This is a genomic window from Moraxella sp. CTOTU47618, assembly GCF_032017425.1.
Taxonomy (GTDB): Bacteria; Pseudomonadota; Gammaproteobacteria; order Pseudomonadales; family Moraxellaceae; genus Faucicola; species Faucicola tetraodonis.
In genome coordinates, this window is sequence record NZ_DALZPW010000004.1 from 1 (window position 1) to 115,343 (window position 115,343).

Sequence of the window (115,343 nt, forward strand, 5' to 3'; positions counted from 1 at the left end):
GGCTTAACCGTCTTGTAGAAGGAATCCCCTCACTTTAGGGAGGGGAGGAAGTCAAGCCATAATAAATTTATCATCTTGCTGTATGGTTCACAGGCAAATTGGTTGTTATTTTCTACGCTTTACGCCTGTCAGCACTTTTTTGTATGACCCACTCTCACAGGATGTTTTTATGAAACAATTTTTCGCACCTTGTCTGGTACTTGCCAGTATGTTGGGCACAACACTTGCCCACGCAGCCTCCATGCCAGTGGATACCAATGCCCGCTTTAAACTAGGGTTAAACGCGTCTATCAACCATTATGCGTACGACAAGGACAATGATGTTACGGTCATGCCACAGGCATTTTATGACAACAATCGACTCTACATTGAAGGCAGTGAAGCAGGTTATTATCCCTACAAAGATGCACAAAACGAATGGCGATTGACCGCAAGCTACGATAGCCGTTCATTTGATCCAGATGATGCGAGCACAGCGGCGTTAAAAGGACTCGATGAGCGTAAATGGTCTGCTATGGTGGGCACCAGCTATATGCGCATCACCCCGTATGGTGGCTTTAAAGCGCAAGTGGAAACTGATGCCTTAGGTCGCAGTGATGGTACTAGCGCAAAAGTGGCGCACTTAAGCAGATTTAAGGCAATGGATGATAAAATCACCATTTATCCTGAGTTAGGACTGCAGTGGTACAATGACAAGTACAACAATTACTACTTTGGTGTTTCTGAGCAAGAATCGCTACGCACCGGGATAAAAGCTTATAACGCTGATAGTAGCGTTACCCCCTATGTCAATGTCAGTGCCAGTTATGCAATTTCACCACGCTGGAGTGCGTTTATCAGTCAGCATTTAGAGTATTTGAGCGATGAGCAAAAAGACAGCCCACTGGTTGATAACCGTGTCGATAGCAAAACGAAAATTGGCTTTAACTATCAGTTTTAATGCCTAGTTTACCAATGAATAGTTGACTCATAAAAAGCGCAAATTGTTTGATTTGCGCTTTTTTTATTTATAAGAAAGGATTACTTACTTCGTCCACGTGCGACGCTTGCTGCTGTTGCGTGGCAGATTTTTCCACCGTTTGCGCTTGATGGACTTCTAAATACGCAATGATTTGGTTCAACACATCTTGTAATTGTTTTGCCGTGGCTAAACTTTGTTTATCCAACGTAAACGTCGCACTGCCATAGAGATTGACTTGCTCTCCTTGATTCTCAAGGGTAAATTCGCCCAAGCCAACGCTTTGGCTATCATTTTGAAATGGTTTAAAAGCACTCATCTTTTCCCCCTGTCTAGTTGTTGATTTGCTAGTTACTTACTCTGATTATGGTGAAATAGTGGCTACATCGCTCGGCAAACTGGGAAACGCATTGACCCCGGTGCGTTTTTTAAGTGTGCTTAGGCTAATTTTTTCAACGGTTCCGCTATCATCATTCGGGCTAAAAAACGCTATCGCTTGATGTTGTGATGGCAAATATACCGCTTTAAAAAAATGCGATGGCACCAACACGCGATTTTTTAGCCGTTGGACTTCCGGTGTTAAGAACGCTACCCCTGTCACCACATAAGCTGAGCCGTATTGGTTGGTCAAGTTGCGAGTTTGTGTTTCAATTTTCACCCAAGTTGTACGGTTGTTGTCAGGTGTTTGTGGGGCGATATTGGCTAAACTAAAGCTATCAAATTGTGAGTCCGAGTTTGCCATATCAGCATTGGGCGCTAAATGTCCTCTATCAAATCCGGTACGGGTATAATCGCTCAATAAGCTACGCACCTCGGTTGGCAGGCGAGTTTCTTCATGAAAGTTATCCTCTCTGACCAAAGTTTTGGCAGCCGTTATTCGTTGTCGCGTCAAATGCTCAGCGACCCAAATAGGGGTCTTGGTGACACCCGAATACATCACCGCAAAGCCATTAAAGCACAGGGGGTAAGTTTTTTGCGAAAGCTTAGCGGTCATTGTCGGCTGGGTTTTCTCCAAAAACTCGCTGGCGCATTTTTGTAACGCCTTGTCTAGCGAGCGCGTGGTGAGTGCTTGGGTATCTGGGTTCGCTTGGGTGGCAGGAATAGTAGGGATAGTAATGGTATTGCTATCGGGCTTGGCGGTTGAGGGCGCAACACTACAACCTGTCACATACAGCAAGCCAACGCTTATGGCTGATAAGATGGCATTGTTAGTAACAAAATGGGTTTGAACTATCATAAGTGACCTTAAAAAAAGAAAAAATGAAAAATGGCACAATGACTACAGTGGTAGGGGTTGGGCTAAAGTGTCGGATAACGTAGTTTAAAGCTCAGTTTAAAACTTCTTGGTTATTTTATAAGGTATTTGGGTGGAATACGCAAATATTTACTGGCAGTGATAGCAGTTTTTTGAAATGTTTTTTGGCTAATATTGCGTTGACTACTTTTATCCCAATATTTTCCCATCAACAATTCCTTAAGTTCTGATAAAATACACCTTTTGTCGTTAGTAAATTCTCTATGAGTACATCAACCACACCACAAAACGCCGTCGTCTTACTCTCGGGCGGGCTAGATTCCGTGACTTGCCTTTACTGGGCAAAAGCCAATTATGCCAACGTCACAGCGGTAAGCTTTAACTACGGTCAGCGCCACAATAGCGAACTTAATGCCGCCAAAAAAATCGCCGCGACAGCCCAAGTCAACCACCGTATTATCGATATTGATTTGGCACAGTTAGGTGGCTCGGCGTTGACCGATGCTTCGCTGGTGGTGCCCGATGCCAAACAAACAGATTTTAGCGATAATCAGCATAATGACAGCATTCCAATCACCTATGTACCCGCGCGTAATACCATCTTTTTGTCGTATGCGCTGGCATTGGCAGAGGTGACACAGTCCAATGCCATTGTGATTGGCGTCAATGCAGTCGATTACTCAGGCTATCCTGATTGTCGTCCTGAATATATTGAAGCCTTTGAAAAGATGGCAAATCTCGCTACCAAAGCCGGTGTGATGGGCAATCATCTCCACATTGCAACGCCATTGTTGCATTTAAGTAAAGCAGAAATCATTAAGCTCGGGGTATCGCTGGGGGTGGATTATGCTTTGACCGTGTCATGCTACCGCGCAGATAGCGAAGGGCGCGCCTGCGGGCACTGCGATAGCTGTTATTTACGACAGCAAGGTTTTTTACAAGCTGAAATAGATGACCCGACTATTTATCAGTAATCTATCATCATCAAATCCTGCCAGCTTTATTGCGTCAACGGTAAAGCTAGCCATTGTACGATTGAACACCTGCTGTTCTATACTGCTGTCTCTTATGAGGATAAACTATGAAACATTCAGCCATCGTGACCCTATTTGCTAGCATGGTTTTGCCGTTTGCCGCACATGCCGCAAACCCACAATACGTCAATGCTTGCGCTACCCAAATGACCGAAAAACACATCACTGATGCCGCTTCTGCAAAAAAAGTATGTACTTGTGTGGTAGATGAACAAGCAAAAATCACCCAAGCGCAAAAAAATGAGCTTGATACCTGGGTAAAAAGTGGTAAAGATGTTCGCCAAAACAAAACTTTCCAAACCATTAGTGCGCGTATGAAAGCGTGTGGCAACGGCGTTAAATTTAATAAAGCCCGTCCCTAATCGATTCCATCATTAATGATATAGTCACTTGTGCAATCGTCAATTGCAGAATCGATAGCGCCGCACCACCAGACCAGTTGTTTACTGGTCTTTTTTTATTTTGTCGCATGAAGAAGTTTGTACTCAATCTGGCTTTCTGATATTGTTAGTGCAATTTTTGCTTGGGAAATGTCCATGACTCAACTACCCAATTTTTTAGTCACCACGGTTGAAGCGGATACCAGCCGTCATTCTACAAATCAGCCGCAATTTATCCAGCGTCAAATCAATCTGCTAGCTTATGCCAAACAAGCAGACAAAGGCTTAATTCTGTACTTTTATCCAAAAGACAACACCGCAGGCTGTAGTGTGCAAGCCCAAGATTTTAGCCAGCATTTGACCCAATTGCAGCAGCTTGGCTACCAAGTCATTGGCGTATCAAGAGATAGTGTCAAAAGCCATGAAAAATTTATCGCCAACCAACAGATTAATTTTGCGTTGGTGAGTGATACCGATGAACAACTTTGCCAACATTTTGACATCATTGCCGAAAAAAAACTGTACGGCAAAGTCAGCCTTGGCGTGGTACGTTCAACCTTAATTTTCGACAATGCAGGCAAGCTGGTTTATGAGATGCGCAATGTCCGCGCCAAGGGGCATATGGATAAATTACTTGCGATATTGCCCACTCTTTAATCTAAACGCCTTATATTATTTTGATTTTCTGACTCGAGATCACTCATTGTATGTCCGTGAACCAATTTTTTAAAAATATCTATCACGACTTGTATTATGACGTCTATAAAGCAGTCGGTGGTTCGCTCGAAGACGAAGCGGTTAATTGGCCGCTGTATCTCTCCAAACTTGCCAGTACAGGCATCAAAATCATGGTGCTGTTGGCAATTTTGGGCGTGGTCTATCGGTTAAGTTTATTGCTCATCAATTCTGCCCGTTTTATCGCCAAAGACAGTAAATACAGCCAATCGTTAAGGCTCATCGCACGGTTGATGTGGTTATTTTCAAGTTTGCTTGCGGTGATGAGTCAGCTTAATTTTGAACCTGAAACAGTCAAAGCCACTGCCAAAGCGGGTATTTGGTCAGTGATTTTTTATATGGCGTGGTACAACCTCGGTTATTTGATGCAAAAAATGCTCAAAAATTATGGGCTAAACGCGTCGATTGAACAATTACTGCATAATTTGTTGTCCATGCTCATCATCGTATTGTGGATTGCCTCGGTGATGTCGCAGTTTGGTTTTGACATTGTGTCTGTGGTCGCAGGTCTTGGGATTGCAGGTATCGCAGTGGGTTTTGCCGCGCAAGCCACACTCGCCAACTTTATTGCCGGTATCACCATTTTGATTGAGCAGTCGTTTCAAGTCGGTGATTGGGTCAGCATTAATGAAAAAGAAGGTAAAGTGGTGCAAATCGCCTTGCGCACTACCCAAATTTTGACCCGTGATAATATCACCGTGATTTTCCCCAATTCAACCGTTGCCTCAGCCGAAGTCATTAATTTAACTGCCAAAAATCTGATTCGTTTTGATATTGAAGTGCGTATCGCGTTGGAAGCGGATATCGAAAGCGCTCGCGCTATCATTCTTGATATTTTAGCCAATACCAAAGAGGTATTGGAGCGTCCTGCGCCCACAGCGACGGTGGATAAAATTGGCGATTTTGGGGTGTTTTTTATCGTGCGGTTTTGGGTCAATCCGCCACACGTGTCTCGAATGCCATTTATCAAAGAAAATCTACGCGAACAAATCAAAGTAGCACTAGATGATGCCAGCATTGCTACACCTTATCCTCATATGCAGCTGTTAATGCCAAGCGCAATGCCAAACGAAGTAGCCCCATCGGTAAAAACTTCCCCATAATTTCAGACATTCTATCATTTGTCCTTTGCTAATCATGCTAAAATACGCCATTAATTAACTTTGACTTTTTTTGGCAGTATTTATGACAGACAGCAATACAACGCCCGTTGGGCAAACTTTTCACATTGTAATCACTTGTGCCGATGGGCTAGAGATTCCCTTGCAAACTGAGCTGGCAAGCTTTGGTATAGATACACAAATTGAGCGCACGGGTCGGCTGATGGCGACATTGACGTTAGCGCAGATTTATCAAGTTTGTCTATGGTCTCGTGTGGCATCGCGGGTATTGTTACCACTGGGCAAAAAGAACATCAATCCCGAGTACGATATTGCAGAACAGCTCTATACCTTTGCCAAAACGGTCAAATGGACCCAATTATTTGATTTGGAACAAACCTTTGCGATTCGTTTGACCCTAGATAAGCGCGTACAAGCCAACCAGCAATTCACCATGCTGCGCGTCAAAGATGCGATTGCCGACCAATTTAACGAGCAGTTCGGTCGTCGCCCCAATGTCGATAAAAACCCCGATTTTGGCATTGTCGCTACGGTGGGTGACAAACAAGCTGAATTGTATTTAGACTTATCAGGTACCAGTTTGCACCGCCGTGGTTATCGTGCTGCGATGACTGAAGCGCCACTCAAAGAAAACTTGGCTGCTGCCCTACTCTATAGCGTGAATTTTCACACCACCCAATTTGACAGTATTGTCGACCCGATGTGCGGCTCAGGCACGCTGATTATTGAAGCCTTGCTGATGAGCGCAGATTATGCCGTAGGACTGGATAAAGCCGATAGCCAATTTGGGTTTTATGCATGGCAACATCATGATACTGCCCTTTGGGAGGCTATGGTGCAAGACGCGCAAACCCGTTTTCATCATCGCCTAAATGCCATGGCAAATGGCGAGATGCCCGCGGTATTTGCTTTTGATATGGACTCAGGCGCGGTTCGAGCCACGCATAAAAATTTAATCGCCGCAGGTTTGACGCCTATCATCAACCGTATTACCTTGCAGCAGCGGTCACTGGCGACCCTTAATTTGGCACTAGAAAAACAAGTCAATGGTTGGGTCAATCCCCTGTTTATCACCAACCCACCGTATGGTGAGCGTCTGGGTGAAGAAGAATTGATTAAACCCTTGTATCAAGGTCTGGGTAAAAAATTACAAGCCCTGTTTGCAGATAGCCCTGCCAGAGTGACTTTGGGTGTCCTCGCTGCCAAAGTTGAACAAGCTGACGTACTACCCCTTGCTGAGCCAAAAACCCTACGCTGTCATAATGGCGCTATCACCGTGTATTTTCGTTATGGTGAGCTGTTAAAGAGTAAAGACACACCGCTTATTACGCGTTTTGAAAAGCGTGAAATCACCGTAGAAGAAGGTCAAGATTTTGTCAATCGACTACAAAAAAATCTTGCCAATCTGCGCAAACTCGCTCACAAACAAGGCGTGACCAATCTGCGGGTGTATGATGCCGACTTACCTGATTTTAAAGTAGCGGTGGATGTGTATGGCGAATTTGTGCATGTGCAAGAATATGCCGCCCCCAAATCAATCCCGTTAGAGACCGCCAAAAAACGTTTTAATCTAGCGCTGCATGGCGTGCGTGAAGCCTTGCAAGTGAACCGTGAGCAAGTGTTTATCAAAACCCGCGCCCGCCAATCCGGCAATGAGCAGTATGAGAAAAAAGCCAATTCGGGTAAGTTCCATGTGGTCAGCGAGCCAACCGCCAACAACCAACGGGCGTATTTTTTGGTGAACTTTAGCGATTATTTGGATACAGGGTTATTTCTTGACCATCGCAGCATCCGAAAAATTATTGCAGAGAACGCACGCGGTAAAACGGTGCTTAATCTGTTTGCTTATACTTGTACTGCCAGTGTGCATGCGGCATTGGGCGGGGCAAAAGCGGTGACATCGGTGGATTTATCACAAAACTATTTGGACTGGGGACGCAAAAATTTTGCCCTAAACGGCTTGCCAGATTTGCCAAGCTACCAGTTTATTGCCCAAGATATTTTTGAATGGATTAAAAGCAACACCGAGCAGTACGATGTGATTTTTATCGATCCGCCGACTTTTTCTAATTCCAAGAAATTTCAAGGAACCTTTGATGTGCAGCGCGACCACGTACCACTCATCAACCGTGCCATGAATCGCTTATCCGCTGAAGGCGTGTTGTATTTTTCCAATAACTTTACCAAATTTGTGCTCGATGACGAAATCAACAACCGTTATCACGTTGAAGAAATGACCAACCAAACCATTGGCTTTGATTTTGATAGTAAACGCCCTATTCACCAGTCGTGGGCGATTCGCCACAAATAATTTGCCAATAAAAAAGCGATGCCTCGTGTTAGCCATCACTTTTTTTGATGAGTTCGGTTATTTTGCCAGAGTCTTGGTTTCAATCACGCTATCAAGCTGATAAAGGTTGCCATAGCCTTTGGTATCGGTCGGTGGGGTGCGATAGCGAGTCAAGCGCAAAACCCGCTGTGCGCTTTCGTCATGACGATAATTGATGATAGGCGCATCTAGAAGATACCATTGACCCACCGCTGTTTTTAATCCCTGCGTGTTATAATTGATGTCACGCACTTCTAGGCATTTTCTATCGGTCATGTTGTCGCAATACTGCCACTTGGGTTTGACCTCCAAAAATACGGTTTCCCCTTTGCCGTATTTTACTTCAGGCTTTAATATGCCATCCCAAATTAACGCAGTGCCGTCTGCCAGATCTTGTTGCAACATTGCATGTGTTTGCCAGCTCATTATCATCATTGATAGTTGACTTTGGCTTTGCATTTGCTGGGCCAACCAAGTTTCACTTTGTTGTAGAGAGCCGCAACCCATCAAGGTAGTCACCGCATTGGTGCTTGCCTGTAGCTTGTCCCCTTGTAACCTATAGCCACTCGATAATTGATTACAGCCTACACTGTAACTGATGCGATTTTGGGTGAAATCAAGTGTTACCTTGTGGTTATCAATTTGCGGCTTCAAGTGATCGGATGGCGGTGGATTGGTACTGTTGGGATAAGCATTCACGCCAGATAGTTGCCAATGATAACTTTGCAAATCATCCACAGTGGGTGCTTTACCAATAAATATCGCAGGCTGGGCATCAGGCACTCTTTCACTCGGCGCTGATGGGTTAGTATTCACCGTTTGGCAACCCGTCAGGGCAAGCATGAGCAATGCGCTGGTTTTAAAGCTACCTTTAACTTGATTGTTTATCATTCTTTATATCCATTATTACGCCATTAATTGAAGTTTAGCCAAATATTTATGGTTATTCAGCATCCGTTCTGTAAATTTAGTTGAGTATATTTAATGGAAGAGTTGGCATAAAAAAACCCAGTCAAGCGACTAGGTTTTTGATTTTAAACTTAACATAAACGGTTATTTATTCGGTTGTGGCGTGGTGCGCAGATAAGGCTTAATTTCTTTATGACCTTTTGGGAATTTCGCGGCGATTTCTTCGTTTTTGACGCTCGGCGGGATAATCACATCATCCCCGTCTTGCCACTCAACTGGCGTTGCAATGCCATAATTATCTGACAATTGCAAGGCATCAATCACCCGTAAAATTTCATTGAAGTTACGACCTACAGCGGCTGGGTAAGTGAAAGTTAACCGCAGTTTATGCTGTGGATCGATAATGAATACGCTGCGAACCGTGTGCGTGGTTGACGCATTTGGGTGAATCATGTCGTAAGCTTCCGATACTTTTTTGTCCGCGTCTGCAATGATGGGGAAATTCACCTCGCAACCTTGGGTTTCTGAGATATCGCCCGCCCAAGTTTTATGGTCTTCTACGCTATCGACTGATAAAGCAATGGGTTTGACATGGCGCTTTTTGAATTCATCACCCAATGATGCCGTGCGTCCTAACTCCGTGGTGCAAACTGGGGTAAAGTCTGCCGGATGTGAGAATAAAACCACCCAGTTATCACCTTGCCAATCGTAAAAATTGATATTGCCTTCGGTGGTTTGTGCGTCAAAATTTGGTGCCGTGTCGCCAATTCGTAATTGTGCCATCGCTGACTCCTTATAATTTGATTTGATTAATAATATGTGGTTATTGTTTGATATCGGTCTATCACACAGACTCAGCAAAATTTTAACAGATTCTAAATTCATTAATCATGACTTTTTGCGAATCTTTGTTTCTAAAAAGGCATAAGCACTCTACGATAGGCTGTTTTATAGTAAAGGTTTTAATCAAATTTCGCGGTCTTTAAAAACCGCGCAACCACGTTAAACTGCCCAGTGGTGGTATCTTCTTCATACATGGCTTGGCGAAACGCATTGGAATTGGCAATGCCTGATGTATACCAAGCAATATGTTTACGAGCGATACGACACCCCGAGTATTCGCCATAAAATGCATAAATCTCTTGCAAATGGCTCAATACAATCTCTTTTAACTCATCCATCGTTTGACTGGGCAGGATTTCACCAGTCTTTAGATAATGCGCAATATCACGAAAAATCCAAGGCTGCCCTTGCCCTGCCCGCCCAATCATAATGCCATCAGCGCCTGTTTGCTCATATACTTGTTTGGCTTTTTGCGGGCTGTCGATATCCCCATTGACGATAACAGGAATGGTGAGAAGATTTTTGACCTCTTTAATTAACTCATAGCGAGCGCTGCCCAGATATTTATCTTCTCGGGTGCGTCCATGAATTACAATCATGGCGATACCTGCCTCTTCTGCCATTTTTGCGACACGTAAAATATTTTCTTCGCCATTGGCATAGCCTAGACGGGTTTTTAGCGTGACTGGTACATCCACTGCATTGACCGTGGCATCTAATAGTCGCTTGACCAAATCTTCATCTTTGAGTAGCGCTGAACCAGCAAGCTTTTTGCAAACTTTTTTTGCCGGGCAACCCATATTGATATCGACAATTTGCGCCCCATTGGCAACTTGATAGCGAGCGGCTTCGGCGATTTTTTCTGGGTCTGAACCAGCGATTTGCGCAGAAATAGGCGCGATTTCGCCATCAAAATTGGCACGATACAGCGTTTTGTGATGGGCAAATAACGTGGCATCAGACGTCATCATCTCTGACACGGCATGCCCTGCGCCAAAGGACTTAGCCAGCATGCGAAAAGGCTTATCAGTAACGCCTGCCATCGGCGCAACGATGATGCGGTTGGCGATGGTCTGGTCGCCGATATTGAGGGGAGTGAGCAATGGATGGTTGGACATAAATACAAAAGAATGACGGGCTCAAAAATGGGGGAACATTATAACTTTTATTGTTCGTGCTTTGGCGAGAAATTCGCCCAGTTAGTGAAATTCCCCATTTCGCCTTCTTTTAAACAATCGGGTGAGTTTTTATATCAATTTGTTACGATTTTTTATCTCTTTGTCATATAGACTTAACCCAATAGAAGTTTAATAGTGTCATACTCATCAATTTTTTAGACATAGATTTAGACATAGAAATGGGCATAAACATATGTTAAAACAGCTTAAACTTTGGTATCGAGGCGATAAGCATGTCAATGGCGAAGTGATTTATCAGCTGCCCCATTGGTCTGCAAGGGTGGCTCGCCGTATGGTTGATTTTGTTTCGCTTGAATGGAAGTGGTTATTGGCATTTTTATGCTTAATTATGATAATTCTTATTATCGCTATTTGATTCACCGCTATTTGATTTGTCGATATTTTACCCATTGAGCGATGCCAATTTGGGCAACATATGGGAGGTAAAGATATTGTATATAAAGCCGCTGACAAGTCACTATGTTTTACCATGACAACTCGTTGAGATTTTAGTATACTATCTTGTTTATTTGACACGCTTATACCACCGCTATGACCCAAATTCCTGTCATTCAAAACCCAGAAATGGTTAATCCCCAAGACCTTACCGCAAAAACCAATTTACTTGGCATGAGCAAGGCTGAGCTTGGACAATTTTTTGCCAATCTAGGCGAAAAACCCTTCCGCGCCACCCAAGTCATGAAGTGGATTTATCAGTTTGGCGTGACCGATTTTTATCAAATGACGAACTTGTCAAAAAAACTACAAGAAACATTGGACGAAGTGGCCACTGTCACCCCGCCCACTGTCAAGTTTAAACAATTTAGCGAAGATGGCACCCGTAAATGGGTGTTTGAAGTAGCAGGTGGCTCGCTGGTGGAAACTGTGCTCATCCCAGCTGACGATAACAAACAGTTTGGACGTAAGACCTTGTGTATTTCCTCGCAAGTCGGCTGTGCGCTTGACTGCTCGTTTTGTAGCACCGGCAAACAAGGCTTTGAGCGGGACTTATCGCCTAGCGAAATTATCGGACAGCTGTGGGTTGCCAACCAGTCTTATATGGAAAATGTGCCTGTCACTGAACGTGAAAATCGGGTTACTAATGTGGTGATGATGGGCATGGGTGAACCGCTGTTAAATTATGAGCCTGTGGTAGCCAGTATGTCATTGATGCTCGATGATTTTGGTTTTGGCTTGTCCAAACGCCGCGTTACCCTATCAACATCGGGCATCGTGCCAAAGATGTATGAGCTTGCCAAAGACATTGATGTGGCACTTGCCATCAGCCTACATGCACCCAATGATGAACTGCGTAATGAACTGGTACCCATCAATAAAAAATATCCACTCAAAGAGCTGATAGCCGCCGCCAAATCTTATGTATATGACGAAAACCCCCGTCATAAAAAGCACGTCACCATCGAATATGTGATGTTAAAAGACGTCAATGACACGGATGAACACGCCCGTCAGTTGGTCAATCTGCTCAAAGATTTACCCTGCAAAATTAATTTGATTCCGTTTAACCCGTTCCCGCACGCGCCTTACGGACGCTCTAGCAACAATCGCATCCATGCATTTAGCAATATCTTGAACCAAGCAGGCTTTGTCTGTACCATTCGCCAAACCCGTGGTGATGACATTGATGCGGCATGTGGACAATTGGTTGGACAAGTCACTGATAAAACCCGTCGGGCAAAAAAATGGCAAGAAAAAGTGTCCAAAACGTTACAATCTAAAGCGTCTCATTAAATCTTTTATCATTATAATAGTTTGGTGTGATAAAGGCGCAAGTTAGCCTTATCGGTTGGTGTTATCAAGGTTTTTTTGCTATAGTAATAGCCATTTTTAGTGATAGGCTTGTTTTGCTGTTGGGTTTTATCGACAATTAAAATTGGTTATCTACTGTCAAAATTTTTAACTATTCAATTTAGTTCATTTGATTATGAGTAAGTTTGTTATGCCACCATGTCACTCACGTCAAACTCATCTATACCACAGTCAATCTGCTATTTTGTGTCAATTATACGACCACCATATAGAATACAATGATAAAATGCTGGGCAAATCAAATTTTTTATCGAAGGTTTTTGCGGTAGGTATGATTGGCCTTTCAAGCTTCAGCCTTTGCCTAACCGGTTGTACCACTACCCGACAAGTCACCACGCAGACAGTTACTGCCAGTGACCCCAGTCGTTGGGAAAAAAATCCAGAAGAAATCGCCAGAATTCGCACCGCGATTGCCGCTGAATATATTCGTGGTGGTAAATTAGACGATGCCAAACGACAGTTAGAAAGTGCATTAAAGTCTTATCCAAAGTCAGCAGAAGCCAATGATATGATGGGCGTGTTATTGCAGCAAGAAGGCAGCCCGCGCAATATGCAAAAAGCCGAAGCTTATTTTAAAAATGCTATCGCCCTCAATCCTGACTTTAGTCAAGCAAACAACAATTATGGCGTCTATCTCGCCCAACTCAGTCGTAACCAAGAAGCGATTGCCCAGTTTCAAATTGCCGGTTCTGCGTTAGGGTATGACGGTCGTGCCAGTGCGTTAGAGAATTTAGGGCGTACAGCATTAAAGGTCAAAAACAAACCGCTCGCAGTACAATCATTTATCAAAGCGCTCGATGCCAACCGCCAAAGTATCGTCGCCCGTACAGAGCTTATTGATATTTTATTGGCCGATGGCAAATTTTTGGAGGCGCAGGCGCTGTATAATGATTTGGTTAGAATTATTGGTCAAGCCAACCTTGACCCGCGCACTTTATCGCAAGGGATTAGGCTTGCCAAGCTTGCAAACAATACCATGGAAGTGCAAAAATTAGCGCAGCAGCTTTTGGACCGCTATCCCCTTAGCGATGAAGCAAAGCAGATTCGTTCTGGACTTTTAACCCCAACGTCAACTTGGAAATAAGATGGAAAACAGCAATAACACCGACAATCAACAAAACTCTACCCCTGTTCATGACACAACCCAGCTTTTGGGTCAGCGTTTTAAACAAGCCCGTGAGAAAAAAGGCTTATCGATTGACGATGTGGCTGCCAAAACTTTCATTTTAAAAAGTCATCTTCGAGCGCTTGAAGCCAATGATTTTGACGCCTTGCCACAGCCTACATTTGCGCGCGGTTTTGCCACGACCTATGGGCGTTTTTTGGGTTTGGATAAAAATCTGGTCGCACAAAGTTTTGATGCCCAGTACCCCGCTACCCTCAAACAAAAATATGCCACGGTCATCAATGCCCCGATGCAGCCGATGGGTACGCTTAATCGTGAAGCGCGTCCCAGTGTGCGTATTAACCCTTTTGTCATTGGTGGTATTTTATTGGTATTGGGGCTTGCGATTTTTATTTTTAATAAAGTTAGCAAAGCACATAATGACTCGGTTGAACAAGCCCCCGCTAGCGCTGTTGCCAGTATGCCAACCCAAGACCAAGTCAGCGGTGCGTCGCTTAACAATGCAGGCTCAGCGATTGTGACTAACACGGTGACTGCCAGTGGGTTACCCGCCACGGGCTCTGCGATTACTGGTGTTGCGGTGAGTGCTGATAATGCCAGTGGTACAGCAGCGACAGGACAAGCTGGTGCCAAAGCTTCGCTTGACATTTTTGTGAAAGATACCACCAAAATCACCATTGTCGATGCGACAGGCAATACGATTTTAGATGGCGATCAAGCACGCGGTAGTTACCAATTGACCGGTCAAGCGCCGTTTCAAGTCAATATCGATAAAGCCAGCAATGTGAGCTTGGATTTGAACAAACAACCGATTAAATTAAGCAATTATGCCCAAAACGATAAAGCCAATTTTACTTTAAAACCTTAACGGCTTATAACTTTAAAAATACGCTAAACCATTCGTTATAACAGTTATAATAATAGGAACGCCTATGTCAGCGCATAACCCCATCAAACGTAAACTCACCAAAAAAATCTACGTCGGTAATGTCGCAGTAGGCGGTGACGCCCCCATTAGTGTGCAAAGTATGACCAATACCGATACCTGTGATATCGATGCCACTGTGGCACAGATTCAGCGCTGTGTCGATGCCGGTGCTGATCTGATGCGCGTCTCAACGCCAACGATGGAAAGTGTAAAAGCCTTTGCCGAAATCAAAAGACAAGTTTCTGTGCCCCTAGTGGCAGACGTTCATTTTGATTATAAAATTGCACTGGCGGTGGCTGATGCAGGTGCAGACTGCTTACGTATCAACCCAGGTAATATCGGCAATGAACAAAAAGTGCGTGAAGTGATTGCCGCCGCCAAACATCATGGGATTAGTATGCGTATTGGCGTAAACGCGGGGTCACTAGAAAAAGATATCCAAAAAAAATATGGTGAACCCACGGGTGAAGCCATGCTTGAATCGGCGATGCGCCATATTGATATTTTAGATCGTAATAGCTTTGATCAGTTTAAAATCTCAGTCAAAGCTAGTAATGTGTTTTTGACCATGGATGCGTATCGGCTGATTTCTGCACAAGTTGACAATCCCTTGCATTTAGGTGTGACAGAAGCGGGGGTATACCGTACCGGTACCGTTAAGTCTGCGATTGCCTTAGGCGGATTACTGCTAGAAGGCATTGGTGATACCATGCGTATTTCGCTAGCCGCTGAGCCAGAAGAAGAAATTAAAATCGGTTTTGATATCTTAAAATCACTGGGTATCCGTAGTAATGGGGTGAATTTTATCGCCTGCCCCAGCTGCTCACGCCAAGAGTTTGATGTGATTCGGGTGATGATGGACTTAGAAAAACGTCTAGAGGATATCCGTGAGCCAATGGATGTGTCAGTGATTGGCTGTAAAGTCAATGGTCCAGGGGAAGCCAAAGAATCGGATATCGGCGTGGTGGGTGCTAGTCCAAATAGCCTAGTATATAAAAATGGGGAAAAATCACATTTGATTGATACCACCAAGCTTGCTGATGAGATTGAAGCCATGGTCCGTCAAAAAGTGGCTGAGCGTGAAGCCCAGCGCGCCAATGAAATTTTACGGGTTAAATAATTTTTGTGTTGTTTATTTTTTTAGTTTGCATTATTTGGGAAATTGACCATGTTAAAATCCATTAAAGGGTTTAATGATATCTTACATATTGAGACAGAATCTACGCGCCCATCGAGTGAGTGGCGCCAACTTGAAAGCAGCCTTATCGATGTGCTCAATCAATTTGGCTTTGAGCAAATACGTCTCCCAATCGTTGAAGAAACCCAGCTATTTGCCCGTGCGATTGGCGATGCCACTGACATTGTCGAAAAGGAAATGTATAGCTTTTATGACAAATCCAACCCACCTACCGCATTGACGCTACGCCCTGAAGGCACGGCAGGCGCGGTACGTGCCGTCGTGGAGCATAACTTATTGCGGGGTGATAATCCAAAACTTTGGTATATTGGTCCTATGTTTCGCTATGAACAACCGCAAAAAGGCCGTTATCGTCAGTTTCACCAATTAGGGGTTGAGAGTTTTGGCAGTGAATTGGCGGATGCTGATGCTGAGCTTATTATCATGACCTACCAAATGTGGCAAAAATTGGGCATTTTAGACGTGGTGCAACTTGAGATTAATAGCTTGGGCGAGATAGACGAACGACTGGCGTATCGCCAAGCCTTGGTGGATTTTTTAACCGATAAAAAATCTCAATTGGATGAAGATAGTCAGCGCCGCTTAACCACCAACCCACTACGTATTTTGGATAGTAAAGATAAAAACACCCAACAAATTTTAGAGAACGCCCCAAAGCTTGCTGACTTTTTGGGGGCAGCAAGCCAGCAGCATTTTGAAGCCTTGCAACATTATCTTAAAGCAGTCGGCATCAATTTTGTGATTAATCCAAAACTGGTACGCGGTTTAGATTATTACAATAAAACCGTATTTGAATGGACGACTGACCAGCTAGGTAGCCAAGCCACGGTATGTGCTGGGGGGCGTTATGATGGGCTTATTGGACAAATCAAAGCCATTGGCAGTGATAAACCAGCCGCTTCCGAGCCTGCAGTAGGTTTTGCCATGGGGCTTGAGCGTTTGTTGTTACTCATGCAAAAGGTGCATCCGTTTGAGGCAACACCTGCCTGTGATGTATTTGTGGTCGCCCATCCTGATGTTTACACCGATGCCATCAAATTTGCCCATGAGCTACGTACACGACGCTCAAATCTTCGCGTGAAAATGGCAAGTGCCACGAGTTTAAAAGCGCAAATGAAAAAAGCCGACAAATCAGGTGCGCACTTGTCAGTGATTATCGCGCAAGATGAAGTCGCTAACCAGCAAATTACCATCAAAAAAATGGCAACCGGTGACCAAATTACGGTCGCGAGTGACACACTCTTTAGCGAAAATCCAGATTTTATCTAATCTATCCGATTGAGCCAAATTTGATGGGTAACCTATATCAGTAATTTTTTGAAAGGCTTTATGTAATGGTTAAAGACGTACAACCTAAGCTAGTGAATGATGAACAGCAATCCTTAGGCGCGCTTAAACAATATGGTGGCTATATTTTGTCCGCCATTATGTTGGTATTAGCGGGCTATTTTGGCTGGAGTTACTGGCAAAAGCATGGCGGCAATATAGATACCGCAGCGGCGAACGATTTTGCCAAAATTCAAAGCGACCAAAACAACATTGAGACCCTAACCACCCAAGCTGCCACCGATACCAAAGCACAAGCGCAACTGACTACGGCGCAAACCAATTTGGACAAAGATTTGAGCGAATTTGTGGCTAAACATGATAATTCGGTTTATACATGGCAAGCCTTGATGCTGCAAGCCAAACAGCAAACCGATAAAAATGATCTAAAAGCGGCGGCGGCAACGCTACAAAAAGCATCTCAGTTAACGCTGAAGGATGATGGGTTAAAAGCCATTGCCATTTTGCGCCAAGCACAAGTGCTATTGTCAGACAATCAAGCGGATGCGGCACAAAAACGCTTACAAAGCCCCTTACCTGCTGCCTTTGAAGCCAGTAAACTTGAGATTTTGGGGGACATTGCCAACCAACAAGGTGATAAAAAAGCGGCGGCTACTCATTACCAAAAGGCTTGGCAATTGATTGAACAACGTAATCAAAACAACCCAAACCCCCAAGACCGTGCATTGCTACGTATCAAAATGGAAAGCCTAGGCTTAAGCGTCAAACAACCTGATTTAACTGGGGGCGTACTCGCTAAGCCTACCCAAGCTGAAAAAACTGCCCCTGCTGCAGCAATCGCATCTGCGCCCGCAGTTGCGTCAAGCACAAAATAGGCACACATAGCTAAAAAATAGGCAAAAAATCTTAACCTGACAAAACTCTTAAATGGCAATATTTAAATTTCACCGTACGTTACGAGATAAACAATGACTACCATAACAACAACAAAATCGACACCCTTATCGACAAACTTAATGAAACCTGCCGTATTTGCAACCGCCTTGGTGGTAGCGATGACCCTGACAGGTTGTGACAAGTTTAAAAAATCTGACAATGTCCATAAACCTGCCGCACTTGTAAAACTCGCTAGCAGTCAAAATGTGATTTCCCCACTGTTTAGTCAAGGCAGTAATACAAAAGTTAGCAAACGCTTTGGCAGTTTGCGCAATAAAACCACCATCAGCCAGCAACCTACCGCCTTTCGCGTGGCGTATGACAACAATGGCTATGTGAATGCGTTAGCAGACGGTAGCGTGCAAGCGTTTGATGGGCAAGGCAAAGTGCTTTGGAGTACCAAACTCAAACAAGGCTTAATGTCAGGGGTGGCGCTAGATGAACAATCTCGCGTAGCCGTGGTTAGTGACAGCAAAGGGGTCATCATTGCGTTAGACAGAATGACTGGCAAAGTTATTTGGCAAACGCCTTTAGACACCGTAACCCTATCCCCTGCCCTAATCAGCCAAAACCGTGTCATTACCCTTGGCAATGATGGTAAAATTAGTGCGCTGTCGCTAGAGTCTGGCGCGCCTATTTGGACTTTTAACACCCAAAATCCAAATTTAAGCGTTCGCGGTAGTGCCACGCCGATTTTATTCAATCGCAATACGGTACTGGTGTCGACAGCCGATGGTCGTATCCATGCCTTAAATATCGATAATGGCGTACCTATTTGGTCAAAACGTTTTGGTATTAGCAAAGGCAGTAGTGATATCGAAAAAATTTCTGATGTGGATGCCACCCCCGTACTAGATGGCAATATGCTGTACGTTGTGTCTTATAGCGGTCAGTTAGTCGCTGCCGATATGGCTTCACAGCAGCTAAGTTTTGTCAAAGAGTTGGCGAGCCTAAAATCAGTCGGCACAGATGATAGTCAAGTTTACGCCACTTCGCTTGATGGCGAATTGGTAGCGATGGATAAAATGACAGGCACGGTTAATTGGCAAACCGATAATTTGTCTTATCGTGGTTTGAGTAACGCGGTGAGTATCGGCAACTACGTGGTGGTTGGTGATGCTATGGGTTATTTGCATGTGTATGACCGCACCTCAGGGGCACTGGTTGACAGAAAACAAGCCAAATCCGACGTGGCGGTATTACAGTTTATCAATAACCGTTTGATTGCCCAAAGCGCAAATGGCGCACTTAGTGTTTGGCAAGTAAATCGTTAATTGTTAAACTGTTCACGCATTTGGCAGTTTTGGCGAGTGGATGAGCAGCCCAGACTGATAAAAGTGTGAGTTTAAATGACAACCCAGCATTGCAGCGCGATGTTGGGTTTGTTAAGTTATAGAAATAATGAATTTTTCAAGCGTGTTTAAAATCTTGCTTGTTGAAAATCTTGCTTTTTGAAAATTTTGGAAATTAAATTTATGAAACCAGTTGTTGCCTTGATTGGCCGTCCGAACGTTGGCAAGTCCACCCTATTTAATCAGTTGACCCGCAGTCGTCAAGCCTTGGTTGCTGATTTGGCAGGTCTTACCCGCGACCGTCAATATGGCGACGCAACCTTTGAAGAAAAATCCTTTATCGTCATCGATACCGGTGGTATTGGCGAAGTGGATGAAGGTGACGGCACCATTGATGATTATATGTCGCACCAATCGCATACCGCTATCCATGAAGCAGATATCATTGTGTTTGTGGTTGATAGCCGCGTGGGTATCACGGGCGCTGATGAAGTTATTGCCAAACAACTTCACACCCTGGGCAAGCCCGTGTTTTTAGCCGCCAATAAAATGGATGGCGTCCATGAAGCGGCGATTCATGAATTTTATGCGTTAGGTTTTGGCGAGCCATTTCCCATGGCAGCCAGTCACGGACGTGGGGTCGGCAATTTATTAGAAGCCGTCACTGCCAATATGCCCACCGATGACCAAGAAGAACAAGCACCTGATGGCTTACGTATCGCCATCATTGGCAGACCCAACGTGGGCAAATCGACCCTTGTCAATCGCTTGCTTGGTGAAGAACGCGTGGTGGTTTTTGATATGCCAGGTACCACGCGCGATAGTATCTATATCCCTTACGAGCGTGACAATAGACATTATGTGTTGATTGATACTGCGGGTGTGCGTCGCCGTGGACGTATTGACGAAAAAGTTGAAAAGTTTTCTGTGGTAAAAACCTTGCAAGCCATCAAAGATGCCCACGTGGTCATCGTGGTCATTGACGCGCAAGAAGGCATTACCGATCAGGATTTGAACTTATTAGGCTACGCCTTAGAAGCAGGTCGCGCGATGGTGCTTGCCATCAATAAATGGGACGGGCTTGACCAAGACCAAAAGAACTTTGTCAAAATTGAAATGGATCGACGTTTTAACTTTATCCCTTATGTAAAAGTCCATTTAATCTCGGCGCTTCACGGAACGGGTGTTGGCAATCTTTACCCATCGATTCACCGTGCCTATGATGCGGCAATGTTTGATATTTCCACCAGTCGCTTGACCCAAATTCTACAAGATGCGGTTACTGCACACCAGCCCCCTATGGTAGGCGGGCGACGCATTAAATTGCGCTTTGCGCATTTGGGCGGTCATAATCCACCGATTATTGTGATTCATGGCAATCAGACCAGCCAAGTGCCAAACAGTTATCGTCGCTACCTAGAAAACGAATTTCGCAAGGTATTTAAGCTTGAAGGCACCCCGATTCGGGTTGAATTTAAACAAAACGCCAATCCTTATGCAGGTCGCACCAATACCATGACGGATGCGCAAAAAGAACGTAAACGTCGAGAGGTACAAAAATTCAAAAAACGCGGCAAAAAACGTTAAGGTGATGTTAATTGGCGTTTTAAGGGATGAGTGAATGGTACAGAAGACTTTAGGTTATCAAATTGGGTTAAAGCGTATCGTTGCGATACCCTTTTTATTGGTTTTATTTATTTGCCTTGCGATTTATACCTTAGTCGACTTGACCCAAACGGTACAATATGAAATCAAACAGGCCAGTAAGATTAATTATCTACTTGCCCAGTCTACTGCAAGTAATCCTAACGGTGTGACAACCGCTAGCATTGACACACTATTAAGCGAGATGCCGCAGTACGAAAGCATTGTTTTTTTTCCATTTGATCAGCAGCAGCATCCGACCACCCATCCGATTAAAGTCACAGAGGTTTTTTTTGAGCGCTATTACGGATTGAGTGAACCTGTTAAAATTAATTTATTGACATTCAAGCCCCATCAAGACAACACGAAAGTAGAGCAGCTGATTGGTTATAGCAATATCACCCTTGACCTACAAACCATTCGCCAGCAATGGTTTTGGCAACATTTGCCGTTAGTACTGGTGTTATCATTTATTGCGCTGTTCAATTTGTGGTTTGTGTTGCAAAAGGTGCAAAATTTAACCCATCGCTTACCAAAACTTGAAAATTTAAGCCATCACATTTTGCAAGATGAATTTTTAGCGGCAGAGGCGTATAAGCTGCCAAAAAGTAATGAGGCTTGGGTATTTGAAAAAGCTTTGGTGTATTTGCTCAACAAGCGCAAGGCGCAAATTGCCCAAATCAACACTCTGCGCCAAGAAAAAAATGACCTTGAAGAAACCCAAATTAAGCAGCTTCAGCACAATTCAAAATTTGAAAATATTTTGATTCATGAGTTCAAATCCTCTGTAAGTCGTATCGAATCGGGTCTACAGCTATTACACAATCAATATATCAGCGCTGAGCAAAAAGATGCCGTTGAAATTATTACTTTGGGTAAAGATGATTTAAATGCTAAGCTTGATCAAATCATCCAAATTAACCGTATCGATAAAGGTCAAACAGGCGTCAGTGCCTACCAATTTAGTCCAACGGGGTTAATCACCCAAATTGTCAATGATTATCAGCCTCTGGCTGCCGAGAAAAATATCACGTTAAAGGCAAAGCCCTATCATGCCGACTATGTCCTAGAAGGCGATGTTCAAAAAATCACCCTAATTATCAGTTCATTGCTAGAAAACGCGATTAAATTTACCGATAAAGGCAGCATAACAATCACCTCGCAGTTGCAACATTTACAAACGCAAGTACGATGGACGCTGCAGATTGAAGACACCGGCATAGGCATTGCAAAGGAATATTTAGAGCTAATTTTTGAACCTTTTTTCCAAATTAATCCTGAAGTAAAACATTCCTCATCAACTAATTCTGCAGGATTATTTTTGGTGAAAAAACTGTTAGCACTGATGAAAGGCAGCATCACAGTTACTAGCGAACCTGATGTGGGTAGCAATTTTCAGGTATCGTTATTGCTAAAAGATTGGAAACACAACTATGAACGCAATTTATTGCTAAATAAACATATTGTCGCTTGGTATCACTATGAGGATTTATTCGAAACGGCCAAACGCATGGAAAATGCGGGTGCTAAAGTTGAGACGTTTACCAGTAGCGAACTTCTTGAAGATTATTTGTTATTTCATACGGTCGATGCGTTATTTATCTCCCGAAATATTGATTATCAAGCGATGTTAGACTTCGTCAGCAAATTTCGTGAGCGTGAAAATAAAGCCAGGGTCACCATTATCTGCGTTTATGACACCAAAGCGTTAAATCCGCATACCATTGAATTACTAAAAATAGCTGGGGTGGATTATTTTGTCAAAAAAGAAGTCATAGACGAGCGACTCGATCAATATATCAAAGAGTTGTCCAATATATTGAGTTAAATTTTGAGTTAAAAAAACCCTTCGTTTCATTTGAAGGGTTTTTTTTGTGATTTTTCTTTGTAATTTAGAATAAACCTTTAAAGAATAGTACGATGTGTTGCCACATACGTTTAAAAATTCCAGCTTCTTGAACTTGGGTTTCAGCGACCAGTGGGACAGACGCCACAGGTTTGCCATTGAGCATTGCAACCAGTTTACCCACTTCTTGACCTTGCGCTAACGGCGCTTTAACATCGGCTGGCAAATTGACCACGGTGCTGATTTTTTCTTGATCCAATTTTGGCACTAGTACTTGTAAATTGCCTTTGCTGACGACGTTGACTTTATCGACAGCACCGAAGTTGACTGGCACGCTGCCGTAGCTTTTTTGGGCAGGGGCGGCAATTTTAGTAGCAAAGTTACTAAATCCCCAGTTGAGTAAGTTGCGCGATTGGTCTGCGCGCTCTTGAGCGCTTTTAGTACCCATAATCACTGAAATCAGACGCATATCACCGCGTTTACTCGATGCTACTAGGCAGTAACCTGCTTCGTCGGTATGTCCTGTTTTTAGGCCGTCTACCGTTGGATCAGTGAACAACAGCGCATTGCGGTTGCCCTGGGTGATGCCGTTATAAGTAAATTGTTTTTGGCTATAGATGGGATAATATTTTTTACTGTTCTTGATAATCGCTTGGGCGAGTTTCGCCAAATCTTCGGCAGATGCTTGATGGCCTTCTTGTGGCATACCGGTCGCATTCATAAAATGGGTATGGGTCATGCCAATTTTTTTGGCTTCTTCATTCATCAAATCTGCAAACGTGGTTTCGCTACCGCCAATGTGCTGTGCCATCGCTTTTGATGCATCATTACCCGATTGGATAATGATACCTTTTAACATATCAATCACAGGGGCGGTTGTGTTGACAGGGACATACATACAAGACTCTTCACTTGAGCCTTTACACCAAGCTTCAGGAGTCATAAGGATGGGTTCGTTTTCTTTTAATGCCCCTGATAGCAGCCGCTGCTCAATGATGTAACTGGTCATCATCTTGGTCAATGATGCGGGTGGGAATGGCTGCGCGGCATTTTTTTGAGCCAATACCGTACCCGTATCATAGTCAATTAAGATAAAAGCAGAATTGTCTAGTTCAGGCTGTTGTATGGCGGCATTTGCCTGCACAGTTGTGGCAAAAAAACTGGCGGCGACAAAAGTGCCGACCATCAGACGTTGGGTGTATTGCGGTATTACGATTGCTTTCATCTCACTCACTCTTGGCTCAAATCAAATGCGACCTGTTTGCTTGGACGCTTGGTAAAACAAATTGCCTATATTAGCAAAAAAAATCGTAATTCAACACTGTATTCGGTCTAAAAATCAACGATTTATCACAAATAAAACCCCCTAAATCAGTTAGGGGGTGGATAGCATAGCTTAACTTATAATTATTATTTACTGTTGGCAAGGTCTTTGCACAGTTCAAGATTCTCCGCTTTTGGATAACTGAGTGTCCATTGGCGAGTTTCATTCAAAATTTGCTTGTAATCTTGCTGAGAGGATAAGTACTGCACCGCTAAACGAGGATCGCTGATGGTCGGCATTAATTTTTTCAGCTCGACATTATAAGCGGTGTTAAACCCTGTTTGTTGCGATTTATTCAGCATGGGTGGGCAGATTTCTGACAACACTTGTAAAACCGCCACTTCTTCTTTGGTGGTCGATAATTCTGACATATCGATTGCGATGGTATCGTTATTTTTATCTTCAGCGATACCACTCACGGTGACGCCCATTAACAGCATGCCTATCATAGCTTGACTGATTTTGCCCAGTTTAATCATACGGTGTCCTAACGTTATCTAAGTAAAATACAGCCCATATCATACTAAATAATCAAAAAAAATATAGCGAATAATCACGCTATATAGTCAGTATTTTGTGAACGAGTAAATTTTTTTGAAACAGTTTAGCAATATACGGCTAGGTAAAAACTTTTATACCATCCATCTCACGGCTTAGTTTAATAGTTCAATCGCTTGAATTTGCAAAACACTCTCTGCTATCTGGCTAAAATGAACATCGACATTTTGATAACGCATGACAAATGGGGTATTAAGCGCTTGCTGTCGATACGCAGGTCTAGGGTCTTGCGCAATGAGTTGCTCGATGGTTTGCCAATCTGTTTGATTTAGCTGACTTTTTACTGCAATATTGGATAAATCAGGCAATAAATCTGGATGCCAATGCACCGACTTGATGATGGGTTTTTGGCTGGCATACCCAGCAATCGCATCATCGATACTATCGCTATAAGGCAAATATGGTTTGATATCAATGACTGGTGTGCCATCTACCATATCACCGCCGATGATATGCAGCCTCAAACCCGCCTCAGTGTTTTCAATATGTGAAAATTTGACCACCGACAATCCAATATTTGCCGGTCGATACATACTTCGACTGGCAAAGACCCCTATCTTTTGGTTGCCGCCAAGTCTAGGTGGACGGACTGTTGGCTGAAAATTTGACTGATTAGTATTGACTCGATTTTGATGAAATTGCCATATAATCCAAAGATGACTAAATTGGGCAATGCCTTCAAAAGCACTGAGCATATTATAGGGCGGCAACATACTGATAGTAGCGTTGATATCGACAAGATTGGGCTGGCGAGGCGTGCCAAACTTTTGCTTAAGTGGGGAGTTCACAATGCCGATAATCGGCAGGGTAATTTGTTGTGGTAACATAATGGGTCGTTAAAATATGATATTTTAAACTATGATTATGCCATTTTTTTACGCCCAAATTCGACTAAATCATCAAAAATTTGCTATCATATCGCCCCAGAATGTCAATATTAACCCGCTTTTTTTATCCTTTATTCACTTTTAATTTTATCTATGACCAATATAAGGTTGGGCGCTATGTCAAAATTTTATGAAGAAACCGTTACCTATGTGCATCATTGGAATGACACATTATTTAGCCTAAAAACTACCCGTAATGCAGGTTTACGTTTTAGGAATGGTGAATTTGCCATGATTGGTCTGGAAGTCAATGGAAAACCTTTGATGCGTGCCTACTCTATTGCCAGCACCAACTATGATGAAGAGCTCGAATTTTATTCTATCAAAGTCCAAGATGGTCCTTTGACGTCTATTTTACAGCATATCAAAGTAGGTGATAAATTATTAGTAAGTAAAAAACCCACTGGCACCCTCGTGCTTGATGACCTAAACCCTGGCAAGCATTTGTATATGTTAGCAACAGGTACAGGCTTGGCACCATTTTTGTCACTTGCCCGTGACCCAGAAGTGTATGAGCGTTTTGAGAAAGTTATCGTGGTGCATGGCGTACGCTATGTGAGTGAACTGGGCTACCGTGAGATGTTTGAAAAAGCCTTGTTTGAAGATGAGTTACTGGGTGAATACGTTAAAGATAAACTCATCTATTACCCCACAGTCACGCGTGAACCGTTCCGCAATGAAGGGCGTATGACCGATTTAATGAAGTCTGGCAAGTTATTCCAAGACATCGGATTACCACCCATCAATCCAAGCGATGACCGCGCAATGATTTGCGGTAGCCCATCTATGAATAAAGACGTGGCAGCACTACTCGATGAATTTGGTCTTAAACCATCACCTCGTATGGGTGGTACGGGTGATTATGTGGTTGAACGTGCCTTTGTCGAGCAATAAAAGTTGAAAAATAAAAGTTGAACAGTAAAATCATAAAAAGAGCCTTACGGCTCTTTTTTTATGACTCAAAATTATTAGTAGCTATACTCTAACACCAAATTACCACCCGCATCTTTATCATCACTGATGCTGTCTTTTTTGCCCCAAATACCCAGTTTGACCGAGGTTTTGTCATTGTATTTATGTTTCCAATCCGCTTCGACAATATCCAAGTCTTGCTTGGTTGGGAAGGCTGAATTAATCACTTGATTAGACTGATTCACTTTGGCGTTGGCGTATTTTAACCCGAGCTGGTTATTAGCGTTAATATTACCTGATAGCCCCACGCTAATGATTTCACCATCCCCACCAATCGGATGACCTAGCGGCAAGCCCTTTTGATAATAACCATCTGTATATATTGAGTGACCATAAATAATATTAGTTTTGTCTAAATCATAATAAGTATTCGCCCATTCTGCATGCCAGAGCCAAGGCTGTTGAAACAGCGGAATCGTACCTTTTAAACCTGCCAAATACGCCTTTTTACTAGGCAAACCACCTGCTTCATCTTCCCCAATGAATTCACCATAGACACTCACCGGCAAATTCACCAACGATTTTAAATTCAGCTGTGCATCAATTCCTGCGATTTGGTTTGAAGGATCTTCATCTTCGCCGCCATTATCATATTTGCCGATTAAAGCCTTTCCTAAAGACTTTAGGCTTTCAGACTTATTATCGCCACCCCACATCAAGGAACGCGATGCGCCGATTTGAAACGCTTCATGCGGCTCAAAACTCGCCCGCATGCCAATCAATTTAGCGTGAGGCTCTGATTTATAGTCTTGTAATTGACCGGCAGTGATTTGGTAATTAAAATTACCCAGTTTTGATAATACAGGAAAATTAATAGGAGTATTATTGGCGCGCTGCATTAAAAAGCCGGTGACAGGTCTAGCCGCATCACTGCGAATTAAACTGCCATCAACGCCGTTGCCCCACCATACCGGAATACTACCAAAGGCAAGGCGATGATTGCCTAATTTTGTGCCAATGTAGCTGCCATCAAGATTAGATGACTTGCTAGGCTCATCATCATCGACATTTAAGGTGCCTTGAATTTTATAATCAATGTTATCACCTGCATGACTATGTGACACACTAACACCCAAAGGCGTTACCGTATTGCCTTCTGTATTGAATCCGCTAAACACAGCGCGCTCGTCACCATTCACGTTGCTCACTATTTGTAGCTTGGATACATCGTTGGCTGCAAGCTTTTGTTTAACTTGATTCAATAACAGTTTATCATTGTCTGATTTGGGCTGCGCTTGACTCAAGGCTGTCTCTATGGTTTCTGAACTAATAGGCCATGTTGATATATCAACATTTAGAACGCCGTTGAGTTTTAAAATCTCAAGTGTTTGACGTAGCTCACTATCAATTTGAACTAATTGACCTGCATGACTTAATTGCGAAAGTCCAAGTAGTACACCCAATGAGAGATATTTAACCGTTTTATTTGTCATACGAGGCTCCCAGTTTATGTATTGGCATTGAATAGAGTGGTTAGTACATCAACCGTGGTAGTAGCAATCGTTTGCATTTCAGTTATTGTCAATGTCGGGTGGATTAAAAACATCAAGCTGGTTTCCCCTAATTCTTTAGCAACTGTCAATCGCTCGTTGGGACGCGATGGATGATTGTCAAATGCTTTTTCTAAATAAATTTCTGAACAAGAGCCAGAGAAACAAGGAATTTTTTTCTCGTTAAGCGCATTTAAAATATCATCTCGATTGATATTCTCTGGCAAGTTTTCAGGTCTTACATACACATAGTATTTATAGTACGCATGGACAGAATCGCTACCCATAACTTGGTGAAATTCTATATCTGGTATGCGTAAAAACTGTTGTTCACCTGCAAACTGTGTTAGAGCTTCACGCAAAATTTTGGCGTTTTGTGTACGAATGTTGGTCCATTCAGCCATTTTTTTAAGCTGAATACGACCAATCACCGCTTGCATTTCCATCATGCGCCAATTGGTGCCAAAGCTGTCATGTAACCAACGAAAACCCGGTGGATGTTGTTTATGATAAATGCTATCGTAGTTTTTACCGTGGTCTTTATACTCCCACATTTTTTGCCATAAGGCTTTGTCATTGGTCGTGACCATACCACCTTCGCCGCCTGTGGTCATGATTTTATCTTGACAAAAACTCCAAGCACCAACGTGACCAATACTGCCCACTGGTTTACCTTTGTACTTGGCGCCATGCGCTTGGGCACAGTCTTCGATGACCCATAGGTTATGCTGCTTGGCAAGTGCCATAATCTCATCCATATCGCAAGGCCAGCCAGCGAGATGAACGCAAATGATGGCTTTGGTCTTGTCGGTAATATGTGGGGCAATGGTACGCGCTGAGATATTGCCTGTATCAGCTTCGACATCTGCAAATACCGGCATCGCACCAGCATTGACGACCGTTGAAACACTGGCGATAAAACTACGGGGCGTGACAATCACTTCGTCACCCTCGCCAATACCCATGGCTTGTAACGCAACATCGAGTGCCAATGTACCATTTGCCAGTGCCACTGCGTAGTCTGTCCCTACCCATGCGGCAAATTCTTTTTCAAACTCTCGACATTCTGTGCCCGTCCAGTAATTAACTTTATTGGACAATAGCACCTGTGACACGGCATCGGCTTCTTCTTGGGTAAAGCTAGGCCAGGGTGAAAAATGGGTGTTTAACATTTATTTACCTCTTATTAATTTAATCTTTTTTGAAAAGATATTTTCGATTTCTTGCCAACTTGAAACACGAATATCAGGTAAAAACTTATTAGGCAAGGAAAAATCTTGTTTATGTATATTATTACCTTGGTCATTTAAACATATAGTTAACCAACCCATCATATTTGGAGTAACAAAATCTTTCTTAGTATTGTCAGCTATATAGCAATAACTTTCACAATTCAATAGTTGTTTAACTTTATCAAAGTTTGCTAGACTAGGTTTCTCGCTACCTATCTCTTCTGAGATAATAATTGCATCGATATATAAATCGAGTCCAAGCGATTTAATTTTGTTACGTTGGGTTATTGACCGACCATCTGTGATAATTGCAAATTTAAAATCATCTCTAAAATTTTTTAAAAAACATTCCACATGTGGATAAAGTTTAAGATGGGGAAAATGAGTTCGATACCAGTTTAAAAGTTGCGATTTATCAACATTATATGTTTGTTCAACATAATCGAAAACATTTTCATTTTTAAAATACTTTTCAATCATTAACGAATATAATGTTTTATCAATTGGTGCAATTTTTTCCGAGATAAATTGATAGGCTGATTTAAGATAGTCAATTTCTGGATACAGGGTATCATCCAAATCAAATACTATTGCATTATTTTTTGAAGTCATGCACTAATACCTCAGCATCATACCGTAGCATTAATAAATCTTGCTCCCATGATTTATATACTTCAATCTGCTTATCAAGTAAATATTCTTCTAATACCCACTTACTATAATTTGCTCCAGATAAATAGGTAAGCGGATAACCACCACCAAATCTTGGATTTATTTCTATACCTTTAATGATTCGCTGCTCTTTATGCAAAAATACTTGAATAGTCAAGCAACCCCTTGCACCCTTTAATTGAGCAATATTATTAAAAAAATGCTCTACGATGAAATTGTTACGAGTAGCAGCTTTATTAACTTCTCCTGCTCTTACAACAAGGCGTTGCCGTGGTACTACACATTTTAAAATTGAATTTTTATCATAGTAACAATCAACCGTAAATTCATCAAATTCATCGTTTGAGATAAGCTCCATATACATAAGCTTTTCATTTTGGCGATGTTCTTGTGTAATATCATCCTGGCTATCTGCGATAAAGATTCCTTTACTTAAACTTCCATCACAGGGTTTTACAAATACAGGAAACTCCAAATTATTAAGCGTATATTGCTTCGGCACTGCAATATTATGGTCTTGAAACAATTGATTGGTTAATCGTTTATTTCTACATTTCTGAATCAGTTCATGGTCACTAACGAGAGCAGTAATATTATGCGATTTAAATTTTTCTGCATTTTCGCTTAGCATTAAAAGTTCGGTGTCTATAGTCGGAATAATAAGTTTAATATTGTTTTCTTCACAAATCTTTATTATTTCATCAATATAGTTTTCGGCTGTGACTCGTGGTACTTTAAAATAACCATCGGAAATATGACAAGCAGGGGCAAGGACAGGGTTTAAGTCCGCGGTAAATACTTTTGATTCAGGAAAAATTTTTTTTAATTCAAATTGAAAAGATTTAATTAATGAGACTCGCTGTCCTGCTGAAGTTATAATAATATTCATTTAATATTTCTCTTAAACTGTACCTGTAAATTTTGTCATCGTTGCTTCACCCTCGGCACTAATACCGTCTTTGATAATGACTTTTTTGACGGTTTTTAGCAAGATTTTCATATCTAACCACAATGATTGATGCTCAACATACCAAGTGTCAAGCTTGAACTTATCTTCCCAACTTAAACTATTGCGACCATTAACCTGGGCATAACCTGTCACCCCTGGACGCACGTTATGACGCTTGGCTTGTTCAGGGCTATATAAAGGTAAATATTCCATGAGTAAAGGTCTAGGACCAACCAAACTCATATCCCCTTTGAGCACATTCCAAAGTTCGGGCAACTCATCAAGGCTACTGGCACGCAGTTTTTTACCAAATTCTGTCAAGCGCTCGCTATCTGGCAGCGCGTTACCCTCTTTATCAGTCGCATCTTTCATGGTGCGAAATTTAATCATTTCAAACGGCTTGCCATGCAAGCCTGGACGAGTTTGACGAAATAGCACAGGTGAGCCCAGTTCTTTTTTGACTTTATACGCCGTAATAGCGAGTACAGGCGATAGTACCACAAGGGCAGAAGTAGAAGCGGCGATATCAAAGGCACGTTTTAGCATTTATACTCCTAAAATTTTTAGTAGTCGTTCATTAACTTTACGAGCATCAAATTTTTCTTGGGCTATTTTATAACTTTCTTCACCCATTGCTTGAATTTGCTCTGGATTTTCGATGAAATAAATCATTTTCGCGGCTAAGGCCTGCGGATTCCACTTTGGCACCAGAAAACCATTAACCCCATCAACCACTGTCTCTCGGCAACCAGGCACATCAGTGGTGATGATGGCACGCCCGACTGCCATCGCTTCTTGGGTACTGCGTGGCACACCTTCGCGGTAGTATGACGGCAATACAAAAACATGGCTATTAGCTATCCATTCAGACACATTATTCACCTGCCCCGGATATTCTATAATATTCGATTGGACTAATTCATCTAATTGAAATTTTGTCATTGCCCCGTGTGCGTGCTCATCAATACCACCTAACACTGTGAAAATAGCATTTGGATATATTTTTTTCACAAGTTTAGCAGCTTCGACAAAATCAAAAATTCCTTTTTCTCGTATCAATCGAGCAATAAATAAAAATTTTGTTTGAGATTCCAAACTAATCGGCTGATATGGATATTCTTTTAGATTCAAGCCAATGCCACCCAAAACCTCAATTTTTTTAACACCAATGTGGTGTGATTTTAATAAATCAATCGGGTCATCTGGGTTAAGAAAGATTACTTTATCGGCTAATGGCAATGCCAGATTAAATAGAGCCACTTGCACTCGTTGTACGATTTTGGCTTTTCTTGAGTAGCCATTTGGTTGCTCGGTAAAGGCAAAGCCTAAGCCTTCTATCATAGCGATTTTTTTAGGTACTTTAGCAAGTTTGGCAGCGAGTGTCCCATAGATGACAGGTTTGATAAAATAGCTAAGGACGATATCGGGCTGAATTTTTTTGATTTTTTTATAAAGACTTATCGTGTTAGATAAATCTTCATAAGGATTAAGACCGCCTCGGCTGAGTTTATAAAATACAGGGATCGCACCTAATAATGAAATTTTAGTAAGTTCTTTTTCATCACTATCTGAAGTGAAGGCGTAAACTTTACAGCCTCTATCAATTAAAGATAAAATTAAATCTTTACGAAAGGTGTAAAGACTAGAGGCAACAGTTCCAATAATAATAATTTTCATTTAATCCCCTGTTGTCGTTTCAAATTCAAGATATAAAAAAAGCTGATGTAAATAGCAAAATAATTATACATACGTAGTCTTACGGCTGTACCTAAATTGTCATTACCAATTAACCAGACACTTCCATAAATTACAAAAAATATTAACAAAAATCGTATAAAACTATCTGCCATTTTAATATTTTTAATTACATATTTCAGCATAATAAAAAAAGGGAAAGTTTCTATCAAAAGCAAAATCATAGCTAAGGGGTTAGTAACGTATAAACCAAAAAGCTGTCCAAATGTACTTAGAATAAAATTAGGGATAAACATTACAGGATTTGAGAAGTCCAACCCTAACGTAGAGCCACCGCTATCTTCATCAAAACCAGAACGATATTCTGTTAAACTATCAAAGATACCAATATAATTCGCTATAAACAATGCAAAGAAATATAAAACGGCAAATAAAAAAATACGTTTTTTTGTGAGCTTAATCTTCCATAAAACTAAAGCCATTAAAAATGCGTATCCTAGGTAAGGACGCAAAGCCAACAAAAATAAACCCATTAAAATTGCAAGTATATAAAAATAGGAAAAGGAAATAAGATTCGAACGACTTAAACATTTTTTCACAATTAAGCACCCCACCAAAAAGCAGAGCACCATAAATTCATCACGGTAAATATCGAATGCAAAGAAAAAAAGCGTAGGATATAATAGACACAGCAGAACACTATAAAGGTAATACTTCTGACTTTTTTGGAAATTAAGACCAGACAATTTAGCCACTAAAAAAGGAATTATAAATAAATTTGCAAACAAAAATAAATAAGAAATTCCATCACGAGAATAGAAGCCAAAATCATTAAGAAATCTCAAAATTACTGGCCAAAAATTTACAGCAATATCACCATAACCTAGAGCATAATTATGATAATAATTTGCGTCGCTACCACCACCTAGCCCAATAGAAAAATAATCACTTTTTATTAGAAAATAAGTAATGAGTTTTATACAAATTAATATAAATATGCAAATAAAAATAGCTTTATTTGAAATCTTACTCAAAAAAATCATGAATTAATTATTCCGGTATTTATCCAACCACTGCTCAGAGATAAGCTCTAAGTCAAATTTACTCTTTACATATTTAGCACCATTAATATTTTTAATAGGCCTGCTTATTGCTTTAATAATAGCATTTGATAAACTTTCACTATCTTTGGTAGGAACGATCTGACCATAAATATCTATAATTTCTTTAACACCACTTACATCTGTTGCTACTATTTGAACCTGACAAGCCATGGCTTCTATTAAAACTGTAGGTAGGCCTTCATATTTAGATGATAATACAAATAAATCTGCAGCACTCATTAAATCTGGTATGTCATTGCGTCTTCCTAGTAAATGAATATCTTGCTTCAAACCTAACTCATCAATAATTTTTTCAATTTCTGAACGTAGTTCCCCATCTCCTGCAATAATTAATTTAATATCTCTAACACTCTTATTTTTTAAAATTTTAAAAGCGTGCAATAAATTTGGATAATCCTTCTGCTCACTAAAACGTCCTACTGCTAGAATCAAATAAGAATTTATATTTAGATTAAGTTCATTCAGAATTTTATTTTTGGCTTCTGAGTTATAAAAAAACCTACTCAGATCTATTCCATTATATGTTGTGATGATATCTGAGCCTGGTACTGCTTTTTTTTCGATAAATGCTTGTACTGCTTCATTACTAACATTAGTAGTTAAATCAGCTAGATTATGTGTAAATCTGTACGCAAGCATTCTCAATCCCCCTCCTTCATCACTATTATGCGCAGTACAAATAAGTTTTTTTATAGGGGTAACTGCTCGAATAAGACGCGTAAAAATATTAGCGTGTACCATATGTGAATGAACAACATCTGGTTCAAAATTCTTAATTATTTTAGAAAGTTTAATATAAGCAAGAGGAAATAACAGCAAACTATTTAAATTAATTTTAATTAATTCAATTTCTTGGTAGCGAGGCTTTGTTAAAATATCACCAGTCAGATACGCAATTTTAACATCATTCCCTTTTTCATACATTTTATCTGCTAAATCACAAACTACTCGCTCTGCGCCACCTTGACCTAGTCCAGTAATTACATATAAAATTTTCATTAAAACCTACACAATTTCAAGCCAAAGATTTAATAAATTTTTCACATTAAATTTATTAGCATTCAAATATGCATTGTATGAATACTCAATATAATCATCTTTTGATAAAGACATCATTTTAGAAAGACTCTTACTCAATGCATCAATGTCTTCCCTTGGCACTAAATAACCATTTTTTCCATGTTGAATTAGATCAGAAGGACCACAATCACATTCGAAACTTACTACAGGCAAACCAAAAGCCTGTGCTTCTAAAATTACCATACCAAAACCTTCATAACGAGAACTTAAGCAAAATATTGAAGCTTGTTTATAAAATATCTCTATGTTTTTTGTAGCAGGAATTAATTCAACACTTGAATCGACATTTTCATTTTTAGCAAGCAATTCAAGGCTTTCTTTGTCTTCTCCGCTTCCAATTATCTTTAATACCCATTCAGTATGGTGATTTGATATTTTAGCCCAAGCTTTTATAAGTAAGTCAAAGCCTTTCTGCTCAGTTAATCGACCTGCAGCAACTATAACTTTTTCTCGTGTTGAATAACGGTCAATATTAGTATTTTCATAAGGATTGGGATTTGGAATTGTCACTAACTTTGAATTTATATTATTTTTCTTAATACCCTCTAACCATAGTTCTTTATCTCTATTAGTTAAAACCACTATCTTATCACAACATTTAGCTGCCCATTTGCGTCCGATATCACGATACTTTACTCCGAGATTGACATTAAAATTAAAATGCTCCCAGCATATATGTTTTATATTCAGGCCAATTAAAGCTGGTACTGTAAAAATACAGGAAATACTATCTACCACTACCAAAGTATCTATCTGATGCTGTGTAACAAACTTTCGAATGCGCCATACAGCACCAAAAAAGTTTTTTTTGAATGAAATTTTTTCGGGATAAAGTGAATATGTTTTAATACTCGGCACTAGCTCAAAAAAAGGCTGCTTTCCATCCACAAGACTTAAAATAGATACTTGAAAGTCTTTTTGGGCTAATGCATTGGCAATCAGCGTTGTTACTCTTTCTGTACCGCCAGAGTTGTTTAAATTACCAATAAGAAAACAAATTTTTTTCATTTTTTAATACCAAATTTTCTTGAATAAAAAATTGCACTGATAAAATATATTCCAAATAGAAAAAAAAATTTATTCCCGCGATTTACTATATATTTTTTATCAAATGATGATGTATATAATTGCTCTTTTAACACTTTCCATCTCTTATTTGCCACAAAAAAGCCCTCCGTTTCAAAGCTATCAGCTATATAGTTTTGCGCTAAAGATATAAAACTTGAGCTCAATTCGGGCTTATAGTTAAAAAAGCCTATTAGCTTCTCAGCAGCTCCCCCTATATCATCTATATTTTTTATAGATTTAGTGGCAGTAATTCCATTCGGATTAATTCTATAACCTATATATTCATTATTACAAAAATAAATATTTTTTGCCTTTAAATAAACATAAGGCGTAGTATAAGCATCCTCATAGTTCTTTCCTTCAGGAAATCTGATATCATCAAATAAATTTTTATTATAAACTCTTAACCATGAGAACCATGCAGATCTATTACACAGTTTTTTCCATATCTTTTGATCTATATTATAAAAGCCATCATCAAATAATTTCGGGAAAAAATTTGATGTATTGCCATTATCATCAAAGCGAATAGCTCTAAACTCAACAATATCCGGATTATGTTTCTTTATTATAGCCAAAATATCATTAAAAAAATCACCTTGAAGTACATCATCAGAGTCAAGAAACGCTAAATATCGACCTTTAGCATTATTTATTCCTGTATTACGAGCGCCACTAAGACCTCTATTTTCTTGACTAAGAATATGAAAATTATTTTTTATATTATCATTTAAATTTAAAATATAATTTTCTATCAGATTAATAGAATTATCTGGACTACCATCATTAACAATAATTACCTCAGTTGAACCATCTGTAGGAATAATCTTTACAATTGAATTTAAACATTCAATAATATAATTTTCCACATTATAAACAGGAACAATTAAACTTAAATTAACCATATAATTACTTCCTAAAAATACTTAGAAAAATAAGAAAAAAAACACCAAATTTATAAAATAAAAAATTGCCTCTATTTAACAGTAATTTTTTGTTCACATATTTATGATAATCAAGAAACTCATAATATGCTTTTATCATTGCAAAAATACCTTTTTTATCTTTTAAGTATGCTAAATAAGTTTGTAATGAAATTACATAAGATATAGAATAAAAATTATTGTTTCTTATTTCATTATAAAAATAATTTATTATAAATTTATAGCTATTAATATTTTTCTGAACATTCTTCGAAGAAGCTGAAAGTAGGCTGCCATTTACATTATATCTATAGTTATAAATTTTTTTATCAGAAAAATAAATGTTATCTAATCTAAGTACCAATGAAGATAAGAACACTGCATCCTCATGTATTTTATTAATAGGAAAATAAATTTGATTGTTTACTAAGATCGACTTTTTAACTACTTTATCCCATGCAGCAGCTTTATAAATTTTCTTTTCAATCAGATAATCTAGATCAGCTTCAAATTCTCCACTTTTGATTTGTAATGTTGGAAAAACTGTTTCTTTGATATTAACTTCTCCATCATCAAATTGAGTATGCCCAAAAATTATGAGATCTAATTCTTTATTTTGATTTATAATTTTATTTATTTCTTCTAGAGCAAGATCATAATTCCAGAAATCATCACTATCTAAAAATATTAGATATTCCCCTTGGGCATTATCAATACCGTAGTTTCTAGCATCCGATATACCACCATTTGGCTTGGTATAAACCTTTACTCTACTATCTGCTTTTTCGAATTCTCTTGCAATAGCTTCGCTATTATCTTTTGAGCCATCAATCACAATGATTAACTCAAAGTTTTTATAGGTCTGATTAAGTACAGACTTAATAGAGGATACTATATAATTTTCTACATTATACACTGGCATTACAATTGAAACTTTCTGCTGTAAATGCATGATTGTTCTCACTAACTTCTATCTATCAATAATAATATTTTTCAATGAAGGTAAATTAATTTTTAAATAAAAATTCATTAAATAATACTTTATTATACAATTTAGATTACTTAGTACTTTAATTAGCCATTTTTTGCTTCTTTAGTTTATGATGTAGCCAAATCCACCCTATAAATATGAAACCATGTTGATAAAAGTTATGATAGCCTTGACGTTGTATCAAATTTAGATCAACCCTATTTTCCAAATCTCTTAATGGAAAATAATTTTTCATTACTTGTAAAGGTTTCATGTTGAATTTGTTAACACTGTCAGTAATATAATCAGCTAAACAATATATATAAGTTATTGCATACAGCTTATTACTCAGTATTTTTTCATAGGAGTAGTTAATCACAAATTCATAACTTAATTTCTGTTTCTTTATATTACTTAGATTTACAGCTCTGAGACTACTTTCAGCATTACTTCGATAATAATAACTTACCATTTTAGAAAAATATAAGTTACGAGCTCTAATAATTACATCCGTCATAAATATAATATCTTCAAAATAAATACCTGGGATAAATCTTTTATCTGCAAATACTTCTCTTTTGAAAATATATAACCATGGGTACCAATTATGCTGATTAAAAATTCTTTGTTTTACTTCTTGAGTATTTTCAACATAACCCTCTTGATCAGATAAATAAATTCTAAAATTAGTATCGTTAGGTTTCCTTAGAAAACGCTCTGCTTCACAGCATATTACATCAGGTTGATAAGTATCAATTATTTCTACGACCTGTTTAAAATAATTTTCAGGTAAAATATCATCAGAATCTACGAAAGCCACGTAACTACCGATAGCAATATCTAAGGCGGTATTTCTGGCGACACTCTGCCCTTGATTTTTTTGACTAAGAACTTTAAATTGATTAGATTTAATTTTTGGCAAGTTTAAAATAATATCATCAAGTACTTTTTTTGAATTATCCGTTGACCCATCATCAACAATAATTACCTCAACTTCCTCAGTAATCTGACTTTTTATACTATTAATACACTCTACAATATAATTTTCAACATTGTACATTGGTATTACTAAACTTAATTTAATCCGTGACATCTTCCTACCTTATCTGTCATTATATTTTACTAGATTTCTAAAACCCTTTTTAACACTATTAATTAAAAATGTTTTATATTTCTTATTTAGACCAAATATACATGATATAAAAGTGTAATCATTTTTCTTAAGTAGAATTCATACTCATTCTCTATAATTAATTTAAAAATTTTTAAAGTTTTTTGAATAAGTACGTTATCGTACGCAGTAAAATTTTAATCATTAAGTTATTTAGCGCTCCTAAATCCAATTGTTTGCAATAGTATTTCTTTTGCCCTCAAAGGTTTATAAAATAGATTAATTATAAAGCTTGAAATAAACTCAGTGATAATAATTGCGTAAGCGCCGCCAATAACGCCATAAAGTCTTACGAAAATATATGTAAGTGGTACATTAATTACACAGGAAAATACCATCTTATTAGCTAAGAATTTATAACCCCCATATTTTAATGTCAATCTAAAGAAGAAAAAACCCATCACCGAAAAATAGTTTGCTAACAGTAGATAATAAAATATTTTAATTGAAGGTATAAACGCATCACCATATAATTTAGTAATAATGAATTTGCCAAAAAAGCTCAATATTATAATAATAAAAATACAAAAAATACTAATACTTCTAAATAATTTTACTGACTTTTGTATTGATTTTTCCTCATCCCTTTCATTGTAAATGCCTGATAGATAAGACATCATAAGAGTAACAGGTACAAAATACCAACAACCTGCTAGCGTTGAGGCAACTGCATAATACCCGACTTCTTTGGTACTTTCAAATGTAGCTAAAATTAAATTGGAGCATTGCGTATAAATTGTAACTGATAAGCTTGATAACACTAAAGGTGCACCAACCTTTAAAAAATATTTATAATAACTCACGAAATGGATACGCTTAAAGTTGCTACTTTGCAGTTTAATTTTAGAATTAAAAATTGCCTGTCTTAATAAAAAAGGAATAAAAGCAGAAAGAATTATTGGAATTGATAATAATTCAATAGGTAAGTCAAAATACACTAATAGGTATCTTAGAATCAAACTAATTAAGATACCAACTAAGTTTGCGATCACATTATACTTAGAAAGCAAAATCGCATCCAAATGAATAGCCCTAATATCGATTACGCCAATATAAACCGCTAAACACGTGGCAACAAAAAACACTGTATGTTGACCACTACCAAACAAATAAAACCAGCTTAGCGTTAAAATTGAGAGAGGGATATAAATACTGCTTATAATATAGATTGCATTTATAATCAATTGATCATTTTGATAAGATTTCTTGCTTGCCTGCTTAAAATAAATTTGATCGATGCCTAATATTGCTACCGCTCTTACAATAGCAAAAATAGTACCTGCAAGTGCTAGCTCTCCATATACCGAAGGCCCTATATATTTTGCCACTAAGGAAGTGACAAATATTAAGCCAAAAAAACTTATACCTTTTTCACTTACCATCCATAAAGAATTTTTTAATCGTTCATTTAATATCTTCTTTAGACTATTTTTCATTAGCGTTTCTTATCTTTATATAACGAGCCGTAAATACTATTTGCATTAATTAATTTACTTTGTAGTAAATACTTTAAGAACGTACGTTCAATGGACGTAATCTTGACAATTGGTAATCCATTGGTCTTCTCTTTATCTTTAAAAGCTAAATAACTATTAATCTTGATAGCCTTCCATTTCACATTTTCATGAATCAAAAAAGCATTATTTTCGCACTTTCGAAGATAAAAATTGTATTGAGTGGGATGGTTTAATAACACTAATTGGGCAGCTAAATAAGCCAAGAGATAATCAGGCCTATCTATAGATTGTAAAATTTGAGTATAATTTGGATGTTCCTTTAATTTAAAAAAATATTTTTTTGCGCCCATAGTCAATAAAGGCGCTAATGCCTCATACCATTTTTTTATAAATTCACTATTTGGCGGGGCAGCCAAAAACCAATTTTCTATAATCGGTCGAGAAAAATCAGTCGTTGATTTTTCACGATAAAAAGCAATCAAATCAAAATTATTAATATTATCAATTTGTAAAAACCAGGAAAGCGGTTTTAATAATATCGTAGTAATATCTAGCCAAATACCCCCATACTTATAAAGCAGCGCCAATCTAATTACATCACTTTTATTGGCAATAGGGATTTCAATATTTTCATCAAATACTAACTCATCTAAATATAAATTTAAATTCTTAAAAGTTACTAAATTTAATTGATATTCAGGATTATCAATTTCTATACGTTCTTTAAATAGATTAACCTCTGCAGGAATATTTTCACTATCCCAAAACATCCAAATTATTTTTGGTATATCAGCATTTTTTTTATTATTATTTTTAATGATAATATCTTTCTCTAATTGCTCATTATAAACTAGCTTAGAAAACTCATTAAAGTTAAATGTCATTTTCTCTTTTAAAAAAAGTGCGTATTCATATAGACCTAAATTTTTTAACAGTTGAGTTTTATTCATTGGGGTTAAACCATAGTAAATAGATAGACTTTTAGAAATGAATACATATTTCATTAAATTAGATAGGCTAAAACCATTAGTAATTTTCTATATTACAGATGCCTATTAGCTAGGGGTTAATTCTATTCCTATATCCCTCGACAAAATACTCAAATCTCTGTCTTAGCCAATATAAATCTTTTTCATTATTATATTGTTCAATGATAAGATCTATGAAATTATCAAGTTCAATCTTAGCAAAACTACGTTCTCTTGCTTGCATAATTAATGGATGCTGGGTCTTCTCTATATTATCCCCATCGATGATTAACTCTTCATACAATTTTTCACCGGGGCGTAAACCCGCAATGACAATTTCAATATCACCATTAGGGTGATGTTGGTCTTTAACTTTAAGTCCACTCAACGTAATCATACGTTTGGCCAAGTCCATAATCTTGACTGGCTCACCCATATCAAGCACGAACACCTCGCCACCATGTGCCATCGCACCTGCTTGGATAACAAGCTGGGCAGCCTCAGGAATAGTCATGAAATACCTTGTCACGTCTGGATGTGTCAGGGTGATAGGCCCGCCAGCTGCAATTTGCTTATTAAACAGCGGTACGACAGAACCTGATGAACCTAATACATTACCAAATCTCACCATACTGATAGTGGTTGTTGATTGGTCTGCAGCTATCGCTTGACAAGCTAACTCTGCCATGCGTTTGGTCGCGCCCATGACATTGGTTGGTCTAACGGCTTTGTCCGTTGAAATCGCAACAAAGGTTTCCACACCCGCACTGACTGCGCCTTTTAAAGTATTATAAGTACCAACAAAATTATTGACTACACCCTCGTATTCGTTACTTTCGACGATAGGGACATGTTTATAAGCGGCTGCATGATAGATGGTTTGAACCTTGTACTGGTTGCACAACAGTTCAATAAGTTTTTGATTGGTAACACTGCCTAGATGAACATGAAGTGGCGTCACAGTCGGTAGTTGCCTTTCCTGCTGCATATTTTTAGCAAGTTTTTGCAGTTCACTATGTATGGCATAAAGCGCATACTCCGACAGTTCAAATAATACCAAGGCTTTTGGTTGCTGCTTTAATATTTGGCGACATAACTCACTACCAATTGAACCGCCCGCCCCTGTCACCATCACAACTTTATCTTTGATGTTCTTGGCAAGCAGCGATGAATCTGGTTTAACCGTATTGCGTTGTAGCACATCTAGCACATCGACAGGCTTAATATCTGATAATTTAATTCGACCACTGGTGATTTCTTCCAAACTTGGAATTTCACTAATTTTAACTGGTACGTTTTCCAGTTGCTTGACAATACGCTCTTGGATATGACGCTGATGGCTAGGTAATACAAAAAATACATGATTAACTTCTAATTCTCTAATTAAAGACTCAAGGTTATCTTTAGGATAGACTTTAACCCCTAATACCCTAGCACCAATAAAATTATCATTGACATCGATAATCCCAACTATTTTAAATTGATGAGTTTGATGAAGTACATGCATCAAATCTTTCGTGATATGACCCACACCGTAAATTAATACATTTTCTTTTTTTTGTGTATAAAACTCAGGATGCAATGTTCTTGAAATAATAAATTGCAAAACAATTCGGCTATTCCATATCCATACATAAAGCAAAAAAACATGGATAGCGGTCGCTGCTCTAGGGATATCAGGCGTTACCCCTAAAAAAATCAGTATTTGACTAATTAATAGATAACCTAACAAAACTACGAGCGCCCAGCGCATACTCTCATCTTGAAAAACTCGAATAACATGCGAGTAAAACTTAGTAACCGCTAAAAAGATAACAGGTAAAGCGCCAAGTAGTATAATTGACAAGATATTGGTATGAAAATCAAATTTTGCATACCTTAGAGCAATCGCTAAAATCAAAGTAATAATAGATGCAATATAATCTATCACAAACAGGCTCACCACTTTTAGCCAGCGAGGCTGCTCAATCGCATTGGATAGTACAGTAAAAGCTAAAGGCGCTTTAGTAGCGTTAGTTGTATTGCTCATATAAAACCTAGTAGATGATAGGGCTATGATTTATCTTTATATCGTTAATTTTTTGATTTGTATTCATAACCATAGTGATAATTATAGGCGCCAATTAAAGACTGCTTAGCATCATTGAAAATAATCCCTTCTACTTTTACATTCGCACGTTGTAGTTTTTCGATCGCATAATTTACCTGTTTTACGTTTGATACCTCATATCGTACCACGAATAAGACTGAATCCACCAACTGCCCTATCGATAGCGCATCTGAAGTGCCCATTACAGGTGAAGTGTCGATAATGATATAATCATAAAACTGACGATAAAAATCTAGAAGCGCTTTCATTTTTCCATTTAATAATAATTCTGAAGCGTGGCTATGGCCTTTGCCCCTAGGTATAAAATGCAGATTTTCGTATAGTGTGGTTTGAATCATATAGCTGCTATTAGCCGCATCAATCGTATCATCAACCAAATAATCAACCAGTCCATTGATATTTGGCAAGTTAAATCGATCTTGCAGATGACCTAACCTAGTATCCGCGTCAATTAACAGGACACGTTTACCTGTCATCGCCATTGCCACGGCAAGGTTGGCGGCAATAAATGACTTACCGACACCAGGTCCTGCACTTGTTATCAACAACGTATTGCCATCGGTTTTTGTTGCATTAAACAATAAATGAGTGCGAATGGATTTAAAGCCCTCACTGACAACCCCTTCAGGTTCGATTTGCTCAACCAAAGGAATTTTAGTTGATTTACTTTTTAACAACCGCGTTAATCGAGGCGAATGAGGAATGACACCAATCACCGGAATATCCGTATTGTTTTCTAATTCTTCTAAGTCTTTCACGCCCGCGAACAGCAATGATTTTAAGAATGCTAGTCCGATGCCTAGCATTAACCCTAAAAGGGTCGCGATTAAAACAATTTGCGCTTTTTTAGGGGCAATTGGTACATAAGTGTTAATCGGTAAATCGATGATGCGTACATTGCCCAGCTGTCCAGATTTGACAATTTGAAGCTGCTCATAATTTTTGAGCATATTTAAATAAATCTCATTGCTAATCTTAACATCACTCGATAGTTCCAAAAATTGCCGCTGAACCTCTGGAATACGCGTAATATTTTGTTTAAGCGCCTCTTCTTTGTCTCTTAGCTCCTGTATTTGCATGTTTAATTGCTTTAATACTGGGTATTCATCCGTGTAACGCTCGGATAATTCGGCTCGTTTTAGCTCAAGCTCACGCAGGTTGGTTTCAATCTCAGATCTTACTTTGACAGCCAATTCCGCTTCTTTATCAATATCAACTGTCGCATTTTGCTCACGGAAATTATTAAATTTTGCTTCCGCTTCGGCAAGTTTTGTTTTTAATTTAGGCAGTTGCTCTTGCATAAATGCCAGGGTTTTTGTCGTTTCCGCGCTACTTTTATCAAGATTTTGCATTTCATACATTTTAACGATGCGCGTTAATGTATGGGTGATTTCATCTTGATTAGCGCCTGTAAGTGAAGCGTCTAAAATGCCTGTTTGTTTACCTTTTTCAGCCACCGCAAGATTTGCTCTAAGGTTATCTATCGCCTTAGCCGGTGTAAGTTTACTCAAGTTATAAGAATAACCAGGTGCTAATGAAGTGACTTGAATATCTATATTACCCGCACTCGTTTTGAAACGCGATGCTGTTGCAACTTTACCGGTAAACTCAGCGCCATCAGGCGAAATCAGTTTAAAATTTTGGCTGTCAATTGCTGTCAACACGAAATTCTTGTTTTGATAAGCTAATGGTACATTAAATTCAGCTATCCAAAGCCCCACCTTTAAGTTACCCACACCATTGTCTGTATGACTAACTAGAACACTTTTCTTGGTAAGTAATTTGTCTAAAAAACTGTCTTTAAGTTGATTGACAGTTAAATCCAAATGCAATTGGTTAATGACAGGCCACAGAATCATGCGAGAATTGATGATTTCTACTTCCGTTTGTGCAGAACCATCTTGAGCGTTTAGAAGACCGGCAACATCCTCACCTAACGCAGAAACGCCTGAGGATTTTTTGTCAACTTGAATCAATGAGTTGGTTTTATAAATTGGCGTTGCCGATTGGGCATAATAGAGACCGCCTAATAAACCAAGTAACAGCATTGATAAAATTAATTTCCAATGATTTAACAAAGTTGCGATCAACGCTCTTAAATCAATTTCATCATCATTCACTTTCTGATCCATGCTTACTCACTTGATGCTAAACTACGATAAAATACATTTTAATTGTTACAGAATAAATAAATCTTTCTTATAATTTCGAAAAACTGGCTAGCGTCAGAATTTACGCTAATTTATCCTTCCAACTTTCTACGGCTTTATTGAGCACTGCTCGACTTTCATAAAATTTTTCAATGGGTAGTTTATAAGGATCGGCTACATTTTCATTTATCCAATGACCAATGCGATATACTTTGCCACGTTGGCTTGAGTAATTTTGTTTCATCCAATTCTCTTGATCTTTGGACATACAGAGTACTAAATCAAAGGTTTGCATCAATTCTTTGGTAAGCTGCTGGGCGCGATGATTACGAATGTCAACATTCCATTCATCCATCACTTGAATGGCTTTGTCATCTGCCCCTTCGCCCACTAGTGCACTTAAGCCCGCTGATTTAACGATGAGATTGGGGTGTTGTTTCTGTAATAGCGCTTCACCAATAGGGCTGCGGCAGATGTTACCGACGCATACCACTAAAATTTTTTTAAATGACATAATAAAAACCTAGCTATTAAAATTGTCTTACAACTCCAGGTAATGCCGCTGAAGGAAGGATTTGACTAAGAATACGATTCCAGCGTGTTAAACCAGTTGGGTCTACATACACCACATCACCCGGCTGCATTTTAAATCGATTTGCAACCGAAAAATTTGTAATGGAGGTTAAATCAATATGATAGATATTCGACTCGTTTTGATAATTGTTTTCTCTTAATACGTATACCTTTTTAGCATTTGCAGAGGTAGGAACTATACCATTGGCTTCCCCTATCGCACCAATCAAACTTAATCCATTCTCAGGAATTTGGATAGTACTGGGTTTGGTAAACTCACCCATTACTGTGACTTTATGATTGGTAATATCACCAACTTTGATGGTATCGCCATTTCTCAAATATAGCGAATTTGGCGAGTACCCGGCATTTTGCAGTGATTTAAAACCAAAGTTGTAGATTCTACCGTCGCGTATCAGCTGAATATTGTCGGTATCTGAGGTATTAGTAGTACCGCCTGCCATACTGATTGCTGTATACAGATTGACTGGTTGATCAGCGATATCATACTGTCCAGGCGATTTTACCTGGCCATCAACATAGAACTTATGCCCCCGATAGGAAATGACCCGTACTTGCGGATCTGGGTGTTTAAGATAACGAGATAAACGGCTTGCTAGGTGGCTGGTGAGTTGTGAAACTGTTAAACCTTCAGCTTTCACTCGCCCTATCATGGGAAACTGCAAAAAACCGCTTTGGTCGACTAGGTAGCCACTCGCATAAATACTATTTCCTGCCGATTGAACACCTTGCGTGATTTCAGGATATCCTGGTAAGAATATTTCAATCACATCGCCTTTTGCAATTGTAGTATAAGTTCCAGCGGACTTCGAAACAGGCGGAAATGAGATCGTTCTCGAGCCTAACAGGTTAGGCATAGGAATGTTATTTGCCGTTAATTCGGTCACATTAAACCGCATGCCATTGTCTGCTACAAACGACACGGGTTGGTCGAGTGCTGTCGATTCGGGCAATTTACCAACTCTCATACCGCTAATAATTGCTGTCTTAGAGCTGCATCCAGCAAATGAAAGTGCAAAGATGATAGGAGATAATTTTATGAGCTTTGCTAACATGTGACAATCTCGTAGAATAAAAACTCGTAGAGTAAAAAGGCAAAATCTAACAGTATCAGCCAATATGATGGGTAATTGTAATAAAAGTTTAATGCTACAGGCTTGTAAATTTTGTAAATTTAAGTAACATAGCTATCTTAAAAAATTAATTCATATTTTCGCTACCAAGAAAAGAGTTAGCACTTCTGCTGGTTAACATTTAATCCATTATAGCATTATAGATTTGCTTGATAAACAATTAAACATAACATCTTAATGATTTGTACAGCAATTTTTTATGCAGAAACTTTCGTTCAAAAAAAAAGCCCCTGTTATCAGGAGCTTTAATTTGGTACCAGTGGTCGGACTCGAACCGACACGCTTTTAAAGGCAACGGATTTTGAATCCGTCGTGTCTACCAATTTCACCACACTGGCATGGATGGCTATAGCTTTTTAGCTTATCTCTAATCGGCTATGTGGGGTGGTATTTTAGCAACTTTATTTTTTTTTGCAACAACTTTTTCAATTATTTTTCCCTCAGAATGAGAAATACGTAAAAAATAATTTTTCAATAAAATCGATACGTTTTTTACACACTCACTTACTACTTTGTATAGTATTCTTGCCCGCCACTTAATCATAATATCGCTAAAACTAGGGTAAAATTTGTTAATTTATGACTTTTAATCAACCTGCCTCGAACTTTTTCAATAGGATGCTATTTATTGTCACAGCATTAATGGCGGGTTGTAATTCTCCTAATAACAATCAAAATTCAACGGCGGCCAATAACCAATCTAGCAAAGAACCTGCCAAAACAATTTCAACCAATGCGCCTGTTGCCTCTTCACCCAAAGCGACTGAAACTCTACGTATTGCCGCTTTTTCCAATCTTCGCATGGTATTGCCTATCTTGGTATCAGATTTTAACCATAATTATCCGAATATAAAGATTCAAATTACTTTTGCGCCTAATACTGCGCTCTATAATACGGTAAATGCCAATCCCCAAAGCTTTGATATTTATTTATCGGGTAACCAGACTTACCCAAAGCAAATGCTTGCCAGTGTTAAGGGTGTTAAATCTTCGCCTTTTACTTATACCCGTGGGCAGTTAGTGCTTTATAGTCATAAATATCCTATGGACATTAGCCCTACTACCACGCTTGATCAGTTGATGCTCGACAATAAACCCTTTAGTTTAGCGATAGCCAATCCAGAAAATTTAGCTTATGGCGTGGCAGCAGAAGCCTGGTTGGTCAATCAAAACCTTTATAATAATATCAAGCCTAAGATTATTTATACCAATACCCTAGATGAAACTTTTGCGTTAACTGAAAGTGGGAAAGCAGATTTTGGATTTGTAAGCCTCTCGCAAGTATTGAATAAACCCAATAACATTGCCCTGCAAAATGTGAATACGCTAAGCAATAACTATTTGATACTGCCTAAAAATAGTTATCCGCCAATTCTGCAAGATGGCATTATTTTGAATCAACCTTACACCAGTCAAATTTTTGTGGATTATCTAAAATCGGCAAAAGCACAAGATGTTTTAACCGATGCGGGGTTTTTGCCGATTTGTACCTCGACAACTATCTTACCTGCTTGCAAATAGGAGGTTGGGTTTTAATTATCCGCTACTTGCAAGTCGCGAATTAATTTGCAATTGCTAATTTTAATTGATTAGCCAGCGATGCTAGACGCTCATGATCGCCTTGACGATTTTCATGCAAGCCAAGATGATAAATACTGCTTGGAATCAAATGAACGTGGTAATGAAATACCGATTGTCCTGCCTCCGCATTATTTAACTGCATCTGCACAATACCTTGGCGATTAAATACCTTGCGCTGCGCTGCCATGACTTTTTGCGCGGTGCTGAAAACTGCCACAATGTAATCTGCTGGCATATCCGACAACTCAACGGCTTCACATTTTGGAATGACTAAAACATGCCCTTCTGCCATCGGCATGATATCCATGAAAGCAAGCGTTTTGTCATCTTCATAAACTTTATGGCTAGGAATCTCGCCACGAAGAATTTTGGCAAAAATATTTTGATTGTCATACTGCATTGATTACATTCCTTTTATTGTTTAAATGGGGCTAAGAAACAAGACTCAGCAATTACGCGCTAAGCAAAAAAATCTAATATGGTTTCATTCAAGATAAATTGTCGATCATCACCCAGCATAGTTACATCATAATTATGTACAAAGCTGACTGCTAATGCGCGACTAGGATCACACCAAGCCATAGACCCATTATATCCCATATGTCCAAATGCATCAGACACATCATGGAACAGACTAAACACGCGATGGTAACCGAGTCGCCATGCCATCACCGCTGGCATGATTTTGTCAAATTGCTCATTGTGAATGGTTGAAAGCGCCTTAAAAACAGCAGAATTGATTAGGGTTTTACCTTGCCAAACGCCGCGATTTGCAAGCATGGCGTAGACTGTTGCCAATGCTATCGCACTGGCTACTCCATTTGCGGCAGGAATTTTCGCCTGCAGGGTGACAGGGTGATAATAATTAAATTGTCTGCTACCGATGGGTACCAGCGCAGATTTATAGTCTTCGATATTGATATTAGCAGGTTGAAAATAGAGCGCGTTAATGGCCTGCGTTGTCAAAGGAGAGCCCGATTGAGACAATGTTAACCACTCGGGGTAAAAAGGCAAGGATTGATAAAATCGTAGCGTTGAGTCGGCATCTTGAGTGAGTAAAGGCTTAACTTGAGTCTCTTTGGCACGTATTTGGCCGGCAACCTGTTCAACTTTGTCTTTGGGTACCCCAAAGTAGACTTGACCGACCAAATTAAGCGGTTGCAATAAATAATATTCTAGGACTTGCTGCAGCGGTAATTGCGTTACTTTTTCAATCAGCCCACCCAATACCCAGCCTGATACCAAGGCGCTATAAGCCGCGCTGGAATCCGCACTGGATTCGGTTGATTGATCAACAGGCTGCTTCTTATTAGCTGAACTATTACCTGAACTCTGCGTATTAGTTGGACTATTTAATGCCATTTGCTCGACGTTACTGAGCATCAATTGCCAGTCTAGCATGTCTTTGGCGTGTTCGGTAATACTGACAATATTAAATAATCCTGACTCGTGCGTTAGCATATCACGCAAAGTGACGCTATCTTTGCCATTTTGGGCAAATGCTGGCCAATAACTAGCCAGAGTTTTGTCATAGGCTAAAAGCTTTTGACTCACTAAAATATGAATCAACGTAACCAGTATCCCCTTGCCTGTCGAAAAATTCAGCGACAGGGTGGATGGCTGCCAAGGGGTAACTTGCTGGTTAGTCTTATCAACATTTGCGATACCGTGAGCCAATTGAGTGACCGCTTTACCTTCATGAAAAATGACCAGACTGCAGCCACCTACCTTTTGATTAAGATCAAATTGTGATAACAGTTGTGCTAGGTGTTGATTGAGCGCTTGATAATCCATTAAATCCTTCATTGCTTCAATAGCATCCTAAAAAATCCTGTGCTAAAAAACACCCTACTAAAAAATAGCCGCTTAACATTGAACCCTTATTGGAATTTTTCTGTCGCTTTTTTATCGCTATTATTTAGCCTGCGCTTGGGTGATTTTCCCAATCAAATTGGCTTTTGGTGTAGCGGGATCATACACACCAAAATCCACCTGCTCATCACGGTTATCAAATTTTGCGATAAACTCCACTTCAGAGGGCAAAAAAATCGGCAATTTAAACATCACATCACAGGTAAAGCTCTCGGGCAAATCACCCAACGCACCCAAACATTTGGCTTTTGTCCACATACCATGGGCAATGGCTTTTGGAAAACCAAATGCTTTGGCAGATAAAGGATGCAAGTGAATCAGATTAAAATCCCCAGAGATAAACGCATAGCGACGCCCAATATCTTCGGGAATTTCCCAAAATTCATGCATATCATTACTATCAATTGTGGGCTTGGCTTCTACTTGCGTCGTCGATGCTTTGTGAGTCGTTTTTTTGCTTTTTTGGCGTGATAAATACGTCGAAGTCCCTTCCCACACCAGCTCGTCTTTTTCAAAAACTTTAGTCACAAAATCAAATTGCTTACCACGATCATGGTCGCGCAGGTTAGCGAAGCTCACCGCCATTTTAAAAATTGCGCTATCTTTAATACGCCGATATTGGGTCACACTGTTTTGCACATGAATCAAGCCTAGCATGGCAAAGGGAAATGGCTCTTTGACCATCATGTTCATCTGTAACGACTGCGACAGCACCGCAAAGTACGTCGGCGGCACGTAGCTATTGTTTTCAAAACCACAAATTCTGCGGTAATCGGCTAAGTTATCATGGTCGATTTCAAGCGTATTGACGCTATAAGTAGCATTGGGCAGTACCGCATCGGCCGATTTGTCTTGGTCGCCAATAGGTAAAAAACTTTTGATAATATTGGCATAGGTGGTGTGCGGCTTTGGCAAACGACTAAAATTTTGGTCTGACATACAGACTGTCCTTACTTTTTTACTTTTTAAGCTTGAGCCAAAAAATGGCTAGTTGATTAGATAGTGTTCGGATATATTCCATTACTTTTCATTACCGTCAGATCTCAAAATCTGAGAACTTAGTTTATTATAATCGAATGTCACACTCTAATTGTTGATTTTTTGCATAAAGCTTAGTTTAAGTTTGACTTAGAAAAAATACTTAGAAAAAATAATGAAAAAAAATCAGTAGCGATATTTTCGATACTGATTTTTTTCAGCCCGTCAATAATTACGCGCCCAACACACTTTGACCACAGACGCGGACAATATTGCCATTGACGCCGCCCGATGCAGGGCAAGCCAGCCAAGCGATAGTTTCAGCCACATCAATCGGCAAACCGCCTTGGCTCATTGAGTTCATTCTGCGACCTGCTTCTCGAATCGCAAAAGGTATGGCAGCGGTCATTTGGGTTTCGATAAATCCTGGGGCGACCGCGTTGATGGTAATACCGTTTTTTAACGTAGGCGCAGTCGCTTGTACCGCACCAATCACGCCAGCTTTGCTCGTAGCATAATTGGTCTGTCCCAAATTGCCTGCAATACCGCTAATGGATGATACGCATACGATTCTGGCGTTTTCATTGAAACTGTCATGACTGAGTAAGTAATCATCAATTTTTTCTTCGGCATTGAGATTGACGTTCATGACGGCATCCCACATGTTATCATCCATTTTCGCCAATGTTTTGTCACGCGTTATGCCTGCATTGTGGACAATACCATCTAATCCGCCACGTTTGGCTGCCGCTGCCGCTATTTTTTCACCGGCATCATCGGCTGTGATATCTAATGTTAAAGTAGAGCCGCCTATCTCGCCTGCTACTTTTTGCAAGTCCGATTGCTGGGCAGCCACATCGACACAGATGACATGTGCGCCATCACGCGATAATACTTTCGCGATGGCTTCGCCAATACCTCGGCTCGCGCCAGTCACCACCAGTGTTTTATCTTTTAAAGGTTTTTGCCAATCAACCGTGACTGGGTTGCCTTCACCCACTCTCACCACTTGTCCTGACACATAAGCAGAACGTGGTGAGGCAAAAAAACGTAAAGTAGATTCAAGGTTTTGCGCCGCATTTGGGTCTACATAGATAAGCTGGCTTGTGATACCGCGCTTAAATTCTTTACCGACGGATTTAACAAATCCTTCTAAAGCACGCTGGGCTGCTGCCTGTGCAATACTGGTGCATTTTTCAGGTGGCAAGCCAATGACGATAACGCGACCTGAGCGGTCAATCGAACGCGCAATCGGATGAAAGAAGTTGTAAACTTGTTTCAGCTCATGGGTTGTGTTGATACCTGAAGCATCGAAAATAGCCACTTTAAAATATTGATTCGCGCCAAACTGCTCGGCGTCAATCGTCGCATTCTGCAAAGCATCACGCGCTGACTCATTAGGGTCTAGATAAACATCCGCTTGCACATTCGCCAATACTTTGGCGATGTCATTTGCCATCACGGCATTTTCACTGACCCCAAAAATGACACTGCCGGTAATAGGTGCTTGACCGTCTTTGTAACGCTCAAGGTTAATTGGCATCGGTAAACCCAAATTTTGGGCAATCTTACGTCCCAATGGATTTTGAACGAATTCGGAATAATGGTCTGACATAAGGACTCCTTTGAATAGTTAGTTTTGCTTAGGCTATTAGATAAGGCTCAATTAAAAGTTGAGTTAAACACTCAATTAAAGACAGTTAGTGTCTGAATTTTATACCAATCAAGCAAGTTTGAACAGTCATATCAAATAAAATTTTATTGGTTTTATTGATTTATATAAATTATCGTTATATATATACTTTTAGGTGATATTTTTGTCTACGTTTTATGGTAACATCACTGCAACTTAAAAAGTTTAGTTATTTTTAAAAAATTTAGTTATTTTTAAAAAGTTATTTGGTTTAAGCTTAGCCAATTTTTTTAATTGATTGCTCAAAAGGACTTTTCTATGGACAATTTTCAACATCCCACTCACCAGCCTACTGGCAAAAAGGTCGCTATTTTAGGTGGCAACCGTATTCCATTCGCTCGCTCAAATGGCCAATACGCCAATGTCAGCAACTCTGAAATGTTGACAGCTGCGCTTAACGGCTTGGTGGAACGCTATAACTTACAAGATAAACGCTTGGGTGAAGTTGTGGCAGGCGCGGTCATTAAATTAAGCCGTGATATCAATCTCACCCGTGAATGTGTGTTAAGCACGGCGTTAAGTCCACAAACACCTGCTTATGATGTGTCACAGGCGTGTGGCACTGGACTACAAGCGGCTTTCGCAGTGAGCAATAAAATCGCCTTGGGGCTGATTGATTCAGGGATTGCAGGCGGTGTTGACACCACCTCTGATGCCCCTTTAGGCATTGGTGATGGGCTGCGTAAAGCGCTGCTAAAACTTAATAATGCCAAAACCAATAAAGATCGCTTGCAAGCGTTATTAAGCATTAATCCAAAAGACTTGATTGATGCACCGCAAAATGGTGAACCTCGTACCAAATTATCGATGGGTGACCACCAAGCCATCACCGCACTTGAATGGGCAATCACCCGTGAAGCACAAGATGAGTTTACCTTTAATAGCCATAAGAACTTGACACGTGCGTACGATGAGGGGTTTTTTGATGATTTAATCACGCCATTTAAGGGTTTAACACGCGACAATAATCTACGTCCCGATATTTCGTTAGAAAAATTGGCGTCATTAAAACCTGTATTTGGTAAGAAAAATGCCAACCCGACTATGACGGCGGGCAACTCAACACCGCTGACCGATGGCGCATCTTGTGTGTTATTAGGCACAGATGAGTGGGCTGCAGCGAATGGATTAAAACCGCTTGCTTATCTCACCTACCAAGAAACCGCTGCGGTTGATTTTACAGGTAAAAAAGGCGTTAAAGAAGGCCTCTTGATGGCACCTGCGTATGCTGTCCCACGTATGTTGCAACGTGCAGGATTAACGCTGCAAGACTTTGATTATTATGAAATTCATGAAGCATTTGCCTCACAGGTATTGTCTACACTTGCTGCGTGGGAAGACGAAAGTTTTTGTAAAGAACGCTTAGGTCTTGATAAGCCACTTGGCGCGATTGACCGCAGTAAACTCAACGTAAATGGCTCATCACTTGCTGCAGGCCATCCGTTTGCCGCAACGGGTGGTCGAATTCTTGCTAGCACCGCCAAACTACTCGATCAAAAAGGATCGGGTCGTGCGCTGATTTCTATCTGTGCTGCGGGCGGACAAGGTGTGGTCGCCATTTTAGAAAAATAATCAAGTAGCTAATACGAAGTACTTAAAAAAAATAGTGTAAAAAAGGCGAGATAATGAACTCGCCTTTTTTTATCGCTTAGCTAAATTTAATCGGTTTTTCACCGTCCTCATCCTGCGGTTTATTTGGGTAGTGATGATCATGACCGATATCACAGTCTTCTGCCGCTTTTTTGGGTCGATGAATATAGCCAGTGCGCTCTTCTACGCCTAAAAATTCATGCTCCCACACCATCACCGCTTGCATACAAGTTTGACGCTGTTCCTCCGTCAACTTTCGACCATCTTCCCATTTGCCAAGCGAAATCGCTTGACGAAATTTTTCAACAATTTCAGGCGTTAACGCTGATAAAATCGCTTGTTTATCCATGACTGAATTGTCCTTATACCCTTCAATAAATCACAATAGTTTAAAAAAATTTTGCTAAATAATTAAAAAATTATAGCAAATTAAGCAGATAAAATCTATTTGGCAAGTTGTCTTACAGTCGGCTAGCTGCCTACAATGATGTGATTACAAATTGGGCAATGTTAATTTTCACACAGATATTATATGCTTTGCTTATCAAAAGTTGTGAAAACTTACCTTATAAAACTTTACCTTATAAAAAAAGAGCACCGCTATGAACTCTCTCAAATACAGCTATCATCAACACGCTGTAACCCGTGTTTTTAATCAAAAGAAGACAGCTTTTAATCAAAAGCAGTTGGCTAAAGCAGTCTTTGTATTAAGCCTAATATCCGGCCAACATTATGCGTTAGCAGCGCCTGTATCGCCTGTATCAACTGCTCCAGTTCAGCAATTTTTGTCAGATACAGCCCCATCTACGCCGACGCCTATTACCGCTACGCAAACGCTGCAAACGGCATTGACATCCGCCCATGAGCAAAACTTAGCTGCGCAAAAAGCGTGGCTGCGGTTGTTGTATTATCCTGAAACAGTCACCACAAAACAGCCCTTTGAAAGTCGGGTCAACAATCGTTTTAACTCACAAGCAAGCCAACGACAATTTTTTGCCAGCGCGCAAGGCGCCAAAAATCCCCAAGCAGAACTTGATGAAATCCTCACACAGTTATTTCACCCTACCCAAAAAAATAATGCCTCTGTCCAATGTCGCTTTCCCGCTCGTACACAGTGGCTCATTGAAAACTTAGCCATCGATACCTCAAGCATACCCAACCAACATTGCGATGCACTCGATTCATGGCTACAGAAAATCAATCCCCAATCCGTCTCATTAATTTTCGCCAGTGAGTATTTAGATAGCCCACCGTCTGCGTTTGCCCATAGTTTTTTGCGATTTGATAATGCCGACCTTAGCAATCAGTACTATTTGAACTTCACCCCGAAAATCACCGACGGTGAGCATTTTTTAAAATTTGCTTACAAATCTAGTATTGGTGGCAATGCGGGCGAATTTACCATGACCAATTATCAGCAAGGTATCAAAGAATATTTGCAAGATAATGGGCGCAATGTATGGCAATATCAGCTCAATCTCACCGATAAACAAGTTAAACAACTTGCCTATCGAACTTGGGAAATCAAAGACCAAAACTTGCCCTATTATCTGTTATCCGATAATTGCGCCTCTGAAATTTTGGTGTTACTAAATTCTATTTTTCCCGATAAAAATTTTTTAGTGACTGATTCCCCAATGATTTCCCCTGCCCAAGTGGTACGCATGTTAAACCAGGAAAATTTGATTCGCTCTACCAATTTTAGTCCTTCCACACCGACTGTTGTGCAAGCGCAGTTAAATGCCCGCAACGCGGCAGATCATCCCAAGGCTTTTAACAATACCAATACCAATACCCATCAAGATCGGCCGTTAAGTCCTCAGATATTGCCTAGCCGCGACAATCCTGTACTGGCTAATCCTTTAAGTCGATTTGATATCGGGGTCAGCCAGCAGTCGTTTGACAGGGTCAGTGGACGACCGAAAGTAGATAGTAACCAGGCTATCACGTTAAATTACCGCATGGTATATCGTGATGCGTTAGATAAAATTGATGGCTATCCCATAGGCTCACAACTGACGGCATTGAGTATGGGTCTTCGCATCCATGACAACGCTGACCACCAAGATACCGTGCAACTTGAGCAACTAGGATTATTTGATGTGCGTTCATTGCATCCGATTAATAGCGCAAAAAAAGGTATTTCATGGGGTGGTAATATTGGCTTACAGCGAGTCTTTGATGGTATCAAGGGTAGCAACAGTAGCAACAAAGATGACCACAGCGTTACAGACAATCATTTGGTCGCAAATATCAGCGGTGAATTTGGTAAAAGCGTGGCACTAGGTAGCGCTGCCCCAGACACAGGCGATATGCCCGCCAATATTTGCTATGGCTTGGGTACTATTGCAGCGCAGTTTGGTAAGGGCTTATATCATGGTTATCGCGCTGGGCTTGGCGTCAATATTGGATGCAATGCAGAATTGCGTCCAAATTGGCGCGCGATATCAGAATTAACACTGCCGTTTTGGATAAGTGGCGATAGCGATAACGAAAGCTACTGGCAGCCCAAACTCAGTATTGGTAGTCAATATGATATCAATCAAACCAATGCGATTCGGGTTACCGCTAGCCGTGAATGGTTGCCAAAGTCTGACAATATCGATAACGTTGATGAGGTTGCGCTAAAATGGCTACACTATTTTGATTGACTTCCTCCCCTCCCTATCGTTCGGGGATTCCTGCTCCCAGACGGTCAAGCCCGACCGCAAGAATGTTCCGACTGGCATTAATATCTCTATCATGCCATGTGCCACACATTGCACAAGTCCATTCTCTTATTCGCAAACCTGCTCTACCTTTCGGACTATTGCGGTCAATTTGACCGCAACACGAGCAAGTCTGGGTAGTGTATTTCTCATTCACGATTTCAAAACGGCAACCTGCGTTCTCGCATTTGTAGGTCAGTTGTCGTTTGAGTTCAAACCAACCTGCATCGTAAACCGATTTGGCTAGTTTGCCTTTTTTACTGTTAAATTGGCTAGTTCTAACGTCACCTACCACGATTAGGGCATTAGCCTTAACTAATTGGGTGGTGAATTTGTGGATTAGGTCTTGCCTTGTGTTTTTGATTTTGGCATGGATAGCCTTGATACGTTTTTTGTTGTTTGAGCGTTGGGCTATAGCTAATTGTTTTGCATATTTTAGCGTTTGTTTGATTTGTAGTTTATCGCCATTTGAGGCGGTGGCACTGTCTTTTAAGCCTAAGTCAACGCCAATGCTACCTGTACCGCATGATTGTTTGGGGTAGTCTTTGACGGTGATACAGGCATACCAACGGTTACGGCTGTCTTGGACGATTTCTAGTGTGTTGATTTGGTAAAGCGATAGGTTGTAGCTGTCCCATAGGTCGATGACTAGTTTTTGTCCTTTGGCTAAAGATAGTTGTAAGGTGGATTTTAAGCCTTTTTTACTTGTTTGGTGGGTAGCAATGTGTTTGATGGCGGATTGTTTAAAGGGTAGCCAGCCTAATGATTTACGTTTTGAATTTGGGTTGTTGGTTCGCCATGATAATTTAGCTTTTTTGAATTGTTTTCTAGCTTTGGCGTGGGTTTCGTTGATGGCTTGAATGGTTTGCGAGTGTAACCCCAGTAATTCACCGCTACCTTTGGTGTATTCGTTTAGGTCGTAGGCTGAAAGGAATTTGCCAGTTTTTTGTAGGTGCTTGTAACTCAAGTCATTGACGTAGTTCCATACGAAATTGACCGAACCGCTTAGGCGGTTGAGTTTATCAGTATGTTTGTCTCGTATGCGTAGCTTGAGTGTTTTCATGCAAATTATTTTAGCAAAATTTATGCAAGCGTTATAGTGTATGAGTTGCCTTATATCCACCGCCTAAAGTCGGTGGTTTTACGGCAACAGAGGATAAAAAAGTCCCAAGTATGGCACATAGCAATACCCTGGGACTTATCAAGCATGGATTAAAGTTAAGAGCTTAGCACTTCACGCGCTTTTTTGCTTTTTTTAATCATCATAGCCAAAAGCTGTACCGCAGCTGGCGTGACGCCGCTAATGCGACTGGCTTGGGCAAGCGTGGTTGGGCGCACCTTTTCAAGTTTTTGCACGATTTCATTGGAAAGCCCAGAGATATCATGATAAGTAAAATCGTCTGGAATCAGCGTGTGTTCAAGTTTTTTCATCTGACCGATTTCAACTTGCTGACGATCGATATAACCGGCGTATTTGACACCAATTTCAATTTGCTCACCCACTTCAGCAGACACGGGCGATTCGGTCAATTCGCTAATATCATCAAATGACACATTCGGACGTTTTAACAAATCAAGCGCGTTATTCTCTTTGGTCAGTACTTCGCCGGTTTTATCGATAAATGATTGACCCAGCGTATTAGTGGGCGTTGCCCAAAGCGAGCGTAAACGTGCGGTTTCTCGCTCAATCGCTGTCATTTTATCGCTATACACTTGCCAGCGCGCATCGTCCACCAGTCCTAAGTCACGACCAATTTCTGTTAAACGTTGATCGGCATTGTCTTCCCGTAGCAGCAGACGGTATTCGGCACGACTGGTAAACATACGGTACGGCTCTTTAGTGCCATGGGTGATGAGATCATCTACCAACACACCGATATAGGCTTGGTCGCGGCGCGGTGTCCAAGCATCCAGTCCTTGGGTGCGACGTGCGGCATTTAAGCCAGCTAAGATACCTTGCGCAGCCGCTTCTTCATACCCTGTCGTTCCATTGATTTGACCGGCAAAAAATAGGTTATCAATCGATTTGGTTTCAAGGCTTGGTTTAAGATTTTGCGGGTCAAAATAATCGTATTCAATTGCGTAGCCAGGACGCAAGATGTGCGCATTTTCCAGCCCTTTCATCGAGCGTACTAAAGCTAGCTGGATATCAAATGGCAGACTGGTTGAAATCCCATTGGGATAAAGCTCATGGGTGGTCAACCCTTCAGGCTCAATAAAAATCTGATGGCTGTCTTTATCAGCAAACCGATGAATTTTATCTTCAATCGATGGGCAATAACGAGGACCGATGCCTTCAATCACACCTGAATACATGGGTGAGCGATCTAGCCCACTGCGGATAATGTCGTGGGTGCGTTCATTGGTATGGGTGATATAGCAGTTGATTTGGCGCGGATGCATGGACACATCGCCCAAATAGGACATGACTGGCAGTGGTGTATCCCCTGGCTGCACGGTCATGACACTAAAATCCACTGTGCGCGCATCAATGCGTGGTGGCGTGCCTGTTTTGAGACGTCCAACGGGCAGCTTGAGTTCACGCAATCTATCTGCCAAACGGATGGAAGGCGGATCGCCTGCACGTCCACCTTTGTGGTTTTCTAGTCCAATATGAATAGTACCACCTAAAAAAGTGCCAGAGGTCAACACCACTGCCCCGCAAGCAAATTCAATCCCCGATTGGGTAACCACGGCTACCGCTTTGCCGTTTTCAACCAAAATATCATCCGCCGCTTGTTGGAAGATATCCAAGTTTGGCTGATTCTCTAAGGTATAGCGAATCGCCGCTTTATATAAAATGCGGTCTGCTTGCGCGCGTGTGGCACGGACAGCGGCACCTTTACGGCTATTTAACACACGAAACTGAATCCCTGCTTTGTCGGTTGCAAGCGCCATAGCACCACCCAACGCATCGACTTCACGCACCAAATGCGACTTGCCAATCCCGCCAATCGCAGGATTACAGCTCATCTGTCCCAAGGTTTCAATATTATGCGTCAATAACAGCGTCTGCTGGCCCATGCGCGCAGCAGCTAGCGCCGCTTCTGTGCCAGCATGACCGCCACCAATCACAATTACGTCGTAAATTTTAGGGTATTTCATCGTGTCACCCATGATTCGCTTGTCAATAAAAACTGACAATTATACCATGCTTAAACGGCTATCAATTATTTTTTTATCAATGCCAATCATTGAGTATTTGGGGTGATATTTTGCTTCAACAATTACCAACGACATGACGAAAAAATCTAACTCATAAAAAAATCCAAGTCATTCGGCTTGGATTTTGATTCATTCACGGATTCATATTTATTATGAATCGATTTGGCTATCGCGGATGATTAGTAACTCATCTTTTAAACTCGTGACTTTAAGTTCGTTGGCATCATTAAACACTTGAATGTTAGCGCCTTTGCTATCTTTATAATCTTTATGACGACGAAAGTTGTGCTCAATTTCAAAACGAACCACCGTCTCAAGCAATGATTGCAATTCTGCCAACGTATAATGTTCCCACTGAATTTCAAGATGTGGGGCTAATTTACCTGTAATCATACGAACTCTATTATCAATTTTGACGACTTTGGTGGTCATGCTGATGCTCCAATATTTTTATTAGTAATTATGAGTTTCATCAATAAATGCGGCTGGATGAACTAAAGATTGCTTTAATGCTAACGGATTAACCGGCTTTTATCAAGCAAGATTCATAGACTGGGCAATCACCCCAACCACTCTAGCCACTGCTATAAATTGTCTGTTCACTGGTGAAATTAGTCATTTAATGAAAAAATAGGCGCGCTGAACGCTCTTGGACGCCTGAAAACAGCCTCATCTTGATAAAATGCGGGTAGCACATTGTCAGCACTATAGCCAGGGATACCCATCACAGGTAACGGCTGAAAACTTTTGGAGGATAGCTTAACTGCATTACCCGCCAAATCTGGTATTGCCATTTGGTGAAATAGCTTAGCAATTGCGGTATCAAGCTGGTTTCTCTGACTGTCTATAGATTGCTCAAACCAACCCTCATCTACTAAAATCAGCAAGGTATGACTGGTGATATTTTTTCTTGGGTTAACCAATTTTTCAAGCAGGGCATGACCAAATGGAAAAAAGGCAATGGTACGATGTTGACCCAACCAATTTGTTCTATGCGTGACCAAAGCCGTTTTCCATTTAAAGGCTTGTAACTGTTCAAGCAATAGTCTATCTGAACTCACCACAATGCCGCCATTTTCATCAAATACCGTTAACGCATTACGCAGCGCTGTTCTGGCGTTATGAATACCATGTTGCAAAATATCTTTGGCATGGCGTTCGTTAAATACCGCTTTGGACTGCGGAAAGTTTAGCCAAATTAAACCGTTCAGCAAATCATGGTGATTGTCACGGGTTGGGATTTTACCTGTGTTGGCAATAAAACTCTCATAAGCCTCACCCTCAGGCAGACACGCTTGTTCAACAAAGCGAATCGGTAATTTTTCAAAATTGGCTATACGGCTGGCGTTTACGTCCTCAAATCCATCCAAACAAGCGTTCAAATTTTCAACAATATTGATGGCATTGATAGCAGGGGCATAACTGTGTGTTGCCTGACTGTGTTTTGCGTCAAGCTCCGGAAAATACGGAAAATAAGTCAAATAGTGATACCAAGGTTTATCAAAATCAATGCTGGCGTTGGTGGGATGAGTTACTGACATAAATACAATCTGACAATATAAGAATAAGAAAAATAAGCGTAGGCTGAACCAAAAATATTAGCTTACTTCAGCCTAGCGCGATTTTTTGCATCGCCTGTTTGATATAATAAGCGATTTTTGGCGCGATGTTGCAAAACATCATATAATAAGATACAGTCATTCAAATTTTACCACCCAGTAGAAGTAGAGTTATTACATGCATATTTTTCTAGCTCGCAATAATGTGCAAGCCGGCCCTTATACCCTTGAACAACTCAATCAAATGCTTGCGACAGGGCAAGTGTTACTCACTGATTTGATGTGGCATCAAGGGATGGATAACTGGAACACAGTCAATGCGATGACGGATGGGCAATTTTTTTACCGTCCAACGATGGATGAAAGCTTGCCAGTCGATACCCACCAACGCGAGCAGCCCGCCTCTGATGAAGCAGATTATATTATTAACAACACGCCTAATCCTATATCGCCTTCAGAAGACGCTGAGAATGTTTGGGATCGGTATTCGGCGAATAACCCGCACAAATCTCCTAACCCTACCAAGGTCACATTGACCAAAAAACTTAGCTCAAACCAAGACATTGCTCATGCCAAAAAACAGTTAGACCTTGCCAGCATCGGTAGTCGTATCGCAGCAAAATTGGTAGATACCCTGCTTATGGTATTGGCGTCGTCGCCCCTGTTCATCTCCCTGTATAACAGCCCAAATTTTGATAAATTACTCAAATGGGCAGAAGCAGGACAAACCCGATTGACGTCTGCCCAGCAGATGGAACTTATGTCAGCGTTACCTGAGCATATATTGCTGCTAACCAATATTTTGGTATGGGGCTTAATCATTGCGCAAGTCCTATTATTGATGCGCCGTGGTCAGAGCATCGGTAAGATGATAATGGGCATACGTATTTTGGATCGCCAATCCAATGCCATTCCTGGATTTTTTAACTTAATCATTATGCGTGGGTTATTTACCACATTGGCTTATTCTTTATCCATTTTTGGTTTGGTTGTGTTAGTCATTGATTTGGTCATGATGCTCACCAGCAAAGAGCGATTAAGCCTACATGATAAAATCGCCAAAACTTATGTGGTACGTGCCGATGACACCCAAACCACGCCCCTTGCGTTAAAACCTGATTAGAGTAAATTAAAATCATCAAACCGTGTGGTATAACCATGCGGTTTTTTTATGCTCAATTGCCAACAAGCCTCGCCACGCGCTAGGTATTTCACCTCAAAATGCGTGCGTTCACTATGATGGGGTACTTGGGTTTTCTCCACCGGTACTTGCCAAACTGTCTGTGCTTTATGCTCAGCTTCCTCTATATAACTTTCAATATTACTGGCAAGTATAAGCTCGCCATTTGGTTTTAACCGAGACAGCAACCACTCAAAAAACGGCATGTTAAGCCAGCGTTGGTTGGGGTTATGCGGCTCTGGATTGGGGTAAAGAATAAACACCCCTGACAAGCTTTGCGCGGGCACAGCATGGGTGACCCAAGCAATGGCATCGGCATGAATAGTGGTTAAATTAGACAACTTTGCTTGATTCGCCATTTTTTGCATGGCTTGATATTTTTCTGCGGTACGTTCAATCGCGATGAGATGGGCATTGGCATTATCGCTGGCAAAACTCAGCGCATGCTTGCCTTTGCCTGCACCGATTTCAAGAAAAATGGCAGGTTGCTGCCAAAACGTTGCGGCAAGTGGCTGAAAATCTCTGGGATGACGGATACGATCGGGTTGAAACGGTCTAGTAAATTGATGACTTAGCATGAACAGTTGCTTGATTCGCCCAAAAAAAAGGATTTATAGTATACTATGGCAAATAATCCGATACACCATTTTTCAGAATACCTTTTGTTTATGTCTAAAACCGAGCCCACCCCATCAAATGCACCTGTCAAAACTTATCCCTGTCCGCGCTGCGGCAAACCCACCGTTTGGGCAGATAACCCCACTAAGCCATTTTGCAGTGCACGCTGTAAGCTCATTGATTTAGGCGCTTGGGCAAATGAGGACTATAAAGTCGGTGCAGAAGACACCCCGTTTAGTGACGAATTAGACGCTTTTAAATAATGTAGATTTGATTGGTTAGTGATTGCGCTAGCTATGATTTGCTAACTATGATTCACTGACTATAATTAAAGGAATCCCCATGAGCTCTTATTTACTCCCCACCTACAAACGCCAGCCCATTAGCTTTGTTAAAGGTCAAGGTAGTTACCTTTATACCGCTGACGGAACGCCGTATTTGGATGCGTTAACAGGGATTGCTGTCTGTGGCCTGGGGCATTGTCATCCGCGTATCACTGCCGCGATTGCCGATCAAGCCGCAACGCTTGTGCATACCAGCAATCTTTTTGGTATTGATTGGCAAGAGCGCGCGGGTGAAAAGTTATGCCAAGTCGCAGGCATGGATAAAGTATTTTTTGCCAATAGTGGTGCCGAAGCCAACGAAGCGGCATTAAAAATGGCGCGACTGTTTGCATCAAATCGTGGGCAAACCCAAGCCAAAGTGATTGTGATGGAAAAATCGTTTCATGGACGCACCTTACTGACCGTATCCGCTACCGCAAATCCAATGGCTAGAGCAGGATTTTTTACCTTAGATGATGATTTTATTCGCGTGCCTTTTGGGAATATTGAAGCGATTAGCCAAGCGATTGCCGATAACGACAATGTTTGCGCTGTGATGCTTGAGCCTATCCAAGGTGAAAGTGGCGTCAATACCGCTGCCAATGGCTTTGATTTTTTAACCCAAGTTCGTAAAGTTTGTGATGACCATGACTTACTAATGATTTTAGATGAAGTGCAAACGGGCAATGGTCGTACGGGGCGATACTTTGCTTATCAATATTCATCCATCAAACCTGATATTTTGACCACAGCAAAAGGGTTGGGGAATGGTTTTCCTGTGGGTGCGTGCATGACCAGCGCAAAAGCCAATGATATTTTTAGCTATGGTTCACACGGCTCAACGTATGGCGGTACACCGCTTGCTTGCCGTGTGGTTAGCGAAGTGATTGATGTCATTGATGATGAAAATATGATGGCAACTACGCTAAGCAATAGCGCAGCATTGATTGAGCAAATCACCAGCGAGCTGGGCAGCCAAGGGGTTACTGTACGCGGAAAAGGCATGATGCTAGGGGTGGTGATGCCACAGGATCGCGGCATTGCATTTGATAGCTTGGTCGATAAAGCGCGTGACAATCATCATCTAATCATCAATGTGGCAGGCGGTAATGCCATTCGTTTATTACCACCGCTTAACATGAGTGCCGATGAAACCAGTCAAATTAGTGAACGCATTATTTCACTTATCCAATCAGCCCTGTAGTTTTTTTGCACTTAATGATAAAGTTAGCCGATTAGTCAATATCGGCTTTTTCATCGCAAACTTGCCAGTCAACCGTTTGATTTTGACAAGATGATATAATAGCTGTGTTTTATATTGGGGTAATTTTATGACAACCATTGCTGTTTTTGGGCACAAAAAACCAGATACCGATGCTATCGTATCCGCCATCGTCATGACCTATTGGCTCAATCAACAAGGTATTGATGCCAAAAGTTACCGCTTAGATGATATCAATCAAGAAACCAAATTTTTAATGGAACTGGCTAAAGTCCGATTACCAGAATTACTCACCCATCTTGAGCCTGACCAACCCGCTGCTTTAGTCGATCATAACGAAAGCCAGCAATCGATTGCCAATCTAGCAGATGCCCATATTTGTTACCTTGTCGACCATCATAAACTCGGTGATTTAACCACTGCCGAACCTGCCTATATTCGTTTTGAGCCTGTCGGCTCTACCAGCACCATTTTATATCAAATGTTAAAGGAAAGAAATTTGCTGATTTCTCAGCAAATGGCAACATTGATGGCAGGTGCAATCATATCTGATACGCTTAATCTGACAGGTCCTACCACTACAGACAGTGACAAGCAAGCGTTACAAGCAGTCATCCACCTTGCAGGGATTCACGATATAAACCGCTTTGCCAATCAATTATTCGATGCAAAAAGCAATATCAGCGACTTAACGGATGATGCGTTAGTCACTACCGATTATAAACAGTTTATGTTCTCAAATAAAAAATGGGCAATCGCTAGTATCGAAACTGTTAAACCTGATGTGGTGTTTTCGCGCATTGAGGGCATCCAACAAGCCAGTGAACTAATCCGCCAAAGAGATGGCTTGGATTATATGCTAGTTATTATTGTTGATATTTTACAACAGCAGTCTTGGGCGGTTAGTAGCAACGACGCACAAAATGAAATCATTGCGCAAGCATTTAATACTAGACTCAATGATAAATTGCTTGATTTGGGTCACTTGGTCAGCCGAAAAAAACAATTTGTGCCTACTTTAGAAGCATTTTATGCCAAATAGTCAGTTTTTAATCCACAAAAAAGGGCTAAATTGTTAGCCCTTTTTTATATTCAAAAATATTTTTTATGCTTCAACTTTACCCAAATTCGGAAACTTTACCGATAAAATCGCTGTCACTGTTAGCACGGCGGCAATAAAGCCTAACGAGATAGCCATCGGTACATGGAACACATCAAGCAGCAGCATTTTTGCGCCAATAAACACCAAGATGACACTAAGCGCATAAGGCAATAAATGGAATTTATCCGCCAAACCCGACAACAAGAAGAACATCGCCCTTAGACCCAAAATAGCCAGCAAGTTTGCCGTCAAAACAATAAACGGGTCGGTAGTGACCGCAAAAATTGCAGGAATCGAATCCACCGCAAAAATCACATCCGACAATTCAACCAAGATAAGTACCACCGCTAACGGGGTAAAATATTTTACGCCATTTTTGATGATGGTGAATTTATCACCGTGCATATCATCAGTGACCCTCAGATATTTTTGCAAAAACTTATACAGCCCTGACTGCTTTGGGTCTTCTTGCTCATCGTGGTTTTGCCACATTTTTACACCCGTGTACAGCAAAAACGCACCAAAAATATATAAAATCCAGCTAAACTCCGTGACAAGCCAAGCCCCTGCAAAAATCATCACCGTCCGCATGACAATCGCACCAATCACCCCGTACAGTAAAATCTTCCGTTGCATCGCAGGCGACACCGCAAACGCCGCAAAAATCATCAGCCATACAAAAACGTTATCAATGGCGAGCGATTTTTCCAGTAAATATCCTGTAAAAAACTCCCCTACTTTTTGAGTGGCGATAGCATTGCCAAAATTTTGTGATAGGTACCACCATAGACCGCCTGCAAACAACACAGACACGCCCACCCAAATGGCACTCCAAATACCCGCTTGTTTCATCGAAACCGCTTCACCATTTTTTGGGGTTTTAAAGGTAAAAAAATCAACCAATAATAGTATTGCTACGATAGCAAAGAACACAGCATACAGCATGGGACTGCCAATGCTCATGGGTTCTGTCATTTGATTCACTGCTGCAAGTAACATTATCGCTCCTTAGTATGCATTTACAAACTATGGCTGGCAATAAGTCAAAGGATTTTGGGAAATGCTAAGCACAAAAAAACCTTGACTCACACCGACCAAATATGTGGTTGTGTTAAGTCAAGGTCTGGCTTACTATTTGATAATTAGCTCAATATATGGCTAAAAAATAGCTGATTTACCGGTAAGCGGCTACTTACGTAATGACGATAAATCACAAACTGCTGAAGTGAGAAGTTACTCCCCTTGATAGCGATAATGTAGCAGATTAACGACGACTTATCAATTGAATTTATCAATCAGTAAATTTTGAATTTATTGTTTATGTTAGCTAGCGTCTTTGTGTTTAACAAGTTAATTAAATACTTTCCCCGCACAGTTAGGATGGTAAACTAACAACCATGCGTAAAATTATTCATATCGATATGGATGCGTTCTTTGCCAGTGTTGAGCAACGGGATAATCCTGAGTTACAAGGTAAACCATTGGTGGTTGGCGGTGATCCCAATGGGCGCGGTGTCGTCGCAGCAGCAAGTTATGAGATACGCAAGTTTGGTGTGCATTCTGCCATGTCATGCTATCGAGCCCGTCAACTATGCCCCCAAGCAATTTTTGTCAAACCACGCTTTGAGGTATATCGTGAAGTCAGTGAGCAAATTCGTAACATCATGCACCAATATACGCCACTGGTCGAACCTTTATCACTGGATGAGGCATATCTGGATGTGACCGATAGCCCGCATGAAAAAAATTCTGCAACGCTAATCGCCAATCGCATTCGCCAACAGATTTTGCGACAAACGCAGCTGACCGCTTCAGCCGGGGTGTCTTATAACAAAATGCTTGCCAAAATCGCGTCAGATTTAAATAAACCCAACGGAATTGCGGTTATCACACCTGAGCAAGGATTGGACTTCATCGCCAATTTACCGGTAAAAAAATTTCACGGGATTGGCAAAGCCACCGTCAAAATGTTGCATGACATGGGTATATTTACAGGATTGGATTTACGCAATACGCCCGCGGACGTATTAAAACAACGCTTTGGCAAACGGGGTGATTTCTTTCACCAGATTGCACATGGTATTGATAATCGAGAGGTTAAAGCTGAGCGCAACCATAAATCTGTCGGTTCTGAGACAACGTTTGTGCACAATACCATGGATGATAAAGTCATTGTGGCTGCCTTATATCGCGAAAATAGCCAAGCGTTTAAAGATTTACAAAAAAAGCAGCGTTACGCTCGCACCATCACCATTAAAATCAAATATAGCGATTTTAGTGTGATTACCCGCTCTCATAGTATTTCCTCGCACTTTGAGCAAGAATCTGATGCCCATTATTGGATTCAATGGCTATATGACCATACCCCAAAACTTTTACCTGTACGTTTGGTTGGAGTGACTTATTCAAATTTGCTGCAAGCTGAAGCCTCGCCACAGATGCCATTATTATAAACCACTATAAACCAAATTTTGCCAAGATATTTTTTAGCTAAACGTTCAAAAAATTTTTATGTAAATGCTAACAACAGCAAAACCCTGCTATGTTGCAGGGTCTTACTTTATTGTTATCCTACTTAATTAAAATTAGATGAGTCTAACTTTAATCTAACGATGGTTAGGTAAGCTGTGCTACGTTAATTTTATTTGCTTCTTCAGTATACTCGCTCATACGGTCGAAGTTTAAGTATTTGTAGATATCAGCTGACATGCTGTTGAGCTTACCAGCATATTGTTGATATTCTTCGTTGGTAGGTAGTTTACCAAGTACCGCAGCCACCGACGCCAACTCTGCAGAAGCCAAGTACACGTTGGCACCTTGACCTAAACGGTTCGGGAAGTTACGTGTCGAAGTTGATACAGCCGTTGATTTTGGTGCGATACGCGCTTGGTTACCCATACACAGTGAACAACCCGGCATTTCAGTACGTGCGCCCGCTTGTGCATAGACGTTGTATAGACCTTCATCCATCAATTGACGTGCATCCATTTTTGTGGGTGGTGCAATCCATAGACGTGTGCTTAAGCTACCCGCAGGTACTTCTTTTAGCAACGCACCCGCTGCACGGAAGTGACCGATGTTGGTCATACATGAACCGATGAATACTTCATCAATCTTGTCGCCCGCAACGTCAGCCAAAGTTTTGGCGTCATCTGGGTCATTTGGACAGCAAAGAATCGGTTCTTTGATGGCGCTCATATCGATAGTGATGTCAGCGGCATATTCTGCATCTGCATCAGCACGTAATAACGTTGGGTTGGCAAGCCAGCTTTCCATACCTTTGATACGGCGTGCAATGGTACGGGCATCGCCATAACCTTCAGAAATCATCCATTTGAGCAGGGTGATGTTTGACGTTAGGTATTCTTTTACTGATTCTTCAGACAGGGTAATAGTACAACCTGCGGCTGAACGTTCGGCAGAGGCATCTGATAATTCGAATGCTTGTTCAACAGTTAAGTCTTCTAAACCTTCGATTTCTAAGATACGGCCGTTAAATACGTTTTTCTTACCGGCTTTCTCAACGGTCAATAAACCTTCTTTGATGGCTTGGTAAGGAATGGCATGTACCAAGTCACGCAAGGTGATACCAGGCTGCATTTCACCGACAAAACGTACACGAACTGATTCTGGCATATCTAATGGCATCACACCGGTTGCTGCAGCAAACGCCACTAGACCTGAACCTGCTGGGAACGAAATACCCATTGGGAAGCGGGTATGTGAGTCACCACCCGTACCAACGGTATCAGGCAATAGCATACGGTTTAACCATGAGTGAATAATACCATCACCTGGACGTAATGATACACCGCCACGATTCATGATGAAGTCAGGGAGTGTGTGCTGAGTTTCTACATCGATTGGTTTTGGATAAGCTGCCGTATGACAGAATGATTGCATGACCAAATCTGCAGAGAAGCCTAAACAAGCCAAGTCTTTTAATTCGTCACGGGTCATAGGACCTGTGGTATCTTGCGAACCCACGGTGGTCATTTTTGGTTCACAATACGCACCAGGACGAATGCCTTCTACGCCACAAGCTTTACCGACCATTTTTTGCGCTAAAGTATAGCCTTTACCGGTGTCGACCGGTTGTTCGGGTTTTGCAAAAATGTCAGACGCGCCCAAACCTAGATATTCACGGGCTTTGTTGGTCAAGCCACGACCTACAATCAATGGAATACGACCACCGGCACGCACTTCATCGAGGAGCGTTGGTGATTTTAATTCAAAAGTCGCAATCACTTCATCAGAATCATGTTTGGTGATTTTGCCGTCATGTGGGTAGATATCAAATACATCACCCATGTTAAGTTTGCTAACATCCACTTCGATAGGTAATGAGCCAGCATCTTCCATAGTGTTGAAGAAAATCGGTGCGATTTTACCACCCAATACCAGACCGCCAGCACGTTTGTTTGGCACGCCTTGGATATCATCACCCATTAACCATAACACTGAGTTGGTCGCTGATTTACGGCTTGAACCGGTACCGACCACATCACCCACATATGCCAATGGAATACCGTCTTTTTTCATCTCTTCGATTTGTTTCATCGGACCAATCACGCCGTCTTGGTCTGGCACAATGCCTTCACGCGCATTTTTTAGCATGGCTAATGCGTGCAGTGGGATGTCTGGACGTGACCATGCATCTTGGGCAGGTGACAAATCATCGGTATTGGTTTCACCGGTGACTTTGAAGGTTTTGTAAGTGGCTTTTTTTGGTACTTCTGGACGGCTGGTGAACCATTCGGCGTTTGCCCAAGATTGTAACACTTCTTTGGCTACTTCATTGCCCGCTTCCGCTTTTTCAGTGACATCATTAAAGGCATCAAATACCAATAAGGTTTTTTTCAGCGCGTCGCCCGCACCTTTGGCCAATTCTTTATCATCTAATGCTTGGATTAATGGTTCTACGTTGTAGCCACCTTGCATATGACCCAATAATTCAATCGCTTTTTGTTTTGAAATCAGCGGCGAAGTGGTTTCGCCTTTAACGATGGCCGCTAGAAATGCCGCTTTAACATACGCTGCTTGGTCAACCCCAGGTGGAATACGGTTTTCTAATAAGTCTACAAGTGTCGCTTCTTCACCCGCTGGTGGATTTTTTAATAGTTCAACCAAATCAGCCGTTTGCTGTTCGTTAAGTGGCTGTGGCACAATACCCTGTGCCGCACGATTTTCGACGTGTTTACGATAGTTCTCTAGCATGAATCGTCCTCATAGTCATGTAAGATTATTGTGTTAACCATGCGTCTGCAAGCCCTCTTCACAACACAGTTGAATTTTGAAATGGCTACTAGCCAGCATGGCTTTGGCTAAAAAATTTAACCCTTCTAATATACTTGAAATGTGATGAAATGTTAATGAGAAAATACGTTTTTGTTAACATAGCCATTATTTTTTAAAAAAATAGCCCAATAATTTTTAATAAATGCGTTTGAGCCGATTGTCGCTTTTTTACTATGATACAAAATAACTTTGGCTGTGTACTTTAAACAACAAAGCTTATCCCAAAATAGTTTAAATTCGTCAGCATAGATTTCTGTTATAATAACCCCCTAAAATCTGCTAAGTGAATTCAAGGATTAATCATAGCAATGACCGACACTGTACAAACTTTTGCCCCTTCAACGCCGCGCACCGATAGACCCATCGCTCGTGACAAATCAAATTGCGACAAGCCAAAACGTCCTGAAGTGGGTGAAAAACTACGTGGCCATGATAAAGTTGCCCGTATTCCAATTAAAATCATTCCAACGGTAGAAACCCCAAAAAAACCTGACTGGATTCGCGTCAAGCTGTCATCGCCGAGTGAAGTGGCGCGCATTAAGTCAACTTTGCGTGAACAAAAGCTGTATACGGTGTGTGAAGAAGCTGCCTGCCCTAACCTGCCTCAATGTTTTGGTGATGGCACCGCGACCTTTATGATTATGGGAGATATTTGTACCCGTCGCTGCCCATTTTGTGATGTGGCGCATGGTCGCCCCAACGCGCTTGATGAGCTTGAGCCCATTCACACCGCTGAGACCATTGCCGGTCTAGGATTAAAATATGCGGTGATTACCTCGGTTGACCGAGATGATTTGCGTGACGGCGGCGCGGAACATTTTGCCAATGTCATTAAAGAATCTCGTCAGTTAAGCCCTAATTGCTTGATTGAGATTTTAGTCCCTGATTTTCGGGGTCGTGAGCAAGTGGCACTTGATATCTTAAGTAACACAGCGCCTGATGTGTTTAACCACAATATCGAAACCGTGCCACGTTTGTATAAAGCGTTTCGTCCAGGGTCGGATTATCAGCATTCATTACAGTTGTTAAAAGATTATAAAGCGCGTCGCCCGGATATCGTCACCAAATGTGGTTTTATGGTGGGTCTTGGCGAGACCGAAGAAGAGGTTTATGCTTTACTTAATGATTTAAAGGCGCATGATGTCGATTTAATTACCATCGGTCAATATTTGCAGCCAAGCAAATCGCACGCCCCAGTTGATAGATTTGTGCATCCGGATGAATTTGACCGTTATACGGCACACGGTAAAAAATTGGGCTTTGCAAATATCTGGGCAGGTCCGATGGTGCGCTCAAGCTATTTTGCCGATCGTCAATATTATGGTGAGCCTTGTCCGCGCCCTACCCGTGGTGCCAATCCGTTATCAGAAGCGGACATGAAAAAATCAGGCTGTTGATTTATGCGTTGATATGTGCATTGATTTGTGAATTTGTGCGTTGATTTAAAGCCGTCATTAGACGGCTTTTTTATGCTACCCTAATTATAAAATAACACACAGGAAATTTGCGATGAATAACAACTACACATTCTATCTGCCTAAGGTGCCGCCCGTTGCTACTTTACTAATCGTACATGGCATGGCAGAACACCAAGGGCGCTACCAACCTTTTGCGCAATTTTTGGCAAATCATGGTATTGCGGTGTTGACGTTTGACCATTTGGGTCATGGACAGCAAGCCTATGACAATGGTTGCTTAGGCTATATGGGTAACCCTAATCCTGCTGAGTTGATGATTGACAATGTGATGGACCATGCGCAGTTAATCGCTGAAAAATACCCTGATATCCCCCATTTTATCTTGGGTCACAGTATGGGGTCATTTATCGTTCGCTGTATTCTGCAGCGCTATGGTGAGCGATTTGCGGGCGCAGTGATTATGGGTACCTCAGATTTTAATCCATTGGCAAACTTGTTTGTGCCTGTAACCAAAAATCTCAATCACTTCACCACGCGCCGCACCAATCCAGTATTGGATAAGATTTTAAACCAATTTAATAACCTACCCTTTAGGAAAGAACCCGATTTACAAGGGTTTAATTGGCTCAATTCAGATCCCAAGCAAGTAAAAGCCTACCTTGATGACAAGCTTTGCGGCTTTCAGTTTACCAACAATGGCTATTTTGCGCTTATGTCGTTGATGCAAACAGGCACCAATAAGCATTGGTATCAACAAGTACCCCGACAGTTACCGCTACTATTTGTCAGCGGAAAGGATGACCCCGTTGGGCAGATGGGAAAAGGCATTCCGCGTATTGTTAAACGTTTGCAACAAAATAATTTTGCCTCGGTTAGCATGCAGCAATATGAAGCGATGCGCCATGAAATCTTGCTAGAGCCTAATCACCAACAAGTGTACGACGATATTTTGGCTTGGCTCTCTCACCATATCAATTAGCTTAAAATCCCTGAGTCTTACCACTAAGTCTTTAGGCGGGGTTTTATAACTGTCATGATGAATAGACTATTAGCCTCGTTTTGACACGCCAGTTGCTTGTTAGAAATATCGATGTGATGTATTGAAAGATTCGAAAAAACAACCATTTAATCTAAAGTTATTCATGGAGTTAAGTTATAGGAAATGTCATTGAGTACAACTGATAAAATTAAAGTGCGTTTAGATAAATGGCTCTGGGCAGCAAGGTTTTATAAAACTCGCACCCTAGCCAAGGAAGCGATTGAATCGGGACGGGTACACCATTTTGGCAATCGCGTCAAGGTTAGTAAAGAAATAGCGGTAGGCGATGAATTGACGATTCGTCAAGGGTCAGCCAATCATTACACCCAAAAGACGGTCAAGGTGCTGGCGCTGTCTGAAGTGCGCGGCAATGCCACTGCCGCCAGTGTGCTTTATCAAGAGACCGATGCCAGTATCAGTCAACGAGAATTTTTCACCGAACAAAAAAAACTTGCCAATCTTGCCCGCCCCGATCATCGCCCAAATAAAAAACAGCGTCGTCAGCTGAGCCGTTTTAGGGATATTAACCATTTTGGCAGTGATGAAGAAGGTTTTTAATTGGCTGTCATGGGGTCATAAAAATCCCGATTTTCCCTGTCATATTTCGTTATAATAAGCACTTTATCATTGCACTAGTCATTGCACTGGCGATGAGCAACTCTGCCAATTATTAACGATATTTTATGACCAATTTTTTTGAACCTAACCCTGTGCAGGCTAATGCTAGCTATGTGGATATTAGCGCATACAATACCATGGCATTAGCCTGTCAAGCCAAACAATTTATCCGTTTAACTCATCTGTCTGATATTGAGCCGACTTTTAAACAACTGGCAGCCCATCAACAAGCGTTTGTTGTGCTATCTAATGGCAGTAATATCATTTTGCCTGAAGTGTTGGACGCGGTTGTTGTGTCGCCCAGTCTTCAAGGTAAAACTATCCTGTCTGAAGATAGCCAAACAATAACACTTGAGGTGATGGCTGGCGAGGATTGGCATACGCTAGTAGTAGATACGGTCCATCAAGGTTGGTATGGACTGGAGAATTTGGCGTTAATCCCAAGCTGGGTCGGTGGTAGTCCCGTGCAAAACATCGGCGCATACGGGGTACAAGCTGAAGATGTGATAGACAGTGTAAAAGCGTTTCATATACCGAGTTTAACGTGGCATCATCTAAGCAAAGCTGATTGCCAATTTAGCTACCGTGACAGCCTGTTTAAACAGCAAGCCGGGCAATGGCTCATTACCAGCGTCATTTTTACCCTCAGTAAAACTGCTAAACCCAATACCCAGTATGGGGATGTGGCAAAAGTTGCACAGCACTATGCGAGCCTAGCGGGTCGCGATGAAGTCACCCCCGTGGATACCATGAATGCCATCATCGACATTCGTCAAAGTAAACTGCCCGATACCAACGACTTGCCCAATTGTGGTAGCTTTTTTAAAAACCCCATCGTCGCCAAATCTCAAGTTGACCAGTTACTGCAGAGCCATCCCAATCTAGTGCATTATCCTGTCAAAGATGCCCAAGGCAATTTGACCGATTACTGTAAAGTTGCAGCGGGCTGGCTTATTGACCAATCAGGGCTTAAGGGTAAAGGCATTGCACCGATTTTAACGCATGTGAAACAAGCCCTAGTATTGACTAACCATGCGCCAAAAATTGCAACGCAACGTGATGTTGCCAAAAGTATGCAATTTATACAAAATACAGTGCTTGAGAAATTTGGGATAAAATTGGAAGCTGAACCGGTTTGGATTGAATCTGATGGTAGCATTCGCCAAGCTCATTAATTACCTTGAGCGATTTTTTTCAACCATCAAACGGATTTTGACCGTTGTTGTATTGGTGGGGTGTTTGGTTACGCTCAGTTTTTTCACACCGCTGTTTTCTACCATTGTGTTGTTTATCTTAGATTGCTATCGCCTGCCAGAATCGGCGGTTAGCGTCAATCCTGCAACAGCGATTGTAGTGTTAGGTGGCGGATTAACCAATAACCAGCAAAATGAGATTGTGATTAACCAATTCACCGAAAGTCGATTGATTAAAGCAAGCCAAGTGTATCAGCAGACTGGCTTACCCATCATCGTCAGTGGTAAGGAGGCGCCATGGATGGCAAAGTGGCTGCAAAAAAAAGGCATTATGTGGATAGTGGCAGAAAAAAACAGCTTTAACACCTGTCAAAATGCAAAATACACCGCAGAAATGTTCAATGTCAAACAGGTGATTTTGGTAACAGACGCTTATCACATGAACCGTTCAAGACGGCAGTTTGCCATCAATGGAGTGTCTACTATTCCAAGTATCGCCCCATTACCAAAGGCAAATGATTGGCAGCATTTTGATCAGAATCTGCAGCATTCAAGACGTGCCTTATATGAATTATTGGCATTCGCTCGCGATCTTGTCAAACCCCAATACGACTGCCAACCGACCAATAAATAACTTATTTTTGAATCTCTACATTGGTGTAGCCAGCTGACTGCAAGGCAGATTTGGCTTGTTGGGCACGACCGCCACCACGGCTATACACTTTAATGGTATCTGATTTGGCAATGCCTTGCGCCGTTATTTTGGCAAGTAATTCATTGTGTGGAATATTAATGGCACCCGTAGGATGATTCACAGAATACTCTTCTGGGGTACGTACATCAATGACCACTGTCGCCGCGTTTGCTGTTGGCATCAATAATGCGCCCACCATAACAGCCGCGCCTAAGGCAAGCAACTGTTTCTTTGAAAGCTTAAAGATTTTAGGCATCAACATCATAATTTCCTTGTAGAATTTTGAGTTTTAAAACCAAGTTAAACCTCAGTGTTTAACCCACCATGATTATAGCATTCATTGTTCGCACTCAAATCACTGAGTTGCTTTGATTTGCAACCCATGTGTTTGTTTTGTAAGCATACATTCGGCTATTGGATGACTCTTTGATTACTCATGAATTACTCAGGCCACGCTGCGACATTTTGCCGCATTTATTTATGCCAAAATAAGCGTATAATGGTTTTTTTAACTTAATTCGTTTGTTTACGCCAAGTAATGGGGATGCCCGATGCAAAGCATGTATTTTTTGATTCCTATTAGTTTAGTGCTATTTGTATTGGGTATTTTTGCCATTTATTACGCCATCAAATCACGCCAATTTGATGATTTGGACAATGAATCTCAGCGGGTCATTTTGGATGACAGACAATTTCGCCGCGAACAATTGGGGCAAAATCCCGCCAAGCCTTCATCTTCTCAGCCTCCAAAAGTACAAGACCCTAACGACGAGCAAAAATAACACGTTGGTGTTATCTTTCTTCCTGCTGATTTCTTTCTATTGATTTATTTACTTTTTTTGAAAAATTTTTAGACTTTTTTGGAGCATTTTATGACCTGGGCATTATTTTTGGCAGCCTTTAGCATGGGGCTGTTTGGCTCACCGCACTGTCTGGGTATGTGCGGTGGCATTGTGACGGCGTTTGGGCTGTCTATGCAGCATGTATCTGATAGCAAAAAAAATGGCTTGATTTTGACTTATCATTTGGGACGCCTCATCAGTTATTCATTGCTTGGATTGATTGCCAGTCTTGTTGGGGTGGCAATCTTTCAGTCTATTATGAGCAATAGTGCGCCAAGAATTGTACTGGGTGCGGTATTGGTGTTGATTGGGCTTGCGATGCTTGGGTTACCGCTGTTTAATCAGTTAGAAAAGTTCGGGATGCGCTTTTGGCAATCGCTTGCCCCGCTACGCAAAAAAGTGTTTCCGATTGATAGCTTTGGTAAAGCCTTGTTTGCTGGCTTGCTTTGGGGATTTTTGCCGTGTGGATTGGTGTATGGTGCGCTCATGATGGCGATTGCTGGCAACAACATCGCTACAGGAGCGGCTCTGATGTTTGTATTTGGACTGGGTACGATGCCGATGTTGATTGCCACGCAAAAAACTGTGGGTATGCTACAGTCGAGTATTAAACACTTTCGCCTTCGCCAAATTAATGGGGTGATTATGATGTTGTCTGGACTTGCGGTGATTTTTATTCCGATGATGATGCACCATAACCATAACCATAACCATGGTTCACATAATCAAGGTTCACACAGTCATGCCATGAATGAGACGAGTATGCACCATGATATGTCGACGATGAATCATTCTGCGTCTAGTCCTGCTTCTATGCCAGCTTCGACTACTATGCCTATCAACCATAATATGAGTGATGATATGAACCATAATCATAACATGAATCACGACATGCACAATATGCAGGATATGGATAAGCACCATGAGGTGGCGATGCCTGCCAGTACCAGTCCCTAATCACTAGTTACTAGTTACTAGTCAGTAATCATTCATTTATATTGCCCAAAAAAACAAACCTCTTAATCGGTATATTAAGAGGTTATCGGTTGCGAATTTTTCAGTTTTACGCTTAACTTATAATTTACATTTCTACCGCGTCATCGCCTTCGTCAAGATAGATGATATCGGTTTCATATTCAAACGCTTCATTTAACATATCTAACATTTTTTACTCCTATCCTTCTTTATCCAATGATTATGGATTTTTTATTCATTTTAAGGCTTTTGCCATTTTTTAGTTGTTTACTTACTACTTACTATTTTACGTTATCAATGCAACGTCATAACGTCATAATATTTAACGTGAGTTTGATGACATTAGCATGAAATTCCTGTGACAGGAATATGAATTTACAAAAAATTACTTTTATGGAAGAATAATCCAGCTACTGAGCAGGTTTGTCAGTGTCGCTAAGTAGTTTTAGGTATGCTTTTAAGTCTTTTTTGCTGTTCGTCATAGGCCTGTTTTTGGACGCGGTAAATTTCATACACGCACAATTCTTCGCAGCCGTTGTCGCAACATTCCCAGTCTTCGGGATAGGTAGGTTCTTCAATTAGGCGCTCGCCATTAGGTAATTGATTTTCCATCATTTTCTAAATCTTCTTTTTTGCTATAACACGCTTATGATGAGCCAATAATTATTTATTATCAGGTCATCATCACGCTTTTAAAGATAATTTCTCTATGAGATTTTTTACCGCGTCAATCCGTCCTTCTGGTGTGGCAAGGGCTTTGTCATCCATCATTTTTAGCCCTGTCGCGCCATTCATTTTAAATTTTTTCGGATTCGACTGAATAAGCCCAATAATGGTAATGGCTTCCACAGGGGTGCTGGGTGAAAACTCAAAGGTGACTTGCCGCTCATTGCCATCAATCTTGCTTATCTCCAGCGCTTCAGCCATTAAGCGGATTTGGTGAATGGCAAATAAATTTTTGGTCGGCTCCGGCAAACTGCCAAAACGGTCTAGCATTTCGCTGCGGATGCTAATTAGGCTGTCATAGTCTTCAGCATTGGCGATTTTTTTATAAAACAATAACCGCTGATGCACATCACCCAGATAATCTTCAGGAATGAGTGCCGACAAATGCAGATTAATGTCACTGGTTAGCGATAATGGGGTGTTCAAATCAGGTTGTTTGCCTGCTTTGATGGCTTTGGTGGCACGGTTTAGCATATCCATATAGAGATTAAAACCAACCGCTTGCATATTGCCGCTTTGGTTTTTGCCCAGCAGCTCACCCGCCCCACGAATCTCAAGGTCTTCACTGGCAAGCATAAAGCCTGCCCCCAATGTGTTAGCACGGCTGATGGCATCAAGGCGCTTTTGGGCATCCGTTGTCAAGCCTTTAATAGACGGTACAAGCAGATAACAATAAGCTTGGTGGTGACTGCGACCAACACGCCCACGAAGTTGATGAAGCTGCGCTAGCCCGAATTTATCGGCACGGTTAATGATAATGGTGTTGGCATTGGGGATATCAATGCCCGTTTCGATAATGGTAGTGCACACCAACACATTGTGTTTTTTGTGGTAAAACGATTGCATGATTTGCTCAAGCTCTCGTTCTTTCATTTGACCGTGAGCCACTGCCACCCGAGATTCGGGCACAAGCTCTCGCACGGTTTCTGCCATGCGCTCAATGCTTGCCACATCGTTATGCAGTAAAAACACCTGTCCGCCACGCAATAATTCACGCAAAATCGCTTCTTTGAGTAAGTTATCAGACTTTTGCATGACAAAGGTTTTAATTGCCAACCGCCTTGCCGGGGGCGTGGCAATAATCGACATGTTTCTCATACCCGATAACGCCATGTTCAGCGTGCGCGGTATGGGTGTTGCAGTCATTGATAATACGTCAACATCCGATTGCATGGCTTTGATACGCTCTTTATCTCGGACGCCAAAACGGTGTTCTTCATCAACAATCATCAGACCTAAGTTGGCAAACTTGACATCTTCTTGCAAAATTCGGTGGGTACCGATGACGATATCAATTTTACCTTCGGCTAAGCCTTTGAGAATCGCATCGTGTTGTTTTTTGCTGCCAAAGCGAGAAAGCGACTCAATACGAATGGGCCAATCGGCAAATCGATCCAAAAAGTTGTCTTCGTGTTGCCCAGCAAGCAGCGTCGTCGGTACTAGCACTGCCACTTGATACCCTGCTTGCACTGCAATAAAAGCGGCACGCATTGCCACTTCGGTTTTACCAAAACCGACATCACCGCACACCAGCCTATCCATGGGCTTATTTTGCTTCATATCAAACTTAACCGCCTCAATGGCATTGGCTTGGTCGGGCGTTTCTTCAAACGCAAATTGACTGGCAAATAAGTCATACTGGATTTGGTCAATTGGGAAGTTAATGCCCACTTTGGCATCACGGCGGGCTTGTACGTTGAGCAGTTCTGCCGCCACATCATGAATTTGGCTGAGTGCCTTGGCTTTAGCTTTATCCCATTTACCACTACCTATGGTATGAAGCGGTGCGGTTGCCGAGTCGCCACCCGCATAACGGCTGATGAGTTGCAAATTTGCCACAGGCACATACACACTGGCATCATCTGCATAGGTAAGATGGATGAACTCTTGCAGTTGTCTATCAATCTCAAGGGTAATCAAGCCTTGATAACGCCCAATGCCAAAATCAATATGCACCACAGGGTCGCCGATATTAAGCTCACTGACCGATTTAACCAAAAATTCATCAGACACATCGCTTTGGCGACGGCGGCGAGTCTGTAACACCTGCCGTCCAAACAACTGGGTTTCTGAGAGAATTGCAAACTTATCAGGGAGTAACGCGCCTCGTTCAATCGGTGCAATGGTCAAGGCAATCGCATTACTATGCGCTTCATCCATATTTGCAAGAAAATCGGTCAATCCTGAAACACTTTGTAAATTAAAGCGTTTTTGCAACAGCTCCGATAAAATCTCACGGCGACCCGCAGTTTCGGCAACCAATAATATCGGTTTAGCAAACTGCTCGCGAAATGCCATCAGTCTTTGCAGTGGCTCAGCAAGTTTGTGGTCAACGGTTAAATCAGGTGGTGTGTCAACCAATGCATTGATTGCCCCTGCTTTGGTGTCATCGATTGGCTGTTCGCTGGTGATAATGCGAGGATATTGGGCAATTTTTTCGTTAAAGATATGTTCTGCCAGATACAAATCTTGCGGTGCCACAATCGGTTTTTCGATATCGTGCCTGCGGTCATTGTAGCGAGTTTGGATTTGTTGCCAAAAATTTTGGTAAGCTGTCTCTATTTGATTATCGACGATAAACAAGCTATCTTTGGGCAAATAACTAAAAAAATCCGAGCCATTTTGCCAAGTATCCGTGTCAAAAAATAATGGCTGATAATACTCCACCCCCGCAGGTGCAATGCCGTTCATCACATCGTTAAACAGCTCAAAACGGCGGGCAGATGTGTTGGCAAAGGTGCTGGCAAAATTGGCGCGAAACGTTTCTTTACCCTCATCCAGGGGAAATTCTCGCGCCGGTAAAATCTGAAAGCTGGTGATTTTACCGATAGTTTCACCCGATTTTTTTTGACTATTCATAAACTTGACGTATTGATGGGGGTCACTGTCTTTTAACTCGTCCAAATCCGCTTGGGTCAAGCTACGCTGGGTTTGTGGGTTAAAAAAACGGATGCTCTCAATCTCATCATCAAATAAATCAATGCGCACTGGAAACGGCTGACCAATGGCAAACAAGTCAATCACGCTGCCACGCACAGCAAATTCCCCGGGCTCAAAGACATTATCTACCACATGATAGCCTGCGGTTGCCAGTTTTCGACGTTCGGTTGCCACATCAAAGGTGTCACCCACTGACAAATCAAAGTGTTGCCCCAATAGCCATGAGGCAGGGGCGACACGGTGCATTAAGGTCTGCACTGAAATCAGTAAAATACCATCAGTTGGCATATGGGTAAGCAAATGAATCCGCTCAGAGACAATATCATGGTGCGGTGACAGTTCATCATAGGTAAGCGTTTCCCAATCAGGAAACACATGGGCATCGACCCCACTAAATGCCAACTCTGTTTCAAGCTGATTGAGCTGATTTTGGTCACGGGTCACGACGACTTTTAGGCGGTTTTGCTGACTGCTATCAATGCTAGTCAGACTGGTAAGCCATAGCGCTTGGGCCATGCCTTGTAAATTGCCTAGCCATTTTTTATCATGTTTAGCATTGTCAAACAACGATTGGTTAAGGCGAAAGGAAAGATGAGACAGTGGGTGTGTAACATTCGTCATTGTTATCGGTCTTTTGGTTATAAGTCTTTTGATTAAAAAAGGCGAAAAATAATGACGTTATTGTGGGGGTTTTTGCTGAAAAATTAAAGCTAAAATAGCGGTGTTTTAGCAGACTTTTTGGCAATAACACTTTAACACTTTATCCCTGTAATGCAGCAATCTAGCGTTTTTTACCAAAGTGATATTCAAAAAAAACACCGCCAATTTGACGGTGCTTTTTGTCAAGCTGACGTTATTTTTTGAGCGATTTAGTGATTTGCGCTTTGACAAATTTGGGATTTGAGTTACCCCAGTTGGCGTAGATTTCGGTAAAGAGTGTTCCTGTAATATCTTCGATTTCCGACTGGGTGATTTCGGCACTACCTTGTTTACCAAAGATAACCACCTCATCGCCTGCTTTGACATCGGGGTAATCGGTGACATCGACCATAGTGGTATTCATCGAGATTTTGCCCAATGCAGGGACTTTATGACCATTAATTAAGACATGACCTTTGTTGGTAAAGGTGCGACGGTAGCCGTCTGAATAACCGAATGGTAAATTTGCCAAATAGCTATCTCGTGTCAAGGTATAAGTACGGTCATAGCCAACAGTTGAGCCTTTAGGATAGAAATTGACGCTAGCCACACGGCTTTTGAACGACATAATGTAGTTAAAATCTGGACGTTCATAGTAAGGCTCGCCAAACAAAATCGCCCCTGGACGCACCATATCAAACCAACCTTCTGGCACGTTCAGCGACACAAACGAGTTCGCCGCATGGATGGTGAGTTTTTTACGGTCGAGTTTGGCGGTCTTAATCAGCCAATCGGTGTTTTGTTTAAAACTAGCCAACCCTTTTTGTACATCGGCTTTATCCTCAACAGGAAAATGGGTCATGATACCGACGATGTGGAGATTTTTAAGCTTGGTAATTGCCAAAGCGTCTTGTTTAGATTTCTCAACGCTCAAATCTAAGCCGTTACGGTCCATACCACCGTCGTTGAGTGCCATATGAAAATTAATGACCACGCCCGCTGCTCGTGCGATATCACTGGCAGTTTGGGCTTGTTTAAGGGTACCAAATAACTCTTCGACATTGTATTTTAAGCCGTCTTCAATTTCTTGGTTGGTCGCCGTCCGCACCCGCATCACTCGTCCTTTATAGCCATGCTTGCGGGCGATACGGGCTTCTTCGTTACTGGCAATACCAATACAAGGCACTTGATGTGCAATCACGGTAGGCATCAAATTATCAATGCCAAAGCCATAGGCATCGGCTTTTAAAATCGCACAGATTTGGGATTTACCACCTAGATGTGCGCGCATCGCTTCAATATTATGCCCGTACGCCTCAGTATCTATTTCAAGCCAAGCGTTGGTATTGGCAAGATTAACAATATGAGGATTATCGCCAGCATATGTTAGCGCGGGCGCGGCTTGCGCGGGCGCAGCGTGATACATCACGGTGGCGATGGCAAGCGATAGCAGAGTTTGATGTAGTTTCATAATAATTCCCAAAATGAGATGACAATAAAAAAATCAGAAAAAGCACGCGCTTTCATGCGCTGATGTTAACGCAGTCAAGCCATATAACCAGTTAATATATTAACAATTGATGCAGTTTTTTAACCAACATAGATTACTTTTAAGTTTAGTAGCTTAAGTTAGCTCATTAAAGCAATGATGTCGTACTCACAATCATGCCATTGTTATCAGCATACACAAAGTCGCCATTATTTATCGTGATTCCGCCAAAATTGAGCGTCACGCCCACATCGCCCACACCTTTGCGATTGGATTTGCGGGGGATAGCACCGAGCGCTTGTACGCCGATTGGCATTTTGCCCATATCATCCACATCTCGCACACAGCCATACACAATCACGCCAGCCCAGCCATTATCAACCGCGCTTTGTGCAATCATATCGCCTAGCAAGGCGCAGCGCATTGATGCGCCACCGTCTACCACCAAAACTTTGCCATTGCCTTTCTCATCTTTGCCATTCGTGGCTAACAGCTCTTTAACCCGGCTATTGTCTTCAAAGCATTTGACGGTTACCACTTCACCGCCAAATTTTGTGTTACCGCCATAGCTAAAAAAGCGTTTGCCTTCCATGTTGGGCGCGCAAACTTGACATTCTGGATTATCATCTAATAAATCACAGGTAATAAAATTTTGTAACGTCATGTCGCTCATCATGGCTCCTTAAGTCAATGGTTTTTTTGGGAAAGTTAGTTTCTAAACCGCGTCATCGCTAGCATTTCACCGTTACCGATAACTTGGGTTTTTTTGGCGGTATCAACACGGTTAGCAGATTTTTCATAAGTATGTTTGATGTGCCAATTGTTGCTCACCAGCGCCATTGCCATCGCTACCCTATCGGCTTCTATGGGACGGCCAGGCAGTTTTTTGGGCACAATAGGTTTGATGAGTTTGTACGCTGTCTGCGCGATGGTTTCAAGTTTACGGTCATCGTGTTTGCCAAGCAGCAAAGAGGGACGAAAAATTGCCAACTCTTGAAAGCCTAAATTGCCAATCGCCGTCTCAAGCTCACCTTTGACACGGTTATAAAAAAAGCGACTGTCAGCATTGGCGCCCATCGCCGATAACAAAAAAAACCGCTCTACGCCTTTTTGCTTGCAAGCTTTTGCAAATGCCACATTAAAGGTAAAATCGATTTGTCGAAAAGCCGCTTCACTACCTGCTTCCTTAATGGTGGTACCCAGACAGCTAAAAGCATCGGTGTCTTTACCAATCGACAGCGCAGACACAAATTCATGCATTTGGTTAAAATCTTTGAGCTGGTAGAAATGCATCGAATCACTCAACCCTTTTGGCTGAGAGCGCGCAATGATAATGACTTTTTGATACAAACTGCCAAGTTGAGTGAGTAATGAATTGCCTACCAAGCCGGTTGCACCGATGATTAATGCTGTGCGCTGCATAAAACAATGACCTCAATATGAATATTTTTATGAGTTTTTAATGTCATTTTATTTAATCACAGATAATCAAAACTTTCACCTACAAATACGTTTTTTTCAGCATTGATAGGCATTGCCCGATGGTTTTTTGTTCAATAGACGAAATACGCTGAATAATCTGCCGAATAAGTTGTTATTGTAGCGTGAGTTTGCTAAAATAGCGGGCTTTAAATCCGCTTGATATCGTTAATTGTGTTTCCGTGTCTAGTGATTCAAGGATTCAAGCAACCCTAACTACCCGTGTCTGTAATAAGCGAATGGCTGCTCACTTACTAACAGATCGATTTATATTGCAAATCCAAGGAGATTTACGTGGCAAATTCTGCACAAGCTCGCAAACGCGCTCGTCAAAACGTTAAACGTCGTCAATTAAAAGCATCACAACGTTCTATGGTTCGTACTTTCATCAAACATGTGGTAAAAGCCGTTGAAGATAAAAACTACGAAGCAGCGACTGAAGCTTACAAAAAAGCAGTTCCAGTGATTGACCGTATTGCTGACAAAGGCGTGATTCACAAAAACAAAGCAGCACGTCATAAAAGCCGCTTAAACAAAGCAATTAAAGCCCTTAAAACTGCTTAATTGTTTGTTTCATTAAAAAAGCCAATTCATATTGAATTGGCTTTTTTATTGAGACTGATTTAGCTATAAAATTGATTTAATTATAAAAAAAGCTGAAATCGAAATTTCAGCTTTTTATTTAGTATACCTAAAAGCCCATCGATGCGTTTCATCATGGTTTTAATTATGCTTTTAACTCGGCAAGGACTTGCTCACTGACTTTATCAATCGCTTGTGTACCATCAAATTTGGCATAGCGAGGCGCGTTTTGACCGGATTTTGCCAAGTCTTGATAAAAACCAACCAAAGCTTCTGTTTGGTTATGATAAGTCGCTAAACGATCGCGGATGGTATCTTCTTTATCGTCATCACGCTGAACCAATTCTTCACCGGTTTCGTCATCTTTACCTTCCACTTTGGGTGGATTATAGACCACATGGTACACGCGACCTGAAGCAGGATGAGAGCGACGACCTGACAAACGAGACACGATGTCTTCATCAGGTACGGCAATTTCTACCACGTTATCGATGTGTACGCCTGCATCCGCTAACGCTTGCGCTTGTGGAATGGTACGCGGAAAGCCATCAAAAATGCAGCCGTTGGCGCAATCTGGCTGCGCAATACGGGCTTTAACTAGGTTGATAATTAAATCATCTGAGACAAGTCCACCGGCATCCATGATACTTTTGGCTTGTTTGCCAAGCTCAGTACCTTCTTTGATAGCGGCACGCAGCATATCACCTGTTGAAATTTGTGGAATATTAAATTCCTTGGTGATGATTTGTGCTTGGGTACCCTTACCAGCGCCAGGTGGCCCTAAAAGAATAATACGCTTCATAAACCTATTCCTTAAGTCGAAATTATTAAAATCGCCCTATCTCATTACTGCAATAGCAAAAAAGACCCACAAATGGTGTGTTCGAATAACTAACAGTTTTGAAATACTGGGTTAACAATACTCGTTAACCGCTAAAATCTCAAGCAATTTTTGCAAAATAATTTAAATTGATAGCGGTATTAAAAATAAAAATGTGGCAAAATTTAATCCGCTTTCCATTCAATTAAGCCCCTACTCAATCAAGAAATTTTTCATAACGATTTAAGGCACGATTTTATCAATCAATACCGTTGTCAAGTCGGCCGTTTTCTCTAGCGGTACGGGGTTACTCGTCAAGTCACCGCTTTGCGGCATGGCGTCACCTGAAGCACTAACCCGGGCGGTAATCACCAATGCCTCATTCGTGCTAATCGCCGAACTTAAGGTCATGGTCGGCATGATGCTATCGTTATCGCTGATGTTAATTGTCATACCATTGATGGTTAAGCTATCTGCTGACAGTTTTTTGGCAGCAACAGGGGGGCCACCTGCCATCTTACGCACATTAACAAATAAGCTTTCGCCTTTTTTCACCCGTCCTAATATCTCAGGGGTGACTTTAACATTGACTGTAATCGCCTGTTCGCCTTGGGCTTCCCGCTGATTGATGGTCTGCTCAAGTTCAGATAAGCTGTTTAAAGCTTGGGTATGATCGCCAGGACGCGCTTGGATTTCGGTGCGTAGCAGTTCTACCCATTTTCGAGACTGCGCGTAGTTACCCGCTCGCATTTCGCCCATTGCCATCAGCATTTGTGCGCCTTGGTGTTTAGGACTTTTGGCTAGAATATGCTCAACCACTTGACGGGTTTTGTCATCCATTACCCCGCCTTGGGTAAAAAAGCTAGTTTGGGCGTAGGTGATGGCAACTTTTTCATCATCAGGATTGAGACGATACGCCCTTGCCAAGGCTTCAATTGCTTGCTCGGGTGCTTGCAAAGCTACAAACACTTCAGACAGACGGAACCAACGCAGCGGATCGGTGGCATGATGATGCACATTGGTTTGCATGGCACTAATTAGTCCCACACTGTCTTTGGTCGCCCATTCGGGTGGCGTATCGATTTTTGCGGTCAGCAAATCATCTGCGACTTGTCCCAAGCGATTTTGTGCATCCCATAACTGATAGACGGGCGTGCGGTCGGCAATCATCACATAAGCCATCGCAGATAATAGCGGAATCCAGATGATAACTATCAGACGGCTTTTCCAATTGGGGGTAAAATGGCTGGTATCTTGATTGTCACTGATGTCTAGTAATTGACGCTCTAACGCCAGTTTTTGGGTTTGATAAGTCGCCTCATCGATTTGACCCTCGCCAAAATCGGCATCAAGTTCTACCAACCGTTGTTTAAATACTTCAATATTGAGCGTTAGTAACTGATTATCAGCGCGATTGGCAATAGCGTGATGGTCTTGGGTTTGCAACCAAGGTAACAAAATAAATACCGCAAGCGTGATAGCAAACAAAAGCGCGACAATGATAAAAATAATTAGCGTTGACATTAATTTTCCTTAACCGCTGCTTGATTGATTTCACTAGTTTTAGCATTGGCAGCGTTATCATTGGCGTTTAACAAGTCTTGTAATCGCTGTTGTTCGGCGGCTGAAAGTGGCGCATAGCCGTCTTCTATGGGATTGGCAATGACAGCGGCACGTTTTGACGAATTACGGTTACGAATAAACCAAGCCAGCATTACAAACACCAACAGCACAGGCGGAAAAAACCATAAAATCCAGGTAGATGGGCGCACAGGGGGTTTGTAGCTAATAAAATCACCGTAGCGCTCATTCATATACTGGCGAATTTCGGCGTCGGAACGACCGTCTTTGACCATGTCATAAGTCTTTTGTTTTAAATCTTGTGCAATTGGCGCATCGGAACCTGCCAAGTTTTGGTTTTGACATTTTGGACAACGAAATTCTTCAATGAGCGCACGATACTGGGCTTCTTGGCGCGGGTTGTCAAATTGGTAGGTATCAATATTTGCCCAAGCCGACATGGATAACCCTGCGACTAGCAACACCACACCCATCAGGTGACGAATTTTTGCAAATGTGATACTCATTGGCACACCTCACGGATTTTAGCATCAGCGGCTTGTTCACGCAGCGCAGTCATACAAGGCAATACTTGCTTGTTGTAGCGCTCTTCGTTGATTTCCCCCAAGATATGCTGGCGCACATTGCCTTTGCCATCAACCACAAACGACTCTGGCACACCTGTCAGACCCAAATCAATGCCAAAATTCCCTTCTTTATCTTGCACATTGAGGGTAAATGGGTCTTCATGGGTGTTGAGATAATCAAGCGCGTCTTTGGTTTCATCTTTATAATTGACCCCAACAATCGGCACGCCTGCCTTTGACATTTGCAATAAAAAGGGGTGTTCAACTTTACAAGTCACACACCAAGATGCCCATACATTGAGTAAAAATGGCTGTTTGGGTAGCTGTGCTTGGGTAATCATTTGTGATGGGTTACCCAAAGACGGTAAGCTAAAGCTTGGCAAAGCGCGATTGAGCGAGGTGTTGGTCACTACCGTGGTATCTTTGCCCAACCGCGTATAAAACAGCGCAATGATAATCAAAAAAAGCACCAAAGGAATCAAAAACCACAGTTGTCTTTTACGCATTGCCATGAGCACTCTCCTGACCTAACTCACTGTCATTTTTTACCAACACGGGGGCGATTGCCGCTGCTGTGTTAATCGCTGCCAAATTCCCCGACTTGTCATCACTCATATCAGCAAGTCTCGGCAGTTTACGATAGCGTTTATCAAACATACTTAAAATCGCACCCAGCGCCAGCACAAAACCGCCCCACCACACCCAGCGTACGCCAGGTTTGATATAGATACGCACCGCCCATTTAGTGGCAGTGGCTTCCGTTTGATTAACCCCTAAAATCGGCTCACCCATTGCCATATAGATATCTCTTAATGGGTTGTACTGGATAGAAGCTTCGGTCATGGGCATTTGACTGACCACATAATGGCGTTTTTCTGGATAAAGGGTCGCGACCAGTTGGTTATTTTTACGAACACTGACCACCGCTTGGGTAGCATCAAAGTTTGCGCCGCGAATTTTTTTTAGCTCATCCATCGTGAACTGGTAGCCTTGTACTTCAACCGATTGGTTTTTTTGCATGGCAATGTCTTTTTCGATACTTAAGCTTGTGGTAATGGCAATACCCATCACGGATAGCAAAATACCCAAATGCGCCAGCTGCATTCCCCAATAGCCCATGTGCAGACGTTTTAGCCCAGCGCCCAGCGAGCGCGCGTTACGGGTTTTGTCTTTGATATCAATCACCATCCATACCAACACCCATAAACACAATGCCGCTGACATAAAGATATTGATGTTGATACTACTGACCAAGAAATAGCTTAAAACCCCGGCTAACACAAAACAACTGGCTAAAATCGCCAAGCCTATACCTAACAATGGACGGGTGTCTTTTTTCCAACGGCTGACCGGTCCAATGGCTAAAAACAACAACAATAACCAAGTTAACGGCACAAATAACGCATTAAAATAGGGCGCTCCCACCGATACTTGACCCAGTTTTAACGCATCGGCCAGCATTGGATAAAGTGTGCCAATGACCACCACGATGGTTGAGACTAATATAATAATGTTATTGATGACCAATAATGTCTCACGAGATTTGAGCTGATAATGGCTTTCTTGGGTTAAACGCCAACCGCGCCACGCAAACATCGCCAGACCGCCACCGATTACCACGCCCAAAATCACTAGGATAAACAGACCGCGGGTAGGGTCTGCGGCAAATGAGTGAACCGAGGTAATGACCCCCGAACGTACCAAAAACGTACCCAATAAACTCAAGGCAAAGCTGAAAATCGCCAACATAATCGTCCAAGCTTTGAACACGCCGCGCTTTTCGGTGACTGCCAATGAATGTAATAATGCCACCCCACCGAGCCAAGGCATAAAGGACGCGTTTTCCACAGGATCCCAAAACCACCAGCCGCCCCAGCCAAGCTCGTTGTATGCCCACATGGAGCCAAACACGATGCCCAGTGTCAAACAGCACCAAGCCGCTAGTGTCCAAGGACGCGACCAACGCGTCCACACCGCATCTAACCGACCTGCCCACAATGCTGCCATGGCAAAGGCAAACGGTACTACCGCGCCCACATAGCCCATATACAGCATCGGCGGGTGAAAAATTAATCCGGGGTCTTGTAGTAGTGGATTCAAATCTTTGCCATCCACTGGGATGCTGGGTAGACTGCGATTAAAAGGTGACGACACAAAAATCACCATGCTTAGCATCATCATTTGCACAAAGGCTATAATCACCAACACGCGTGCGCGCATGGCAAGCGGCAAGCTTCGACTAAAAACAGCCACCGCCGCGCCCCAAGTCGCCAAAATGGTGACCCACAGTAACAGTGAGCCTTCATGCCCACCCCACGTGGCTGATAGGCGATAGTACCAAGGTAGCAAAGAATTTGACTGATTAGCGACATAAATCAACGTAAAATCATTGGCATAAAACCCATACATCAGGCACAAAAATGACGTACCGGTTGCCAAAAACTGAGCAATGGCAAAACTTCCTGCCAGTCGTTGCCAAGCAGGTTGGTGTTTGAACACCCCCACTGCTGGTAAAATAACCTGTAAAATGGCAATCACCAAGGCTGAAATAAGCGCAAAATAGCCCAATTCAGTAATTAACATACCCACTGCTCCTATCGCTGTAGTGGTTATCACACTGTAGAATTTTCACCAAAAAAATGGGTCAAACTAATAAAACACCAATATCAAATGTATCCAGCCCGCCAAAAACCCTGTCACACCGCCCAAAATAATCAGTGTTAATTCATCTTCACGAAAGGCAGGACGCAACAGATTCTGAAATTCATTGGGCGTCAATGCGCGAATTCGGTCTCGAAACATCCCAAAGATTTTTTCTGCGCGGCTAAGGTTAAGCTCAGGATTGCTCATCGGCACCATGGTCGCTGCAATCGACTTATCAATAATCACGTGTCTGAGCTGACCAAACTCTTTACGACCCAGACCAAATTTCAAGCTGGTTTGAATCACCTGTGATTCCAAAACTGGGTTTAGGTGTTTTTTAATCAGCTCACGCGTTTGCATCGCACGGCTGCCATACATCATTTCATACATGATATTTTTGAGCGTGACCAAATCTTTGACCACAATCTCAGCAAACACCTCAGAGACCTCAGGCTGGCGTTTCATAAAACCACCTTGCCAGTTAAATTGTCCCATATGCGGTTTTTCAAAGCGGATAAATGGCAGCGATTTGCTAAAACTAAAAAATTTGGGATAGCGATAATAATGCGGCTCAATTGGATTAAATACCATCCAAATGGCAATCCAGTTGGTCAACAGCCCCCAAATCGCGGCAAAAAACGGCACCGTCCAATGCTGCGGCACAAACCAAAAAATCGCCATCTGCAAAATACCGAATACAAATCCAATCAGCGCACTGATATGCCAAATAAAATTAATCTCTTTTTGACCTACCTTCAAAAACATCCGCACCATCAGCGCACGGTCGCTTTCCATCTTGTTGACAATCATCTCGCGCATATCAACCAAGTTTTCGACATTGTAGGTCAAGTCGAGCACCAGATTTTTCATGATAGCTGGCAATTGCTCGTGTCCATAGGCATAGATACGGCGTTTGACAGCAAAAGGCAGATTCGCCCATAGCGTTGCCGAGCGCTCATTCATGATTTCATCAATCAGCAAATCCAAGTTTTGGTTCATGGTTTGGCTGATAAAATCTGCCACTTCTTCAGGGTGCATGGCTTGGAAAAACTCATCGAGTGAGCCAAGCTTGGATAAAGTTTGGTCAACGATAATCCCCGATATTTTACCCGCTTTGCGTGGCACAATGCCCTGCCAGCCGATACCACCGCCTGGGAACCCTTGAATCTTAATGCCCCAAAAATGAATGGGGTAAAATAGCATCTTGAGTGCCATCCATACATGCGCCCAAGTCACGACTGCTGTCACAAATGGAATGGTCAGCATAGCGAAAAATTGCGGATGGGTTGCAAGCTTGTGCCAAATTTCTGCAAACATATCAAAAAAGCTCACATGGTGAAAAAGCTAAAATCAAAGGACCATAAAACCGAGATGACATTATAAGGGTTGCTTGAAAACGTCTATAATATAAGTGGGTTAATAGGGGTGCGTTCAAACCGCTAGATTTTAGCACAGAAAGATATATTTTGCCTGAAGAAGTTATATTTTTAGCGGTTTTGCGTCCCTATGTTATCATCCATATTGCCGTCAATGCGGTTATCATAATTTGATACATTTGTTTTGACAGCAGCCGTTAGTTATTTGCGATTTTGGCAGGATTTGGGCATGCTTATTTGCCACATTTTATGCTAGTATATCGCTCTTAAATTTTGATTTTAGCCACCAATAGGTAGGTGGGTGATATCCCTATATTTGTTCATCGCACCGCGACCCTTTTTAAAACCGTTCTAATTGCTGTTACCCGCTTATGAAACCACCCCATTATTCAGATATGCAACGTGAAAATCTCATCTTTCGCCGCCGGGTAATTTTGGCATCGGTGTTTGTTTTTTTGGGCTTGGTTGGCTTGATTGTACGCTATGCTTATCTACAAATTTATACCCATGACCAGTACGTCACCCAGTCTGACAATAATCGTATCAAGCTGGTTTCTGCACCGCCCAGTCGCGGCTACATTTATGACCGGAACGGCGTGATTTTGGCAGATAACCAGCCTGTTTTTACCGCTGTCATCAGTCCTGATGAAATTGACAATCCTGACAATACCTTGGCACTACTCACCCCGATTTTTCAGTTGACACCTGAAGAAATCAGTGAAGCTTCAAAAGCCCTTAAAAAAAGTAAAAATGAACCTGTCACCATTAAAATTGGACTTACCGAACAGCAAGTTGCCCAGTTTAGTGAACGCAAACCGTTTTTTAAAGGCGTGACGATTCAAAGTAAACTCACGCGCACCTATCCCTACAGTGACTTATTTGCCCATGTGATTGGCTATGTTGGGCGTATCAGCGACAACGATAGTAAAAAGCTGGATAAAAAGCTGTATGCAGGCACCGATTTGATAGGTAAAACAGGGATTGAAAAATATTACGAGTCGCTGCTACTGGGCAAACCCGGTTATCAATCAATTGAAACCAATGCCTATGGCGATATCATCAAAAAACTCGATACCAAACCACCCATTCCCGGCAATGATATTTATCTAAGCCTTGATTATGGGTTACAAAAATTGACCAGCGATTTATTAAATGGTAAACGCGGCGCCGCGGTGGCAATTGACCCCAGCACTGGCGAGATTTTAGCCTTTGTGAGCAATCCAAGTTTTGACCCCAATCCCTTTATCACTGGAATTAGTAGCAGAGAATACAAGGCACTGCAACAAGACCCCGACATGCCACTGTACAACCGTGCGCTACAAGGGCAATACCCCCCGGGTTCTTCTATCAAACCGATTGAGGGTTTGGCAGGGATTCATTACGGCATCATGGGATGGGACAGTAGTATTTATGATCCGGGTTATTTTAGTCTGCCTGGCGATAGCCATAAATTTCGTGACTGGAAAAAATCGGGTCATGGTAACGTCAATTTGCATAAATCCGTGGTCGAATCTGTCGATACCTACTACTACAAGCTGTCTTATCAACTGGGTATTGACCGGCTTCATGATTGGATGACGCGTTTTAATTTTGGTAGTAAAACGGGCATTGATTTGCCGGGAGAAAAAACCGGGGTCTACCCTTCTACTGAGTGGAAAATGAAAACCTATAAAAAAGCCTGGTTGCCTGGGGAAACCATTTCTGTGAGTATCGGGCAAGGGTATTTTTTGGCGACACCCTTACAGATTGCCAACGGTATCGCCATGCTAGCCGGTGATGGACAGCATTTAACCCCCCATCTGCTCAAAAAATCCACCGGTGCCGAACATGTCACCCCTATTGAAAAGCCCGATGGTAAAATTCAATACAACGGTAACCCCAATGATTGGCAGCGTATGCACCTAGCCATGGAAGATGTGGTCAAAAAAGGCACAGCGCATAATATCTATACGCCAACTTATCGCATCGCTGGCAAAACAGGCACAGCGCAGGTCAAATCTATCGCACAAGGCAAACGCTATAACGAAGCCGCGCTTGACTCGCGTCACTGGGATCATGGCTGGTTTGTTGGCTTTGCCCCAGTAGAAAACCCGCAAATTGCCATTGCCGTCATCGTAGAAAATGGGCGGCATGGTGGCTGGGTAGCACCGATTGTGCGTAAAATGATGGATTATTGGCTCATTGATAAAATCAAAAACCCGATTGTGCCACCGTCGCCTGAAGAACTTGTCAAAATCAACGCCGAAAAACAAGCCGCCAAATTGCAACGTGAAGCGTTAGTTTTGTCGGGTAAACCTATTATCGCAAAACCCAATACCGCCAAACTCACTGCAGTGGGTGGTGCTGACTGACGTATGACTTCCAAACTATGATGTCCAAACTTAGCAAACGAGCCAATAAAGCCACCAAATCCCCGCCAGTTTCTCACGTGCGTATCATCGGCGGCGAGTATCGTCGGCGTTTGGTAGCGTTTATCGATGCCGATGGGTTACGGCCCACGCCTGACCGTGTCCGAGAGACAGTATTCAACTGGCTTGCCGATGAGTTAGTCAATGCCAAGGTACTAGATTGCTGTGCTGGTAGTGGGGTGCTCGGTTTTGAAGCCTTGTCGAGAGGTGCCAAGCAGTTAACTTCTATCGAGCCTAACCATGAGCAATTTAGGCAAATTAAAGCCACCCAAGCCCTGTTAGGTATTGCTGATACAAAAATTGTGACAATGCAAGCTACAATACAACAAGCCTTACCACAACTGGCAAACACCGAGCCGTTTGATGTGGTGTTTATCGACCCACCTTATCAACTAGCGTTATGGGATACAATCTTGCATGGGTTAATAAACCATCAGTTAATCCATCCGCAGTCATTACTGTATATCGAAAGCGATCAAGATCATACACAATTGTTAGCATCTTTTACCGCGTCACTTGAGCCACTTAAATATAAAAAAATGGGGCAAATTTTTGCCGGCATTTATCAGCTCAAAACGCTTTAATTCAAAGCATATCAATTAAAAGCATTTTAATTCAAAGCGTTTTAATTTAGCCATTAAAAAACCGACTGGATTAACCCAGTCGGCAGATATAATAACCATTCACGCCTAATAGCAAACCCACTATTAGCTTTTAATGCATATACCCACTTGTACGGCAGACGCTGACGGACATAAATATTTTGATGACTGTCCTTTTAAGTTGTTGGCTTCATACAGATAACTGACCCCCACCACCATCAAAAATGTCACCACGAGCGCTAACATAATTACCAGTACAACACTATGAATGTTGATTTTGGAGTGATGGCGCGTCATTTCTACACTATCATCGGTGCCTTTAGTATCGTTCACTTGATGGATCATAACTTATGTCCTAAAAAATTTGAAATTTAACCGATTAAATTTCATCGTGTTACTTAGCAACTATCCATATACGACATAGACCGAAAACTATGCGTGGTAGGGCTATAAAAGCAATTTACAAAGGTAATCAAATATTACATTTATCTTATAGTGATTACATTCTACAATGTATTTGTTACTAAATTATAACAATAATAAAAAATTACACAATTGTTTTATCAGAAAAATTCCTATTTGGTCATTTTTTTGCGATAAATGGTATAGTGTCATCAAACTTTTGAAAAAATATTCATCCAAACTGGTTAATAATCAATTATCTAGCTAGAATTAATTAGCTAGTTAGTTAATCCCATCCACCCCATTTTTCTGTAAGACTGAAAATAATAATGAAAAAAAATACACACAAGCAATGGCAAGCGCTGTTATCTGCCAAACCTATCTATCATAGCAATCAGTTTACCCAATCCAAGACGTCAAGGACGGCATTTCATAAGGACTATGACAGGCTGGTTTTTTCGCAATCTTTTCGCCAATTGAATCAAAAAACCCAAGTGCATCCGTTAACCCATGAGATGGGTATTCATACCCGCTTAACCCATTCGCTTGAAGTGTCTTGTATTGGTCGCTCGCTAGGGATGATGAGCGCGGAGAAACTCGGTAATGACTTGCCAAGCGGCTTTACGATTTCGGACATGGGAGTCATTGTGCAGGCAGCTTGTTTGGCACATGACATCGGTAATCCCCCGTTTGGGCATACGGGTGAACAGGCGATTCGAGATTGGTTTTTTCAGCCTGCCCAGCGCCAGTATCTAAGGCGGCTTACCCCACGCCAGCAAATAGATTTATTAGCGTATGAAGGCAATGCGCAAGGCTTTCGACTGCTGACTCGTAACGAGCATCATCCCGATGAAGGTGGCATGCGCCTGACAGCGGCGACACTGGGCGCTTTTATGAAATACCCTTATCTTTCCACCCCTATCAACCCAGTCAGTGACAGTGACTCACTGCCCTCGCCGCTGACGCTCAAGAAATTTGGCTGTTTTGAAAGTGAAGCGCCGTTTTTGCATGATTTGGCGGAGCAGCTGCAATTAGCCAAGACCCCAAGAGGTTACGCGCGTCATCCATTGGCTTATTTGCTAGAAGCTGCCGATGATATTTGTTATGCGCTGATTGATTTGGAAGATGGGATTTTACTGGGTATGTTAGCGTATCATGAAGTTGAGCCACTACTGCTCAAACTCGTCGGTAAACGGCTTGGCGTACCGCCTGAAGTCACGACCAATGCGCCTATCAGCCAAAAATTAGCCGCGCTACGGGGTCGAGCAATGCGGCGATTGGTGGACAAAGTTACTGATGCCTTTGTTGCCAACCAAGCCGCATTATTGGCAGGTGAGCTGACGGGCAGCTTATTTGACTACTGCCCCAATAACGTACGCAGTAGTATCAGTGAAGCCAAAAGCCTAGCCCATACCCGTATTTTTCAACATCCAAGCAAAGTACGCGTTGAAATCATGTCAAACCGCTGTTTACATACGCTACTTGATGCGTTTATGCCGCTGGCGTTGAAGGGTGATTCAACAGACAGTATTGCTCAGTTTGAGCAATTACGACTGCTTAATCTATTAAATGCCCATTTAAGCAATGTTAGTCGGCAATTAGGGGATGATGTTTATCAAAATATGTTGTGTATTTTAGACATGCTGACTGGCATGAATGATCATGAAGCCTATCGGCTCGCGCAAGCGTTAAAGGGTAATTGGTCGGTGAATATTTAAACCTCATCGCTGAGCTTCAATCGTCAATCGTCAACGATTGTATATTTGGCGTTTTCGGCTTAGAATATTTTTCCTTATTTAACCCGCTGATTGGATACCTAATGACTAGCCGTGACTTGCAAAAACGCCAAACCCGTCAAGCCTTTTTTCAATCGGTGCTTCAGTTATCGAGCTCAGGGCATGCGTTTTCCTCGATTTCACTTCGTCAGATTAGCCGCGAAGTGGGCGTAGTGCCAACGGCTTTTTATCGACATTTTCAGGATATCGATGAGCTTGGCACCTGCTTAGTCAATGAAGAACTCGGTCACACGCTGCAAAGTCTGCGCGATCATTTGCAGCTGGGTCGCACCCGAACGCATGAAGGTCAAATTGCCTCAAGCGTGGGTTTCTTTTTGGAAAGTGTGGAGCACGCGTCATTGCACTGGCACTTTATTGTCTCTGAACGCTATGGTGGCAACCAAGCTGTGCAAAATGCACTTGATGAGCAAATCAGCTTGTTTGCGCAAATCATGACCGATGATTTGGCGATTCAGCCTGCGTTTGGACATTTAAATCAAGAAGTACGCTTGTTGATTGCGGATATGGGCGTGAATATGTATTTTTCTTGGGTGTATCAATGGCTCAAATTTGACCCCACAGAGCTGCAAAGTAAGCAAGAGTATCTCAATCGCTGTATCAAACAGGCGCAAGTGCTGTTTTATGGTGTCCGTAATTGGTGTCCTTAACCAAAATTTAAGCTAAAAAACAGTAAAACCAAAAAACCGTGAAACCAAAAAAGGCTGAGCATTAACTCAGCCTTTTTACTGTTTATCAACCCATTAATAGCGCCAGTTATAAATCAAATCGACAGAGTTATTGATGGCAGATTTAGACTCAATATACAAGCGCCTTGTTAATTGGTAACGCATACTAAGCTCAGGCTGCGAGGTGAACACGCCTACCCCATAGCGTATAAACAAGTCTGGCGTGATATACCCTGTTAGACTGACCAAAGTATCATTACCCGAGCCGTTGGCATCTAACGTTAAACGCTGCAACCCAAACGCCCGACCAATTTGGTTGGTAAATTTGCGCGTCCCGCTTAAGCCATAACTTAACCCTGCTGCGGCAATGGTATTATTGACGCGATTTCTAAAGTCTTGTTCGTTGGTATTTTGACCTGAATTGTTATTTAGGCTACCCGTCACCAACGCATTCATCGCCTGCTGTTCACTGAGTCCGCCATTATTAAACACGGTGATACTTGGCGCACTGGCACTGCCTTTGACTTTGACGCCCACTTGTACGCCTTGCACGTCTTTTACTGCCTCTACGTTTAGCAGTGGTTTCATCACTTCACCATTGAACCGAACTTGCGCAAAGTTTAGATTCAAGCTTTGCCCAAACACTTCGACTTTTGAGCGGCGCGATACTTGCACCACGCCTTCTGCTTTCATGGTGCCTTGACCGCGCTGGGTGATATGCAGCGCACCCGCCAATGGTAAGCGTGCCCCAAAACCTTGGAAGCTGACGCGATCGCCGAGATCGACACCTACATCCGCGTTGATATTCCAAGGTTGGGTGACTTTTAGTACGTCATCAATCTGACCCATCAATCGTCTATCAATCACGTTAACATCTGGGGATTTGCTGACCACATTGCCTGTGGCCTCTGGTGGACGAATGGTGGCGCGAGGCACATCAATCACCCCGACGATATTCACGTAGCGCTGGCTAGGTTTGACAATCACATCAAAAATTGGATTAATAATGGCAGTAATTGCCGGCGGCTGACTCACTTGCAGCGCTTTACCTTGCAGCTTGAGCTTAGCTTGCAGCTCACGTGTCCAGTCAACTGTACCGGTAATGGTGCCTTGACCATCGCCTGCACTGGCAAAAGACCCATTAATAGAAGCTTGATTGCCTGCCACGTGCGATAACACATTAATCTTGTCAAAACGCATCGGCACACCTGTGATGCTAAGACCGGCATCTTGTAGCTCAATATCGCCAACAAATTTGGGCTGCATGAGTGAACCACTGATTTTACCGGCCACTAGACCGTTACCGGTCAAGCGTTCAAACGATGGGAAGAAAGGTTTAAATACCGCCAAGTCAATATCTTGAAAAACAACGGTGCCTGAAATCGGTTTTGACTGTATGTAGGGATTGACAGTGGCATCCAAATAACCATTGCCCGCGCCATTGGCGGTTTTGATATCTGCGCGAAGTTTTAGCCCTTCTGCGGTTGAACGGGCGATGACACTGATACGCTCATAGGCAATGGTCGTTGGATTTTCTTCAGGGGTTTGTGCGGCGGTGCCAAATACCCCGTTATCGGTAAAGAAGCTGGCATTGATACTGGGTCGTTGGTTCTTCTGCCAATGAACGAGGGCGGTGCCGTTGAGTTTTCCTGACCAAGCGATATCACGCGGCATCACCACAGAGAAAATTTGGCTATCAATTTGTTGCACGCTGACATCGACATTGCCTTGCCCATTACTGACCATGAGGTTGTTTTTTAGACACAGACTGCCGTTTTGCCCCACCATTTTCCAGCAGTGTGCCGCCATTTGTACATTCAGGTTTTGCCAGCCAAATAGCATTTGTGCGGGTTGTAACTGTTGCAGCTTGGCATATTTGGTACCAATTTGTCCATTACCGAGCATACCCGACCACTGTTTTTTGGTAAGATCGATACGACCTTTGAGCGTCGCTTGTACCTGTCCTTTGGTACTATCTGCTTTGACATCTAAGGTGTGATTATCTTGGGTACCGTTAAAATACAGTTGCAATGAGCGCAGCGGTTGATTGGCGATATTGATACCCGTTGCAGTCAATTGCAACTGACTGGGTGATTTGGCAAGATTGACCAATTTGCCGGTGATTTTGGCATCGAGTACCACAAAGTTTGGTAGTGAAATGTTACGCCCGACTAAATCCACATAGATGTTAGGCAGGGCTTGGTTGTTATCTTGGGTTAAGACAATGCCGCCTTTAACGATACCTTTTAGCTGCGGTATTAGCTGATTGAGTGTGCTGATATCGACACTGGTCACCAGTTGGTTTTGGTTGCCATTGGCGGTGATACGATTGCTACCCCATTGTACCAGTAAATTATTGGCTTGCAGACTTTCAATAAGACGGCGGATTTGTCCGTATTTTTGACTATTGGCGCTATTTTCAATGACTTGACGCAGACTACTTAGGTCTTTTGGCAAATTCAGTTTTGCGGTCAATTGACCTGTCGCCAATAACGGTTGGTTTTTTAGTCTGCCTTTGAGGTTCATATTGGCGATATGAATGTACTGAGCGCCTGCCCGCCAATAGCCATCGGTATTGATGGTACCGGTGATTTGGCTTGGCAGACTTGGCACAAAATAGCTGGCATCAAAATTTTTCATATCAGCAGTGATATGCCAGCCGGCACCATTGGTCATATCAATGCTACCGTTGGCATTGATATAGCCTTCTTTACCTTGATGGCTAAATTGATTAATTTTAAGCTGTTGTGGCGTGCCTGCAATATCAAATTTAAACGAGCCTGCGGGTACGTTTGGCGCATTGAGGCTACCATCAAATTTGGCGGCGATATAAGATAACTTATTGCCGAGTAGATCGGCACGTACTTTGCCTGCGCCTTTTAACGCTAAGTGTTTTTTGCTATTGTTGGCGCCCAATAAATCCCCTGTCATGTCAATTTGGTTGATAGTGACATCATGACGGGTCACAACTGTTTGATTGGCTTGGCGGAGCTGTTGCAGGGTACCGCTGGCAACCACATTGCCTGTCAAGTCTTGCAGCGGGATGCTATTTAAAATGCTGTGGGCATTTAAATGATTGGTTTTGGCATTGATTTGCCAAGCTAACGGCTGATTGCCGCTGGCAAGTTTGATTTTACCATTGCCTGCCAAATTACCTGCCACGCCTTGATACACCAATTGAGTGATGTCAACCAGCTGACCTGTTTTATTGACATCGACTTGGTAATTACCGCTTGGGGCTTGATTGAGCTTTAGTATATTGGCATTGACTTGCGCTTGTACACTGCTGGGTCGCTTGCCGTCTGCCGGCTGAAAAATCACCTGCGCTTTGCCATTGGGACTGTTAAGCTCGCCAATGCTCGGTAAATTGTGACGTATCAGCCGTTGCCAATTGGCATCGATAGTATAAGGTTTATGGTTGCCTTTGGCTTGTCGGATATCGGCATTGATAATTTCACCGTCATCTTGGCGCAGATTTGCCCGTACTTGCATCGGCAATTTATCGGTTGCCACATCATAGACGATGCCTAATTTGCCTGTTAAGGTCTCTGGCGCATAGGGGGCGATGTCTTTTGGCAACAACTGACGAATCTTAAAGCCATTCCCCGTATTCATGAGGGCAATACGGGTGCGGTCATGCCAATCAATCGTGCCTTGACTCGTCAATGTCCCTTGCGCGACTTTAGCCGTGAGATATTCGATACTGAGTTTTTGATTGGCAATCACGCCGCGACCTTGATAATGGCCATCGGGGATATCTTTGGCAGTCAAATCAGCATTGATACGCAGCTGGATATTATTGGTCACCCCGCTCGCAGTCGCTAAGCCATTTTTTAGATGGATGTTTTGACTGGTGGCATAGGGCAATAACACATCTTTCCATTCAAGTTTGGCATTAAATGGCGCGTTTTTATCCATCGGCTGCGCCGTTAAATGCCCAGTAACATCCGATTTATTGTATTTACTCTTTATATCCGCGGTCAAAAATTTCAAACTGCCTGTGGCATGGGTATCGAGCGCATCGACATACACTTTTGACAATGAATTGACGATGACCAGTCCTGTCACATCCAGCGGATAATCATGCTGCAGGTCAATTTTGCCTTTGATTTTATCAACGCTTAATAAATTGTTATACGCCAATTTGCCTTCGCCAACCGTGATTTGGGTATCATACCAAGTAAAATTTTGGACATGCGCTTGTTTAAAATCGATGGGGTCGCGGGTCACTTGCTGATAGCGCACTAAATTTGCTTTTACGTCATCTAAGGTTAAGTTAACAGGCAGTGCGATGCGTGAGTAATCAAAGGGTTTATTGGAAGGGGGTTTTTTGTAGGTGATGACCATGCGATTGATGTTGGCTTCACGCAAATGCACTTGTTTATTGATGAGCGCGCGCCAGCCAATTTTGACATAGGCTTTATCAACGGTGACTTCGACATAATTTTTGGGGGGATTGTCAGGGATTTTAACATCATACACCCAGATACCATCACGAAGATTGCCTTTGCCGTATGTTAGGCTGATACCTGTTTCTTGAACGATGGCATTGATAAGTAACCGTGTACCCCACGGGGTGCCGACGGCATAATAAGCCCCTAACAAAATCGCAATCAAAATAACGACTAACACCATCACAATTTTAGTGACAAGACCCTGTCGATACCAGTGTCGAAGCCAACCCGCCTCTTCTTTTGCAGGGTCTAAATCTTCACCGTCTGGACTTTTAGTTTCTAGATTTTCAGTGTCTATTTTACCGTCTAGGTCATTATCTACCAATGATTTATCGTCAGGCTTGGTGCCATCTTCGGGCAATGAGTCGTTGTTATTATCGTCTTTCATTAATATCGCAAATCAATCGTTGGCTAACTACAAAAACACAGGTTGTATGCGCTGTATATGGGCGGTATATTGGATAAACCTTCCATACTAGCAAAGTTTTATCCAAAAATCTTAACTAAAAACCTTGCATAAAATAATGCCGTGATTTTTAGCCAAATTATTATAACGGTGAGCCGATAAAGAAGTGTAAACGGACATCGTTGTTATCCCCTGTCAGACCTTTTGCCACATCGAGTCGTACCAAACCTATCGGTGATTGCCAGCGGATACCTGTACCAATACTGACCGCCGTTGCGTTATCATATTCGCCAGTTGTATCATACGCATTACCAAAGTCGGTAAACACAGCGCCACGAAAGCTCGGTCTAAACTCATAGTTATACTCTGCTGAGCCTACCGCTAAGGCATCACCACCGACTAAGAAATTTTCGCCACCATAGGTCGGTGCTAAACTATCGGTGTTGTAGCCGCGGATACTAGCATCACCGCCGGCAAAAAAGCGTGAACGGTAAGGCACATCATAAAAATCACCGCTATATAGATAGCCCAAATCCAGTCGCCCAATCACTTGTTGTTTGTTATCTTTGCCAAAACTATACATCCCCGTACCACCTGCACGTAGAATGGCCATATTGGTGTCACTCAGTGCCCCTTTAGCACCGACTTCAAGCGAGTAACGTTGGCTATAACCCCACGTTGGCGTCAGCATATTGTCTGCTACCGTTTTATTGATTGCATAACCCGCTAACAAGGCTTGTTGGGTATAGTCCGAGGCGTAGTTGTTAAAAGGATAAGGCAAACTATCGGTGCTATATTTTTCAGGGTCGACGGTCAATTTATCGCCGCGGTAGCGCAGTGAATAGGTGCGATTCCAACCACTATCATGATAAATATTGCGGGCGATACTGGCATACACCGTGTCCGCCTCAAAGGTGTTGACTAGGTCATCAACTGCTTTGTGCTGATAGCCGACTGTACCTGTTAGTTTATCGTTGAGGGGATGCTTATAGGGTAAACTGGCAGTAAACTCCACCGCTTGATCGACTTTGGATAACGCCACTGATGCCCCAGTCTGCAAGCCACTTCGGTTAACCAAGTTGTTTTGGTATTTACCAGTCAAGCGCACGCCTACATCCGTTTCATAACCCAAACCTACCTGTGCCTCGTGGGGCTTGGTGGCATTGAGTACCACATAGGTTGGGATTTGCTTTGTTTCATACACTTGTTGTGGCGTGAGCTTTGGTATGACTTGGTCTTCTCGTGGTTTGATAGGTAAGTCTTTGTCTTTATCCAGTTTTTTTGCCGTTTTACTGACCGCATTGGCGATGACCACTAGCGGATTTTTACTTTTATTTTCAGCCTCGGGTGATAACTCCATATCTTCGGGTGCGGTCAATAAGTTTTTGGCTTTTCGGCTGATGGCGTTGAGACGTTGTTCGGTCGAGTCATCGACCTCAAATTGAATCGGCGCAATGTCATCAGGATCTTGCACCTGATTGACGGTTTTTTGCGTCGTGCTATCGACAGTACCTGCGGATTGAAGTTCAGATGAGTTGCTTTGATCGGAGTTACTTTGATCGGAGTTACTTTGAGCTGAATTACTTTGAGATGCGAGACTTTGATCGGTTGAATTAGCGGGTAAAATAGCGGCGGCTGTATCAGAAGTGTCCGCGGTATTGTCTGCTGTGGTATTGCTGCTGTTGGCATCGCTGAGCGTCGCCGAGCCAGATTGTTCAAATGCGATATCACTTGCTGCTTCGTCCGATGGCATGATGACATCCACATCCACCCCATTAAAATAACGGGTGGCAGTCAAGTTGTTGGTAAATTCGCTGACAAAGGGTTGATAGTAGCCATCGCCTTTTTGGTACGTCATTAAGGCTTTCATTAGCTTTGGTTTTAAAGGCAGTTTATCGGGATCATCGGTCAAATTGCCTTGTTTATCAATGCTATATATTTTTACCTCATCAAAGTGATAGCGAGTTTTTGTGTCATAAATTAGGTCAACATCGGCGGTATTGTCCGGCAAAATAATATCCACCGAACTATTGAGCCATTTGGCATCAAAGTAACCATTGGTCTGCCCGACGCCTTCAATCGTCGCCTTTGCGGCTTTATAGATACCATGACTGAACACATCCCCTTCTTTGGGCGGGATTTCTTTTTCAATCACAGGATACACCGGCAGCGCGTTATCGCCTTCCCCGCCTTCACCACGGATATCAATGATGCGATTTTGCACGATGACGGGTTTGCCGACCTCTAAGCTGACTTGGATATTATCATTGCCTAAATGCTTAAAGGCGATTTTAGTGTCATAAAAACCCACCGCCTCTGCCGCATCTTTGGCAATTTGGCGTAATTTGTTCACACTGGCATTAAAATCCGACACCGATTCGACGGTCACTTTTTCCAACGCCGCTTTGATATTACGCGCAGGCTCAAGTTTGGCATCTGCATTGGCAAAGCTGATATCAATATAGTTGAGCCCTTCGCCGCGACCAATGATTTTGTTCTTCAAACGCGCCACGATGCCTTGCGGCTCTGCTGTCACGGTTGAGTTGGCTTGTGGGGTGGTCAATGCCGTTGTTTGCTGTTGATAGGCGGGCAAGTAATCATTGGGATTGATGGTGTCGGTGGATTTGATATTGCTGACATCATTGGCGACGCCTTGATTACTAAGATTCTGATTGGCAATATTTTGGTTAGCGATATTTTGATTAGATAAATTGGTTTGCTCGCTTACCTTTTGATTAATCGCGTCGAAATTCTGTTTTTCGGCGGTCAGCTGCTCAGTGACTTGCGCTTGGGATTGGGCTTGGGCATGCGATTGGGATTGAGTATTCACACTTGCAGACTTGCTATTGTTGATTTGATTGGCAACCGACTGCGGCGTGGCTTGATCTAATGATTTACTGTAGCCAACACTAGGTTGGTTTTGTTTCAACGTCGCCACAGGTTGGTTAAAATTATTAAAGTCTGCCAAGGTCTGATTATCGAGTTGTTGACCAATTTTATCTTCAACGCGCTGCTGATTGAGTTGATAAAGATAAGGCTGAGCAGTGTTGGCATCGGTTGTGATGCTATCTTGCGCAGTTGCCGCAGGCGTGGCATTTTGCGTTGCCGTGGTGCCCTTGCCATCATTGGCAGTCGTCTGCGCTGCGCTGCTAGTGGTCAACGTGCTATTCGTTGCCGAGCTGTTAGCCAAAGTATTAACTGAGCTATTAGCTGAACTATTAACAGTAGCTGACATTGCTGGCGTTTGTGCCCCCCAAGCAGGCACTACACCCACACTAACCAAGGTAATTGCCAAACGTATGGGGGTCAAGCGAAACAGCGAATGGTTTGATACGCTAGACTGGACGGGGCTTTGACGAGGATTTGACGGACAAGGATTTGACGATAGTGGGGAAATGGCATGAAAAAAACCAAACGGGTTATCGGCCAATGCGGTTGACGGACGATAGGGTAGCAAATTTATTGGTTTCATGATAAAAATCAAATCCTTGAGCGAGCACTAGGCGATTTTAGCATAAACATTTTACTAACCAAACATTTTCGCAACCCTTTATAAAATATTTGTTAAGATAGGCATCATCAGACATTTCTAGGATTGCTCATGAGTACCCAATTTGCGCTTTTTAAATACAAACGGTTTAGCGCCATGTTTGCCACCCAGTTTTTAGGGGCATTTAATGACAATGTATTTAAGCAAGGTTTGATTTTAGTACTGACCTTTATGGCAGCGGCAAAATTGGGGATGCGTGTCAGTTTGCTCAACAATCTGGCGGCGATGCTGTTTGTGTTGCCGTTTTTTTTGTTTTCCGCTTTGGCGGGTCAAATCGCTGATAAATATGAAAAATCTTGGCTGACAAGGCTGATTAAAATCCTCGAAATCGTCATCATGGTCGTTGCCGCATTTGGGTTTGTGTTTGAGATTTATCCGCTATTATTTGTTGCGTTATTTTTGATGGGCACCCATTCAACGTTTTTTGGTCCTATTAAATATGCTTATCTACCCCAAGCCATGACCACCGATGAGCTGGTGGGTGCCAATGGGCTGTTTCAAATGGGCACGTCACTGGCTATTTTGACAGGGATGATGCTGGCTGGCGTGTTGATGAAGTTGGACAGTCCGCTGTTTTGGATATCTGGGGTGACGGTTTTTGTGGCGATTATGGGCTACTTGGCTTCTCGGTTTATTCCCGTCATGACTGCGCCGCAACCTGATTTGACCATCGACTGGAATATCTTTCGTACTAGCTGGCAAACCATTGCCAATCTATATCGTTTGCCGATTATGTGGTTTACCATTTTGGGTAATAGTTGGTTTTGGTTTTATGGTGCCACGTTTTTGACCCAAGTACCTGAATTTAGCAAGTCTATTTTGCTAGGCGATGAAAGCGTCGTGATATTTTTATTGACGCTGTTTTCTGTCGGTACGGCGCTTGGCTCACTATTATGCAAAACGTTGACCAAAAACCAAGTGAGTCTAAAGCTATTGCCATTTGGGATTGCAGGATTGACGATTTTTGCGATTGACTTGTACTTCACGCTTTCAGCGATGCATTTGCCGCCACTCGCCAACAACGCACACTATAGTATCGGTATGATTTTTGCCACGCAGGGTGCTATTCGTGTATTTGTCGATTTGTTTTTATTGGGTTTCTCAGGCGGTATTTATATCGTACCTTTATACGCCTATATGCAAGCTTATTCACCGGAAACCAGCCGTGCTCGCATTATCGGTGCCAACAATATTTTAAATGCGGTATTTATGGTGGGTTCGGCGATTTTTTCGATTGTTTGTTTGACGCTAGTTAACGTGAGCCTGCCGATGCTATTTGCAATTGTCGGGGTGATAAATTTGGTCATGGGTATCTGGTTATTTTCAAAACTAAAAAAATATAGCCCTGCCAAGCCCATTATGATCCATGAATAACACCCTATCGCCCTATTTAATCACTCCGTTAGATAGTTAGCACAAATAGCTAGCAATGCTAGGCAACAGATGGATGGCAAACAATGGATAAATAAGGATTTTTGCGCCATTTTTTCATTTGAGTCCAAAATGTTGCTATTTGTTATCGTTTGGCAAAGAAACGTTGTTGTTAACTCCAGTTACTTTGTAAGTGGTTAAAAGTTAGTTACTATACCCTGACTTGTTGTAATTTTTTTTGTATCACTTGCTAGGAATGACTGTTATGTTTGCCACTTATAAAACACTCTGCACGCCCAAACTGGTAAAACTCAGTGCGATAGCCTGTACGGCGGTGTTGATGACCGCTTGTGCTTCACAGAAGATCGCGACCGTGGATAAGCGCCCTGTGTATGTACGGGGTGTCCCCAACTATTATATAGTTAGAAACGGCGATACTTTAAGCAAAATCGCCACCACTTATGGACTAGATTATCGTCGGGTTGGCGCGCTCAATGGGCTCGATAGCAACTATACCATTTATCCAGGGCAACGCTTGATTTTAACCTCAGCAAGTAGTCCCACTTCTTATCGCCCAACGACCATTCGCCCTGTGACGGTCAATCAATCATCCCGCCCGTCTAACCCGACTTATTACCCACCTAGACAAGCCAATAACTTATCAACCCCGTTACCGATGCCAAACCAAGTCATCGTGCCAACCAGCAGCTTGTCACAAGGTTGGTTACGTCCTACGAATGGCAATCTATTGCGGCCGTTTAACCAGCAAACAGGTACGTTAGGTATGTGGTTTGGCGGACAAGCAGGGGCAAATGTTGTCGCCAGCCAGCCAGGTACGGTGCTGTATGTCGGTAGTGATTTGCCAGAATATGGCAAATTGATATTGATTCAGCACAACAGCGACTACATTAGTGCCTATGCGCATTTGGGAAATTTTGCTGTACAAGAGCGCCAAACGGTGCAAGCAGGTCAAACCATCGGTACCGTTGGGACGGACAATAATTTGAATCAACCTGCTGTAGAGTTCCAAATCCGATATCGGGGTACGCCAGTGAACCCTGCCAGTTATTTAAAATAATTAAATAGCTGCTTAAAATAGTTAAAAATCCATTTAAAATATCGCAATAAAAAAGCCAATCCATGACGATTGGCTTTTTTTGTGAGCGTAATTATCGGTGAGGATGATTAGTGGGCAATCGCGGTCGCCATGTTATTGGCATAGTCAATCGCACGATACAGACTATCGGCACTCGCTTTGCCTGTCCCTGCCAAATCCAGTGCTGTGCCATGATCGACTGAGGTACGAATATAAGGCAACCCTAAAGTGATATTCACGGTTTCGCCAAACCCATGTGATTTGAGCGGCGCCAGTCCCTGATCGTGATACATGGCGATAATGGCATCGGCAGTGGCGATATGCTTTTGGGTAAACAAGGTATCGGCTGGCATCGCCAAACTAATATCCACACCTTGGTCGCGATAGTGCTGTAACACCGGATTGATGATGTCAATTTCTTCTCTGCCTAGATAGCCTCTTTCCCCGGCATGAGGATTGAGTCCACAGACCAATATTTTTGGGTGAGTGAGACCAAATTTTTGCTGACAATCATGGATGACAATATCAACGGTTTTTGCCACTTCTTCGTGGGAAATCGCATCGGCGACCGCACGCAGGGGCAAATGGGTGGTGACTAAAGCCACTTTCATCAGGCTATTGGCGAGCATCATCACCACTTTATCCAGCCCCGACTGCTGCATAAAAAATTCGGTATGCCCCATAAAGTCTGGCAACACAGTCATAATCACCGATTTTTGCAGTGGCGCGGTGACAATTGCAGCGACTTGTTTGCTGATGGCGAGCTTATGCGCCAGTTGCAACTGTGCGATGACCATTGGCGCGTTATGAGGATTTAACTGCCCTGCTACCACAGGTTGTGCTGTCGGCACATCCACCACCAAAATAGTATCATGCGCTGAGGGTTGCGCAATTTGCGGTAAATCTTTTAACTCATGTAACTCATGCGTCGCTAATTGTTGAATCATCAATCCGTCTTTTACAGCGCCTTTTTGTTTGAGCTCACTATACCTTTCTTGCAGCGCGTTGATATCTGCCAACACAATGACAGCGCGATTGGGCAGATTTAATTGCTGTCTGTCAGCAAGCATCAGTATGATATCCATGCCAATACCCGCAGGTTCGCCCGAAGTAATCACTAAGGGAAGACTTTGAATGGTCATTTTTATACCTTTTGATAAACACTGATAAAGCTATCAGTTAATATTTTATGAATTTATTACCAATGATGGGGCGCATTGTTAGCTTGATAAAGATAAAATAGTTTCATGTTCATGACGTCAACTAAAACCCTGATTACATCGATTATGGTTAGCGATCACCAATGATTTGATTAAATGAAATCTAATTATTTGCGTAATGTTAAGTAAGTATTGTATACCCTATGATTTTGCTATTATTAACTTAATTTAAATCAGTATATAATAGTACTACACTTTACTGTCAATCCTGTATTTTACTGTTGTTATCAATGGAGTCCTTATGGCTACCTACGAACATATTAACCAAAAAGTTGAAAAAATGTGTCAGCAATCTGAAGATTTTTCAGTTCGCGTCCCACAAGTCATGCAGCGCCGTATCTATATGATAGCGAAACAAAACCCACTCAACAATGCCAAAGAGATGAAAGAAATGGAACGTATGGTGACTGAAAAACCCATCGCATTTTTTGAATCTTGGACGCAAATGGCTTGGCAAGCGCTCGTTGCGCAGCAAAATATTGGGCAATTAATGTTTTCAAACTGTATGAAATTAAGCTTGGGTCAACCGATTTCCTTGGAAAACTTCTTTTATGCTGTCAATCAAGAAGCGCTACATGTATTGGAAAAAGGGATGTACCCTATCTATAGCCGCGTTGCCGCTAATGCCAAACGTTTAAGTTAAGTTTTACTTTTTTCAACCACACCCAATAATTTTTTATTGGGTTTTTTTATTTTTATAGGTTTTTGATGTCAAAAAAACTGGTACGCCCAGCGGGACTTGAACCCACGTCGGTCGCTTAGGAGGCAACTGCTCTATCCAGTTAAGCTATAGGCGTAAAGGTCTGCTATTTTATCATATTAAATCTTAAATGCTTAGCATCCGCTGATATTTTTAGGCATTTTGTTGCTGATTTTGTAGGTTCGCAGTTTGGCAATTCATAGTATAATAGTGGGCTAAAGACGAACCGCAATAAAGGCAATCCATGGCATTTGTACACTTTGGTATTCACACCGAATTTTCTATCACAGACTCGATTGTACGCATCAAAGCGTTGGTCAAAGCTGCCAAAGCCGACAACCAACTGGCGCTTGCCATTAGCGATTTATCCAACCTGTATGCCACGGTAAAATTTTATAAAGCTTGCTTGGATGCCGGTATCAAGCCGATTATTGGCTCTGAAGTATGGCTTGAAAATGATAGTACGACAGTAACGCTACTTGCCAGCAACCAAATCGGCTACAAGAATTTGACCAATATCGTGTCAAAGGGCTTTGTCGATGGTCAAGTAATGGGCAAACCGATTATTCAGCGTGACTGGATTTTTGAACGCAGTGAAGGCGTGATTGTGCTGTTCACCGAAAAATCAGACGTCGGTCAAGCCATGTTATCAGGTCACCCAGAAAAAGCCGATAGCCTACTACAACAATGGCAAACCACATTTGCCGATCGTGTCTATTTTGCCATTAAACGCACCCAACGCGCCAACGAAGACCGTTTTATCGAGCAAGCCATTCGCATGTCCAATGCCTTTGATGTGCCTATCATTGCCCATAATGACGTGCGTTTTTTGACAGAAGATGATTTTGAAGCGCATGAAGCACGGGTGTGTATCGCCAATTCGCAAGTGCTTGCCGACCCCAATCGCCCACGTGATTATTCCTCTGAGCAGTATTTAAAAACCCAAGATGAGATGACTGCCCTGTTTAGCGACATGCCAGAGGTGATTGACAACACCTTGGATTTGGCAAAACGCTGTAATGTCATTATTCCTATGGGCCATCACGATTTACCCGAATTCCCCATTCCCGAAGGCGATACCATTGAAACTTTCTTTCGGCGCACCGCCCAAGAAGGTCTAGAAAAACGCCTTGAAAAACTCTACCCCATCGAAAAACGCGACGACAGCTGGGCAGAAAAACGTAAGCCGTATGATGCGCGTTTGGAGTTTGAACTCACAACGATTTTGAATATGGGTTTCCCAGGTTATTTCTTAATCGTGATGGACTTTATCCGCTGGTCAAAAGCCAATGATGTGCCTGTAGGTCCTGGCCGTGGCTCAGGCGCGGGGTCATTAGTGGCGTATTCGCTCAATATCACCGACTTAGACCCGCTAGAATATGACCTACTGTTTGAACGGTTTTTGAACCCTGAGCGGGTATCCATGCCAGACTTTGACGTCGATTTTTGTATCGAAGGTCGCGACCGCGTCATTGATTATGTGGCGCAAAAATACGGACGAGAAGCGGTATCCCAAATCATCACCTTTGGTACGATGGCGGCAAAAGCGGTGGTGCGTGATGTCGCGCGCGTTCAAGGTAAATCGTATGGTCTGGCTGATAAAATCTCCAAACTCATCCCTAAAACCCCTGGTATTTCGCTGGCTGAAGCGGTTGAAGCCGAACCGCAACTCAAAGATTTGCTTAACAATCCTGACAACATGGATTATGAAGATGCCAATGAGATTTGGGAAATGGCGGTACGGCTCGAAGGGATTACCCGGGGTGTTGGTAAACATGCAGGGGGCGTACTTATTGCGCCGACCAAAATCACCGATTATAGCGCCATCTATTGTGATGAAGAGGGTCATCCCGTCAGTCAGTTTGATAAAGACGATGTAGAAGCAGTTGGCTTGGTAAAATTTGACTTTTTGGGTCTGCGCAATTTAACGGTGATTAATGCGGCGGTTAAAAATATCAATGCACGCCGCGCTAAAGAGCAACAGCCACCGCTTGATCTTGAGACTTTACCCTTAGACGATAAGCCCACCTACTCCCTGCTACAAGATGCCCATACCACCGCTGTGTTCCAGCTGGAAAGTACCGGCATGAAAAAATATTTGGCCAAGCTTAAACCGACCAATATTGAAGACGTCATCGCCATGTGTGCGCTGTACCGCCCGGGTCCACTCGATGCCGGGATGGTCGATATGTACATTGACCGTAAACACGGCCGCGAAGAGGTCATCTATGACCATGACCGACTTGAGCCGATACTGGAAAATACCTATGGGGTCATTGTCTATCAAGAACAGGTGATGCAAATCTCGCAAGCGATGGCAGGCTATAGTCTAGGCGGTGCCGATATGCTACGCCGCGCGATGGGTAAGAAAAAACCCGAAGAAATGGCAAAACAGCGCAGTATTTTTGTGGAAGGGGCTATTGGTCAGGGCATCGATGATAAACTTGCAGGCGGCGTGTTTGATTTGATGGAAAAATTTGCCGGCTACGGGTTTAACAAATCACACTCAGCGGCATACGGCGTGTTAGCCTATCAAACCGCCTATTTAAAACACTACTATCCTGCCGAATTTATGGCGGCGGTCATCACCTCGGACATGAATAATACCGATGGCGTGGTGTTTTTTATCAATGATTGCCGCGAAAATTTTGGCTTAAAAGTAGAAAACCCCAGCGTTAACCACTCCAATTGGGCGTTTGTGCCGATTAACCCGACGACCATTGTGTATGGCTTAGGCGGTATCAAAGGTGTTGGTGAAGGTGCCGTAGAGTCTATCGTGGAAGCGCGAAACGCGGGCGGTGAGTTTAC

Annotated in this window: 95 protein-coding genes and 2 tRNA genes (1 of these 97 running past the window's edge); 41 read left to right on the forward strand and 56 right to left on the reverse strand. The window is 42.0% G+C overall.

The genetic code is table 11. The features are described from left to right. The first annotated feature begins 169 nt into the window (after positions 1-169). Positions 170-940 (forward strand): MipA/OmpV family protein, encoded by a 771-nt coding sequence (locus RTS09_RS04625; RefSeq protein WP_312534738.1) that lies wholly within the window; start codon positions 170-172, stop codon positions 938-940. A gap of 67 nt (positions 941-1,007) precedes the next feature. On the opposite strand, the gene RTS09_RS04630 is transcribed toward RTS09_RS04625, so the two are convergent. Both RTS09_RS04630 and RTS09_RS04635 read right to left on the reverse strand, forming a co-directional pair. Continuing rightward, a complete protein-coding gene (locus RTS09_RS04630; RefSeq protein ID WP_050325408.1) occupies positions 1,008-1,277 on the reverse strand; it encodes a hypothetical protein in 270 nt (89 codons plus the stop codon). A gap of 45 nt (positions 1,278-1,322) precedes the next feature. Continuing rightward, entirely contained in the window at positions 1,323-2,195 is an 873-nt protein-coding gene (locus tag RTS09_RS04635) for a DNA/RNA non-specific endonuclease (RefSeq protein WP_312534741.1), read from the reverse strand. A gap of 281 nt (positions 2,196-2,476) precedes the next feature. Between RTS09_RS04635 and queC the strand changes: the two genes are divergently transcribed. The 5 genes from queC (at position 2,477) to rlmKL (ending at position 7,794) form a co-directional block, all read left to right on the forward strand. Then, positions 2,477-3,187: a 7-cyano-7-deazaguanine synthase QueC gene (gene queC, locus RTS09_RS04640; protein WP_312534743.1), complete on the forward strand. Its 711-nt coding sequence runs from the start codon at positions 2,477-2,479 to the stop codon at positions 3,185-3,187. Between the two features lie 107 nt (positions 3,188-3,294). Continuing rightward, positions 3,295-3,609 carry a hypothetical protein gene (locus RTS09_RS04645; RefSeq protein ID WP_036589692.1) on the forward strand — a complete coding sequence of 105 codons (315 nt, stop codon included), beginning with the start codon at positions 3,295-3,297 and terminating at the stop codon, positions 3,607-3,609. Between the two features lie 174 nt (positions 3,610-3,783). Then, entirely contained in the window at positions 3,784-4,284 is a 501-nt protein-coding gene (locus tag RTS09_RS04650) for a peroxiredoxin (RefSeq protein ID WP_312534746.1), read from the forward strand. 50 nt (positions 4,285-4,334) lie between these two features. Beyond that, positions 4,335-5,465 carry a mechanosensitive ion channel family protein gene (locus RTS09_RS04655; RefSeq protein ID WP_312534748.1) on the forward strand — a complete coding sequence of 377 codons (1,131 nt, stop codon included), beginning with the start codon at positions 4,335-4,337 and terminating at the stop codon, positions 5,463-5,465. An 82-nt stretch (positions 5,466-5,547) separates the two neighbouring features. Continuing rightward, a complete protein-coding gene (gene rlmKL, locus RTS09_RS04660) occupies positions 5,548-7,794 on the forward strand; it encodes a bifunctional 23S rRNA (guanine(2069)-N(7))-methyltransferase RlmK/23S rRNA (guanine(2445)-N(2))-methyltransferase RlmL (protein ID WP_312534750.1) in 2,247 nt (748 codons plus the stop codon). 57 nt (positions 7,795-7,851) lie between these two features. Here rlmKL and RTS09_RS04665 read toward each other — a convergent pair whose 3' ends face one another. The 3 genes from RTS09_RS04665 to dusB form a co-directional block, all read right to left on the reverse strand. Then, entirely contained in the window at positions 7,852-8,703 is an 852-nt protein-coding gene (locus RTS09_RS04665) for an META domain-containing protein (protein WP_312534753.1), read from the reverse strand. A gap of 162 nt (positions 8,704-8,865) precedes the next feature. Then, positions 8,866-9,504 carry a peroxiredoxin gene (locus RTS09_RS04670; RefSeq protein WP_159676347.1) on the reverse strand — a complete coding sequence of 213 codons (639 nt, stop codon included), beginning with the start codon at positions 9,502-9,504 and terminating at the stop codon, positions 8,866-8,868. Between the two features lie 179 nt (positions 9,505-9,683). Then, positions 9,684-10,682: a tRNA dihydrouridine synthase DusB gene (gene dusB, locus RTS09_RS04675; protein ID WP_312534755.1), complete on the reverse strand. Its 999-nt coding sequence runs from the start codon at positions 10,680-10,682 to the stop codon at positions 9,684-9,686. Positions 10,683-10,935: 253 nt separating this feature from the next. Here dusB and RTS09_RS04680 point away from each other — a divergent pair, with 253 nt between their 5' ends. The 10 genes from RTS09_RS04680 to RTS09_RS04725 all read left to right on the forward strand — a co-directional run bounded on the left by RTS09_RS04680 (position 10,936) and on the right by RTS09_RS04725 (position 22,811). After that, positions 10,936-11,118, forward strand: a complete 183-nt coding sequence (locus RTS09_RS04680) for a hypothetical protein (protein ID WP_312534758.1) — start codon at positions 10,936-10,938, stop codon at positions 11,116-11,118. Between the two features lie 176 nt (positions 11,119-11,294). Beyond that, positions 11,295-12,494, forward strand: coding sequence for a dual-specificity RNA methyltransferase RlmN (gene rlmN / locus RTS09_RS04685; protein ID WP_312534761.1), 1,200 nt, complete (start codon positions 11,295-11,297; stop codon positions 12,492-12,494). A 349-nt stretch (positions 12,495-12,843) separates the two neighbouring features. Then, the gene (gene pilW / locus RTS09_RS04690; RefSeq protein WP_312534763.1) at positions 12,844-13,656 is read left to right on the forward strand and encodes a type IV pilus biogenesis/stability protein PilW; all 813 of its coding nucleotides are present in this window, start codon (positions 12,844-12,846) and stop codon (positions 13,654-13,656) included. 1 nt (position 13,657) lies between these two features. After that, entirely contained in the window at positions 13,658-14,566 is a 909-nt protein-coding gene (locus RTS09_RS04695; protein WP_144917733.1) for a helix-turn-helix domain-containing protein, read from the forward strand. 64 nt (positions 14,567-14,630) lie between these two features. Next, positions 14,631-15,746 (forward strand): flavodoxin-dependent (E)-4-hydroxy-3-methylbut-2-enyl-diphosphate synthase, encoded by a 1,116-nt coding sequence (gene ispG, locus RTS09_RS04700; RefSeq protein WP_065252735.1) that lies wholly within the window; start codon positions 14,631-14,633, stop codon positions 15,744-15,746. A 48-nt stretch (positions 15,747-15,794) separates the two neighbouring features. Next, a complete protein-coding gene (gene hisS / locus RTS09_RS04705) occupies positions 15,795-17,093 on the forward strand; it encodes a histidine--tRNA ligase (RefSeq protein WP_050325765.1) in 1,299 nt (432 codons plus the stop codon). 65 nt (positions 17,094-17,158) lie between these two features. Then, a complete protein-coding gene (locus RTS09_RS04710) occupies positions 17,159-17,986 on the forward strand; it encodes a YfgM family protein (protein WP_050325764.1) in 828 nt (275 codons plus the stop codon). Positions 17,987-18,079: 93 nt separating this feature from the next. Beyond that, complete coding sequence (bamB, locus tag RTS09_RS04715) at positions 18,080-19,321, forward strand: outer membrane protein assembly factor BamB (RefSeq protein WP_312116779.1); 1,242 nt, start codon at positions 18,080-18,082, stop codon at positions 19,319-19,321. A 201-nt stretch (positions 19,322-19,522) separates the two neighbouring features. Continuing rightward, positions 19,523-20,926 (forward strand): ribosome biogenesis GTPase Der, encoded by a 1,404-nt coding sequence (der, locus tag RTS09_RS04720; RefSeq protein WP_096488988.1) that lies wholly within the window; start codon positions 19,523-19,525, stop codon positions 20,924-20,926. Between the two features lie 34 nt (positions 20,927-20,960). Further along, on the forward strand, positions 20,961-22,811 hold the full coding sequence (locus RTS09_RS04725) for a sensor histidine kinase (RefSeq protein WP_312534770.1): 1,851 nt from the start codon (positions 20,961-20,963) through the stop codon (positions 22,809-22,811). 64 nt (positions 22,812-22,875) lie between these two features. Here RTS09_RS04725 and RTS09_RS04730 read toward each other — a convergent pair whose 3' ends face one another. The 3 genes from RTS09_RS04730 to tsaA all read right to left on the reverse strand — a co-directional run bounded on the left by RTS09_RS04730 (position 22,876) and on the right by tsaA (position 25,538). Further along, positions 22,876-24,015 carry a D-alanyl-D-alanine carboxypeptidase family protein gene (locus RTS09_RS04730; protein WP_040403236.1) on the reverse strand — a complete coding sequence of 380 codons (1,140 nt, stop codon included), beginning with the start codon at positions 24,013-24,015 and terminating at the stop codon, positions 22,876-22,878. A 224-nt stretch (positions 24,016-24,239) separates the two neighbouring features. Continuing rightward, positions 24,240-24,632: an MCR_0457 family protein gene (locus RTS09_RS04735; RefSeq protein ID WP_062330693.1), complete on the reverse strand. Its 393-nt coding sequence runs from the start codon at positions 24,630-24,632 to the stop codon at positions 24,240-24,242. 174 nt (positions 24,633-24,806) lie between these two features. Then, positions 24,807-25,538 carry a tRNA (N6-threonylcarbamoyladenosine(37)-N6)-methyltransferase TrmO gene (gene tsaA, locus RTS09_RS04740; protein WP_312534773.1) on the reverse strand — a complete coding sequence of 244 codons (732 nt, stop codon included), beginning with the start codon at positions 25,536-25,538 and terminating at the stop codon, positions 24,807-24,809. A 177-nt stretch (positions 25,539-25,715) separates the two neighbouring features. Between tsaA and RTS09_RS04745 the strand changes: the two genes are divergently transcribed. Further along, positions 25,716-26,492: a ferredoxin--NADP reductase gene (locus RTS09_RS04745; RefSeq protein WP_312534775.1), complete on the forward strand. Its 777-nt coding sequence runs from the start codon at positions 25,716-25,718 to the stop codon at positions 26,490-26,492. A gap of 74 nt (positions 26,493-26,566) precedes the next feature. On the opposite strand, the gene RTS09_RS04750 is transcribed toward RTS09_RS04745, so the two are convergent. The 19 genes from RTS09_RS04750 to RTS09_RS04840 all read right to left on the reverse strand — a co-directional run bounded on the left by RTS09_RS04750 (position 26,567) and on the right by RTS09_RS04840 (position 47,694). Next, the gene (locus tag RTS09_RS04750) at positions 26,567-28,003 is read right to left on the reverse strand and encodes a capsule assembly Wzi family protein (RefSeq protein ID WP_312534778.1); all 1,437 of its coding nucleotides are present in this window, start codon (positions 28,001-28,003) and stop codon (positions 26,567-26,569) included. A gap of 14 nt (positions 28,004-28,017) precedes the next feature. Further along, complete coding sequence (locus tag RTS09_RS04755) at positions 28,018-29,232, reverse strand: DegT/DnrJ/EryC1/StrS family aminotransferase (protein WP_312534781.1); 1,215 nt, start codon at positions 29,230-29,232, stop codon at positions 28,018-28,020. After that, entirely contained in the window at positions 29,233-29,904 is a 672-nt protein-coding gene (locus tag RTS09_RS04760; RefSeq protein WP_312534784.1) for an HAD family hydrolase, read from the reverse strand. Next, on the reverse strand, positions 29,888-30,853 hold the full coding sequence (locus tag RTS09_RS04765) for an ATP-grasp domain-containing protein (RefSeq protein ID WP_312534787.1): 966 nt from the start codon (positions 30,851-30,853) through the stop codon (positions 29,888-29,890). Before RTS09_RS04765 ends, RTS09_RS04760 begins: the two co-directional genes overlap by 17 nt. Positions 30,854-30,865: 12 nt before the next feature. Beyond that, positions 30,866-31,459 (reverse strand): sugar transferase, encoded by a 594-nt coding sequence (locus RTS09_RS04770; RefSeq protein ID WP_312534790.1) that lies wholly within the window; start codon positions 31,457-31,459, stop codon positions 30,866-30,868. Continuing rightward, positions 31,460-32,590: a glycosyltransferase family 4 protein gene (locus tag RTS09_RS04775; RefSeq protein WP_312534793.1), complete on the reverse strand. Its 1,131-nt coding sequence runs from the start codon at positions 32,588-32,590 to the stop codon at positions 31,460-31,462. After that, positions 32,587-33,651 (reverse strand): hypothetical protein, encoded by a 1,065-nt coding sequence (locus RTS09_RS04780; RefSeq protein WP_312534794.1) that lies wholly within the window; start codon positions 33,649-33,651, stop codon positions 32,587-32,589. Before RTS09_RS04780 ends, RTS09_RS04775 begins: the two co-directional genes overlap by 4 nt. A gap of 3 nt (positions 33,652-33,654) precedes the next feature. Next, on the reverse strand, positions 33,655-34,731 hold the full coding sequence (locus RTS09_RS04785) for a glycosyltransferase (protein ID WP_312534798.1): 1,077 nt from the start codon (positions 34,729-34,731) through the stop codon (positions 33,655-33,657). A 6-nt stretch (positions 34,732-34,737) separates the two neighbouring features. Then, complete coding sequence (locus RTS09_RS04790; RefSeq protein WP_312534801.1) at positions 34,738-35,820, reverse strand: glycosyltransferase family 4 protein; 1,083 nt, start codon at positions 35,818-35,820, stop codon at positions 34,738-34,740. After that, positions 35,817-36,785, reverse strand: coding sequence for a glycosyltransferase family 2 protein (locus RTS09_RS04795; protein WP_312534804.1), 969 nt, complete (start codon positions 36,783-36,785; stop codon positions 35,817-35,819). The genes RTS09_RS04790 and RTS09_RS04795 overlap by 4 nt, the downstream gene beginning before the upstream one ends. Before the next feature lie 4 nt (positions 36,786-36,789). After that, positions 36,790-37,755: a glycosyltransferase family 2 protein gene (locus RTS09_RS04800; protein WP_312534806.1), complete on the reverse strand. Its 966-nt coding sequence runs from the start codon at positions 37,753-37,755 to the stop codon at positions 36,790-36,792. Between the two features lie 118 nt (positions 37,756-37,873). After that, on the reverse strand, positions 37,874-38,866 hold the full coding sequence (locus RTS09_RS04805; protein ID WP_050325745.1) for a glycosyltransferase: 993 nt from the start codon (positions 38,864-38,866) through the stop codon (positions 37,874-37,876). Between the two features lie 227 nt (positions 38,867-39,093). Then, positions 39,094-40,380, reverse strand: coding sequence for an oligosaccharide flippase family protein (locus RTS09_RS04810; protein ID WP_312534809.1), 1,287 nt, complete (start codon positions 40,378-40,380; stop codon positions 39,094-39,096). Then, positions 40,380-41,351, reverse strand: coding sequence for a glycosyltransferase family 32 protein (locus tag RTS09_RS04815; RefSeq protein WP_312534812.1), 972 nt, complete (start codon positions 41,349-41,351; stop codon positions 40,380-40,382). Before RTS09_RS04815 ends, RTS09_RS04810 begins: the two co-directional genes overlap by 1 nt. 109 nt (positions 41,352-41,460) lie before the next feature. Further along, a complete protein-coding gene (locus RTS09_RS04820) occupies positions 41,461-43,398 on the reverse strand; it encodes a polysaccharide biosynthesis protein (RefSeq protein WP_312534814.1) in 1,938 nt (645 codons plus the stop codon). 44 nt (positions 43,399-43,442) lie between these two features. Then, positions 43,443-45,611 (reverse strand): polysaccharide biosynthesis tyrosine autokinase, encoded by a 2,169-nt coding sequence (locus tag RTS09_RS04825; RefSeq protein WP_312534817.1) that lies wholly within the window; start codon positions 45,609-45,611, stop codon positions 43,443-43,445. 100 nt (positions 45,612-45,711) lie between these two features. Next, positions 45,712-46,143 carry a low molecular weight protein-tyrosine-phosphatase gene (locus tag RTS09_RS04830; RefSeq protein ID WP_312534819.1) on the reverse strand — a complete coding sequence of 144 codons (432 nt, stop codon included), beginning with the start codon at positions 46,141-46,143 and terminating at the stop codon, positions 45,712-45,714. A gap of 16 nt (positions 46,144-46,159) precedes the next feature. Continuing rightward, positions 46,160-47,278 carry a polysaccharide biosynthesis/export family protein gene (locus RTS09_RS04835; RefSeq protein ID WP_312534822.1) on the reverse strand — a complete coding sequence of 373 codons (1,119 nt, stop codon included), beginning with the start codon at positions 47,276-47,278 and terminating at the stop codon, positions 46,160-46,162. 329 nt (positions 47,279-47,607) lie between these two features. Then, a tRNA-Leu gene (locus RTS09_RS04840) sits at positions 47,608-47,694 on the reverse strand. Positions 47,695-47,935: 241 nt separating this feature from the next. Between RTS09_RS04840 and modA the strand changes: the two genes are divergently transcribed. Continuing rightward, entirely contained in the window at positions 47,936-48,877 is a 942-nt protein-coding gene (gene modA, locus RTS09_RS04845) for a molybdate ABC transporter substrate-binding protein (protein WP_312534825.1), read from the forward strand. 40 nt (positions 48,878-48,917) lie between these two features. On the opposite strand, the gene RTS09_RS04850 is transcribed toward modA, so the two are convergent. The 4 genes from RTS09_RS04850 to RTS09_RS04865 form a co-directional block, all read right to left on the reverse strand. Then, positions 48,918-49,337 (reverse strand): HIT family protein, encoded by a 420-nt coding sequence (locus tag RTS09_RS04850; RefSeq protein WP_312534828.1) that lies wholly within the window; start codon positions 49,335-49,337, stop codon positions 48,918-48,920. A gap of 59 nt (positions 49,338-49,396) precedes the next feature. Further along, positions 49,397-50,731, reverse strand: coding sequence for a serine hydrolase domain-containing protein (locus RTS09_RS04855; RefSeq protein WP_312534831.1), 1,335 nt, complete (start codon positions 50,729-50,731; stop codon positions 49,397-49,399). A gap of 120 nt (positions 50,732-50,851) precedes the next feature. After that, positions 50,852-51,748 (reverse strand): MaoC family dehydratase, encoded by an 897-nt coding sequence (locus tag RTS09_RS04860; protein WP_312534834.1) that lies wholly within the window; start codon positions 51,746-51,748, stop codon positions 50,852-50,854. Between the two features lie 271 nt (positions 51,749-52,019). Further along, the gene (locus tag RTS09_RS04865) at positions 52,020-53,402 is read right to left on the reverse strand and encodes a 3-oxoacyl-ACP reductase (RefSeq protein ID WP_312534837.1); all 1,383 of its coding nucleotides are present in this window, start codon (positions 53,400-53,402) and stop codon (positions 52,020-52,022) included. Between the two features lie 336 nt (positions 53,403-53,738). Here RTS09_RS04865 and RTS09_RS04870 point away from each other — a divergent pair, with 336 nt between their 5' ends. Then, complete coding sequence (locus tag RTS09_RS04870) at positions 53,739-55,052, forward strand: acetyl-CoA C-acetyltransferase (protein WP_312534840.1); 1,314 nt, start codon at positions 53,739-53,741, stop codon at positions 55,050-55,052. 76 nt (positions 55,053-55,128) lie between these two features. Here RTS09_RS04870 and RTS09_RS04875 read toward each other — a convergent pair whose 3' ends face one another. Then, positions 55,129-55,419 carry a YeaC family protein gene (locus RTS09_RS04875; RefSeq protein ID WP_036595824.1) on the reverse strand — a complete coding sequence of 97 codons (291 nt, stop codon included), beginning with the start codon at positions 55,417-55,419 and terminating at the stop codon, positions 55,129-55,131. 253 nt (positions 55,420-55,672) lie between these two features. On the opposite strand from RTS09_RS04875, the gene RTS09_RS04880 reads away from it, so the two are divergent. Continuing rightward, complete coding sequence (locus tag RTS09_RS04880; protein ID WP_312534843.1) at positions 55,673-57,721, forward strand: Lnb N-terminal periplasmic domain-containing protein; 2,049 nt, start codon at positions 55,673-55,675, stop codon at positions 57,719-57,721. 13 nt (positions 57,722-57,734) lie between these two features. Here the strand turns inward: RTS09_RS04880 and RTS09_RS04885 are convergent, their stop codons facing one another. From RTS09_RS04885 to RTS09_RS04900, 4 genes are all read right to left on the reverse strand, one after another. Continuing rightward, the gene (locus tag RTS09_RS04885) at positions 57,735-58,841 is read right to left on the reverse strand and encodes an RNA-guided endonuclease InsQ/TnpB family protein (protein ID WP_312534845.1); all 1,107 of its coding nucleotides are present in this window, start codon (positions 58,839-58,841) and stop codon (positions 57,735-57,737) included. Between the two features lie 155 nt (positions 58,842-58,996). Beyond that, the gene (gene mnmG, locus RTS09_RS04890) at positions 58,997-60,883 is read right to left on the reverse strand and encodes a tRNA uridine-5-carboxymethylaminomethyl(34) synthesis enzyme MnmG (RefSeq protein WP_312534847.1); all 1,887 of its coding nucleotides are present in this window, start codon (positions 60,881-60,883) and stop codon (positions 58,997-58,999) included. A 210-nt stretch (positions 60,884-61,093) separates the two neighbouring features. Next, on the reverse strand, positions 61,094-61,375 hold the full coding sequence (locus RTS09_RS04895) for a hypothetical protein (protein WP_312534849.1): 282 nt from the start codon (positions 61,373-61,375) through the stop codon (positions 61,094-61,096). A 179-nt stretch (positions 61,376-61,554) separates the two neighbouring features. Next, positions 61,555-62,484, reverse strand: coding sequence for a DUF3025 domain-containing protein (locus tag RTS09_RS04900; protein WP_312534851.1), 930 nt, complete (start codon positions 62,482-62,484; stop codon positions 61,555-61,557). A 196-nt stretch (positions 62,485-62,680) separates the two neighbouring features. Between RTS09_RS04900 and RTS09_RS04905 the strand changes: the two genes are divergently transcribed. After that, positions 62,681-63,625: an RDD family protein gene (locus tag RTS09_RS04905; RefSeq protein WP_312534854.1), complete on the forward strand. Its 945-nt coding sequence runs from the start codon at positions 62,681-62,683 to the stop codon at positions 63,623-63,625. Here RTS09_RS04905 and RTS09_RS04910 read toward each other — a convergent pair. After that, positions 63,622-64,260 (reverse strand): methyltransferase domain-containing protein, encoded by a 639-nt coding sequence (locus RTS09_RS04910; protein WP_312534857.1) that lies wholly within the window; start codon positions 64,258-64,260, stop codon positions 63,622-63,624. The two genes, RTS09_RS04905 and RTS09_RS04910, sit on opposite strands and share 4 nt — an antisense overlap. 90 nt (positions 64,261-64,350) lie before the next feature. Here RTS09_RS04910 and RTS09_RS04915 point away from each other — a divergent pair, with 90 nt between their 5' ends. From RTS09_RS04915 to RTS09_RS04925, 3 genes are all read left to right on the forward strand, one after another. Further along, positions 64,351-64,563, forward strand: coding sequence for a DNA gyrase inhibitor YacG (locus RTS09_RS04915; protein ID WP_040404327.1), 213 nt, complete (start codon positions 64,351-64,353; stop codon positions 64,561-64,563). 79 nt (positions 64,564-64,642) lie between these two features. Then, a complete protein-coding gene (locus RTS09_RS04920) occupies positions 64,643-65,827 on the forward strand; it encodes an aspartate aminotransferase family protein (protein ID WP_312534859.1) in 1,185 nt (394 codons plus the stop codon). Between the two features lie 127 nt (positions 65,828-65,954). Next, positions 65,955-66,887 carry a manganese-dependent inorganic pyrophosphatase gene (locus tag RTS09_RS04925; protein WP_312534861.1) on the forward strand — a complete coding sequence of 311 codons (933 nt, stop codon included), beginning with the start codon at positions 65,955-65,957 and terminating at the stop codon, positions 66,885-66,887. 63 nt (positions 66,888-66,950) lie between these two features. Here the strand turns inward: RTS09_RS04925 and RTS09_RS04930 are convergent, their stop codons facing one another. Continuing rightward, positions 66,951-67,910, reverse strand: coding sequence for a TerC family protein (locus RTS09_RS04930; RefSeq protein ID WP_312535018.1), 960 nt, complete (start codon positions 67,908-67,910; stop codon positions 66,951-66,953). A gap of 434 nt (positions 67,911-68,344) precedes the next feature. Between RTS09_RS04930 and dinB the strand changes: the two genes are divergently transcribed. Beyond that, positions 68,345-69,400: a DNA polymerase IV gene (dinB, locus tag RTS09_RS04935; RefSeq protein ID WP_312534864.1), complete on the forward strand. Its 1,056-nt coding sequence runs from the start codon at positions 68,345-68,347 to the stop codon at positions 69,398-69,400. A 163-nt stretch (positions 69,401-69,563) separates the two neighbouring features. On the opposite strand, the gene acnB is transcribed toward dinB, so the two are convergent. Then, positions 69,564-72,164, reverse strand: a complete 2,601-nt coding sequence (acnB, locus tag RTS09_RS04940) for a bifunctional aconitate hydratase 2/2-methylisocitrate dehydratase (protein WP_312534867.1) — start codon at positions 72,162-72,164, stop codon at positions 69,564-69,566. A 389-nt stretch (positions 72,165-72,553) separates the two neighbouring features. Here acnB and lipA point away from each other — a divergent pair, with 389 nt between their 5' ends. The 5 genes from lipA (at position 72,554) to RTS09_RS04965 (ending at position 77,147) form a co-directional block, all read left to right on the forward strand. Continuing rightward, positions 72,554-73,642, forward strand: coding sequence for a lipoyl synthase (gene lipA, locus RTS09_RS04945; protein ID WP_312534869.1), 1,089 nt, complete (start codon positions 72,554-72,556; stop codon positions 73,640-73,642). Positions 73,643-73,754: 112 nt separating this feature from the next. Then, complete coding sequence (locus tag RTS09_RS04950; protein ID WP_312534872.1) at positions 73,755-74,642, forward strand: alpha/beta fold hydrolase; 888 nt, start codon at positions 73,755-73,757, stop codon at positions 74,640-74,642. Positions 74,643-74,825: 183 nt separating this feature from the next. After that, positions 74,826-75,260, forward strand: coding sequence for an RNA-binding S4 domain-containing protein (locus RTS09_RS04955; RefSeq protein ID WP_036598052.1), 435 nt, complete (start codon positions 74,826-74,828; stop codon positions 75,258-75,260). 125 nt (positions 75,261-75,385) lie between these two features. After that, positions 75,386-76,495 (forward strand): UDP-N-acetylmuramate dehydrogenase, encoded by a 1,110-nt coding sequence (gene murB, locus RTS09_RS04960; protein WP_309596576.1) that lies wholly within the window; start codon positions 75,386-75,388, stop codon positions 76,493-76,495. Further along, positions 76,470-77,147 carry a YdcF family protein gene (locus RTS09_RS04965; protein WP_312534875.1) on the forward strand — a complete coding sequence of 226 codons (678 nt, stop codon included), beginning with the start codon at positions 76,470-76,472 and terminating at the stop codon, positions 77,145-77,147. Before murB ends, RTS09_RS04965 begins: the two co-directional genes overlap by 26 nt. 1 nt (position 77,148) lies before the next feature. Here RTS09_RS04965 and RTS09_RS04970 read toward each other — a convergent pair whose 3' ends face one another. Then, positions 77,149-77,472 carry a rhodanese-like domain-containing protein gene (locus tag RTS09_RS04970; protein ID WP_312534877.1) on the reverse strand — a complete coding sequence of 108 codons (324 nt, stop codon included), beginning with the start codon at positions 77,470-77,472 and terminating at the stop codon, positions 77,149-77,151. A gap of 286 nt (positions 77,473-77,758) precedes the next feature. Between RTS09_RS04970 and ccoS the strand changes: the two genes are divergently transcribed. Together ccoS and RTS09_RS04980 are read left to right on the forward strand one after the other, a co-directional pair. Beyond that, on the forward strand, positions 77,759-77,989 hold the full coding sequence (ccoS, locus tag RTS09_RS04975; protein ID WP_312534879.1) for a cbb3-type cytochrome oxidase assembly protein CcoS: 231 nt from the start codon (positions 77,759-77,761) through the stop codon (positions 77,987-77,989). Positions 77,990-78,079: 90 nt separating this feature from the next. Further along, on the forward strand, positions 78,080-79,006 hold the full coding sequence (locus RTS09_RS04980; RefSeq protein WP_312534881.1) for a sulfite exporter TauE/SafE family protein: 927 nt from the start codon (positions 78,080-78,082) through the stop codon (positions 79,004-79,006). Positions 79,007-79,459: 453 nt separating this feature from the next. Here the strand turns inward: RTS09_RS04980 and RTS09_RS04985 are convergent, their stop codons facing one another. From RTS09_RS04985 to RTS09_RS05005, 5 genes are all read right to left on the reverse strand, one after another. Continuing rightward, a complete protein-coding gene (locus RTS09_RS04985; RefSeq protein WP_282841191.1) occupies positions 79,460-79,639 on the reverse strand; it encodes an oxidoreductase-like domain-containing protein in 180 nt (59 codons plus the stop codon). Between the two features lie 69 nt (positions 79,640-79,708). After that, complete coding sequence (mfd, locus tag RTS09_RS04990; protein ID WP_312534884.1) at positions 79,709-83,311, reverse strand: transcription-repair coupling factor; 3,603 nt, start codon at positions 83,309-83,311, stop codon at positions 79,709-79,711. 232 nt (positions 83,312-83,543) lie between these two features. Then, the gene (gene alr / locus RTS09_RS04995; RefSeq protein ID WP_312534887.1) at positions 83,544-84,800 is read right to left on the reverse strand and encodes an alanine racemase; all 1,257 of its coding nucleotides are present in this window, start codon (positions 84,798-84,800) and stop codon (positions 83,544-83,546) included. A gap of 166 nt (positions 84,801-84,966) precedes the next feature. Further along, a complete protein-coding gene (rraA, locus tag RTS09_RS05000) occupies positions 84,967-85,482 on the reverse strand; it encodes a ribonuclease E activity regulator RraA (RefSeq protein ID WP_312534889.1) in 516 nt (171 codons plus the stop codon). Between the two features lie 44 nt (positions 85,483-85,526). Next, the gene (locus RTS09_RS05005) at positions 85,527-86,240 is read right to left on the reverse strand and encodes an NAD(P)H-binding protein (RefSeq protein WP_312534892.1); all 714 of its coding nucleotides are present in this window, start codon (positions 86,238-86,240) and stop codon (positions 85,527-85,529) included. A 351-nt stretch (positions 86,241-86,591) separates the two neighbouring features. On the opposite strand from RTS09_RS05005, the gene rpsT reads away from it, so the two are divergent. Further along, a complete protein-coding gene (gene rpsT, locus RTS09_RS05010; protein ID WP_007117302.1) occupies positions 86,592-86,861 on the forward strand; it encodes a 30S ribosomal protein S20 in 270 nt (89 codons plus the stop codon). A gap of 163 nt (positions 86,862-87,024) precedes the next feature. On the opposite strand, the gene adk is transcribed toward rpsT, so the two are convergent. The 6 genes from adk to RTS09_RS05040 form a co-directional block, all read right to left on the reverse strand. After that, complete coding sequence (adk, locus tag RTS09_RS05015) at positions 87,025-87,681, reverse strand: adenylate kinase (protein ID WP_224054072.1); 657 nt, start codon at positions 87,679-87,681, stop codon at positions 87,025-87,027. A gap of 261 nt (positions 87,682-87,942) precedes the next feature. Then, positions 87,943-89,223: a c-type cytochrome biogenesis protein CcmI gene (ccmI, locus tag RTS09_RS05020; protein WP_312534900.1), complete on the reverse strand. Its 1,281-nt coding sequence runs from the start codon at positions 89,221-89,223 to the stop codon at positions 87,943-87,945. Next, complete coding sequence (locus RTS09_RS05025; RefSeq protein WP_007115275.1) at positions 89,223-89,786, reverse strand: cytochrome c-type biogenesis protein; 564 nt, start codon at positions 89,784-89,786, stop codon at positions 89,223-89,225. Before RTS09_RS05025 ends, ccmI begins: the two co-directional genes overlap by 1 nt. Further along, on the reverse strand, positions 89,783-90,358 hold the full coding sequence (locus RTS09_RS05030; protein ID WP_050325568.1) for a DsbE family thiol:disulfide interchange protein: 576 nt from the start codon (positions 90,356-90,358) through the stop codon (positions 89,783-89,785). The genes RTS09_RS05025 and RTS09_RS05030 overlap by 4 nt, the downstream gene beginning before the upstream one ends. After that, a complete protein-coding gene (locus tag RTS09_RS05035) occupies positions 90,345-92,429 on the reverse strand; it encodes a heme lyase CcmF/NrfE family subunit (RefSeq protein ID WP_312534903.1) in 2,085 nt (694 codons plus the stop codon). The genes RTS09_RS05030 and RTS09_RS05035 overlap by 14 nt, the downstream gene beginning before the upstream one ends. A gap of 66 nt (positions 92,430-92,495) precedes the next feature. After that, positions 92,496-93,806: a DUF445 domain-containing protein gene (locus tag RTS09_RS05040; RefSeq protein WP_312534906.1), complete on the reverse strand. Its 1,311-nt coding sequence runs from the start codon at positions 93,804-93,806 to the stop codon at positions 92,496-92,498. Between the two features lie 430 nt (positions 93,807-94,236). On the opposite strand from RTS09_RS05040, the gene mrdA reads away from it, so the two are divergent. Both mrdA and rsmD read left to right on the forward strand, forming a co-directional pair. Then, entirely contained in the window at positions 94,237-96,216 is a 1,980-nt protein-coding gene (gene mrdA, locus RTS09_RS05045; RefSeq protein WP_312534909.1) for a penicillin-binding protein 2, read from the forward strand. A gap of 17 nt (positions 96,217-96,233) precedes the next feature. Further along, positions 96,234-96,857: a 16S rRNA (guanine(966)-N(2))-methyltransferase RsmD gene (gene rsmD / locus RTS09_RS05050; RefSeq protein WP_312534912.1), complete on the forward strand. Its 624-nt coding sequence runs from the start codon at positions 96,234-96,236 to the stop codon at positions 96,855-96,857. 123 nt (positions 96,858-96,980) lie between these two features. Here the strand turns inward: rsmD and RTS09_RS05055 are convergent, their stop codons facing one another. Beyond that, complete coding sequence (locus RTS09_RS05055) at positions 96,981-97,220, reverse strand: hypothetical protein (protein ID WP_312534914.1); 240 nt, start codon at positions 97,218-97,220, stop codon at positions 96,981-96,983. Between the two features lie 386 nt (positions 97,221-97,606). Here RTS09_RS05055 and RTS09_RS05060 point away from each other — a divergent pair, with 386 nt between their 5' ends. Then, the gene (locus RTS09_RS05060) at positions 97,607-98,995 is read left to right on the forward strand and encodes a deoxyguanosinetriphosphate triphosphohydrolase (protein WP_312534916.1); all 1,389 of its coding nucleotides are present in this window, start codon (positions 97,607-97,609) and stop codon (positions 98,993-98,995) included. Positions 98,996-99,096: 101 nt separating this feature from the next. After that, positions 99,097-99,720 (forward strand): TetR family transcriptional regulator, encoded by a 624-nt coding sequence (locus RTS09_RS05065; RefSeq protein ID WP_312534918.1) that lies wholly within the window; start codon positions 99,097-99,099, stop codon positions 99,718-99,720. Between the two features lie 93 nt (positions 99,721-99,813). Here RTS09_RS05065 and RTS09_RS05070 read toward each other — a convergent pair whose 3' ends face one another. After that, on the reverse strand, positions 99,814-104,580 hold the full coding sequence (locus tag RTS09_RS05070; RefSeq protein ID WP_312534920.1) for a translocation/assembly module TamB domain-containing protein: 4,767 nt from the start codon (positions 104,578-104,580) through the stop codon (positions 99,814-99,816). A 160-nt stretch (positions 104,581-104,740) separates the two neighbouring features. Continuing rightward, positions 104,741-108,070 (reverse strand): autotransporter assembly complex protein TamA, encoded by a 3,330-nt coding sequence (locus RTS09_RS05075; RefSeq protein ID WP_312534921.1) that lies wholly within the window; start codon positions 108,068-108,070, stop codon positions 104,741-104,743. Positions 108,071-108,199: 129 nt separating this feature from the next. Between RTS09_RS05075 and RTS09_RS05080 the strand changes: the two genes are divergently transcribed. After that, positions 108,200-109,522, forward strand: coding sequence for an MFS transporter (locus RTS09_RS05080; RefSeq protein WP_188874096.1), 1,323 nt, complete (start codon positions 108,200-108,202; stop codon positions 109,520-109,522). 262 nt (positions 109,523-109,784) lie between these two features. Beyond that, positions 109,785-110,597, forward strand: a complete 813-nt coding sequence (locus RTS09_RS05085) for a M23 family metallopeptidase (RefSeq protein ID WP_076774145.1) — start codon at positions 109,785-109,787, stop codon at positions 110,595-110,597. Between the two features lie 107 nt (positions 110,598-110,704). Here RTS09_RS05085 and pdxA read toward each other — a convergent pair whose 3' ends face one another. After that, positions 110,705-111,757: a 4-hydroxythreonine-4-phosphate dehydrogenase PdxA gene (pdxA, locus tag RTS09_RS05090; RefSeq protein ID WP_076774144.1), complete on the reverse strand. Its 1,053-nt coding sequence runs from the start codon at positions 111,755-111,757 to the stop codon at positions 110,705-110,707. 319 nt (positions 111,758-112,076) lie between these two features. Between pdxA and RTS09_RS05095 the strand changes: the two genes are divergently transcribed. After that, positions 112,077-112,478, forward strand: a complete 402-nt coding sequence (locus RTS09_RS05095) for a hypothetical protein (RefSeq protein WP_312534930.1) — start codon at positions 112,077-112,079, stop codon at positions 112,476-112,478. A 78-nt stretch (positions 112,479-112,556) separates the two neighbouring features. Here the strand turns inward: RTS09_RS05095 and RTS09_RS05100 are convergent. Further along, positions 112,557-112,632, reverse strand: a tRNA-Arg gene (locus RTS09_RS05100). Between the two features lie 147 nt (positions 112,633-112,779). On the opposite strand from RTS09_RS05100, the gene dnaE reads away from it, so the two are divergent. After that, positions 112,780-115,343, forward strand: the 5' portion of a protein-coding gene (gene dnaE, locus RTS09_RS05105) for a DNA polymerase III subunit alpha (RefSeq protein ID WP_312534932.1). The gene runs 997 nt beyond the window's last position; the window shows 2,564 of its 3,561 coding nt (coding positions 1-2,564); the start codon lies at positions 112,780-112,782; its stop codon lies off the right edge, out of view.

What these genes read in the sequence shown, in the direction of transcription:
- RTS09_RS04930 (WP_312535018.1), bottom strand. Translation starts at nt 67,910, where the DNA reads ATGAGCATTGGCAGTCCCATGCTGTATGCTGTGTTCTTTGCTATCGTA.
- RTS09_RS04905 (WP_312534854.1), top strand. Translation starts at nt 62,681, where the DNA reads ATGCATATTTTTCTAGCTCGCAATAATGTGCAAGCCGGCCCTTATACC.
- RTS09_RS04875 (WP_036595824.1), bottom strand. Translation starts at nt 55,419, where the DNA reads ATGGATAAACAAGCGATTTTATCAGCGTTAACGCCTGAAATTGTTGAA.
- RTS09_RS05080 (WP_188874096.1), top strand. Translation starts at nt 108,200, where the DNA reads ATGAGTACCCAATTTGCGCTTTTTAAATACAAACGGTTTAGCGCCATG.
- RTS09_RS05005 (WP_312534892.1), bottom strand. Translation starts at nt 86,240, where the DNA reads ATGCAGCGCACAGCATTAATCATCGGTGCAACCGGCTTGGTAGGCAAT.
- RTS09_RS04775 (WP_312534793.1), bottom strand. Translation starts at nt 32,590, where the DNA reads ATGAAAATTATTATTATTGGAACTGTTGCCTCTAGTCTTTACACCTTT.
- RTS09_RS04955 (WP_036598052.1), top strand. Translation starts at nt 74,826, where the DNA reads ATGTCATTGAGTACAACTGATAAAATTAAAGTGCGTTTAGATAAATGG.
- RTS09_RS05055 (WP_312534914.1), bottom strand. Translation starts at nt 97,220, where the DNA reads ATGATCCATCAAGTGAACGATACTAAAGGCACCGATGATAGTGTAGAA.
- RTS09_RS04790 (WP_312534801.1), bottom strand. Translation starts at nt 35,820, where the DNA reads ATGAAAAAAATTTGTTTTCTTATTGGTAATTTAAACAACTCTGGCGGT.
- RTS09_RS04780 (WP_312534794.1), bottom strand. Translation starts at nt 33,651, where the DNA reads ATGATTTTTTTGAGTAAGATTTCAAATAAAGCTATTTTTATTTGCATA.
- rlmKL (WP_312534750.1), top strand. Translation starts at nt 5,548, where the DNA reads ATGACAGACAGCAATACAACGCCCGTTGGGCAAACTTTTCACATTGTA.
- RTS09_RS04655 (WP_312534748.1), top strand. Translation starts at nt 4,335, where the DNA reads ATGTCCGTGAACCAATTTTTTAAAAATATCTATCACGACTTGTATTAT.
- RTS09_RS05040 (WP_312534906.1), bottom strand. Translation starts at nt 93,806, where the DNA reads ATGTTTGCAGAAATTTGGCACAAGCTTGCAACCCATCCGCAATTTTTC.
- RTS09_RS04835 (WP_312534822.1), bottom strand. Translation starts at nt 47,278, where the DNA reads ATGTTAGCAAAGCTCATAAAATTATCTCCTATCATCTTTGCACTTTCA.
- RTS09_RS04650 (WP_312534746.1), top strand. Translation starts at nt 3,784, where the DNA reads ATGACTCAACTACCCAATTTTTTAGTCACCACGGTTGAAGCGGATACC.
- RTS09_RS04950 (WP_312534872.1), top strand. Translation starts at nt 73,755, where the DNA reads ATGAATAACAACTACACATTCTATCTGCCTAAGGTGCCGCCCGTTGCT.
- ccmI (WP_312534900.1), bottom strand. Translation starts at nt 89,223, where the DNA reads ATGTCAACGCTAATTATTTTTATCATTGTCGCGCTTTTGTTTGCTATC.
- RTS09_RS04855 (WP_312534831.1), bottom strand. Translation starts at nt 50,731, where the DNA reads ATGGATTATCAAGCGCTCAATCAACACCTAGCACAACTGTTATCACAA.
- RTS09_RS04670 (WP_159676347.1), bottom strand. Translation starts at nt 9,504, where the DNA reads ATGGCACAATTACGAATTGGCGACACGGCACCAAATTTTGACGCACAA.
- RTS09_RS04900 (WP_312534851.1), bottom strand. Translation starts at nt 62,484, where the DNA reads ATGTCAGTAACTCATCCCACCAACGCCAGCATTGATTTTGATAAACCT.
- RTS09_RS04820 (WP_312534814.1), bottom strand. Translation starts at nt 43,398, where the DNA reads ATGAGCAATACAACTAACGCTACTAAAGCGCCTTTAGCTTTTACTGTA.
- RTS09_RS04800 (WP_312534806.1), bottom strand. Translation starts at nt 37,755, where the DNA reads ATGCATTTACAGCAGAAAGTTTCAATTGTAATGCCAGTGTATAATGTA.
- RTS09_RS04815 (WP_312534812.1), bottom strand. Translation starts at nt 41,351, where the DNA reads ATGAATAAAACTCAACTGTTAAAAAATTTAGGTCTATATGAATACGCA.
- RTS09_RS05065 (WP_312534918.1), top strand. Translation starts at nt 99,097, where the DNA reads ATGACTAGCCGTGACTTGCAAAAACGCCAAACCCGTCAAGCCTTTTTT.
- RTS09_RS04865 (WP_312534837.1), bottom strand. Translation starts at nt 53,402, where the DNA reads ATGTCAGACCATTATTCCGAATTCGTTCAAAATCCATTGGGACGTAAG.
- RTS09_RS04755 (WP_312534781.1), bottom strand. Translation starts at nt 29,232, where the DNA reads ATGTTAAACACCCATTTTTCACCCTGGCCTAGCTTTACCCAAGAAGAA.
- RTS09_RS04850 (WP_312534828.1), bottom strand. Translation starts at nt 49,337, where the DNA reads ATGCAGTATGACAATCAAAATATTTTTGCCAAAATTCTTCGTGGCGAG.
- RTS09_RS05060 (WP_312534916.1), top strand. Translation starts at nt 97,607, where the DNA reads ATGAAAAAAAATACACACAAGCAATGGCAAGCGCTGTTATCTGCCAAA.
- RTS09_RS05030 (WP_050325568.1), bottom strand. Translation starts at nt 90,358, where the DNA reads ATGGCAATGCGTAAAAGACAACTGTGGTTTTTGATTCCTTTGGTGCTT.
- der (WP_096488988.1), top strand. Translation starts at nt 19,523, where the DNA reads ATGAAACCAGTTGTTGCCTTGATTGGCCGTCCGAACGTTGGCAAGTCC.
- RTS09_RS04695 (WP_144917733.1), top strand. Translation starts at nt 13,658, where the DNA reads ATGGAAAACAGCAATAACACCGACAATCAACAAAACTCTACCCCTGTT.
- modA (WP_312534825.1), top strand. Translation starts at nt 47,936, where the DNA reads ATGACTTTTAATCAACCTGCCTCGAACTTTTTCAATAGGATGCTATTT.
- ispG (WP_065252735.1), top strand. Translation starts at nt 14,631, where the DNA reads ATGTCAGCGCATAACCCCATCAAACGTAAACTCACCAAAAAAATCTAC.
- RTS09_RS04860 (WP_312534834.1), bottom strand. Translation starts at nt 51,748, where the DNA reads ATGTCAGACCAAAATTTTAGTCGTTTGCCAAAGCCGCACACCACCTAT.
- RTS09_RS04830 (WP_312534819.1), bottom strand. Translation starts at nt 46,143, where the DNA reads ATGTCATTTAAAAAAATTTTAGTGGTATGCGTCGGTAACATCTGCCGC.
- alr (WP_312534887.1), bottom strand. Translation starts at nt 84,800, where the DNA reads ATGAAACTACATCAAACTCTGCTATCGCTTGCCATCGCCACCGTGATG.
- RTS09_RS04925 (WP_312534861.1), top strand. Translation starts at nt 65,955, where the DNA reads ATGACAACCATTGCTGTTTTTGGGCACAAAAAACCAGATACCGATGCT.
- RTS09_RS04785 (WP_312534798.1), bottom strand. Translation starts at nt 34,731, where the DNA reads ATGAAAATTTTATATGTAATTACTGGACTAGGTCAAGGTGGCGCAGAG.
- RTS09_RS04625 (WP_312534738.1), top strand. Translation starts at nt 170, where the DNA reads ATGAAACAATTTTTCGCACCTTGTCTGGTACTTGCCAGTATGTTGGGC.
- RTS09_RS04985 (WP_282841191.1), bottom strand. Translation starts at nt 79,639, where the DNA reads ATGATGGAAAATCAATTACCTAATGGCGAGCGCCTAATTGAAGAACCT.
- RTS09_RS04665 (WP_312534753.1), bottom strand. Translation starts at nt 8,703, where the DNA reads ATGATAAACAATCAAGTTAAAGGTAGCTTTAAAACCAGCGCATTGCTC.
- RTS09_RS04910 (WP_312534857.1), bottom strand. Translation starts at nt 64,260, where the DNA reads ATGCTAAGTCATCAATTTACTAGACCGTTTCAACCCGATCGTATCCGT.
- mnmG (WP_312534847.1), bottom strand. Translation starts at nt 60,883, where the DNA reads ATGAAATACCCTAAAATTTACGACGTAATTGTGATTGGTGGCGGTCAT.
- RTS09_RS05085 (WP_076774145.1), top strand. Translation starts at nt 109,785, where the DNA reads ATGTTTGCCACTTATAAAACACTCTGCACGCCCAAACTGGTAAAACTC.
- RTS09_RS04895 (WP_312534849.1), bottom strand. Translation starts at nt 61,375, where the DNA reads ATGACCACCAAAGTCGTCAAAATTGATAATAGAGTTCGTATGATTACA.
- RTS09_RS04970 (WP_312534877.1), bottom strand. Translation starts at nt 77,472, where the DNA reads ATGATGTTGATGCCTAAAATCTTTAAGCTTTCAAAGAAACAGTTGCTT.
- bamB (WP_312116779.1), top strand. Translation starts at nt 18,080, where the DNA reads ATGACTACCATAACAACAACAAAATCGACACCCTTATCGACAAACTTA.
- pdxA (WP_076774144.1), bottom strand. Translation starts at nt 111,757, where the DNA reads ATGACCATTCAAAGTCTTCCCTTAGTGATTACTTCGGGCGAACCTGCG.
- dusB (WP_312534755.1), bottom strand. Translation starts at nt 10,682, where the DNA reads ATGTCCAACCATCCATTGCTCACTCCCCTCAATATCGGCGACCAGACC.
- RTS09_RS04805 (WP_050325745.1), bottom strand. Translation starts at nt 38,866, where the DNA reads ATGTCACGGATTAAATTAAGTTTAGTAATACCAATGTACAATGTTGAA.
- RTS09_RS04645 (WP_036589692.1), top strand. Translation starts at nt 3,295, where the DNA reads ATGAAACATTCAGCCATCGTGACCCTATTTGCTAGCATGGTTTTGCCG.
- RTS09_RS04735 (WP_062330693.1), bottom strand. Translation starts at nt 24,632, where the DNA reads ATGATTAAACTGGGCAAAATCAGTCAAGCTATGATAGGCATGCTGTTA.
- queC (WP_312534743.1), top strand. Translation starts at nt 2,477, where the DNA reads ATGAGTACATCAACCACACCACAAAACGCCGTCGTCTTACTCTCGGGC.
- acnB (WP_312534867.1), bottom strand. Translation starts at nt 72,164, where the DNA reads ATGCTAGAGAACTATCGTAAACACGTCGAAAATCGTGCGGCACAGGGT.
- mfd (WP_312534884.1), bottom strand. Translation starts at nt 83,311, where the DNA reads ATGACGAATGTTACACACCCACTGTCTCATCTTTCCTTTCGCCTTAAC.
- dinB (WP_312534864.1), top strand. Translation starts at nt 68,345, where the DNA reads ATGCGTAAAATTATTCATATCGATATGGATGCGTTCTTTGCCAGTGTT.
- hisS (WP_050325765.1), top strand. Translation starts at nt 15,795, where the DNA reads ATGTTAAAATCCATTAAAGGGTTTAATGATATCTTACATATTGAGACA.
- pilW (WP_312534763.1), top strand. Translation starts at nt 12,844, where the DNA reads ATGATTGGCCTTTCAAGCTTCAGCCTTTGCCTAACCGGTTGTACCACT.
- mrdA (WP_312534909.1), top strand. Translation starts at nt 94,237, where the DNA reads ATGAAACCACCCCATTATTCAGATATGCAACGTGAAAATCTCATCTTT.
- RTS09_RS04750 (WP_312534778.1), bottom strand. Translation starts at nt 28,003, where the DNA reads ATGACAAATAAAACGGTTAAATATCTCTCATTGGGTGTACTACTTGGA.
- adk (WP_224054072.1), bottom strand. Translation starts at nt 87,681, where the DNA reads ATGAAGCGTATTATTCTTTTAGGGCCACCTGGCGCTGGTAAGGGTACC.
- RTS09_RS04630 (WP_050325408.1), bottom strand. Translation starts at nt 1,277, where the DNA reads ATGAGTGCTTTTAAACCATTTCAAAATGATAGCCAAAGCGTTGGCTTG.
- RTS09_RS04795 (WP_312534804.1), bottom strand. Translation starts at nt 36,785, where the DNA reads ATGGTTAATTTAAGTTTAATTGTTCCTGTTTATAATGTGGAAAATTAT.
- RTS09_RS04880 (WP_312534843.1), top strand. Translation starts at nt 55,673, where the DNA reads ATGAACTCTCTCAAATACAGCTATCATCAACACGCTGTAACCCGTGTT.
- rsmD (WP_312534912.1), top strand. Translation starts at nt 96,234, where the DNA reads ATGATGTCCAAACTTAGCAAACGAGCCAATAAAGCCACCAAATCCCCG.
- RTS09_RS04730 (WP_040403236.1), bottom strand. Translation starts at nt 24,015, where the DNA reads ATGGTCGGCACTTTTGTCGCCGCCAGTTTTTTTGCCACAACTGTGCAG.
- RTS09_RS04825 (WP_312534817.1), bottom strand. Translation starts at nt 45,611, where the DNA reads ATGGATCAGAAAGTGAATGATGATGAAATTGATTTAAGAGCGTTGATC.
- RTS09_RS04635 (WP_312534741.1), bottom strand. Translation starts at nt 2,195, where the DNA reads ATGATAGTTCAAACCCATTTTGTTACTAACAATGCCATCTTATCAGCC.
- RTS09_RS05070 (WP_312534920.1), bottom strand. Translation starts at nt 104,580, where the DNA reads ATGAAAGACGATAATAACAACGACTCATTGCCCGAAGATGGCACCAAG.
- RTS09_RS05075 (WP_312534921.1), bottom strand. Translation starts at nt 108,070, where the DNA reads ATGAAACCAATAAATTTGCTACCCTATCGTCCGTCAACCGCATTGGCC.
- tsaA (WP_312534773.1), bottom strand. Translation starts at nt 25,538, where the DNA reads ATGTTACCACAACAAATTACCCTGCCGATTATCGGCATTGTGAACTCC.
- RTS09_RS04745 (WP_312534775.1), top strand. Translation starts at nt 25,716, where the DNA reads ATGTCAAAATTTTATGAAGAAACCGTTACCTATGTGCATCATTGGAAT.
- RTS09_RS04965 (WP_312534875.1), top strand. Translation starts at nt 76,470, where the DNA reads ATGGTAGCATTCGCCAAGCTCATTAATTACCTTGAGCGATTTTTTTCA.
- RTS09_RS04760 (WP_312534784.1), bottom strand. Translation starts at nt 29,904, where the DNA reads ATGACTTCAAAAAATAATGCAATAGTATTTGATTTGGATGATACCCTG.
- RTS09_RS04770 (WP_312534790.1), bottom strand. Translation starts at nt 31,459, where the DNA reads ATGCTAAAACGTGCCTTTGATATCGCCGCTTCTACTTCTGCCCTTGTG.
- RTS09_RS04870 (WP_312534840.1), top strand. Translation starts at nt 53,739, where the DNA reads ATGGACAATTTTCAACATCCCACTCACCAGCCTACTGGCAAAAAGGTC.
- ccoS (WP_312534879.1), top strand. Translation starts at nt 77,759, where the DNA reads ATGCAAAGCATGTATTTTTTGATTCCTATTAGTTTAGTGCTATTTGTA.
- RTS09_RS05035 (WP_312534903.1), bottom strand. Translation starts at nt 92,429, where the DNA reads ATGTTAATTACTGAATTGGGCTATTTTGCGCTTATTTCAGCCTTGGTG.
- murB (WP_309596576.1), top strand. Translation starts at nt 75,386, where the DNA reads ATGACCAATTTTTTTGAACCTAACCCTGTGCAGGCTAATGCTAGCTAT.
- RTS09_RS04810 (WP_312534809.1), bottom strand. Translation starts at nt 40,380, where the DNA reads ATGAAAAATAGTCTAAAGAAGATATTAAATGAACGATTAAAAAATTCT.
- RTS09_RS04885 (WP_312534845.1), bottom strand. Translation starts at nt 58,841, where the DNA reads ATGAAAACACTCAAGCTACGCATACGAGACAAACATACTGATAAACTC.
- rlmN (WP_312534761.1), top strand. Translation starts at nt 11,295, where the DNA reads ATGACCCAAATTCCTGTCATTCAAAACCCAGAAATGGTTAATCCCCAA.
- RTS09_RS04680 (WP_312534758.1), top strand. Translation starts at nt 10,936, where the DNA reads ATGTTAAAACAGCTTAAACTTTGGTATCGAGGCGATAAGCATGTCAAT.
- RTS09_RS05095 (WP_312534930.1), top strand. Translation starts at nt 112,077, where the DNA reads ATGGCTACCTACGAACATATTAACCAAAAAGTTGAAAAAATGTGTCAG.
- RTS09_RS05025 (WP_007115275.1), bottom strand. Translation starts at nt 89,786, where the DNA reads ATGAGTATCACATTTGCAAAAATTCGTCACCTGATGGGTGTGGTGTTG.
- RTS09_RS04725 (WP_312534770.1), top strand. Translation starts at nt 20,961, where the DNA reads ATGGTACAGAAGACTTTAGGTTATCAAATTGGGTTAAAGCGTATCGTT.
- RTS09_RS04765 (WP_312534787.1), bottom strand. Translation starts at nt 30,853, where the DNA reads ATGAATATTATTATAACTTCAGCAGGACAGCGAGTCTCATTAATTAAA.
- lipA (WP_312534869.1), top strand. Translation starts at nt 72,554, where the DNA reads ATGACCGACACTGTACAAACTTTTGCCCCTTCAACGCCGCGCACCGAT.
- rraA (WP_312534889.1), bottom strand. Translation starts at nt 85,482, where the DNA reads ATGACGTTACAAAATTTTATTACCTGTGATTTATTAGATGATAATCCA.
- RTS09_RS04920 (WP_312534859.1), top strand. Translation starts at nt 64,643, where the DNA reads ATGAGCTCTTATTTACTCCCCACCTACAAACGCCAGCCCATTAGCTTT.
- RTS09_RS04710 (WP_050325764.1), top strand. Translation starts at nt 17,159, where the DNA reads ATGGTTAAAGACGTACAACCTAAGCTAGTGAATGATGAACAGCAATCC.
- RTS09_RS04915 (WP_040404327.1), top strand. Translation starts at nt 64,351, where the DNA reads ATGTCTAAAACCGAGCCCACCCCATCAAATGCACCTGTCAAAACTTAT.
- RTS09_RS04980 (WP_312534881.1), top strand. Translation starts at nt 78,080, where the DNA reads ATGACCTGGGCATTATTTTTGGCAGCCTTTAGCATGGGGCTGTTTGGC.